The sequence below is a fragment of the Corynebacterium sp. 22-2729 genome (assembly GCF_053479475.1).
Map to the genome: position 1 here is coordinate 1 of NZ_JBRBCA010000001.1, position 115343 is coordinate 115343.

94 protein-coding genes, 1 rRNA gene and 1 pseudogene (1 of these 96 running past the window's edge) are annotated in these 115343 nt (G+C 58.9%); 55 read left to right on the forward strand and 41 right to left on the reverse strand.

What is annotated here, in order from left to right:
* Positions 1–175: 175 nt before the first annotated feature.
* Positions 176–293, forward strand: a 5S ribosomal RNA gene (rrf, locus tag ACUY2T_RS00005).
* 87 nt (positions 294–380) lie between these two features.
* Entirely contained in the window at positions 381–1892 is a 1512-nt protein-coding gene (locus tag ACUY2T_RS00010; RefSeq protein WP_448306783.1) for an MFS transporter, read from the forward strand.
* A gap of 15 nt (positions 1893–1907) precedes the next feature.
* On the opposite strand, the gene ACUY2T_RS00015 is transcribed toward ACUY2T_RS00010, so the two are convergent.
* A complete protein-coding gene (locus tag ACUY2T_RS00015) occupies positions 1908–2924 on the reverse strand; it encodes a pseudouridine synthase (RefSeq protein ID WP_448306785.1) in 1017 nt (338 codons plus the stop codon).
* A 21-nt stretch (positions 2925–2945) separates the two neighbouring features.
* Here ACUY2T_RS00015 and ACUY2T_RS00020 point away from each other — a divergent pair, with 21 nt between their 5' ends.
* From ACUY2T_RS00020 to ACUY2T_RS00030, 3 genes are all read left to right on the forward strand, one after another.
* Positions 2946–3101 (forward strand): hypothetical protein, encoded by a 156-nt coding sequence (locus tag ACUY2T_RS00020; RefSeq protein WP_448306787.1) that lies wholly within the window; start codon positions 2946–2948, stop codon positions 3099–3101.
* A gap of 219 nt (positions 3102–3320) precedes the next feature.
* Positions 3321–4232: a universal stress protein gene (locus ACUY2T_RS00025; protein WP_448306789.1), complete on the forward strand. Its 912-nt coding sequence runs from the start codon at positions 3321–3323 to the stop codon at positions 4230–4232.
* A 145-nt stretch (positions 4233–4377) separates the two neighbouring features.
* The gene (locus tag ACUY2T_RS00030; protein WP_448306791.1) at positions 4378–5142 is read left to right on the forward strand and encodes a TetR/AcrR family transcriptional regulator; all 765 of its coding nucleotides are present in this window, start codon (positions 4378–4380) and stop codon (positions 5140–5142) included.
* Here ACUY2T_RS00030 and yidC read toward each other — a convergent pair.
* Entirely contained in the window at positions 5139–6119 is a 981-nt protein-coding gene (yidC, locus tag ACUY2T_RS00035; protein ID WP_293790388.1) for a membrane protein insertase YidC, read from the reverse strand. The genes ACUY2T_RS00030 and yidC overlap by 4 nt on opposite strands.
* A 138-nt stretch (positions 6120–6257) precedes the next feature.
* Here yidC and ACUY2T_RS00040 point away from each other — a divergent pair, with 138 nt between their 5' ends.
* Complete coding sequence (locus ACUY2T_RS00040; RefSeq protein ID WP_448306793.1) at positions 6258–7055, forward strand: class E sortase; 798 nt, start codon at positions 6258–6260, stop codon at positions 7053–7055.
* Positions 7056–7241: a hypothetical protein gene (locus ACUY2T_RS00045; protein WP_293790394.1), complete on the forward strand. Its 186-nt coding sequence runs from the start codon at positions 7056–7058 to the stop codon at positions 7239–7241. It abuts the gene before it with no gap.
* 38 nt (positions 7242–7279) lie between these two features.
* Here ACUY2T_RS00045 and ACUY2T_RS00050 read toward each other — a convergent pair whose 3' ends face one another.
* From ACUY2T_RS00050 to ACUY2T_RS00065, 4 genes are all read right to left on the reverse strand, one after another.
* The gene (locus ACUY2T_RS00050; protein WP_448307149.1) at positions 7280–7867 is read right to left on the reverse strand and encodes a DUF2020 domain-containing protein; all 588 of its coding nucleotides are present in this window, start codon (positions 7865–7867) and stop codon (positions 7280–7282) included.
* A 49-nt stretch (positions 7868–7916) separates the two neighbouring features.
* Positions 7917–8264, reverse strand: coding sequence for a histone-like nucleoid-structuring protein Lsr2 (locus tag ACUY2T_RS00055; protein ID WP_448306796.1), 348 nt, complete (start codon positions 8262–8264; stop codon positions 7917–7919).
* A gap of 213 nt (positions 8265–8477) precedes the next feature.
* On the reverse strand, positions 8478–10250 hold the full coding sequence (locus ACUY2T_RS00060) for an alkaline phosphatase D family protein (RefSeq protein WP_448306798.1): 1773 nt from the start codon (positions 10248–10250) through the stop codon (positions 8478–8480).
* 58 nt (positions 10251–10308) lie between these two features.
* Complete coding sequence (locus tag ACUY2T_RS00065) at positions 10309–10935, reverse strand: DUF6474 family protein (RefSeq protein ID WP_448306799.1); 627 nt, start codon at positions 10933–10935, stop codon at positions 10309–10311.
* A 142-nt stretch (positions 10936–11077) separates the two neighbouring features.
* Between ACUY2T_RS00065 and ACUY2T_RS00070 the strand changes: the two genes are divergently transcribed.
* Together ACUY2T_RS00070 and msrA are read left to right on the forward strand one after the other, a co-directional pair.
* On the forward strand, positions 11078–12757 hold the full coding sequence (locus ACUY2T_RS00070; protein WP_448306801.1) for a TM0106 family RecB-like putative nuclease: 1680 nt from the start codon (positions 11078–11080) through the stop codon (positions 12755–12757).
* Between the two features lie 32 nt (positions 12758–12789).
* A complete protein-coding gene (msrA, locus tag ACUY2T_RS00075) occupies positions 12790–13512 on the forward strand; it encodes a peptide-methionine (S)-S-oxide reductase MsrA (protein WP_448306802.1) in 723 nt (240 codons plus the stop codon).
* 24 nt (positions 13513–13536) lie between these two features.
* On the opposite strand, the gene ACUY2T_RS00080 is transcribed toward msrA, so the two are convergent.
* Both ACUY2T_RS00080 and ACUY2T_RS00085 read right to left on the reverse strand, forming a co-directional pair.
* Positions 13537–14178, reverse strand: coding sequence for an LppP/LprE family lipoprotein (locus ACUY2T_RS00080; protein WP_448306804.1), 642 nt, complete (start codon positions 14176–14178; stop codon positions 13537–13539).
* A gap of 275 nt (positions 14179–14453) precedes the next feature.
* Complete coding sequence (locus ACUY2T_RS00085; RefSeq protein ID WP_448306806.1) at positions 14454–15056, reverse strand: superoxide dismutase; 603 nt, start codon at positions 15054–15056, stop codon at positions 14454–14456.
* Positions 15057–15304: 248 nt separating this feature from the next.
* Between ACUY2T_RS00085 and ACUY2T_RS00090 the strand changes: the two genes are divergently transcribed.
* From ACUY2T_RS00090 to ACUY2T_RS00100, 3 genes are all read left to right on the forward strand, one after another.
* Positions 15305–16309 (forward strand): L-lactate dehydrogenase, encoded by a 1005-nt coding sequence (locus tag ACUY2T_RS00090; RefSeq protein ID WP_448306807.1) that lies wholly within the window; start codon positions 15305–15307, stop codon positions 16307–16309.
* A gap of 119 nt (positions 16310–16428) precedes the next feature.
* Positions 16429–17340, forward strand: coding sequence for a glycerophosphodiester phosphodiesterase (locus ACUY2T_RS00095; RefSeq protein WP_448306809.1), 912 nt, complete (start codon positions 16429–16431; stop codon positions 17338–17340).
* Positions 17341–17408: 68 nt separating this feature from the next.
* Positions 17409–18281, forward strand: a complete 873-nt coding sequence (locus ACUY2T_RS00100) for a DUF5926 family protein (RefSeq protein WP_448307151.1) — start codon at positions 17409–17411, stop codon at positions 18279–18281.
* An 18-nt stretch (positions 18282–18299) separates the two neighbouring features.
* On the opposite strand, the gene ACUY2T_RS00105 is transcribed toward ACUY2T_RS00100, so the two are convergent.
* From ACUY2T_RS00105 to ACUY2T_RS00115, 3 genes are read right to left on the reverse strand one after another with little or no spacing between them, the layout of a single operon-like run.
* Positions 18300–19661: an LCP family glycopolymer transferase gene (locus ACUY2T_RS00105; RefSeq protein WP_448306811.1), complete on the reverse strand. Its 1362-nt coding sequence runs from the start codon at positions 19659–19661 to the stop codon at positions 18300–18302.
* 38 nt (positions 19662–19699) lie between these two features.
* Positions 19700–20437: a CPBP family intramembrane glutamic endopeptidase gene (locus tag ACUY2T_RS00110; protein ID WP_448306813.1), complete on the reverse strand. Its 738-nt coding sequence runs from the start codon at positions 20435–20437 to the stop codon at positions 19700–19702.
* The gene (locus ACUY2T_RS00115) at positions 20427–21821 is read right to left on the reverse strand and encodes an amidase family protein (RefSeq protein ID WP_448306815.1); all 1395 of its coding nucleotides are present in this window, start codon (positions 21819–21821) and stop codon (positions 20427–20429) included. The genes ACUY2T_RS00110 and ACUY2T_RS00115 overlap by 11 nt, the downstream gene beginning before the upstream one ends.
* 96 nt (positions 21822–21917) lie before the next feature.
* Between ACUY2T_RS00115 and pheA the strand changes: the two genes are divergently transcribed.
* Together pheA and ACUY2T_RS00125 are read left to right on the forward strand one after the other, a co-directional pair.
* Positions 21918–22913, forward strand: coding sequence for a prephenate dehydratase (gene pheA, locus ACUY2T_RS00120; RefSeq protein WP_448306817.1), 996 nt, complete (start codon positions 21918–21920; stop codon positions 22911–22913).
* A 3-nt stretch (positions 22914–22916) separates the two neighbouring features.
* The gene (locus ACUY2T_RS00125) at positions 22917–23756 is read left to right on the forward strand and encodes a histidine phosphatase family protein (RefSeq protein WP_448306819.1); all 840 of its coding nucleotides are present in this window, start codon (positions 22917–22919) and stop codon (positions 23754–23756) included.
* Between the two features lie 17 nt (positions 23757–23773).
* Here the strand turns inward: ACUY2T_RS00125 and ACUY2T_RS00130 are convergent, their stop codons facing one another.
* Both ACUY2T_RS00130 and ACUY2T_RS00135 read right to left on the reverse strand, forming a co-directional pair.
* On the reverse strand, positions 23774–24124 hold the full coding sequence (locus tag ACUY2T_RS00130; protein WP_293790437.1) for a metallopeptidase family protein: 351 nt from the start codon (positions 24122–24124) through the stop codon (positions 23774–23776).
* 14 nt (positions 24125–24138) lie between these two features.
* Entirely contained in the window at positions 24139–25194 is a 1056-nt protein-coding gene (locus tag ACUY2T_RS00135; RefSeq protein ID WP_293790439.1) for a septum formation family protein, read from the reverse strand.
* 135 nt (positions 25195–25329) lie between these two features.
* Between ACUY2T_RS00135 and serS the strand changes: the two genes are divergently transcribed.
* The 5 genes from serS (at position 25330) to glf (ending at position 30186) form a co-directional block, all read left to right on the forward strand.
* Positions 25330–26613, forward strand: a complete 1284-nt coding sequence (gene serS, locus ACUY2T_RS00140; RefSeq protein ID WP_448306822.1) for a serine--tRNA ligase — start codon at positions 25330–25332, stop codon at positions 26611–26613.
* 36 nt (positions 26614–26649) lie between these two features.
* A complete protein-coding gene (locus ACUY2T_RS00145) occupies positions 26650–27600 on the forward strand; it encodes a 1-acyl-sn-glycerol-3-phosphate acyltransferase (protein ID WP_448306823.1) in 951 nt (316 codons plus the stop codon).
* 9 nt (positions 27601–27609) lie between these two features.
* Complete coding sequence (locus ACUY2T_RS00150; protein WP_293790448.1) at positions 27610–28428, forward strand: HAD family hydrolase; 819 nt, start codon at positions 27610–27612, stop codon at positions 28426–28428.
* 4 nt (positions 28429–28432) lie between these two features.
* Entirely contained in the window at positions 28433–28888 is a 456-nt protein-coding gene (locus ACUY2T_RS00155; protein WP_448306825.1) for a TIGR02611 family protein, read from the forward strand.
* An 80-nt stretch (positions 28889–28968) separates the two neighbouring features.
* Positions 28969–30186: a UDP-galactopyranose mutase gene (gene glf / locus ACUY2T_RS00160; protein ID WP_448306827.1), complete on the forward strand. Its 1218-nt coding sequence runs from the start codon at positions 28969–28971 to the stop codon at positions 30184–30186.
* A 43-nt stretch (positions 30187–30229) separates the two neighbouring features.
* Here the strand turns inward: glf and ACUY2T_RS00165 are convergent, their stop codons facing one another.
* Positions 30230–30910 carry a GAP family protein gene (locus ACUY2T_RS00165; RefSeq protein WP_448306829.1) on the reverse strand — a complete coding sequence of 227 codons (681 nt, stop codon included), beginning with the start codon at positions 30908–30910 and terminating at the stop codon, positions 30230–30232.
* A gap of 72 nt (positions 30911–30982) precedes the next feature.
* On the opposite strand from ACUY2T_RS00165, the gene ACUY2T_RS00170 reads away from it, so the two are divergent.
* From ACUY2T_RS00170 to ACUY2T_RS00225, 12 genes are all read left to right on the forward strand, one after another.
* Positions 30983–31555: a TetR/AcrR family transcriptional regulator gene (locus ACUY2T_RS00170; RefSeq protein ID WP_448306831.1), complete on the forward strand. Its 573-nt coding sequence runs from the start codon at positions 30983–30985 to the stop codon at positions 31553–31555.
* 52 nt (positions 31556–31607) lie between these two features.
* Positions 31608–32546 carry an EamA family transporter gene (locus ACUY2T_RS00175; RefSeq protein ID WP_448306832.1) on the forward strand — a complete coding sequence of 313 codons (939 nt, stop codon included), beginning with the start codon at positions 31608–31610 and terminating at the stop codon, positions 32544–32546.
* Between the two features lie 102 nt (positions 32547–32648).
* The gene (locus ACUY2T_RS00180; RefSeq protein WP_448307152.1) at positions 32649–34718 is read left to right on the forward strand and encodes a glycosyltransferase; all 2070 of its coding nucleotides are present in this window, start codon (positions 32649–32651) and stop codon (positions 34716–34718) included.
* A gap of 52 nt (positions 34719–34770) precedes the next feature.
* Positions 34771–35373 carry a phosphatase PAP2 family protein gene (locus ACUY2T_RS00185; protein ID WP_448306833.1) on the forward strand — a complete coding sequence of 201 codons (603 nt, stop codon included), beginning with the start codon at positions 34771–34773 and terminating at the stop codon, positions 35371–35373.
* Positions 35370–36398: a decaprenyl-phosphate phosphoribosyltransferase gene (locus tag ACUY2T_RS00190; protein WP_448306835.1), complete on the forward strand. Its 1029-nt coding sequence runs from the start codon at positions 35370–35372 to the stop codon at positions 36396–36398. Before ACUY2T_RS00185 ends, ACUY2T_RS00190 begins: the two co-directional genes overlap by 4 nt.
* Positions 36399–36701: 303 nt before the next feature.
* Positions 36702–37715 carry an alpha/beta hydrolase gene (locus ACUY2T_RS00195; RefSeq protein WP_293790481.1) on the forward strand — a complete coding sequence of 338 codons (1014 nt, stop codon included), beginning with the start codon at positions 36702–36704 and terminating at the stop codon, positions 37713–37715.
* Between the two features lie 695 nt (positions 37716–38410).
* Positions 38411–40396, forward strand: coding sequence for an alpha/beta hydrolase-fold protein (locus ACUY2T_RS00200; protein ID WP_448306838.1), 1986 nt, complete (start codon positions 38411–38413; stop codon positions 40394–40396).
* Positions 40397–40398: 2 nt separating this feature from the next.
* Positions 40399–40995, forward strand: coding sequence for a hypothetical protein (locus tag ACUY2T_RS00205; protein ID WP_448306840.1), 597 nt, complete (start codon positions 40399–40401; stop codon positions 40993–40995).
* 47 nt (positions 40996–41042) lie between these two features.
* Positions 41043–41978: a cutinase family protein gene (locus ACUY2T_RS00210; RefSeq protein WP_448306842.1), complete on the forward strand. Its 936-nt coding sequence runs from the start codon at positions 41043–41045 to the stop codon at positions 41976–41978.
* A 249-nt stretch (positions 41979–42227) separates the two neighbouring features.
* On the forward strand, positions 42228–44123 hold the full coding sequence (locus ACUY2T_RS00215) for a FadD32-like long-chain-fatty-acid--AMP ligase (RefSeq protein WP_448306844.1): 1896 nt from the start codon (positions 42228–42230) through the stop codon (positions 44121–44123).
* A 111-nt stretch (positions 44124–44234) separates the two neighbouring features.
* Positions 44235–49322: a polyketide synthase Pks13 gene (gene pks13, locus ACUY2T_RS00220; protein ID WP_448306846.1), complete on the forward strand. Its 5088-nt coding sequence runs from the start codon at positions 44235–44237 to the stop codon at positions 49320–49322.
* Positions 49323–49414: 92 nt separating this feature from the next.
* Positions 49415–51007, forward strand: coding sequence for an acyl-CoA carboxylase subunit beta (locus ACUY2T_RS00225; RefSeq protein WP_448306847.1), 1593 nt, complete (start codon positions 49415–49417; stop codon positions 51005–51007).
* Between the two features lie 21 nt (positions 51008–51028).
* Here ACUY2T_RS00225 and ACUY2T_RS00230 read toward each other — a convergent pair whose 3' ends face one another.
* From ACUY2T_RS00230 to trmB, 9 genes are all read right to left on the reverse strand, one after another.
* Positions 51029–51781 (reverse strand): hypothetical protein, encoded by a 753-nt coding sequence (locus ACUY2T_RS00230; RefSeq protein ID WP_448306849.1) that lies wholly within the window; start codon positions 51779–51781, stop codon positions 51029–51031.
* Positions 51765–52325: a DUF6114 domain-containing protein gene (locus ACUY2T_RS00235; protein ID WP_293790504.1), complete on the reverse strand. Its 561-nt coding sequence runs from the start codon at positions 52323–52325 to the stop codon at positions 51765–51767. Before ACUY2T_RS00235 ends, ACUY2T_RS00230 begins: the two co-directional genes overlap by 17 nt.
* Positions 52312–52881 carry a DUF6230 family protein gene (locus ACUY2T_RS00240; RefSeq protein WP_293790506.1) on the reverse strand — a complete coding sequence of 190 codons (570 nt, stop codon included), beginning with the start codon at positions 52879–52881 and terminating at the stop codon, positions 52312–52314. Before ACUY2T_RS00240 ends, ACUY2T_RS00235 begins: the two co-directional genes overlap by 14 nt.
* 159 nt (positions 52882–53040) lie before the next feature.
* Positions 53041–54303 carry an MFS transporter gene (locus tag ACUY2T_RS00245; protein WP_448307154.1) on the reverse strand — a complete coding sequence of 421 codons (1263 nt, stop codon included), beginning with the start codon at positions 54301–54303 and terminating at the stop codon, positions 53041–53043.
* A 150-nt stretch (positions 54304–54453) separates the two neighbouring features.
* Positions 54454–56559, reverse strand: coding sequence for a PhoX family protein (locus tag ACUY2T_RS00250; RefSeq protein ID WP_293790510.1), 2106 nt, complete (start codon positions 56557–56559; stop codon positions 54454–54456).
* Between the two features lie 274 nt (positions 56560–56833).
* Positions 56834–57313, reverse strand: coding sequence for a DUF3054 domain-containing protein (locus tag ACUY2T_RS00255; RefSeq protein ID WP_448306851.1), 480 nt, complete (start codon positions 57311–57313; stop codon positions 56834–56836).
* Between the two features lie 11 nt (positions 57314–57324).
* Complete coding sequence (locus ACUY2T_RS00260) at positions 57325–58395, reverse strand: lysylphosphatidylglycerol synthase transmembrane domain-containing protein (RefSeq protein ID WP_448306852.1); 1071 nt, start codon at positions 58393–58395, stop codon at positions 57325–57327.
* Entirely contained in the window at positions 58395–60755 is a 2361-nt protein-coding gene (locus ACUY2T_RS00265; RefSeq protein ID WP_448307155.1) for an MMPL family transporter, read from the reverse strand. The genes ACUY2T_RS00260 and ACUY2T_RS00265 overlap by 1 nt, the downstream gene beginning before the upstream one ends.
* Before the next feature lie 80 nt (positions 60756–60835).
* Positions 60836–61600 carry a tRNA (guanosine(46)-N7)-methyltransferase TrmB gene (gene trmB / locus ACUY2T_RS00270; RefSeq protein WP_448307156.1) on the reverse strand — a complete coding sequence of 255 codons (765 nt, stop codon included), beginning with the start codon at positions 61598–61600 and terminating at the stop codon, positions 60836–60838.
* Between the two features lie 52 nt (positions 61601–61652).
* Here trmB and ACUY2T_RS00275 point away from each other — a divergent pair, with 52 nt between their 5' ends.
* The 5 genes from ACUY2T_RS00275 to ACUY2T_RS00295 all read left to right on the forward strand — a co-directional run bounded on the left by ACUY2T_RS00275 (position 61653) and on the right by ACUY2T_RS00295 (position 66567).
* A complete protein-coding gene (locus ACUY2T_RS00275; RefSeq protein WP_448306853.1) occupies positions 61653–62582 on the forward strand; it encodes a hypothetical protein in 930 nt (309 codons plus the stop codon).
* Positions 62583–62627: 45 nt separating this feature from the next.
* Entirely contained in the window at positions 62628–63221 is a 594-nt protein-coding gene (locus ACUY2T_RS00280; protein WP_448306854.1) for a DUF6802 family protein, read from the forward strand.
* 254 nt (positions 63222–63475) lie between these two features.
* Complete coding sequence (locus tag ACUY2T_RS00285; RefSeq protein WP_448306855.1) at positions 63476–65296, forward strand: phosphoenolpyruvate carboxykinase (GTP); 1821 nt, start codon at positions 63476–63478, stop codon at positions 65294–65296.
* Between the two features lie 167 nt (positions 65297–65463).
* Positions 65464–65922 (forward strand): hypothetical protein, encoded by a 459-nt coding sequence (locus ACUY2T_RS00290; protein ID WP_448306856.1) that lies wholly within the window; start codon positions 65464–65466, stop codon positions 65920–65922.
* An 81-nt stretch (positions 65923–66003) separates the two neighbouring features.
* A complete protein-coding gene (locus ACUY2T_RS00295) occupies positions 66004–66567 on the forward strand; it encodes an SRPBCC family protein (protein WP_448306857.1) in 564 nt (187 codons plus the stop codon).
* 494 nt (positions 66568–67061) lie between these two features.
* Here ACUY2T_RS00295 and ahpF read toward each other — a convergent pair whose 3' ends face one another.
* Complete coding sequence (ahpF, locus tag ACUY2T_RS00300) at positions 67062–68642, reverse strand: alkyl hydroperoxide reductase subunit F (RefSeq protein ID WP_448306858.1); 1581 nt, start codon at positions 68640–68642, stop codon at positions 67062–67064.
* A gap of 190 nt (positions 68643–68832) precedes the next feature.
* On the reverse strand, positions 68833–69396 hold the full coding sequence (gene ahpC / locus ACUY2T_RS00305) for an alkyl hydroperoxide reductase subunit C (RefSeq protein WP_448306859.1): 564 nt from the start codon (positions 69394–69396) through the stop codon (positions 68833–68835).
* A gap of 356 nt (positions 69397–69752) precedes the next feature.
* Here ahpC and ACUY2T_RS00310 point away from each other — a divergent pair, with 356 nt between their 5' ends.
* Both ACUY2T_RS00310 and budA read left to right on the forward strand, forming a co-directional pair.
* Entirely contained in the window at positions 69753–71201 is a 1449-nt protein-coding gene (locus tag ACUY2T_RS00310) for a YeeE/YedE thiosulfate transporter family protein (protein WP_448306860.1), read from the forward strand.
* Between the two features lie 81 nt (positions 71202–71282).
* The gene (gene budA, locus ACUY2T_RS00315) at positions 71283–72014 is read left to right on the forward strand and encodes an acetolactate decarboxylase (RefSeq protein ID WP_293790546.1); all 732 of its coding nucleotides are present in this window, start codon (positions 71283–71285) and stop codon (positions 72012–72014) included.
* Positions 72015–72075: 61 nt separating this feature from the next.
* Here the strand turns inward: budA and ACUY2T_RS00320 are convergent, their stop codons facing one another.
* The 3 genes from ACUY2T_RS00320 to ACUY2T_RS00330 all read right to left on the reverse strand — a co-directional run bounded on the left by ACUY2T_RS00320 (position 72076) and on the right by ACUY2T_RS00330 (position 76765).
* Entirely contained in the window at positions 72076–74403 is a 2328-nt protein-coding gene (locus ACUY2T_RS00320) for a 3-hydroxyacyl-CoA dehydrogenase NAD-binding domain-containing protein (protein WP_448306861.1), read from the reverse strand.
* A gap of 111 nt (positions 74404–74514) precedes the next feature.
* Entirely contained in the window at positions 74515–75744 is a 1230-nt protein-coding gene (locus tag ACUY2T_RS00325; protein ID WP_448306862.1) for an acetyl-CoA C-acetyltransferase, read from the reverse strand.
* 190 nt (positions 75745–75934) lie between these two features.
* Positions 75935–76765 carry a class I SAM-dependent methyltransferase gene (locus ACUY2T_RS00330; protein WP_448306863.1) on the reverse strand — a complete coding sequence of 277 codons (831 nt, stop codon included), beginning with the start codon at positions 76763–76765 and terminating at the stop codon, positions 75935–75937.
* Positions 76766–76871: 106 nt separating this feature from the next.
* Here ACUY2T_RS00330 and ACUY2T_RS00335 point away from each other — a divergent pair, with 106 nt between their 5' ends.
* Positions 76872–78026, forward strand: coding sequence for a glycosyltransferase family 4 protein (locus ACUY2T_RS00335; RefSeq protein ID WP_448306864.1), 1155 nt, complete (start codon positions 76872–76874; stop codon positions 78024–78026).
* On the opposite strand, the gene ACUY2T_RS00340 is transcribed toward ACUY2T_RS00335, so the two are convergent.
* Together ACUY2T_RS00340 and ACUY2T_RS00345 are read right to left on the reverse strand one after the other, a co-directional pair.
* Positions 77977–79749, reverse strand: a complete 1773-nt coding sequence (locus ACUY2T_RS00340; protein WP_448306865.1) for a hypothetical protein — start codon at positions 79747–79749, stop codon at positions 77977–77979. The two genes, ACUY2T_RS00335 and ACUY2T_RS00340, sit on opposite strands and share 50 nt — an antisense overlap.
* Positions 79750–79777: 28 nt before the next feature.
* Positions 79778–81046 (reverse strand): DUF3068 domain-containing protein, encoded by a 1269-nt coding sequence (locus tag ACUY2T_RS00345; RefSeq protein ID WP_448306866.1) that lies wholly within the window; start codon positions 81044–81046, stop codon positions 79778–79780.
* Positions 81047–81269: 223 nt separating this feature from the next.
* Between ACUY2T_RS00345 and ACUY2T_RS00350 the strand changes: the two genes are divergently transcribed.
* Positions 81270–82544 (forward strand): acyltransferase family protein, encoded by a 1275-nt coding sequence (locus ACUY2T_RS00350; RefSeq protein ID WP_448306867.1) that lies wholly within the window; start codon positions 81270–81272, stop codon positions 82542–82544.
* Between the two features lie 1292 nt (positions 82545–83836).
* On the opposite strand, the pseudogene ACUY2T_RS00355 reads toward ACUY2T_RS00350, so the two are convergent.
* The 4 genes and pseudogenes from ACUY2T_RS00355 to ACUY2T_RS00370 all read right to left on the reverse strand — a co-directional run.
* A pseudogene (locus ACUY2T_RS00355) lies at positions 83837–85897 on the reverse strand (DUF3367 domain-containing protein); the annotation flags it as partial.
* Between the two features lie 14 nt (positions 85898–85911).
* A complete protein-coding gene (locus ACUY2T_RS00360) occupies positions 85912–86115 on the reverse strand; it encodes a DUF2613 domain-containing protein (RefSeq protein ID WP_448306868.1) in 204 nt (67 codons plus the stop codon).
* Positions 86116–86214: 99 nt separating this feature from the next.
* Positions 86215–86763 (reverse strand): universal stress protein, encoded by a 549-nt coding sequence (locus ACUY2T_RS00365; protein ID WP_293790573.1) that lies wholly within the window; start codon positions 86761–86763, stop codon positions 86215–86217.
* A 57-nt stretch (positions 86764–86820) separates the two neighbouring features.
* On the reverse strand, positions 86821–87060 hold the full coding sequence (locus tag ACUY2T_RS00370; RefSeq protein WP_448306869.1) for a hypothetical protein: 240 nt from the start codon (positions 87058–87060) through the stop codon (positions 86821–86823).
* Between ACUY2T_RS00370 and ACUY2T_RS00375 the strand changes: the two genes are divergently transcribed.
* A complete protein-coding gene (locus ACUY2T_RS00375; protein WP_293790579.1) occupies positions 87059–88039 on the forward strand; it encodes a glycoside hydrolase family 3 N-terminal domain-containing protein in 981 nt (326 codons plus the stop codon). The genes ACUY2T_RS00370 and ACUY2T_RS00375 overlap by 2 nt on opposite strands.
* Before the next feature lie 42 nt (positions 88040–88081).
* Complete coding sequence (locus tag ACUY2T_RS00380) at positions 88082–89842, forward strand: VanW family protein (protein ID WP_448306870.1); 1761 nt, start codon at positions 88082–88084, stop codon at positions 89840–89842.
* Between the two features lie 226 nt (positions 89843–90068).
* On the opposite strand, the gene ACUY2T_RS00385 is transcribed toward ACUY2T_RS00380, so the two are convergent.
* On the reverse strand, positions 90069–90377 hold the full coding sequence (locus tag ACUY2T_RS00385; protein WP_448306871.1) for a hypothetical protein: 309 nt from the start codon (positions 90375–90377) through the stop codon (positions 90069–90071).
* 44 nt (positions 90378–90421) lie between these two features.
* Positions 90422–90781: a hypothetical protein gene (locus tag ACUY2T_RS00390; RefSeq protein WP_448306872.1), complete on the reverse strand. Its 360-nt coding sequence runs from the start codon at positions 90779–90781 to the stop codon at positions 90422–90424.
* Positions 90782–91162: 381 nt separating this feature from the next.
* On the opposite strand from ACUY2T_RS00390, the gene ACUY2T_RS00395 reads away from it, so the two are divergent.
* The 6 genes from ACUY2T_RS00395 (at position 91163) to ACUY2T_RS00420 (ending at position 99761) form a co-directional block, all read left to right on the forward strand.
* Positions 91163–91990, forward strand: a complete 828-nt coding sequence (locus ACUY2T_RS00395; RefSeq protein WP_448306873.1) for an ABC transporter ATP-binding protein — start codon at positions 91163–91165, stop codon at positions 91988–91990.
* Positions 91991–91999: 9 nt separating this feature from the next.
* A complete protein-coding gene (locus ACUY2T_RS00400; RefSeq protein ID WP_448306874.1) occupies positions 92000–94402 on the forward strand; it encodes an ABC transporter permease in 2403 nt (800 codons plus the stop codon).
* A gap of 257 nt (positions 94403–94659) precedes the next feature.
* Positions 94660–96147 carry a sugar transferase gene (locus tag ACUY2T_RS00405; protein WP_448306875.1) on the forward strand — a complete coding sequence of 496 codons (1488 nt, stop codon included), beginning with the start codon at positions 94660–94662 and terminating at the stop codon, positions 96145–96147.
* A 1-nt stretch (position 96148) separates the two neighbouring features.
* Positions 96149–97198, forward strand: coding sequence for a glycosyltransferase (locus tag ACUY2T_RS00410; protein ID WP_448306876.1), 1050 nt, complete (start codon positions 96149–96151; stop codon positions 97196–97198).
* Positions 97199–97207: 9 nt separating this feature from the next.
* Positions 97208–98449, forward strand: a complete 1242-nt coding sequence (locus ACUY2T_RS00415; protein WP_293790595.1) for a hypothetical protein — start codon at positions 97208–97210, stop codon at positions 98447–98449.
* Positions 98450–98630: 181 nt separating this feature from the next.
* A complete protein-coding gene (locus ACUY2T_RS00420) occupies positions 98631–99761 on the forward strand; it encodes a hypothetical protein (protein WP_448306877.1) in 1131 nt (376 codons plus the stop codon).
* On the opposite strand, the gene ACUY2T_RS00425 is transcribed toward ACUY2T_RS00420, so the two are convergent.
* Positions 99762–100940, reverse strand: coding sequence for a glycosyltransferase family 4 protein (locus ACUY2T_RS00425; RefSeq protein WP_448306878.1), 1179 nt, complete (start codon positions 100938–100940; stop codon positions 99762–99764). It lies immediately after the preceding gene.
* A 75-nt stretch (positions 100941–101015) separates the two neighbouring features.
* Between ACUY2T_RS00425 and dcd the strand changes: the two genes are divergently transcribed.
* From dcd to galE, 3 genes are all read left to right on the forward strand, one after another.
* Positions 101016–101582 carry a dCTP deaminase gene (gene dcd, locus ACUY2T_RS00430; protein ID WP_293790601.1) on the forward strand — a complete coding sequence of 189 codons (567 nt, stop codon included), beginning with the start codon at positions 101016–101018 and terminating at the stop codon, positions 101580–101582.
* A gap of 97 nt (positions 101583–101679) precedes the next feature.
* Positions 101680–103056 carry a UDP-glucose dehydrogenase family protein gene (locus ACUY2T_RS00435; RefSeq protein WP_448306879.1) on the forward strand — a complete coding sequence of 459 codons (1377 nt, stop codon included), beginning with the start codon at positions 101680–101682 and terminating at the stop codon, positions 103054–103056.
* 118 nt (positions 103057–103174) lie between these two features.
* On the forward strand, positions 103175–104236 hold the full coding sequence (gene galE / locus ACUY2T_RS00440; protein WP_448306880.1) for a UDP-glucose 4-epimerase GalE: 1062 nt from the start codon (positions 103175–103177) through the stop codon (positions 104234–104236).
* Here the strand turns inward: galE and ACUY2T_RS00445 are convergent.
* Positions 104220–105473: a pyridoxal phosphate-dependent aminotransferase gene (locus ACUY2T_RS00445; RefSeq protein WP_448306881.1), complete on the reverse strand. Its 1254-nt coding sequence runs from the start codon at positions 105471–105473 to the stop codon at positions 104220–104222. The two genes, galE and ACUY2T_RS00445, sit on opposite strands and share 17 nt — an antisense overlap.
* Before the next feature lie 88 nt (positions 105474–105561).
* On the reverse strand, positions 105562–106329 hold the full coding sequence (locus ACUY2T_RS00450) for a hypothetical protein (RefSeq protein ID WP_448306882.1): 768 nt from the start codon (positions 106327–106329) through the stop codon (positions 105562–105564).
* Between the two features lie 144 nt (positions 106330–106473).
* Between ACUY2T_RS00450 and ACUY2T_RS00455 the strand changes: the two genes are divergently transcribed.
* Entirely contained in the window at positions 106474–107115 is a 642-nt protein-coding gene (locus ACUY2T_RS00455; protein ID WP_448306883.1) for a DNA-3-methyladenine glycosylase, read from the forward strand.
* 127 nt (positions 107116–107242) lie between these two features.
* On the opposite strand, the gene ACUY2T_RS00460 is transcribed toward ACUY2T_RS00455, so the two are convergent.
* Both ACUY2T_RS00460 and ACUY2T_RS00465 read right to left on the reverse strand, forming a co-directional pair.
* The gene (locus tag ACUY2T_RS00460; RefSeq protein WP_448306884.1) at positions 107243–110626 is read right to left on the reverse strand and encodes a (Fe-S)-binding protein; all 3384 of its coding nucleotides are present in this window, start codon (positions 110624–110626) and stop codon (positions 107243–107245) included.
* A gap of 189 nt (positions 110627–110815) precedes the next feature.
* The gene (locus tag ACUY2T_RS00465; RefSeq protein WP_293790612.1) at positions 110816–111154 is read right to left on the reverse strand and encodes a hypothetical protein; all 339 of its coding nucleotides are present in this window, start codon (positions 111152–111154) and stop codon (positions 110816–110818) included.
* A 718-nt stretch (positions 111155–111872) separates the two neighbouring features.
* On the opposite strand from ACUY2T_RS00465, the gene ACUY2T_RS00470 reads away from it, so the two are divergent.
* From ACUY2T_RS00470 to ACUY2T_RS00480, 3 genes are all read left to right on the forward strand, one after another.
* Complete coding sequence (locus ACUY2T_RS00470; RefSeq protein WP_448307158.1) at positions 111873–113480, forward strand: ABC transporter substrate-binding protein; 1608 nt, start codon at positions 111873–111875, stop codon at positions 113478–113480.
* Positions 113481–113730: 250 nt separating this feature from the next.
* Entirely contained in the window at positions 113731–114681 is a 951-nt protein-coding gene (locus ACUY2T_RS00475; protein WP_293790681.1) for an ABC transporter permease, read from the forward strand.
* A gap of 166 nt (positions 114682–114847) precedes the next feature.
* A protein-coding gene (locus ACUY2T_RS00480) for an ATP-binding cassette domain-containing protein (protein ID WP_448307160.1) crosses the window boundary here: on the forward strand, positions 114848–115343 show its start. Its footprint extends 1304 nt past the window's final position; only the first 496 of its 1800 coding nucleotides appear in the window; its start codon is at positions 114848–114850; its stop codon lies beyond the right edge, outside the window.

A 115343-nucleotide genomic window follows, 5' to 3' on the forward strand; every position in this document is an offset into this window, starting at 1 on the left:
GTACTAATTGGCCGATGTTCAACACATTGAACCACGTTTGTGGTTGTGGCTAAGACGATTTCGGATTGTCGCATGGGTTGTGTACTCGCGTTTGTTATGCAGTGTCTGGAACGGCACTACACACCAGCGAACCCTGGGGTTTGGTTGGGTGTGTGTTTTGTTCTGATTGTGGTTTGTCGGTGGTTGTTAGCGGTGGGGTCACGCCCGGTCCCTTTCCGAACCCGGAAGCTAAGCCTACCTGCGCTGATGGTACTGCACCTGGGAGGGTGTGGGAGAGTAAGTCACCGCCGGCATCAAAACTTAATTTAAGGGAGTGTGTGCGTTAATTCGCACACATTCCCTTTTTTTATGCCCAGATTCGGATTGGTAGAGTTTTAACTATGACTGATAACCCAGCTACAAATTCACCACTCCAACGCTGGCTACTCCTCGCTGTAGTTTGCGTAGGCATCACCATAATTACGCTCGACAATACGATCCTCTATACGGTGCTTCCCAGTCTGGTTGAGGACCTTGGCGCAACCAGTACCCAACAACTGTGGATTGTCAACGCTTACCCTGTCGTCATCGCTGGCCTTTTGCTCGGTACCGGGACTCTCGGAGACAAGATCGGTCACCGTCGAATGTTCATTACCGGACTCATTATCTTCGGTGTGGCATCCTTCTTGGCCGCTTTTTCCTATAGTGCCGCCGTCCTTATTCTCGGCCGCGCACTGTTGGCAGTGGGTGCGGCAATTATGATGCCCTCCACTCTGTCACTCATTCGATTGACTTTTACCAATCCCCGAGAGCTTAATCTAGCTATCGGAATCTGGGCGAGCCTTTCCACCATCTCTGCGGCTCTTGGCCCCATCGTCGGCGGATTGCTTCTCGAAGCATTCTGGTGGGGATCGTGCTTCCTCGTCAACGTTCCGCTTGTCCTTGCTGCCCTGGTGGCTCTGCCTTTTGTGTCTATATCCGAGAATCCAAATCCCAACAAGCACTGGGATCTGGTCTCTTCTTTATATGCAATGGTTACCCTCGTCAGTGCCGTTCTCGTCATTAAAGAGAGCACTCACGTACCACAGAACTGGCCAGTCATTGGGGTTGCTATCGTACTGTTCTTTGCCGGCGGATGGGCCTTCGCGCGGCGTCAAGAAATAATTGCACAACCCCTAATTACCCTCGACATTTTCCGTTACCCAGCTTTCCGCTCCGGGGCTCTTGGCGCAGCCTTGTCGATGTTCGCGCTTGCGGGGTTGCAATATATCACCACTCAGAAGCTGCAGCTCGCCGATGGCCTTAGCCCGTTGCGTTCGGGCGTGTACGTGACCTTTGCTGCATTGGGTGCATTGGTGACGTCGATCTACGCAGGAGCGCGCTTAGCCAGTCTCGGTATTAGACGGCTGATCGCCGGAGGAATGGGGGTTGCCACGCTCGGGGGCGTAGTTCTGTGCCTCTACGGTCTTGTGGGATCGACGCCCCTTCTTCTCAGCGGCCAATTCATCATGGGCGTGGGGCTCGGCGCTGTGATGTCGGTAGCCTCCATTGCGATGGTCTCAGGTGTGCCGAGCCACCGAGCGGGAATGGCCTCAGCAGTAGAGGAAGTCAGCTATGAGTTCGGTTCACTAACCTCAATTGCGGTGCTTGGAAGCCTCGTGACGTTTTTCTATTCGCTGCTGATTAACATTCCCACAGACGCTCCTGCGGAGGCACAGGAGAGCCTGCACTCGGCGGTACACCTGACACATGCTGCAGAGGAAAGCTGGGCAGACTCCCTCCTCGCCGCAGCCGATACGGCCTACTCACAGGCTTATGCTTTCATTTCTGCATTAGTCGTCATCGTGCTGGCAGTTGGTTCCCTCTATACGGCTCGTATTCTGCGGGGCGTAACAGTGGAGCTGGAAGACTGACGCGAGCCCCCGCCTCTAATAGCGGCTAATAAATGTCCGGGGTTCACCGGTCAGTGGATCGGGGAAGTGAAGCTCCTTTGCAATAAGACCCATGGGGGTAGCAAAGTCCTCGTCTTCCACGTAAACCGGCCGGGGAGTTGGGGCGTCCATACTAAAGAGAGCATCATCCGAAAGATCGCTATACAAAGGGTCGTTGATGATCGGCAGGCCCATTGAACGGAGCACGACTCGCAACTGGTGCGTTTTGCCGGTACGTGGCTCTAGGCGCCAGACCAAGACTTCGCGACCATCGCGCTGCTCCGTACGCAGGCCAGTAACAAGCGTGACGGCATTCGGAGGTCCCGCGGTCAAGATTGTGCTGAGATGCCCGCGTGTTTTGGACATGCTGTGCTCCAGCTGCCACGGATGCTCTGGTGTCGGAAGATCCCACGAGCGCCAGTCAGCCAGTGGGGCAATAGGGTCGAAGGGGGCCTCCTCGGGGAGAGGAGTAAGTGCCTCGTAGACCTTGTGGGGGATACGGCGCTCGAACATCGTCTGATAGGCACCCCGGATCTCCGGACGGGCGGTCATTAGCAGCACCCCACGGGTTAAGCGGTCGAGGCGATGGGAGGGGGAAAGCTCCGGAATGCCGAGCTGTACCCGTGTCTTTACCAAAGCAGTTTCCGTAATATGCTGACCGCGCGGGAGAGTGGCGAGAAATGGCGGCTTATCAACGACGACGATATCCGCATCCTGGTGAAGCACCGTGATCTCACCCGGCACGGGGCGTTCGGGTGCGGGGCGACGATAGAAATTAATAAAACTACCGGGGCGCAGAAGATCGTCGGGTGCGAGTGGCTCACCGGAGTCGAGGCGTACTTCGCCAGCGGCGAAGCGTTCTAAAACGGCGCTAAAATTATCATCTTTTGCTCGGTGGCGTTGGGCGGAAATGAGGTGCCACAAAAAATCTTTTGCCACCCACGGCGTGTCGGTAGCTGGGGGAACAAGAATCCGCGTAGGATTGAGCCCCTTTTTTACTGGTAACGGTCCCATCAATCCGATATGCTACCCGGCATGGATATTGCTGCAATTACCGGTTCCCTGACCAACCTGTTCAAGAGCGAGCTTGGCGGTGTTCTGCTGAACATCTTCCGCACCCTCCTCGAGTTCTTCTCTCCCTCCAACGCACCCGCTGCCGACGACGTTCCGCTGCCCAACACTCGGGGCTAGTTTTCCTTAAAGGAAAAGGTTTGCGCCTATCGCGCAACTGCCACGACTACCACACGACGACTACACGACTACTTAAATTTCCACTCACAAGGTGTCCACATTGTCCCGAGAATAGGGGCAAATGGGCGCCTTTTCTGCATTCATTAGGGCTTTTGAGGATAATGGAAAGTGTTAGAGGATCAATCGAAAAATCCCCCTGCAAGGAAGGATCGTTTCCCAATGGCTACCACGAGCGATAAGGAAATCATCGTCGCAGTTGATGGCTCTGACGCCAGCAACGAGGCCGTTCGCTGGGCTGCAAACGCTGCCCTGAAGCGCAATCAGCCACTGAAGCTGGTGAGCGCCTATACCATGCCTCAGTTCATGTACGCCGACGGAATGGTTCCGCCGCAGGAGCTGTACGACGAGCTCGAGAGCGAAGCTGGCGACAAGATTGAAAACGCCCGCAAGATCGTCACCGACTTTAGCTCCGACATTGAGGTCAGCTACCTGGTTAAGGAAGGCGCCCCGATCGATACTCTGCTGGATCTATCCGAGACCGCAGAAATGATCGTTATGGGATCGCGTGGCCTGGGCGGCCTGTCTGGCCTGGTTATGGGTTCTGTCTCCAGCGCCGTAGTTTCCCACGCCGATTGTCCTGTAGTGGTTGTGCGCAAGGACAACGACGTCACCGCTGACAATAAATACGGCCCGGTTGTGGTCGGCGTGGATGGCTCCGAGATTTCCCGCCAAGCTCTGAAGATCGCCTTCCGTGAGGCCGAGGCTCGTGGCGCCCTGCTGCGCGCAATCCACTCCTGGACAGATAACCAGATCCACACTTCCTATGTAGGCCTGGTGGACGCCCAGAACCAGATGGATCGGATGATCGTCGAGCGTCAGGACATGATGGAAGACGAGCTGAAGGATCTCATCAAGGAGTACCCGAGCGTACAGGTCGAGGAGATCGTTGAGCGCGAGCGTCCAGTACAGTCCCTGACCGAGGCAGCGAAAGATGCTCAGCTGTTGATTGTCGGTTCTCACGGACGCGGCGGCTTCAAGGGAATGCTGCTGGGATCAACCTCCCGCACCCTGCTGCAGTATGCACCGTGCCCAATGATGGTTGTCCGTCCGAAGGACAAGAAGCACAAGTAGAAAATTGCCGGCAATTGCTGGCTATATAATTCAGATCCTGTAGAGTCCAATGGGCTTTGCAGGATTTTGTAAACTTGGGGCTGGTACGAGCGCCCCAAAGCTTTCAAATAGATCTTTACGATCTTTACGATAAGGAGTTAGGTAGATGGCAACCGCAGAGGAAAATTCCCGCACGGCGGGCTCCGCAACCTCTACTGACTCCTCCGCCGCTGCACACGACGGGGCGTCAACAAAAAAGGCGCCTACCAAAACCGCGGCAAAGAAGTCTGCGGCGAAGAAAACAACTAAGAAGGCCACGAAACAAGCGACGCGATCGAGTCGCCGCAATCGTCCCGGACCACGCCAACGTCTGTTGGCCAGCGCCACGAACCTGTTTACGACGCAGGGAATCCGTGTGATCGGTATTGATCGCATCCTGCGCGATGCAGACGTGGCAAAGGCCAGCCTTTACTCGCTGTTCGGTTCCAAGGACAACCTGGTGGTGGCATACCTACAGGAACTGGATCAAAAATGGCGAGCTGACTGGCACGAACTGGCGGATCCACGGGAGAGCCCGGAGGATCGCATCATCGCCTTTTTCGATCTGTGCATACAGCAGGAGCCTGACAACAATTTCCGTGGTTCCCACTTTCAAAACGCCGCCAGCGAATACCCACGCCCCCAGACTGACTCGGAACAACGTATCCGCGACGCTGCGATGGAATACCGTCGCTGGTGCCGTGACACGATGGCCGAGCTACTCACCGAACGCTTCGGCTATGCTTCACAAACACTCGCTGACCAGCTAATGGTCTTCATGGACGGTGGCCTGAGCGGCGCCAAAATGTCCCGCAATACTGTGCCTCTGGAGACCGCGCGGGGGCTGGCGAAGCAACTGCTATTGACGGTGCCAATGAGCTATAACATCTAGTTATTCTGATCTTCCGCAGCAGGCTTTTCCTGCTCTGCGATCGCGGTGGGCTGCCCATTCTTCTTGGACTTGCGCGCCAGCTTCTTTTCCTTCTTCCGCTCGACGTGTTTCTCCTTCATAGCATTGCGGTGCTCAAGGAACTCTTCGGAGTAGGGAATCTTGCGGTCTAGAATCCGCTGGATGGATATCGTCTGCGCGGTGGTCCATAGGTTGTTACCCACCCAGTAGACCATCAGCGCCACCGGGCCAACCGCACCCAGGGCAATGGTGAACGGGGCGATAAGCACGATGGGGCCGATGAGCCACATGAGCTTGAGAAGCCACCGAGCCATTGCGGAATTGTGATCCACCGTGAGGTAATTGCGGTACATCGAGTACGCCCAGTTGGAGGTCGTAAAGACTGCAGCCACGATGGCCATGGGGAATACGACCCAAAAGACTTGATCCATAGTGGTATGAATCTCCGCGAACTGCGACTCCGACATCTGCACATAGGCAGCGAGTGGTACGTCGAAAAGCTTCGCAGAGAGCAACGATTGAACCTCTTCGGCATTCAGCGGGCCGAAGCCATTGACCGACGCATTAACCTCCGGATCCGGACTGGTGACGTGGATAAGCATGCGGTACAGACCCAACAGCACGGGGAGCTGCACAAGCATAGGAACACAACCATCCGAAAAACGGTATTCGTGCTCTTTTTGCAGTTCGCGCCGCTTCTTGGACAGTTCCTTGCGAGCCTCCGGCGTATTGTCGCTGTATTCCTGCTCTAAGCGATAAACCTTAGGACGAATGTTCACCAGAATGCGGCTGGAATAAGCCTGCCGATAAACAAAAGGCAAAAGCAGACCGCGTACGGTGACGATCATGAGAACAAGTGCCAGCAACCAAGATTGAGCCGCATCCCAACCGAAAATATCGGCGAATAGGTAATGCCATGCCTTGAGGAATAGGGCAACGGGATACTCGACTATCTTCATGCAGGCGAGCTTACCCGCCACCTCAGGTAGTTGCGGGATAGGCTGTGTCGTGGGAGTGGTGAGGGAGAAGCATGGGAGAAACGAAAGAGCCTGTAGCTAACACCGGAAATAATGCCTTAACGTAGTACCATGTGACGCATGGGAAAGCACCGGCGCCAGGCAAAAACACGACTCGACCCGATTAGTGTTTTTGGCGAAATCCTTATTACGTTCGGTGTAGTTGCCCTACTTTTTGGTTTCTGGGACGTCTTTTGGACGGATATCCAATCCGGTCGCGAGCAGGCAGCCGTTGCCCACCAGTTAGATGAGCAGTGGGACGAGAAGAACCCCCGCCCATTAACTGAGCCGGCGGAAGGCACCGCGTTCGCGCGCCTGTTTATCCCTTCTTTCGGTTCGGATTTCAATTTCTCCGTGGTCAAGGGGGTCGCCGATGGAGACCTGTCCAAGGGGCCCGGGCACTATCAGGACAGTCAGGCGCCCGGTCAGCCTGGAAACTTCGCCATGGCCGGTCACCGAGTGGGCCGTGGCTCCCCCTTCAATGACCTTGGCCTGCTAACGACCTGCGATTCCGTTGTGGTGGAAACTGCAGGAAGTTGGAATATTTATCGCGTGCTGCCCATCGATGCGGCTCCTGGTAATCGCAAGTCGGAGGCTGAGAAGTGTATGTCCCCCGAGTTGGCGCAGAAAGTGTCTAGCGGTGAATATGCGGGCGTTAATGGCCGCTATATCACCACCCCGAACGACATTAACGTCATTAATCCTATTCCCGGCCAGTCGCGTATTGAGGTGCATCCGGACGATGCTGCACTGCTGACGATGACTACTTGCCACCCGCAGTTTTCCAATAAGGAGCGCATGATCGTCCACGCGGCTCTCGTTCGTTCCGAGCCCAAGAAGGATGGGAAGATGCCCAAAGAATTGACGGAGGGAGCCTAAATGTACGCAATGCTATGGCGGAACCTGCCGGGGCCGTGGTGGGTCAAGCTATTCATCGTTTTGGCGCTATTAGTGGGGATCTTTTTCCTATTGATGGAAGTCGTATTCCCCTGGATCGGCCCAATGATGCCCTGGACTGACGTGGGAGTCGCCGAGGGACTGCTACGAATCGCCAGCGATACTTAGAACCTGACTAGAACAAGACCTAGAGAAATCTAGCGAACCTAGAGCTTAAGGTTTTTGATCGTCTCTTCGGCGATCTTCTGAGCCTTCACGGACTGTTCCTGAGCCGTGGTCACCACGACCGCCGTTTCGTCCTTCCACACTGCGTACACCGCGCCGGACTTGCCGTCACCACCGCGACGCCCGCCGCTCCACCCCTTTGGCTCGAGGGCCTTCAGCGTGGAATCGATCGGTGCAGCGTGATCCACCACGGCTATGGCATCCGAATTAGTGCGCATGTGCCTGACCATTACCGTGGCCTGTGGGTAATCTTCGTAGGACCAGAACACGCAGGCAGGCGGATCGAAGCGTTCGTCGGTACCCGTGCCGGTCAAGCGCTGACCGTTGGTGTTCTGCAACCACTCGCCGTTCAGGTAGGGGCACACCTCTTGGCCGCCTTGGCCCACATGTTCTGGTGCTGCCTCGATAGGAAGATCTGTTCCCTTTACCGGATCGACGGTGCGCTCCGTTGAAGATTCGGATGTTGGGGAATCGTCCCCCGATTCGCCCCCGCAGGCACTTACGCTAAAGGCTAGTGCGACCCCTGCTACGAGCGCGAGGGATGCCTTTTTTGCTTTATGACGCCCCAACTTCGACAAACCTCGAATCTCCTGTTTAAGCGGGATTTATCGTCGCTTTTTACTTTCCCTGCGCCTTTTCGAACTTCTCGATGACATCGGCGGAAATGCGGCCTCGCTCTGAGACTTCCACGTTATTCTCTCGTGCCCATTCGCGGATCATACGGTTGCGCTCTGGATTGGCGCTTCGGTTTGCCGTGCGACGGCCAGCGGCGCCGCCACGGGTCTTGCGGCGTGCAACCTGGACAAAGGGAGCCAAAGCCTTGTCAAAAGCATCACGGTTCTTAGCGGACAAATCAAGGGTGTAACCGATGCCATTGAGGCTGAAGTCAACAACGTTGACTTCGTCCTCGGAAAGTGGCGTGTCGTCTAGATCATCGAAGAACTGGGTAATTTCGCGGCGAGCCATCTGTATATTCCTTCCAGTTAAAGGGTTTGTGGCCTAGGCCAATGTTTTTCAGTAACAAGTGTAGCGCTAGATCAACAAATTTCAATGGAATGAAAATGAATTAGTATTTTAATGATAAAAATGCTGGAAATGAGGCGTCGTAAAGAAAGAGATAAATAGAAAAATACCCCCAGGGGTGAACCTGAGGGTATTTAAGAGGCAGCCTAACTCGGATTAGCGAGCGGAGTGCTGAGCCGGGTCAATGCGTACATTGGACGTGTGGATGCCCTCGCCCCACTTGGTGCTTGCAGCCTTGGCGAAGTGCAGCGGCTGATTCGGCTTGAGCTTGCCGTCTGGTCCGAGAGCCAACCAGTTAGCATCCACTGCGTCCTTCGTCACGCGCACGACCGTGTAGCCGTGGGAGTCGAAGTCCAGGTACTTCACGTGGCGGTTCATGTTTGTAAACGCGTACTCCACAGTGTGGGACAGAGCGTTATCCTCCGGCAGCTTTAGGATGTCGTCGATGTTGGACGAGGTGACGGAGGTGCAGACGATTTCGACGCCGGCGGTGCCGCCGTTCGGGTACGTGCCCGGGACGGCCGGAATATCGTTAGCCCACGAAGAGTGAATATCGCCCGTGAGCCACACGGTGTTGCGGATCTTGTTGTCCATCAAGTACTTGATCACGCGGCGACGTTCTGCGGCGTAGCCATCCCACTGGTCAAAGTTGTACGGCATGCCCTCCTCCGGCAGCCCCAGCAGCTGCGTGACAGCCCTGGTGGCCTGCGGATCCAGCGGCGGGATCAGCACCGGGCTGAACATTACGGAGTTGCCGATGAAGTTCCAGCGGGCCGTGGAGGTGGACAGCTTCTTGGTCAGCCATCCGAACTGTTCAGAGCCAAGCATGCTGCGGGAGGCGTCGTCAGTCTTGCGAGCGGAGGTGAAGCTGGGCTTTTCGTTGCGGTAGGTGCGCAGGTCCAGCATGTTCAGCTCAACCAGGTTGCCGAAGGACAGGTTCCGGTAGATGTGACCCTTTTCAGACAGCGGGGTGGCGCGAATCGGCAACCATTCGAGGTATGCCTGCATCGCGTTGTTGCGGCGGGCGTGGAAGTCGCGCTCCTTGTTGGGCTGGTGATTCTCCGCACCGTGCGCCCAGTTGTCGTTTGCGACCTCGTGGTCATCCCAGGTGACGATCCACGGGCAAACAGCGTGCGCAGCCTGCAGGTCAGCGTCGGTGTGGTGCAGCGCGTAGCGCTGGCGGTAATCAGCCAGGGAAACGATCTCGTTAGCCGGCTCGTGCAGGCGAACCGAACCGGTCTTTCCCGTGTACTCACCGCGCGGGTACTCGTAGATGTAGTCGCCGACGTGCAGGGCGTAATCGATATCGCCACGCTTAGCCATGTCGCGGTATGCACTGAAGTAGCCAGCCTCCCAGTTGGAGCAGCTGAACAGAGCGAAGCGAAGTTCGGAGATGTCCGCGCCCCGAGCCGGTGCGGTGCGGGTTTGGCCAACCGGGGAGGTCTGACCCTTGCGCGGGCCATCGGTGGTGGTGAAGCGGTAGAAGTAGCCGGTGTAAGGCTTCAGGCCGCGTGCCTCGACCTTCACCGTCATGTCGCGCGAGGGTTCTGCCTTCGCAGTGCCAGAGGTAACGATCTGGGTGAACTTGCTATCGGTGGCAAGTTCCCACTTCACGGTGGTGGCGTTGCCCTTCTCCAGGCCCGGGTAGTCGTTCTCATTAGAGGTCACGCGGGTCCACAGCAGCACACTGTCGGGATAAGGGTCGCCGGATGCAACGCCATGCTGGAAGGCCGCCTTGCCCATCTTCATATTGATCGGCTTGTCCGCTGGCTTCGACGAACCGAGCGGAGCGGCGGAAGCAGTGGAATTAGCAGCGACGGTGCCGATGCCAACTGCAGCTGCACCGGCGGCGCCAGTCTGGAGAACCTGACGGCGAGTAAATTGCCCGGACTGAGCCGGAGTGGAATGTTCCTTAGGGTTGTTCGTCATAACCCTTATGAAACCACGCTCAGTTGAGTTTTGCTGGACAAGGGGCCAAAGCTGGATTCTACTTTTTCTTGGCCTTGAGCTGTGCCTCTACCAAGTCCAGCTCATTGGAGACGGAGCGCAGCACGCGCTTACCCGGACCCGTGTCCATGGACTTCGAGTTCTCGATAGCCTTATCCAGGTCGTCAAGACGATCGGAGATGTCCTTTGCAAAGCCACCAGGAACACTCTTGTCCAAGGACTGGCGGATCTTCTTGATGCGTGCCTGCTGCATTCCACCGTCACCAGGGAATTGTGCGTTGGCCTTGGGGGTCAGGCCCATGCGACGGGCGGCAGCGTCGTTCGAGGCCTCCTGCAGCATGGTCACGCTGCGGTAGAACAGCGGGATCGCAAAAGGTGCGGCAACGCGGGCGGCGCCGACGACCCGGAGCACCCTCTTGGAATTAAAACGACCGGCCTTGATTTGCTCCAGAGAGGCCTTCGCCATCTTCTCGTTGTGCTTGCGCTGCGCCTTGAGCTCCTTGGCATCCATCTTGCGCACCTGTTTGGCCGTCTTACGCAGGTAGGCTTCCTTGCGCTTTTCTAGCTTAGAGTCGGCCTTTACCTGTGCCTTGGCGCGAACCTTCGCAGCCTTTTGGATGGCCTTCTTTTCCTGACGGCGCTTGCGCATACCGCTGAGCAGTCCCATGTCACTCCGATGCGAATTGATCTGTCTTACTGTTCAACCAGATTACTTAACAAACATCTTTACTGTACGCGCTTCACTGTACTTCGACACCCTGGGGAGGCGCGCAACCCAACCGGCCGACGCGCTAGGCTTAGAAACTACTGTGAGCCTGCTTGAAGAACTTCCGCCGCTCAGCCCCCGTGACCTAGTGGGCTGCCGCCACCGTGCGGCACTTCGGCGTCACAAAGAACCGCAGGCACAACAAAAACAGCAGACACAACAGGCTGCCCCGCGTCTCCACATTCCGCAAGACCTCGAGGCTTACACCGAGGCGATCCAGCACAAGGTCAATGCGACGATTCGCCGGGAGATGGTTTTCCAATGCCTTCCCAATGTGCCGCGCATAGGCGACAAGGTATTCCCCAGCCGGGTGGATATCGACCCGGCTGATCCCGAAACAGCCGTTGAACAAACTCTGGAAGCGATGGCTGCCGGGGTGCGTTTGATTACGCGACCCGTTGTGGCCGAAGGACCTTTTCGTGTGGAGCTGGACCTCCTGGTCCGCGCCGACCTCGGCAAGGGGGTCGACGAGTTTATGCAGTACACGCCCGTCGCCATATCTTCGCATTCCGTGGCGCGCCGCGCGAAGTCCACGCAGCTTGCGGACTGTCGGGTAACGGACATCGGCGCATTGGGGTTAGCAGTGCCCGTCCCGATCAATTTTCGCCACCGCGCCGCTGCCGGAGATGCTCAAAAGGTCGCCATGGCTCACGTTGTGCTCCAACAGTGGGGCTTTGCAGCCGACACCGTGGCGCTGATCGGCCGCGCCGGGCCCGGTAGGCCACGCTGTTTCTTTTTTGACGCCCCCTCTGTCCTCCCCGGATTGCAGGCTGCGTTGGAAGAACCGATTCCGAGCGGTCCGCGGCGGATTAAGGAGTGCCAGACTTGCGAGTTTCACAACCACTGCCGAGCTCAGCTTCTGCAGGAACTAGAAATCAGTCTGTTGTTGCCGGGGGATAAAGCCCGGAACTGGCGAGAGAATGGGATTGAAACCCTTCCGCAGCTGGCGGCCTCGGGCAATGGGGAACATCCGCAGTTAGCACAGGCATGGATGGACGGGCAGGCTGCACTTCGCCGTCCACAAGAACGCTGGTTCGAACTACCGGAACTGTGGGGTGGAGCAAAGCGAAACACTGACGGTGGCCTGCGGGACTGGGTGGAGATCGACGTGGATATGGAGGCCCACCCGAACCGTGGCACATTCCTCTGGGGAACCTTCGACGGTTCGCGCTATATCGGTTTCGGAGACTTTAGCCGCGAGGGAGACGAAGGCCAGCACGTTGCGGAGTTTTGGCATTGGATGCAAGCACGCAAAGACCACGCGGTGGCCGCTGGCAAAAACTTCCAAGTTTGGGTGTACGCAGCCCAGGGGGAAAACTACTGGCTACGCCACGCAGCCGAGCGCTATGGTGGGCGCCGCTACAAGATCGATGGGATGAACCAACAGGTAACAATGCCAACGCTGGAGCAAGTCAATGCCTTCATCGCCTCAGTACACTGGTGCGATTGCTTTAGCTTAGTGAAGAAAGCACTGGCGCCCACGGATTCTCTGGGATTAAAGACGGTGGCTCCGCTGGCAGGCTTTGAATTCAGTCAGGCCGGCATTAACGGAAAGGCTGCGGTGGAGCTTTTTGAGCAGGCCATCGGCGGATCTCGCGGCACTGCGCAAGCCGCCCGGCGTAAGCTGGAGCGCTACAACGCCGATGACTGCGTAGCTACCTCGACAGTTCGCGCGTGGCTGCGAAGGGGCGCGCCGGGGCTACAGGAACTGCGGCGTCAATAGAGTAAGAAGCGCAAGAGGGAGAGTATCCGAGCATGACCAACTTCTTTGACCGCATCATGGCGCTCAACGCCCAAGGGCCGTATCGGGCCGAGCGGGTCGGCCCGGAGGACGCACTAAAGGGCGGTCGGACTCCTGTGTTGGCGGATCCGCAGCCGAATGTGGTGCTGGGAACCCCGCTAAGTGGGTTAGAGGATGCCTACTGGGCGGAGAACCTGCAAAAACCAGCGCAGATCGTCTGCGGATTGGGCTGCTTCTGGGGAGTGGAGCGCATGTACTGGGGAGTGGACGGAGTGTGGGGAACTTCCGTGGGCTACGCGGGTGGCTACACTCCTAACCCGACCTATCGCGAGGTGTGTACGGGGCGAACGGGACATGCGGAAGCGGTGCGCATCGTGTTCGACGAAGCAGTAGTGAGCGTGGAGCAGCTGTTGCAGATCGCCTTTGAGAATCACGACCCAACCCAGGGGGATCGCCAGGGCAATGACGTGGGGACGCAATATCGCTCTTGCGTGTACGCCCAGGATGCTGAGCAGTTAGCTCGGGTGCAACGAGCCGTCGATGGTTGGCAGCAGCGCTTTACCGATGCGGGTTTCGGGGAGATCACTACCGAAATCGCTGAGCTGGCTAATGCGGGTGACAGTAATTACTACCTCGCCGAAGATGAGCATCAGCAGTACCTACACAAGCACCCCGACGGGTATTGCAACCACGGCTCTAATGGCGTGAGCTGCCCCGTCGGGGTGTTGGGTGACTAGCTGTGACTAGCTAGCGTTTGTACCTTAGTGGCCTCCGATTTCCTTGGGGAGGTTCTGGTTCGGGATGCGGCCTTCGGGCACGACCTTGCTGCCATCCCAGCGGAAGGTGACATCAGAGAAGTACTTGCCGGCCATGACATTGGCCTCGCCCGATTCGCGCAATGCCTCCCAGTCGCGCATACGCACCTTGACGGAGTTGGGGGTGGTGCGGAGGATCTCAGTCTGCTGAATCGTGTCGGACGCAATGCCGATGTACTTGCCCTTGTGGAAGAGCATCAGCTGCGTGGCGAATTGAGCATTACCCTGCCTTGCCTGAGTGATCAGCGCGTAGCTGAGATCGGAGCACGGGTTGTAGTTGGTCTGATTCGTCAGCTTCCAACCGTAAGGGTTATGAGGGAGCTTGCTGATGTTTTCAGTGATCTCCGGAGCGTTCGAATCTATCGGGCAATCCTGAGCTCCGTGGGTGCCATTGCCTGTGCGGGGGCTGGAGGCTGCGGCGTTGTACGTCTTGGCATTGGCGGATGCGGTGGGAGCCGCTGCGTCCTCGGGTGCCTTCTCATCACCGCAGGCAGCAGTGCCCAGCAGCAGACCGGACATGGCGATTGCGGTGCCGATCAGACGTGTACGACGGGTGCGAAAAGTGTGGTGGGTGGTCGGAGTCTTCATCGTTCTCTCCAATCTTGGAAGTGTGCGAGTGACTGTCTGCATAGGCCAGGCATGAAAACCGCCCCATGCTGTGGATGCTTCCTCAGCTGGGTGAGCGAGAATGTGGGAGTCGAGTGAGTTGAAACCCCGCCCACCTTGATGGCTGGGGACGCAAAAGACCCCATATCGATTGCCAGAATTTTTCTCCGGCGGATATAGGGCCTGCCTTATTCAGTTGGGAAATTATGAAGTTATGTATGTAGTTCTAGCGCTATGGAGTTGTAGAGTGCTTCGGGCTACTTCTTGGCAGCCTCGTAGCGCTTGGCAACCTCATCCCAGTTGAAGACGTTCCAGACAGCCTTGACGTAATCTGCCTTAACGTTCTTGTACTGCAGGTAGAAAGCGTGCTCCCACATATCCAGCAGCAGCAGCGGGGTCAGGTTGATGGACAGGTTACCATGCTGATCGGTCATCTGCTCAACAACCAGGTTGCCAGCGATGTGGTCGTAACCCAGAACCGCCCAACCGGAGCCCTGCAGACCCAGAGCAGCGCCGGAGAAGTGATCCTTGAAGGCCTCGAAAGAGCCAAAGTCACGGTTAATGGCCTCGGCCAGCTCACCAGTTGGCTCGCCGCTGCCATTCGGGGACAGGTTCTTCCAGAACAGGGAGTGGTTGGTGTGGCCACCCAGGTTGAAGGCCAGATCCTTGGACAGTGCGGTAACTACGCCAGCGATGGAGCCATCCTTACGGGCGGCCTCCAGCTTTTCCAGAGCAGCATTAGCGCCATTGACGTAGTTCTGGTGGTGCTTGGTGTGGTGCAGCTCCATAATCTCGCCAGAGATGTGGGGCTCCAGAGCGTCGTAAGCGTAATCCAGCTCGGGCAGTTCGTACTTAGCCATGGTTTCTCTTGATCCTTTCACACGTTGGAAGTGCCTGTGACAACAAGTGTGACGGCAAAAAACTGTTCCTGCAAGGTTTTTTCTCATGAACTTCTTAATTATTGACGCCGTATTCCAAAAGTTCAATATTCAGAAACCTTTGAGGTGAGGTTGGTTGGACGTGTCGCTATGCTGGCCGGTGGCGTCAGAAAAAACGGCAGCTACCAACTAGCAACCAGCAGCACCTAGCAAGGAAGAAGGCCAAGACGTTGACGGCATCTACTGGGCAAGAACAACCACTTAACCGCAACAACACCGCAGCACCAACCCCCGGCTCCAAGATCGTCCTGATCGGCGCGGGTGACGTTGGTATCGCTTATGCATACACCCTGGTCAACCAGGGGCTCGCCGATCACCTCGCCATCATCGACCTGGACGAGCGCAAGACCTGGGGTCACGTACAGGACCTGAACCACGCAGTGCCGTGGTCCCATCACAACACCCGCGTGACTGTCGGCACCTACGAAGACTGCCGCGATGCCGCAATGGTCTGCATCTGCGCGGGTGCGGCACAGAAGCCGGGGGAGACCCGACTCGACCTCGTTGCCAAGAACACCTCCATTTTCCGCAAGATCGTCGGCGATGTGATGGAGCATGGCTTTGACGGAATTTTCCTGGTTGCCAGCAATCCAGTGGACATCCTGAGCTACGCAACGTGGAAGTTTTCCGGACTGGATTCCAGCCGCGTGATCGGCTCCGGCACGATCCTGGATACCGCCCGTTTCCGTTATGGACTGGGGCAGTACTTCGGCCTTGCGCCGACCTCGGTGCATGCCTACGTGATCGGCGAGCACGGCGATACCGAATTGCCAGTTTTGTCGGCAGGTTCTGTGGCGGGCACCTCGATTCACCACCGACTCGAAAAGATGGGCGAATCCGCAGGCGAGGATGTAGACGAGATTTTCGTCAAGACCCGCGACGCGGCCTACGAGATTATCCAGGCCAAGGGCTCCACCAGCTTCGGCATCGGTATGGGGCTGGCGCGCATCACCCAGGCGGTCTTCAGCAACCAGGACGTTGTACTGCCGATTTCCACGTTGCTGGAAGGGGAGTACGGATTCGAGGATATTTACATCGGCACTCCCGCCGTGATCAACCGCCAGGGCGTGCGCCACGCGGTCGAGCTGCAGCTAAACGACGAGGAGAAAGAAAAGTTTGACCACTCTGCAACCGTGTTGCGCAAGGTTATGGAGGAAACTGGACTGCTCGGGTAAGTCAGCTAACTCAGCTCTTGAAAGCGGCGGGGCTGCGTAAGTAAACAACAGATGAAACTTGCGTTCGCCCCGCCGTTAGCGGATGCCGGTTGCCCTCCGGCGCACTAAGAATGGAGGGTATGAAAATTGTCGCCCACCGCGGAGCCTCCAAGGAACGCCCAGAACACACCCTGGCAGCCTACGAACTGGCCGAGCAGAGGGGCGCCGATGGCTTCGAGTGCGACATCCGTCTAACACGCGACGGGGAACTCGTGTGCCTGCACGACCGCACCATCGACCGCGTGGCGGTGGAAAAACCAACGAAGTCAAGTGGCGTAGTCAGCGAAATGACGCTGGCAGAGCTGCGGGAACTCAACGTCGGTACACCCGAGGAGCCAGCGCAGGTGCTGACTCTTCGCGAGCTTCTGACATTCTTCAACGATGTCAACTCTTCACGCACTGCTGCCGGGCAGGAGCATAGCCAGAGGGTTGGCGATGCGGACGCGGAGGACGGGGCGTCGTTAAAGAAAGAGCTATTCATCGAGACCAAGCACCCGAACCGTTATGGCCCCAAGGTCGAACACGCCCTGCACTACGAGCTGCAGCGGGCACGCCTGGCGGATAGCGCGCACGTGCACCTGATCAGCTTCAGCCCCCAGTCACTGGTGCGCTTTAAGATGATTAACCCAGCCATCCACCGCATTTTGCTGCGACGTGAGTATCAACGCATGCTGAATCCGGGGCTTCAGGCACTGCATGTTGTCGACGCCCACGGTCTGTCCGTCGCACGGGGACGGATTCGTCCGGACATTATCGGTCGCTTTGGCGATGGCACGTATGTCTGGACCGCGGATAAGGAAGACGAGGTGCGCTGGGCCGCGCGACAGGGCGTGACGTGGCTGGCGACGAATTACCCAGGGCGGGCACGGATGTGGCGCGACGACGAGCTGGGGTGGGGCAGCACAGCGGGCACAGTGAACACAGCGGGCAAAGTGCGCACAGTGAGCAGAGCCGACGTAGTAGAAGAAACAGGCGCTGCTGCTATTTCTTAAGCGCAGCCCAGGTACAATAAATCACCGTGGCTAAGAAGAAAAAGAACCAAGAGAACCTGCCCGAGGGCATGAGCCGCCGTCAGGCTAAGCTCGCTGCCCGCGCCGCCGAGCGTGCGAAGCTGCAGAAGGATCCCCGCCCCTTCGATGGTTTTGCCATGGAGGCCGATCTTATCGCCTTGCAGGAATTCGTCCCCTCGGCGCACTTCGTTGCCGATGTGAAGGACGCGGAGCACAAGATCTCCATCGTTACTGTCCTGCCGGGTGCTGTTGCTGCCCTGCGCCGTTCTGAGGAAGACGGCGGGGAGGCCTTCGTTGCGCTGCAGGCCCAGCGCCGTGGCGATAACCCGAACCGCGACCTGGCATACGCCCTGAACTGGGTGAAGCAGGCCGAGCCGGGACAGTCCCTGGAGGTTGGCGTGTCCGACGGCACCGAGCCCGCCCTCGAGGACATCCTGAACAAGGACACCGAGGCGGACATCACCGTTGCGCAGGACTTCGGTTGGTGGCTGACCGAGGAGAACCGCAACAACCCGCAGATTGCTGCTACCCTGCAGCGTGCCAATGATTCCGTGCTACCTTCTGAGCGCATCGATGCAAACATTAAGGGCGCGGCATGGTGGATTGACCCCTCTGACAAGGCACACATCCGCTGGGTGCGCCAGGAGGGCGAAGAGCAGCTGCTCAATGCACTGGCACGCCTGCACGCAGCTGGTGAGCTGCACCTGGGTGAGGGCTCCAAGCTCGCCGGTGTGTTCCGCACCCACGGCATCCTGGTTCCGGTGTGGGATCTGGATCGTACCCGCGAGGCAGCGTCCTGGAAGGAAGGCCTGGAGGCCCTGGATCCGAAGATCGAAGAAGCCCTGGCCAAGGACACTCCGCTGACTGCCGACGAGCAGAAGGCCAAGCAAACCATCCAGTCCCGCGAGGTCACCATCCGCTAAGAGTGGCTATCCGACTCACTATCGGAGCTGAGAAAACATTTCCTCTGCGCCGGCATCGTCCCACAATGCGACGTTGCCGGCGTACGTGTCTTCGTAGCCCGCGATCGGTACCGTCTCCTGCTTCGCACCGCCGGCCATAGCCATTCCCAGCGAAGCGAGGTGCCACACATGGTCACCCTCGTTGACCTTCATGTTCGAGCTCAAGGAATCGGCAACCTTTAGGTTCTTAAACGGGTTGAGCAGCGTGCCGGGCGACTTGATTTTCTGCGACAGCGCAGCCAAGAACTTGCGCTGACGTTCCACACGATCCAGGTCGCCCTGCGCAGAGGTGTAGCGGGAACGTACATAACCCAGCGCCGTCGGCCCATCGAGCTCCTGGCATCCGGCCTGCAGCTTAATGCCTGCCATTGGGTCATCCAACGGCTCATCCAGGCACATCTCCACGCCACCGACAGCGTCAACGACATTGGCGAAACCGCCAAACCCAACCTCTGCGTAGTGGTCGAGGTGGATACCCGTCGCCTGCTCCACGGTTTGCTGCAGAAGCGCCGGGCCACCGATGGAAAAGGCCTGGTTGAGCTTGTTCTTTCCGTTTCCGGGGATGTCCACCCAGCTGTCGCGCGGCAGCGAGAGCATAGTTGCTTGTCCGCCGAAGCGAGGAATGTGCACCACCATGATCGTGTCAGTGCGGCCGACCGAGTCGTTCAGCTCGCCGGCCATCAGGCGGTCGCCGTCTTCCTTGCTCAGCCCCGCGCGGGAGTCCGAACCCACCAGTAGCCAGTTCGTGCCGGAGGTGCCGCCCAGGCGGCCGTCATAATCCTGCAAGGCGTCAATTCGCTGCAACTTGGAATCCACCCACACAGCAGCGCCAATGCTCAGTGCGAGAACGATGGCCAGCAGCATTCCCACAATCTTGAAGAAGCCGAAACGCTTGCGCCTTTTGGGGCGCGGGGCGGTGCGGCCGCGGGGGCGTCGAGAAGGACGCGGGATTTCGCGGGAGCCTGGACGCGCAGAGCGACCGGAGTAGTTACCGAATTGCGGGTCGCCGAAAGGCTGACCCTGTCGGGGTTGCTGGGATGGACTGGGCTGGTAGTCCTGGGGGGCTCTGTAGCCCTGGTACTCCTGGCTGCTGTCGCGCGGAGGCAACGGTTCGGCACGGCGGTAGTGCGGCTTTTCGGGCTGTTCCGGGCTGCTCGGTTGTTCGCGGCGGGGAGGCTCGGTAGCGCTCGGAGGAATGACGCCCCTACGCACGGGTCGCCCATAGCGATCCAGAAGGGGCTTGCCGTGCCGGTCCCGGGCGATCTCCGTGCCGTTTGCACGGTTGTTAGCGCCAGAACCTTCGCCGGAGCGGCCGGAGCCGAAATTGTCGCGAGAATTCATGGGCACAATAATAACGGGTCAATCGGCGCCGGATTGAGTCAGAAGAATGTGGCATAGCCGACGAAAGCGACGGTATCGATCAGCCCGTGACCGATCACTAGCGGCCAAATGCGTCCCGTTTTCTTGAAGTACCAGAGGTACACCACGCCCATGATGATGTTGCCCACTCCGGCGGAGTAGCCCTGGTAGAGGTGATAGCTTCCCCGCAGCAGCGCGGATGCGACGAAGACCCATGGCCAACTGATGCGCAGCTGTCGCAGACGGGTGCTTAGCCAGGCTACGACTACCAGTTCCTCCGCGAAACCGTTTGCCCAGGAGTTCACCACTAGAAGCGGCAAACGCCACCATGTGTCGTCCAGACCACTGGGAACGACTTGCTTGGAGAGCCCAAGGTGCACGGCGGCGAAATAGAAGGCCAGGCCAGGAAGGCCAATGACCGCAGCCAGGCCCGCACCGTGGAGCCAATCGCCTGTTTTTAGGCGCCAGGTGCGCACCAGTGCGGGAGTAGGCAGGTGCCGTATGAGCAGAAACATTGCCAGCCCGCCCCAGGCGAAGAGTGCTCCGCTGGAAAGCAGCTGCAGAATCGGATCCAACCACGGTAGTTCCGACTGTGTGCGGTTCAGGGTAGTCGACTGCTCGTTGAGCGCCTCCGGGCTGGCCGCTGCCTCGACAAGACGCGCGATAGCCCGCAGTCCGCTAGTGCCAAAGGTGACAACGAGTAAAAGCAGGATTTCCCAGCGCAGCGCGGTGCGCTTGTCGCTTGTACTAGTGCTCATGACTGTGACTGTGGCTGTGACCGTGTTCGTGACTGTGGCGGTTGTCCGGCTTCGCGCGAAAATCCAATGCCTCGATATCGCCCGGAACCGCAACGCTGAGATTGTCGACGGGGAGCTGTGAGGTGGCGTCCATAATAAAGGCCGCCAGCGAAAGCAATGTTTCCGCGCTGACCCGATTGCCCACCGCACCCAGCATGAGGGCGATGGGCCAACGACCAGGGACGCGCTCCGGGGAGACTAGTGGCACGGTGACGCTGGCCCAGCCCGTGAGGTTCCACAAGGTGCCCCAGGGAGTCCAGGCGGTCTGCGCCCAAAAGTTATCGACTGGTGTGAGCTGAGAAAATGCACCGGGTGTTGGTGGCGCGCACGCGAGGGTCGGGGTCGCGACGATATCGAACTCGGGCCATACCCGCTGTGGGTCGAGGCCGATAATCTGTTCTTCTAATTGTTGACGCCGCCATGCCGGTACCTGCCGACCCTCCTCGCGCAGCCACGCGGTGATCGGCGATAGTTTGCCGGGAAGATCCGCACAGCGGGAGGCGATGAGCTCGCGGAAAAGCTGGAAGGTAGCCGGCGGGTAGGGAGCGGGCGCCTGCGTGACCGATTCGACAAGCGGATGGGTGGTGGCTAAGGCAGTGGCTGCGGCGGTGGCGGCGGCAATGTCGGGGGAGACGCGACTACGAGTGTGGAAAGGCTGGTTCGTGTAGCCGATACGCAGCGGCGAAGAACGGTACAGCGTGCTGTTGTCGGGCGCGGGGAGGCCATAGGCACGGGCGGTAGTCGGGAGATCCGCGGCGATAAAACCTTGAGCTACCGGCGAAAAAGTGCCGAATTGGTGATTGTGGGCGGGCTTGAGCGCCGCCAGGCCACAGCATGCCGCGGGGATGCGGATGGAGCCACCACCATCGGTGGCATGGGCGATGTTCACCAATCCACGGGCGACAACCACCGCTGCGCCGCCGGAGGAGCCGCCGACCATCATGCCCGGATGCAGCGGATTTACCGGCTCGGGCATCCCAATCGGCTCGGTGTAAGCGGTGGTGCCGAACTCGGCAGAAGCAGAGGCGCCAACCAGCGTTGCCCCGGCAGCCAGTAGCCTGTGTGCGGTCGTATCGTGATAGTCCGCGACAAAGCTATGGTGCACCGACCCCATCGTCGTGACCTCACCCGCGACTTGCTGCAGATCCTTGATTAGTACTTCCTCGCCGCTTAGAGGAAGGCCGGGGTGGCCACGCAGAAAGTCATAGCCGTGCGGGTTGTCGTAGATACGGGTGACGCCCAGTTGGGCGTTGTTAAGACCCGTGTCGCGCCGGGCACGGGCGAGGCGGGTGGCAAAAGTGTTAGTGCCACCTTGCTCGCTGAGGATGTCGGAGGTGCAGTTCATTGATTCCCAAGGATATACCCCGCGGAAGAAGCGGCCAGGCGCAGGCGCGATTACACCCTCGCCGAGGCTGCGGGGGTCTCCATTAGACTGCGTTGCATGAGTGATTCTTCCGCACGCGTTGCCTTTTTAGGGCCTGAGGGCACCTTCACGGAGCAGGCACTGAAGCAGTTCAAAGAGCTCGGTGCGCTGCCGGAGGACGCCACTGAAATTCCGGTCGTCTCGCCACGGGCGGCGCTGGACATGGTGCGTAACGGAGAAGCCGATTTCGCGTGCGTGGCGTTGGAAAGCTCGGTTGACGGTCCGGTGTCGCAAACGGAAGACGCACTGACCTACGGCACGCCCCTGCAGATCTACCGCGAGGTTTTGGTTCCGGTCGTGTTTTCCATCCTGGTACAACCTGGTACTGAGCTGCGAGATATTAAGACTCTGACCACCCACCCCGTCGCCGAAGCACAGGTGCGCAATTGGGTAGCCGAGAATCTGCCGGACGTCGACTTTGTCCCCGCCGCCAGCAACGGAGCGGCTGCTGCTGCAGTCAAGGCCGGGCGGGCTGATGCCGCCGCCGCCCCGGCCCGTGCTGGCGAGATTCATGGTCTAGATGCACTGGCGGAGGGTGTGGCGGATGTCGTGGGTGCACAGACCCGATTCATTCTGGTCGGAAAACCCAGCAAACCTACCGCGCGCACGGGGAACGACCGTAGCGGCATGATCCTCTGGCTGCCGAATGTGCCTTCCAGCTTGTTAGATGCTATTGCGGAATTGTCCACCCGACAGGTGGATATGGCTCGCATCGGCTCGCGACCCCGCCGCACCGGGGCCAGGGGAGAAGGGGCGGCTAATGGAAACTATGTCTTCCATATCGGCGTCGTCGGCCATATCGAGGACGACGCAGTCGCCGAAGCTCTGGCTGGCCTGTACCGCCGCGCTGAGGAGGTGCGTTTCCTGGGCAGCTGGCCCTCAGCCGAGCCGTTGCCAGAGGCTGCAACGCATTCCAGCTATCCGCTGCGCCGTCATGCGGGCAGTGCCCCGCCGAACTACGCTGAATCCAGTAGGTGGATCGAGGAACTTAAACGCGGCGGAAAGGGCACCTAGCCAATGGCGCAGGCACAATCGACACGGCTTTTCCTGGTTAGGCACGGCCAGACAACCTCCAATGCCATTCATGCTTTGGACACTGCACTGCCGGGCGCCAGCCTCACCGACCTGGGATGGCAGCAAGCTGCCGAGGCAGGTCGATGGCTCAACGAACGTACTGGGCGCTTAAAGATCGCCTCCTCCTTTGCCGCGCGTGCACAGCAGACCGCCGTGGGCGTGGCCGGTGCTTTCAGCGGTGAGCTCGTGCCCGCGGAGTTCTCACATGGTGAGGCATTGGATGACGCCACAGCCCTCGACAAGGCCGCGGATCCTATTAAGGCTTCACTCCAGCGCCTACCACGGGTATCGGAGATTCCTGCCGGACGATACGAGATGAAAAACGACGAGGACTCCCACGAGGCCTATCACTCCATCCTGGGGACGTGGATGCTCGGTCGGGTGGATAAAGCAGTCCCGGGCGGACTTTCCGGCGCAGAAGTGCTGCGCGAATATCTCGCGACACTGCTGCGGGCGCTCGCCGACAACCACACGGCAGCGAACCCCAGCGATATTGCCCTGGTCAGCCACGGTGCCGTGATTCGCCTGGTCGCCCGCTTCCTGGGCGGGGTGGATCCGGAATGGGCCTTCATGCACTATCTGGCCAATGGCAATGTCATCACCCTCCGCGTACCAGACAACATTGCCGAGTTGGCTGATGTGGCAGAAGGGCGGCCTGGGGCGTCACAAAATAAGGGCGACCAACAAGACAGCGCGGCAGTAAATAGTGCGGCGCAGACCGGAGTGCTCGACAGTCTGGAAGGAACCTTCGAGATCCTGGGGTGGGGCGAAGCCACCCTTTAGGGCAGGGGCGGGTGCCGCTAACCCCAACCGAGTTCGTGCAGGCGATCGTCGTCGATGCCGAAATGATGGCCAAGCTCGTGAATGACGGTGATGGCGACCTGCTCGATAAGCTCTTCCTCGCTATCGCAGATGTCCTCTAGAGCATGACGATAGATCGTGATTTTGTCCGGCAAGGCGGAGGTGTACTCGGAGGTGCGCTCAGTAAGCGCGATGCCCTCATAAAGCCCCAGAATATGCGGGCTTTCGGGGTTATAGTCCTCCGTGACGATGGCGACATTGCTGACATTATCCAGCAGCTCGCGCGGGATGCGCCTTAAACCCAAGTCAACGAGGTCTTCGAAGCGCTCCGGAGAAACGTCAATGGCCATTGGCTTTAGGAACCCTAGGGCGCTGGGGTCGGGTTCGCGCTGGGGGCAGCGCTCGGCTTCGTCTCCTCGCCCGGCTTCGCATCCTGGCGCAGCGGATTCCGCTTCGGCGGGGTGGCCGGAGCCTTGCCGTCGATGGTGAACTTATTGCGCACGTCGCCATTGAGAGCCGCGAAGCCGCCACCAGGGCGACCAAAGGTAAGCGCACAATTCACGGTGCGGGAACCGGCATCCCAGGACTGGCGCTGGAGCGTATTCCAGAACGGTGTGAGCGTGGAGTTGTACAGCGCATCGTCGCCACCGAGGTAGTCCTGCGCGGCCTTGGTGCAGACCTTATTCAGGAACTCATTCTGCTTCTTCAGGTCCGGCCATGCGCCGGGGAACTGTGTACCTAGGTTGACCACGGAGGTTACCTGCCAGGCGTGGTTTTCCGTACATGGCACTTCATTGGTCAGCTGGCCATCGACCCGCACACAGCGATCCTTCTCGAAGTAGCGTGCCTGATCCTGCTTCGCCGCAAAACCCGTGGTCTCTGTAGTGCGCCCGGTCGAATCGGGCACCATCACACCGCATAGCATCGTGCGGTCGCCGTCATTCCAGGCGGACTGTGGCGGCAAGATGGGGGAGATTGAGTAGCGTCCCTCTGGATCGAGCTTTCCCTTGAGGTACTGCATCGTGGGGCCGGTGCAGAGCTCATTGGTTAGTTCTTCTTGACGCTTCAAGTCCGGCTGCTTCGCGTTCGGACCAAACTCGCTTGTGGGGTACTGGCTGAGATCTTCGCGGGAGCTGACCTCGAAGCGGTGGGGCTGCTCGCAGTTGACGGTGGAGAACTCGGTATTTACGCCGTTCGCGCCGGGCTTCCAATTCACACAATCGCCGTGGCTGGCCTGGGTGAAGGTGGTGTTGTCGACATGCTGGCCCTGCTTCTCATCAGTAATGGGAACCAAAGGTGAGCTACCCTCGGGCGCGACCAAGGCGAACGCAGCTGCGCTGACACCTCCGCAGAGGGCGGCGAACAGTGCGACAGTGATGCTGCGGGCTCTGCGTTGATTCTTCGCTTCGCTGGTGGTCATGAAAGGCTCGCTCTAATCCGACTCGGGTTCGACTGCTACTTGAGGCTAGGTACTTCGAGGCTAGTCTAGTAGGGGTTGTGCCTCAGGGGGAACTAGGCGGACAAGTGCGGAGCCGAACCGGCTAAGCTAAACACCATGATTGATCTGAAGCTTCTGCGCGATAACCCCGATGTAGTCCGAGAATCCCAGCGCACTCGCGGGGAGGACCCAGCACTGGTTGACCAGCTGCTGGAAGCCGATGCACAGCGCCGCGAGGCTATCAGTGCCGCCGATGCTGCCCGCGCGGAGCAAAAGGCTTTCTCCAAGGAGATGGGGCAGAAGATGCGCTCTGCCTCTGACGAGGAAAAGCAGGCTCTGCGTGAGGAGGGCAAGAAGAAGGCCGACTCTGTCAAGAAGTTGGAGGAGGAGCAGACGAAGGCTGAGCAGGCCGTCAACGACCTGCAGATGCAGATTTCCAACATTGTGGAAGACGGCGCGCCAGCGGGCGGCGAGGATGACTTTGTCACCCTCGATGTGGTGGGTGAGCCGCCACAGTTCGACTTCGAGCCAAAGGATCACCTGGAGCTTGGCGAGTCTCTGGGGCTGATCGACATGAAGCGCGGCACCAAGGTCTCTGGCGCTCGCTTCTACTTCCTCACTGGCGACGGTGCTCTTTTGCAGTTGGGCATGCTGCAATTGGCTGCCCAGAAGGCTGTCGAGCATGGTTTTAAGCTGATGATCCCACCGGTGCTGGTGCGCCCGGAGGTTATGTCCGGTACCGGTTTCCTGGGTGCGCACGCCGATGAGATTTATCGTCTGGAAGAGGACGATATGTACCTGGTTGGCACCTCTGAGGTGGCGCTGGCCGGCTATCACTCCGAGGAGATCATTGACCTGTCCGACGGTCCGCTGCGTTACGCCGGTTGGTCTTCCTGCTTCCGCCGCGAGGCTGGTTCCTATGGCAAGGACACCCGCGGCATTATCCGCGTGCACCAGTTCGACAAGGTCGAAATGTTCGTTTACTGCAAGCCGGAGGAGGCCACCGAAATCCACCAGCAATTGCTGGCCATGGAACGCGAAATGCTGGCTGCCATCGAGGTGCCCTACCGCGTGATTGACGTCGCCGGTGGCGACCTAGGTTCCTCGGCTGCCCGCAAGTTCGACACGGAGGCTTGGGTTCCCACCCAACAGACGTATCGCGAGCTGACCAGTACCTCCAACTGCACCACTTTCCAGGCGCGCCGTCTAAAGACTCGCTACCGCAATGCCGACGGCAAGGCGCAAACCGCCGCCACCCTGAACGGCACCCTGGCTACAACGCGCTGGCTGGTGGCTATTTTGGAGAACCACCAGCAGGCCGATGGCTCCGTGGTAGTGCCGAAGGCTCTGCGTCCTTTCGTTGGTAAAGATATTCTGAAGCCTAAAGAATCCGGCGCCTAAAGCGCTTTAGACTTCCAGGAGAGGTAACCGCCACCCATGTCGTTGCTCGATAGCTTCAGCTTTCCCGATGGCTACCAGCCAGTAACCACCGGCCACAAAGAGGCCAAGGAATTCCCCTATGGTTTCCCGACGATCGGTATTGCCAAGCTGTGGTTCCGCTACATGCAAAACTTGGATTGCGCGGTCTACGGTGCGGAGAATATTCCCGCCGATGGCCCCGCCATGATCGCCGTGAATCACACGGGCTATTGGGACTTCACCTACGGTGGCGTTCCGGCACATGTACGCGGTGGCCGCCTGGTGCGCTTCATGGCGAAGAAGGAGATCTTCGACGTCAAGGGTGTGGGAATGCTGATGAGCTCTTATCACCACATTCCAGTGGATCGTGCCGATGGACAAGGCTCAGTCGACCAGGCCATTAAGCAGCTGCGCGCCGGTGATTTGGTGGGTATCTTCCCGGAGGCCACTATTTCTCGTTCCTTCGAGGTCAAGGAGTTCCGCCAGGGTGCAGCCCGCATTGCCCATGCAGCTGACGTGCCCCTGATCCCGTTGACGATCTGGGGTTCACAGCGCGTGTGGACGAAGGGGCGTAAGCCGATCTGGAAGCCCAAGAAAACTGAGCTGGTGATTACCGTCGGTAAGCCGATCGAAGTCACCGATGATGCGGAGGCTACCACTGCGCTTCTGCACCAGACCATGGTCGAGCAGTTGGACTTTACCCGTGACCGCTGGGAGGAGCGCTTCGGCCCCATGCCCAAGGGCGAGTTCTGGGTACCCGCGGCCCTGGGAGGCAGTGCCCCTACCTTGGAAGACGCCACCGTTCAGGATCGTGCAGACGCTGCCGCCCGCAAGGAAAAGCGCGCCCAGGAGAAGGCCGAAGCTGAACGCCGGGCAGCGTCCGAGGCGCGCGAGCGTGACGAGGCCACTGGCATTAACAAGGTTTTGGTTCCTCTGCGTCAGCGCCTTAAGCGCCTACGCAAAAAATAGGACGGAGAAATGCAGGAATCCCCGTTGCTGGTTGTCAGCGACGTTGACGGCACTCTACTAAACAGCAGGGAGCGAGTCTCGCAGCGCATGCGTCGCGCAGTGAACTCGATGCTGCACCAGGGCACCGTGTTTACCCTTGCGACCGGCCGACCGCCACGCTGGCTCATGCCCGTCTTCGAGCAGCTGCCTGTCCGTCCCGTCTGCGCCTGTGCCAATGGCGCCATTATTTATGACGCCAACCGGGATCAGATACTGCACGCCGCAACCCTCAAGCCCGCCCTGGTGAGGGCACTTATTGATCAGCTCGCCGAGGCTGTTCCCGGCGTGGGGTTCGCCGTCGAGCGGGCCGGTACCAGCGCTTTTGACCGCGCCGACGAGCTCTTTTCCGTCTCTCCCGGCTATGACCATGCCTGGGACTCCACCGAGCACGCCGTACAGAATATTGACGAACTCGCGGCCACCCCGGTGGTGAAGCTGCTGGTGCGCGACCCCCGCCGTACCTCTGCCGAACTCTACGCCGCGGTGAGTCCTTTTATTGACGCCACCCAAGCGAAAGCGACATACAGCTATGAAGGTGGGCTGGTCGAGGTCGCGGCGGCGGGGATCTCCAAGCGCTCCGCGTTGGAGTGGATAGCGGAACAGATCGGGGTGGAAGCCTCTCAGGCCATCGCTTTTGGGGACATGCCGAACGACACAGAAATGCTCTCATGGGCCGGCCACGGGGTGGCCATGGGCAATGCCGAGGAGTCCTTGAAGGGCATCGCCGATGAAGTCACCCTGACCAATGATGAGGACGGTGTAGCCGCCGTACTTGAGCGGTGGTTCTAGTCCCATGTCGAAGCTGAGCGAAAACGTCCGTCGGAAAGTTTCCGAACTGCAGGTACATCACGAGGGGCTGAAAAAGCGCAGCTATGGTTTCCTAGTTCGTCCGCTGACCCTCCTGGCGGGCTGGCTATTTGTGGTCGTCGGCATCCTCATCATCCCCACGCCCGGGCCGGGGTGGTTCCTACTTTTCTTCGGCATCGGGGTGCTCTCCTTCGAACTGGCCTGGCCTAACCGGCTGCTGGACTATGGACTGCGGAAATACGACAGCGCTGAGGAGTATTGGAAGCGCCAAGGCAAGGGTATGAAAGCCCTGATCCTAGTGATCTTCTTGCTGGGCTGTGCCGTGATGTTCACGGGCATCTTCTGGATCATGTGGAACACCGGAATGCTTAGCTTGGCGGAACCCTGGTTGGCGGACTGGGTGAATACGCTTCCCGACTGGGCCGGGTTTAAAAACCGCTAGCTTGAGGCCATTAGCCGGGCGGCACACCGAGGTGGCGTCGTGCCCAAACAACCACGAGTGAGCGCGGTACCCTGGCAGACATGACTGAGCAGACACACAGCGGACAGAACTACGACCTCATCGTTGTCGGCAGCGGCTTCTTCGGCCTTACCGTGGCCGAGCGTGCGGCAACCCAGGCCGGCAAGAATGTGCTGGTGGTGGAGAAGCGTTCCCACATCGGCGGCAACGCATACTCCGAGGCCGAGCCGGAAACGGGCATCGAGATCCACAAGTACGGTGCGCACCTGTTCCACACCTCCAACAAGCGCGTGTGGGATTACGTCAATCAATTCACCGATTTCACCGACTATCAGCACCGCGTGTTTGCCATGCACAAGGGCACGGCCTACCAGTTCCCGATGGGGCTGGGTCTAATCAACCAGTTCTTCGGCAAGTACTACAGCCCGGATGAGGCACGCCAGCTGATTAAGGACCAGACCGACGGGCTGGATCCAGCAGAGGCGAAGAACCTGGAGGAAAAGGGAATTTCCCTGATCGGTCGCCCGCTGTACGAGGCTTTTGTGCGCGATTACACCGCCAAGCAGTGGCAGACCGACCCGAAGGACCTGCCCGCTTCCAACATCTCCCGCCTGCCGGTGCGCTACACCTTCAACAACCGCTACTTCAACGACACCTACGAGGGCCTGCCGGTGGAAGGCTACACCGCGTGGCTGGAGAACATGGCAGCCGACGAGAAGATCGAGGTGCGCCTGGATACCGACTGGTTCGAGATCCGCGATGAGATCCGCGCAGCCAACCCGGACGCGCCCGTGGTGTACACCGGCCCGCTGGACCGCTACTTCGACTACGCCGAAGGCCACCTGGGCTGGCGCACCCTCGACTTCGAGACCGAGGTGCTGAACACCGGTGATTTCCAGGGCACCCCGGTGATGAACTACAACGATGCCGAGTTCCCCTACACCCGCATCCACGAGTTCCGCCACTTCCACCCGGAGCGGGGCGACAAGTACCCGAAGGACAAGACGGTCATCATGAAGGAGTTCTCCCGCTTCGCGGAGGAGGGCGACGAGCCGTACTACCCGATCAACACTCCGGAGGACCGCGAGAAGCTGGAGGCCTACCGCAAGCTGGCCGCGGAGGAAGCAGCACAGAACAAGGTGCTGTTCGGCGGCCGCCTGGGCACCTACCAGTACCTGGACATGCACATGGCCATCGGCGCTGCGCTGTCGATGTACGACAACAAGCTGGCGCCGTACTTCAACGATGGCCAGGCGATCGAGCAGGAGCGCGGGCACTAAGGCGATTAGTGAGGTAGGGGCCATAGGCGACAAGTGGGGCCGATTAGGCTCCTAGATTCAGCATGCCAATGCTGTTCACTACCATGTAGATTCCGACAATCGCGGCGACCCACAGTAACGTCACTTTTGCCTCGTATTCCATTCGAGGGGCAATACGTTCGAGTAGAGGAAGAACCTTTTCTTTGAATGCCAGTGCAAGGGCTACAAAAGTGAGTGCGGGAATAACCATGACTAGGCAGTAGATTCCCACGGTTGAGGCCTTAGCGACTGGCGATACGTCCCAGCTGCTGATAATGCCCATGGCGGCGATGTAAGGGAGCATCGTCGCAGCTTCAGTGAGCGACGCGCCGAGTCCGAGAGCGAGCATTCCGGACACACCGTTTCGGGGGTTCGGTACCTGTTTTGGCATTTCTCCCGGATTCGGCTTTCGCGGGGTGCGTGCAAAGACTCCGAAGCCGGCAAGGGCGACGCCGAGTATCAGAGTTATCCATGGGAAGAAGCTGGTCTGTGTGAATTGCTTGGGGAAGGTACTTAGACCCGAGAAGCCGAGCAGTATGGCTATGCCCAAGAGGAAGTAAACGGCTGCGACTGTAGATAGATAGACCGTCAGGGCGGGGGTTTTCACCGTGCGCCATCGAATGATGAGTGCGAGGGGAATCACGAGCGTGCCGATGCTCAGACTGTCGAGTAGTGCCAATCCAAAGACTGCAATGACTGATCCCATTGGTACTCCAATGTGTCGTACGATTGTATGGTGCTCGTACGAGTGTATGACAGGCTAGGCTGGTGTGCAATCATGGAAAATGTTTCGTTGGATCATCAGTTCTCAGAATCATCAGCTCTTATCGCGGATGCGACCATAAGAATCATTGCTTCCAGAGGTCTCGATGCGGTAAGCGTGCGCGAAGTCGCTAAAGAGTCCGGATTTGCCCCGGGATCTGTGCAATACCACGCTCCCAACAAGGAAATTCTGCTTGCTCACGCGTTCATTCGCTCCTTTCAACGGCAAACCGCTCGTCTGAAAGAAGTATCAGTGCCAGACGACAGGTTGGAGGCGCATGTAGTGAGGTTTGCTGAGCTTCTCCCTCTCGGGGGCGAACGGTCCGAAGACGCCGCGATGTGGGTTACGTATGGCTCGGCATCGGCCACACGTGATTGGATGGCCGACCTCTACGATCAAGTTCTCCGCTATTTTCAAGGAGCTGTCACAAAGGTACTTGATGGCATGGATCACGCTGCTCTTAGAGGGCGATTGATCACAGCACTCGTCAACGGTTTAACTCTTGATAATCTGCGGGCCCCCGTAACGGACGCAGATCGCATTGTCGGAGACCTTCGTGAGGGTTTGCGCCTAATCGTCGGTGACTAGACCTGTTGGCTCGAACGATGGCACCGTACTTTGCTGCACTAATATTGCACGAGTGCCGCGTGAGAAAACCCAAACAAAGGAAAGCCAGCAAGAGCCATCGCCGCGGCGAGTGAGCAAGTTCCTCACCCTGCCAGTGGCACCGGTCCTCCTGGTTCTCATCGGCTCGATCGGCACCCAAACCGCGGCGGTACTGGTCACAGACATGCTTTCTACGGTCGGTGCGCCGGGCGTATCGGGCCTGCGTATGACCGCCGCCGCAGTCATCATGGTGGTCATCTTCCGCCCGAAGCTGTCTGGCATGACGCGCACCCGCGCCCTCAACATCGTGGTCTACGGCATCGCCATTGGCATGATGAACATGATGGTGTACGCAGCCATCGCCCGCCTGCCCCAGGGCGTTGCGGTGACCATTGACTTCCTTGGCCCCTGCGTCGTGTCTTTTCTGGGGCTGACCATGTGGCGCTCCCGTATGTGGGCCATCGCTGCGTTTGTTGGCGTTGCTCTGATCGCGCAACCCTCCAATGACCTGGACATCATCGGTATTGGATTCGGCGCTGTCGGTGCGGTTTTCTTCGGCGCCTACACGCTGTTTGCTGCCCGCGTTGGCAAAACCGAGGGTGGTGGCATGCCGGATCTGGCGCTGTCTGTGGTCGTCGCTGCACTCGTGCTCGCACCGTTCTCTGTCCCGGCGGTGCCGCATGTTGACGGCTCGATGTGGGGCATCATTGTCATCTCTGGTTTCATCGGCGCCGTTGTTCCCTATGTGGTGGATACGATCGCCGCGGGAATTGTCTCGGCGGCGGTTGTCGGCACGCTCTTTGCATTGGACCCGGTGATTGGCGCGATCCTGGGGTGGGTGTTCTCCGGCGATCAGTTGACGTGGTCCATGGCGCTCGGAATCGTGCTGATTGCCATGGCTGGCGCGATTATTACGTGGCGAGGGGCACAGGAGTCACGGCAACTACGACGGTTGGGCGAAGCAACGGCGTAGCCAATTGGGGCTGTGTCGCGCAAGCCCTTGCGCCCGGCTTTCATGGATAATCGGATATATTCCAATGTCTTTAATTCCTATGCGGAGGTCTGTGTTCAGCGTATGAACGCTCAGCCAGTGAAAGCCCAGTCCGATTCTCAGTTCGACGCCACCCGCTTGGCGCGCATCCTGCTGCCGAAGCGTGGCGAGCCCCGCAATGTGCGCTCGCTGTACATCGTGGAGAACGAGGCCACCACCCCTGGCCGCGTCAACGCCGTTTCCCGTACCGAGGCGATTCTTCCCGCAGGCAGTGAGATTTCTTTCGAGACCTACTTCAACGCCTTCCCCGCCTCCTACTGGCGACGCTGGTCCCAGCTGGACGAGGTCAAGCTTCGTATCGAGATCACCGGTGAGGCACGCGTAGACCTGTACCGCTCCAAGTACGACGGCTCCCGCATTGGTATCGAGGGAGCCCAGATCGAAACCGACGAAAACGGCCACGGTATCGCCGAGTTCACCATCTCCCTGGCTCCGTTCGAAGATGGCGGCTGGATCTGGTTCGACCTGACCTGCGAGAACGAAACCCGCCTGCACTCAGCAGGTTGGTTCGCCACCGTCGAGGCCGGCGAGCAGACCTTCGAGGGCGAAACGCTGCCGGTCACCGAGCCAAGCGTCACCATCGGCATCCCGACCTTCAACCGTCCGACGGACGCTGTGGCTGCGCTGCACGCGCTGGCTTCCGACCCGGAGGTTGACGGTCGCATCGAGGCCATCATCATGCCCGACCAGGGCGACAAGCACCCCGCCGACGAGCCGGACTTCGACGAGGTTGCGGAGCACTTCGGCGACCGTCTGCGCATTGTCAGCCAGGGCAACCTCGGCGGCTCCGGTGGCTACTCCCGCATCATGTACGAGGCTCGCCACCCCGAGCGCGGCACCACCAGCCCGTACATCCTGTACATGGACGACGACATCGCCATCGAGCCCGATAGCGTATTGCGTGCCCTGGCGGCCGCTCGCTACGCGAAGTCTCCGATGCTGATCGGCGGCCAGATGCTGGACCTCCAGGAGCGCAGCTACCTGCACAGCATGGGCGAGGTCGTCCACCGCGACGTATTTATGTGGGGTGCCGCACCGCACACCCACTACACTCACGATTTTTACCGCCACCCGCTCCGCGACCTGGGCGATGGCACTGCCCACAATGCGGCAGGTCAGCCCATCGCGCCTGTGGCCCGGGACGTGATCAACAAGGGCTACGGCACCCCAAACAACGCGGAGAACTCCAAGGATCTGCACCGCCGCATCGACGTTGATTACAACGGCTGGTGGATGTGCCTGATCCCGCGCTTTGTCGCTGATCGTATTGGCCAGCCCCTGCCGCTCTTTATCAAGTGGGATGACGCCGAGTACGGCCTGCGCGCAAAGGACGCTGGCTTCCCCACGGCCTCCTGGCCGGGCATTGCAATTTGGCACATGGCCTGGGCAAACAAGGACGATGCTATCGACTGGCAGGCTTATTTCCACATCCGCAATCGCCTGATCGTGGCAGCTATGCAGCTGGAGGGCTCCCCGCGTGGCCTGCTGACTTCCCTGGCCAAGGCTGCAGCCAAGCACCTGCTGTGCCTGGAATACTCCACCGTCGCCCTGCATATTGAGGCGATGAAGGACTTCCTGGCCGGCCCGGATCAGCTTTTCGACATTCTGGATACCTCCCTGCCGCGCATCGCGAAGCTGCGCAAGAACTACTCCGACGCAGTCGTCGTTCCCTCCGCCACGGAGCTGCCCCCAGCAACGGGCGGCCCGGCGGACCTGACGCGCATTCCGCTGAGCAAGAAGGCGAAAATCGTCACGCTCGCCAAGGGGCTGTTGAACAACGCCAAGCCTGCCGATGCCCGTCACCACCACGCACCGCAGGTGAACCTCCCGCCTGTCGAGGCTCGTTGGTTCAGCCTTTCCCGCATCGACGGCGCGACCGTGACCACTGCTGATGGCAAGGGCGTGTTCTACCGCAAGCGTGACCGCGGTCAGATGTTGGCACTGGTCAAGGAGTTTGCGCGCCTGGAAAAGCAGGTTTATGACCGCTTTGACGAGCTACGCAATGCTTATCGTGCGGCCCACCCGTACCTGACCAGCCAAGAGGGCTGGGCGCAGATCTTCGAGCCCGAGCGCGCTGCCACCGAGCAAGCCTAAGCAGCTCCGACCAACCCACCCCGCGACAAAAGCTAAGGACATCGCAAAGACAATGAGCTCCACACGCGTAAGCGGCGACCCACTGGGCGAATCCGAACTCCTGGTTGCGCTGCAGAAGCAGCTGACTGATAAGCCGGGAGTTCTCCCAGTCGCCCGGGGGATGAGCCATTTCGGCGAGCACGCCCTCGGCTGGATGGGCACCGCTGCCCTGGGGTACAGCCTGGCCACTGTCCGAAACAAGCCCGCCGATGGCCCGGAACGCCGCGGCTGGCTGACCATGGGGGTCAGCGCCTTTATCGCCCATGCGGCAAGCGTGGTGCTCAAGCGCATCGTCCGCCGTCCACGCCCGCATGATCCGCGGATTAAGATCGGCGTCGGAACACCCTCGAAGTTGAGCTTCCCCTCGTCGCACGCGACCAGCTCCACCGCGGCCCTCGTGGCCTTTGCCCAGTCGGCGAACAACCACACAGGGGCGCTACCCCTGGCTGGTATCCCAGCGATGGCGCTGTCCCGCATGGTGTTGGGCGTACACTATCCCTCTGACGTAGCTCTCGGAAGTTGCATCGGTGCTGCCACGGCCATTGCCGTGCGCAGGGTTGTCGATGGGGGACGTGGGGGCGTCACAAAGAAGAACAGTGAGGAGAAAAGCCAGTGAGCGAACAGCGTAGCGAAGGCCGACCAGAGCCGCTGATCGGCGCGGAGCCGCACACTTCCGGGCTGGAAGATCCGAACCAGGCGACCAGCACCGCCACCGACACGAAGAAGTTGCGCCCGCCGCGCAACCTGCCGGAGGCGATGATTAAAGCTCTGCGCCCGAAGCAGTGGGTGAAGAACGTCCTGGTGATCGCGGCTCCTGCAGCTGCCGGTGGCGACATGCTCTTCCACACCCGCGTTCTGCTGGATGTGCTGATCGCCTTTGTGGCCTTCTGCCTGGCGGCCAGCTCCATCTACCTGATCAACGATGCCCGCGACGTGGAGGCAGACCGCGCGCACCCGACCAAGCGCTTCCGCCCGATCGCGGCAGGCGTGCTGCCGGTGGGGCTGGCGTATGCGATGTCAGTGGTGCTGATCATCGCGGCGATCGGCGGCTCGCTGCTGGCCTCGTCGGGTACGAACCTGGCGATCGTGGTGGCTGTGTATATTGCGCTGCAGCTGGGCTATTGCTTCGGCTGGAAGCATCAGCCGGTGATCGATATTGCGCTGGTGAGCTCCGGTTTTATGCTGCGTGCAATGGCCGGTGGCGTGGCGGCGGCGATTCTGCTGTCGCAGTGGTTCCTGCTGGTCGCGGCGTTTGGTTCCCTGTTCATGGCTGCCGGTAAGCGCTATGCGGAGCTGAAGCTTTCTCTGCGTTCGGGCGCGAAGATCCGTAAGTCGCTGGAGAGCTATACCCCGACCTACCTGCGCTTTGTGTGGACTTTGGCTGCGACCGCTGTGGTGCTGAGCTACGCGCTATGGGGCTTTGGCCTGGCACAGACGGTGGAGTCTGGCGTGGCGGCCGTGTGGTACCAGGTCTCGATGGTGCCGTTTACGATTGCGATTCTGCGCTACGCGGCTGATGTTGACCGCGGTGAGGGTGGCGCGCCGGATGAGATCGCTCTGGAGGATCGCACTTTGCAGCTGCTGGCACTGGCATGGCTGTTCTGCGTGGCGATGGCGGTGTACATCGTGCCGCTGTTCTAGGTACTTCTTTAGGTTTTTTGACGCCGACTTGTCCGCCGTGGGCAGTCGGCGTTTAACACATTTAGGGGTAAAACCCGGTGGCGTTCTGCGGCAGATGTGCTCTGTGTGACTCAGGAGCATGGGGGAGAAGGGGGAGAGAAAGAGATTCGGAAGATGTAGCGCTTTGGGGGCGGGAATCGATTATTACTTTGAGGGAGAACGTAAAGATTTGGTAACGTACACCCATCTTAGGTTTCGGGGTCGCCCTCTGACCCCGTGATTTTTTCGTTTCAAGACTGTTGTTTCGCGACTGTTTAGGACTACATGAACACGACTATGAAGACTAAGGGTCTGGGAGCCAAGCTCACCGCCTTCCTGGTTGCAGTTGCCACTGCGCTGGGTATGGCAGTGGTCACGGCTCCTTCGGCTGCAGCTGATAACCGTGGCTACCTGCGTCCGGGCTGCCACTGGAGCAAGCACAAGTACTACCTGCAGAACTGCTGGGTTTACTCCCCGGCAATGGGCCAGAAGATCCAGGTGCAGATCAAGCCTGCTTCCCGTGGTGGTAGCGCTGGCGTCTACATGCTGGATGGTCTGCGCGCACGCCAGGACTACAACGCATGGGTTTGGTCCGGTAATGCTGTAAAGAAGTTCGTCAACGACAACGTGACCCTGGTTATGCCGGTCGGTGGTCAGGCGCAGTTCTACACGGACTGGATGGGGCCGTACCGCGGTACTGGTGGCCCGAAGAAGCCGCGTTGGGAGACCTTCCTGACTCGCGAGCTGCCGGGCTACCTGCAGCGCAACTTCGGCGTGAGCCCGACCCGCAACTCCATTGTTGGTCTGTCCATGGGCGGTACCGCTGCGATGAACCTGGCGGCATGGCACCGTAATCAGTTCAAGCAGGCTACCTCCCTGTCTGGTTACCTGAACCCGACTTGGCCGGGTATGTACGCCGGAATCCAGTACGCAATGAATGATGCTGCTAAGGGTGCCAACATCTGGGACATGTGGGGCAGCCCGGTTGATCCGCGCCGTTTCCGCAATGACCCGACGGTTCAGGCTGGTCGTTTCAGCGGTATGCCGCTGTACCTGGCTGCTTCCGGTGGTGTGCCGTCTCGTGGCGAGAAGTTCCTGGAGAACCCGCGGGGCGTTGCAGCAGGCATCGGCTTGGAGTGGATGGCACGTACGTCCACTGCGAAGTTTGAGATGGCTGCCCGTGCAGTTGGCGCACGCCCGGTCGTGAGCTACCCAATGACCGGCCTGCACGCATGGCCTTACTGGGATGCGGAGCTGTCCAAGGCTCGCCCGCACATCCTGCGCGCACTGGGCGCATAGCCTGGAGTTGCCTACGGGCGCTATTTAAAGCCGCCGCCTGAGGTGCTGACCTTTAAGGTCAGATGCCTTTGGGGGTGGCTTTTTTGTATGCCTGGGTTTGTATGTATGGGTGGGGTGTTGAGTGGGGTAAAAGGGGGAATGTCGCTAGAACGGGAAAGTGCTACACCTGCAAAGTGTGCATGCGATTGGCTCAACGTGCTGACCTGCGGTTTTATGGTGGTGAAAATGATTGGCTGTAACAGATTCCCGTTTTAACGACATTCGGGTGCGGCGGATGCGTGGTGGCGTCAAAAGAAAGAATCACAAGAGCCACATAAGTAACAATGGCAACATGCTAGGCTAACCCTAAAGTAAAACTTTAAATGTTCCGCGTGTTGTCCATGTGAAAACGCTTTTGCTTGCCATAATTGCTCACGTGCTAGCAGCGAAACTGTGGGTGCCAGCTACAAATCAAAAAGTAGAACCCCCACAGATCGCGATAGACGAAAACGTGAATAGAGAATGGCCACAAAAGCGATCGGTGAAGTCGAAGCAGGAGGGGAACCTGCTCCGGCCAACACTCGCTGAAAACAGCACTTCAAACCTCACACGGCTAATCACGGCCAACACAGGCTAGAAGTAGCGCTGAAGCGCGCCCGACCTAGCCAGACCACAATTCAACACACTCAAAAGAAGCAACAGAAAGAATAAAGACTATGCGCCTTGCAGCGAACCTCTCCCGTCGCACTCGCTCCGCCAGCAGCAAGACCGGTAGCAAGAACAGCAGCATCCTCGGCCGTAAGAGCACGGCCCTCCTGGCTCTGCCGCTTTCCGTTGCACTGGCAATGCCACTGATGCCATCCGCTACTGCTCAGAGCCCGCTTGGCGGCTCGATGGGTCCGGGCTCCGGCACGAGCTACCTGGACCCGGACAGCATTCCGAAGCGTACGCCGCGCCAGGTCACCGAGCAGAACCTGCAGGGCCTGCCGGAAGGCGTCAGCGTGGATCGCGTCGAGTGGATCACTGAGCGCTGGGCCAATGTCTATATCAATTCCGCCGCAATGCCGGGCAAGCCGATCAAGGTACAGATTCTGCTGGCTCGCGACTGGTACTCCCAGCCAGACCGTAAGTTCCCGACCGTTTGGGCTCTGGACGGCCTGCGCGCCCGCGAGGACGAGTCCGGCTGGACCCTGTCCACCAACATCGCCTCCCAGTACGCCGACCGTAACGTCAACGTGGTCCTGCCCGTCGGTGGCGAGTCCTCCTTCTACACCGATTGGCAGAAGCCGGACAATGGCAAGCACTACAAGTGGGAGACCTTCCTGACCAAGGAGCTGCCCGCTGTGCTCCGCGAGGGGTGGCGCGCCAACGAAGACCGCGCGATCACTGGCCTTTCCATGGGCGGCACCGCCGCAATGAACCTGGCTGAGCGCTTCCCGAAGATGTGGAAGTTCGTAGGTTCCTTCTCTGGCTACCTGGACACGACCTCCTACGGCATGCCGGAAGCTATCGCCTACGCCACCAAGGACGGCAACGGCTACGACGCAAAGAAGATGTGGGGCGATTACGGCTCTCAGGACTGGATCGACCACGACCCGAAGCTGGGTGTGGACGCTCTAAAGGGCATGACCGTTTACGTCTCTGCGGGTAACGGCAACGCGGGTAAGTATGACAAGCCGGGCTCCATCCCCGGCCTGCCCGCCAACATGGCAGGCTTCGGCCTGGAGGCAATGTCCCGCATGACCACCGAGACTTTCGTGAAGCGTGCCAAGAAGGCCGGCATCAAGCCGATCACTGCTTTCCGCCCCTCGGGTACTCACGACTGGCCGTACTGGCAGTACGAGATGATTCAGGCATGGCCGCACATCGCGAACGCCCTGGGTATTCCGGAAGCTGACCGCGGTGCAAAGTGCCAGGTCGGCGGAGCTATCGCGGAGAACATTAAGAACGCTCCGAACATGGGTGCCTGCATCTCCAACGAGTACGACGCTAAGGACGGCGGCAAGGTACAGGACTTCCGCGGAGGCCGCGCCTACTGGTCCCCGAAGACCGGTGCCCACTTCGTATGGGGCCGCATCGGCGCCCGCTACGCTTCCATGAACGGCCCGGAGTCCTGGCTGGGCTACCCGACCTCCGAGGAACACGTCATCGCTGGTGGCCGTGGCCGCTTCACCTCCTTCGAGAACGGCGCGATCTACTGGACCGCAGAGACCGGCGCCTTCGCGGTGCCGAAGGACTTCATCGACGAGTGGGGCAAGACCAAGTGGGAGAACGGCCCGCTGGGCTTCCCGATCGCAGACGTTGAGAAGGTCGGCGACAGCTACATGCAGAAGTTCCAGAACGGCGTCATCGTTCGCAACAAGGACAATAAGACCAACTACGTCCAGGGCAAGATCGCTGAGAAGTACCTGCAGCTGGGCGGCGTGACCTCCAAGCTGGGCAACCCGACCAGTGGCGAACTGGCCATCAAGGGCGGTCGCTTCACTCAGTTCGAACACGGCAACATCTACTGGTCCCCGACCACCGGCGCGCACGTGATCTACTACGGAAACGTGTTCGACGAGTGGGGTAAGAACGGCTGGGAGCAGGGCAAGCTCGGCTACCCGACCAGCGACCACGAGGACATCCCGGCGGGCGGAACCCAGATCAAGTTCCAGCACGGCGAGATCCGCGAAGTCAACGGACGCGTTGAGGTGCGCTAACTGTGGGCGTCACAAAGAGTAGGAAGGCAACTGCAATCACCGGTGCTGCATGCGCGGCGCTGCTGTCGCTCGGCACTTTGACGGCCTGTGGTGGCGATGAGACGGTCGATAACTCAGCTGACTCGACAACGGTACCTTCGGTGACGGAGTCCACCTCGGAGACTGCAAAGTCTGGAGAGTCTGATGAGTCGGACAAGTCGGACAAGTCTAAGGACGATGATTCTGACTCTTCGGACAGTAGCGACGCCCCGTCGTCCGCTGCTGAGGGCGGTGGCGCACCGGCACATGATGGCGCCGTTGACGAGGTAGATGAAATCCCGTCTGGCACGCAGCGCAGCGATAAAGACAAGGACTTCCTGAAGCGCTTGAAGGACGGCGGTGTCGACCTGGCAAAGGCTGATGATGCAGCAGACATCGGTGGCCTGGAGGACCAGGTTATTGCCGCTGGTCACGCGCACTGCACCGCGGAAGGCGGCGGCAAGGAGGACGTCTACACTCCGCTAGCTGCAGGCCAATTGCAGACTAATGGCGTGATCGACGGAGACCCGAAGAAGGCCGAAGACGCAATCCGCGAGGCTGCGAAATCAGCGTATTGTTAATGGTCACTTGTATCCCATTAACCGACTTGCCTTACAACTAGGAAGTTATGAAAAAGGTCTTAACGATCCTTGCTGCTCTGGTCGTCCTTGCGCTCATTGTCGTGGGCGTGGGGAATTGGCTGCTTACAAATGACGGCGCCGGCGGTCCTAAGCCGGGGAAGCCGACGCCGCCGCCTAGCTCGGAGGCGCAGAACCCGCCCGGTTGCGTGGATGTCGAAGTACTGGCTGCGCCGGGTACTTGGGAATCGTCGCCCAATGACGACCCGTTGGCGCCTCACTCACATCCGCGGTCGCTGCTGTTGAACGTCACCCGCCCGCTGGCTGATGAGTTCGACCCCAGCAAGGTGAAGGTATGGACTCTGCCTTACACTGCCCAGTTCCGCAATATGAATGCGCAGGGTGAGAAGAGCTATGACGATTCGCGCAATGAAGGCTTTGGCCGGATGAAGGAGGAGCTGCGCGCAACCCATAAGGCCTGCCCAGCAACGTCCTTTGTGCTTGTCGGCTTTAGCCAGGGTGCTGTGATCGCTGGTGATTTGGCGGGAGAAATCGGCAATGGGCGTGGCCCGGTTCCGGCCAATTCTGTTTTGGGTGTATCGCTGATCGCTGATGGTCGCCAGGAGCTCGACAAGGGCAACCTTGTCGGTGCGAAGGGGATTCGCGGGACGGGTGCGGAGATCGCACTGAACCCGGTAAGCGGTCTTATCCAGGGGATCGTCCCCGGGGCGACGATGCGCGGCCCGCGGCCGGATGGCTTTGGCGAACTCAACGATCGAGTGAACAACTACTGTGCCCCTGCCGATCTTATTTGTGACGCCCCAGCGAATCTGGGCAACGCTATCGTCCGAGCCAAGGATTTGGTGGCCGCCAACGCGGTGCACGCTGAGTATGCGACGAATGGAAAGGTCGTGGAGGGGCAGACCGTGCCGCAGTATATCGTGGGTTGGGCTCGCGGCCTGATTAACGAGCGGCTGGGGAAGTAGCTCGGCACCCCGCGACTGTGGTGCGTGGTCGCGTTAGCGCTTGCTGGCGTTTTGGTGCGGGGGCAACCGTGACACGGCAATTCGAATTTGCAGGGTAACGATCCTGCCTGCCGGTACGATGTGTTTTACAAGTAAAACTAAATGCTTATTGCGTTAGAGCTATGCGACTAGCGAGAAACTAGTTAAAGCAAGCGGACAACAAGCGAACGACAAGCGGACAGCAAGTAGACAACAAGTAGAGGAGACCACGTGGATATCACTGCAGCAATGGGTCAGTTTTATGACGAGCAGGGCAACATCAACGTCCCTGATCAGATGACCCTTTCCGGCATGTGCGAGATGCTGTACACCATGGCGCAGATGGACGGTACAGCAGAAAACGTGTTGATCCGCTACTGGGACTTCTCCGAATCGCGCGAGGGCAAGGTGCATGAGATTACCCGCGCGCAGGTCAATACTCGTATCAAGGCCGTGTGCGTGCGCTTGCAGCAGATCGCCAAGCCCGGCGACCGTGTGGCCATTTTGGCGAATAACTCCCCTGAGTACATGTACGCCTTCCTTGGCGCCATGTACGCCCGCATGGTGCCGGTTCCGCTCTACGATCCTAACGAGCCGGGTCACACCGGTCACCTGACAGCTGTGCTGGGTTCCTCTGAGCCGACTGTTGTACTGACGAACAAGCGCTCCGCCACGGCAGTGCGCAAGCACTTTGCCTCCATCCCCGCCACCGAACGCCCGCGCGTGTTGACGATTGACGCCCTGCCGGATGCGCTGGCGGAAGACTGGGTCAACCCGATGGCCGCCATCATGGCGGATCCGTCACTGGCTCCAAAGTCCAGCGAAGAAGCTTTCTTGCAGTACACCTCCGGCTCCACCCGTACCCCGGCGGGCGTGGTGCTTACGCACAAGTCGATCGTCACCAATGTGTTGCAGATCTTTAAGGCCGTGAATCTGAAGTCCCCGCTGCGTCTGGTTACCTGGCTACCGTTACACCATGACATGGGTGTGATCCTGTCTGCGTTCGTCATCATCCTGGGGCTGCCCTTTGATCTGATGTCCCCACGCGACTTCATCCAAGATCCGGCCCGCTGGGTTCGTCAGCTTAACCGGAAAAGCGAGGATGAGAACGTCTACACCGTCGTTCCCAACTTCGCGTTGGAGCTGGCAGTGCGCTATGCCGACCCGGCAAAGGTCGCCGACTTGGGTGAAGTCGACCTGTCCACCATCGATGGCATCATCAATGGCTCGGAACCGGTGCACCACAGCTCCGTACAGAAATTCCTGGATACCTTCGCCCCTTATGGGCTCAAGAGGGAAGCAATGCGCCCGTCCTATGGGCTGGCAGAGGCAACCCTGATCGTCACCACCCCACAGACCGATGAGCGTCCGCTGACGAAGTGGTTCAAGCGCGATGAGTTGTCCGCGGGCACGGTAGTGGAAGGCTCGGAGGACGACGCAGACAGCCTCTCCCTAGTTTCCCTCGGCCAGGTGTGCGAACCGCAGGCAATCGCCATTGTGGATCCGGAGTCGGGCAAGGAACTTGCCGATGGCCAGGTGGGCGAGATCTGGGTACACGGCGACAACATGGCCGCGGGTTATCTGAACCGTCCTGAGGAGACCGAGGAGACTTTCCGCAACCACCTGCCTATGGCCAACCGGCTGGAGTCCGGTAGCCGTGCAGCCGATGTCCCGGAGGACAAGTGGATGCGCACTGGCGACCTGGCCGTCATTGTGGACGGCCACCTATTTATCACTGGTCGCCTGAAGGATCTCATCATCGTCGCTGGTCGTAACCACTACCCCCAGGACATCGAGGCCACCGCAGACGAGGCGACGGAACAGACCGCCCCGGCCGTCATCGCCGCTTTTGCCGTGCAGGCCGGGGACGCTGGAACGGCGGGCGCAGGTGCCGACGGGGAATCCGTTGAGGGGCTAGTCATCATCGCCGAGCGCGACCCGGAGGCCGCTGAGGCGGACGACGCGGAGGCTATTGAGGCTATGCGCGCTGCCGTAACTGCCACCCACGGCGTGCAGCCCTCGGATGTACGCATCATCGCGCCGGGCGCTTTGCCGCGTTCCTCCGCCAACAAGATCGCCCGCCGCGTGGCAGCGAAGGCGTATCTGGAGGGCACGCTGGACGCTTAATCCATAAAGCGACTTCGGCGCGTTAAAATATGGCGCTACGTTAGGACTCACTCACGACCCACACTAAGCCTTATCGAAGGCATTAGGTACGAAAGGAATCGGCGACTTTCCATGGCAGACAACCAGCAGGACGCCCCCTCGGCGGACCAGCACTCTCGCCCCGCAACGATCCAACAGATGCGGGACTGGTTACGCACCTGGGTCGCGGATACCACTGGTCTGGACGCCACGGAGATCGCCGATGAGCGTTCAATGCAGGATTTCGGCTTATCCTCTCGCGATGTCGTCGTCCTTTCCGGTGACCTTGAGCGCCTGCTCGGCACCCACCTAGACGCCACGATTGCCTACGAGTTCAACACCATCGCCGCACTGGCAGAGCACCTGATGAATGGTCGCGGTACTGGTGCGGTTGTGGGTAGCGACGCCGCAGGCTCCGTAACCGGTGCTTCCGCCGCAGGCGGGCCATTGCCGCTTGGCCAGCGCGATATTGCCGTGGTTGGCATGGCTGGCCGCTACCCCGGCGCCGAGAATGCGGATGAGATGTGGGAGATGTTCTGCAACTACCGCTCCGGCGTGGGCGAACTGCCCGCCGGTCGCTGGTCGGAGTATTCCCGTGATCCGGAAATGACGCGCCGCATGGAGCAAGCACAGCTGACCGGTGGCTATATCGAAGATATTGCCTCCTTCGACGCGGAGTTCTTCGGCCTGTCTCCATTGGAGGCTGCGAATATGGATCCGCAGCAGCGCATGATCCTACAGCTGACGTGGGAGGCATTGGAAGATGCACATATCCCTGCCAACCAGCTGCGCGGTAAGCAGGTCGGCGTGTTCATGGGTAACACCAATAACGACTACGGCATGTTGATCTCCGCCGATCCGGCGGAGGCGCACCCCTATGCCCTGACGGGTAATTCCAGTTCCATCATCGCTAACCGCGTGTCCTATGCCTTCGATTTCCGGGGGCCTTCCGTGGCAATGGATACGGCCTGCTCGTCGTCGCTAGTAGCAATTCACCAGGCGGTGCGCTCCTTACGCGATGGTGAGTCTGATGTTGCTGTAGCGGGTGGCGTCAACCTCCTGTGCAGTCCCTTTGCAACGGTGGCGTTTTCCGAGCTTGGAGTGCTCAGCCCGACGGGTGGTATTCGTGCGTTCAGTGATGATGCAGACGGCATTGTGCGTTCCGACGGCGCTGGTGTGGTCGTGCTGAAGCGACTGGAGGATGCGCGCCGCGATGGCGATGACGTGCTGGCTGTGATTAAGGGCTCGGCGGTGAACTCCGATGGACGTTCCAACGGCCTGACCGCCCCGAACCCGGATGCACAGGTCGACGTGCTGCGCAGTGCATACGCCGATGCACGGATCGCCCCGCAGTCCGTGGACTATGTGGAAGCCCACGGCACCGGAACGATCCTGGGCGACCCGATTGAAGCAACTGCGTTGGGTACCGTTTTGGGGCGCGAACGCGACATTGCTGAACCTCTGCTGCTGGGAAGTGCGAAGACGAACTTCGGACACACGGAGGCTGCCGCGGGTGTCGCGGGCGTCATGAAGGTCGTGATGGCAATGCGCGAGGGTGTGCTGCCGCCGAGCCTGAACTACACGGGGCCAAACCCCTATATTGACTTTGACCGCGAGCACTTGGAGGTCGTGGAGGATCCGCGCGAATGGCCAGAGTATTCCGGCCGCGCCGTTGCGGGCGTGTCCGGCTTTGGCTTCGGCGGTACAAATGCGCACGTCGTGATCGCCGCACCAGACCTAGAGGAAGAAGCTGCGGCGGGCGTGGGCAGCACCGCGGGCACCGTCGGCGTTGCTCCGATCGGTCTAGACCATGCAGACGCAGCGGGTGAGGCCCCGCGCGTTCTGCTGCCTGTGAGTGGTTTGCTGCCTTCCCGACGCCGCGAAGCCGCCGCAGCGCTGGCCGAGTACCTGGAGCAGAACCAGGAATCCTTTGCCGAGCCAGAGCAGCTTCGTGGGGTGGCCATGGCGCTGGCAGGCCACAATCATGGCCGCTCTCGCGGCGTGGTTTCCGCAGCGACGGTCGAGGAGGCCATCGCCGGGCTACAGCGCATCGCTGCAGGTAAGCAGAACGCGACGGCTAAGACAGCTGACTCTCCGTCGGCCAACGGCCCGGTGTGGGTGTTCTCCGGCTTCGGTTCCCAGTTCCGCAAGATGGCCAAGGATTTGTACGAGCTATCTGAGTTCTTCGCCGCGCGCCTGGATGAGCTGGATAAGGTCGTGCTGGCCGAATCCGGCTGGTCTTTCACCGACATGGTGCTGGACGATGAACAGAACTACGACACTGAGCGCGCCCAGGTGGGCATCACCTGCGTCCAGATTGCGCTGAATGACCTAATGCGAGCGCTGGGCACGAAGCCCGCCGCTGTTGTCGGCCAGTCGATGGGTGAGATCGCAGCGGCCTACGCCGTGGGCGGAATCACCGCCGAAGAGGCCGTACGAACCGCTTGCCACCGTGCCCGCCTAATGGGCGAGGGCGAGCGCCTCCTCCCAGAGGACAAACAGGGCGCCATGGCGGTTGTCGAGTTCGGAGTAGAGGAGCTAGCCACCTTTACCGCCGAACACCCGGAATATTCCCAGGTAGAGCCTGCTGTGTACGCCGCGCCGGGCATGACCACCGTCGGCGGGCCCGCCGAGCCGGTGCAGAAGCTCGTCGAATACCTGGAAGGTGAGGGCAAGTTTGCCCGCCTGCTGAAGGTAAAGGGCGCGGGGCATACCTCGATGCTGGATCCGATCCTGGGCGAGCTGCACTACGAGATCAGCGACCTGGATCCGCAGCCCATCCACACGCCTCTGTACTCCACCGTGGATCGTGGCCGTGTGTACACCCCGGGCGAGGTCGTTCACGACGCCGAGTACTTCCTGCGCTGCACGCGCCAGCCGGTCTGGTTCTCTGAGGCAACCGGTAAGCAGTTCGACGATGGTTATCGCACCTTTATCGAGTTCTCCCCGAACCCGGTGGCGCTAATGCCTTTGATGAATAACTCCTTCGCCCACAACGCCAGCGATTCCAAGCTATTGTTCCTGCTCAAGCGCAAGGAGCCAGTGTCCCAGACCTTGCTATCCACCCTCGCGGAGCTTTATGTGCAAGGCGCGGATCTCAACCTGAAGGCCCTGGCCGCTGGGTCCCGTACCCCGCAGGATCTGGCGACGGTTAAGGCCGGTGCGCGTAGCCCGCTGCCGAAGGTGCCGGGTACGCAATGGAACCTGCAGCGCCACTGGACCAGCGCCCGCCCCTCCTCCGGGCCCGCTGTGGACTTGCCGGGCACCCGCGTGAACCTGCCCGACGGTCGTGTGGTCTTCAGCGTGCCCGCCGAGGACGTGCCCAGCATTGCGCTGCTGGCCGAGGCCGCGGCTGAGGCGCTGACCGGTGGCGATGCAGGACAGGCCACCGTAGCCGCCACCCGCGACCACGCCCCGTTGCCGACTGCCGGCCAGCTCACGACCATCGCCTCCGGTTCGTTGGGCGGTTGGTCGCTGTCGATCTATGCTGCCGATGCGCCCGGTGCGCAGGCAATGCCGCTGGTTGCGGAGGTATTCATCGCCACTCTTGGTGGTGTAGCTGAGGGTATTGGAATGGACGCCACCAAGGCGCCAGGAACCGCCGATTCCGGCGTGGCGCCGGCGGCTCCCGCTGCCCAGGCGCTGGCAAAGGAGAGCGCGGGCAACACATTGCCGGAAGTTGATGAGACCGCGGATCGCTGGGATCCGAGTTCTGGCGAGTCCGCCGGTGATCGCCTGCGCGCGATTGTCTCCGAATCCATGGGTTATGACATTGAGGACCTGCCTGGTGAGCTGCCGTTGATCGATCTGGGGCTCGATTCCCTGATGGGCATGCGTATTAAGAACCGCGTGGAATACGATTTCGATCTGCCTCCACTGCAGGTTCAGACACTGCGCGATGGTTCGGTGGACGACGTGATTGCGCTTGTGGAGCAGATGATCGCGGAACGTCACTCGGGTGAGAATGCTGCTGCCGGTACTGCTGACACGGCTGCCGGCGGAGAAGGTGGCGTCGCCAATAACAATGGTGAAGACAGCGACGGCAGAGACAACGACAGTGACGCAGCGACCGATTACACCGCGACGGGCGGTGGCGTAGCGCCGCGCGACGCCAGCGAGCGACTTGTCTTCGCTACCTGGGCAAAGGTAACCGGCAAGGCTGCTCCGGGCGTGACTAGTGAGCTACCGAGTATCGACGAGGAACAGGCTCGTGGCATCGCGGAACGTCTTTCCGAGCGTTCGGGTGCAAAGGTCAGCGCGGAAGATGTACTGGCCGCCGACACTTTGGAACCGCTGAGTGAGAAGGTGCGCAGCAGCCTGGAAAGCGAAGTCGAGGGCAATATCCGTGTCCTGCGTGCACGCCCTGAGGGCAGTACTCGACCTGCGGTGTTCCTGTTCCACCCGGCAGGCGGATCCTCTGTTGTGTATGCGCCCCTGATGCGCCGCCTGCCGGAGGACGTTCCGGTGTACGGCGTGGAGCGTCTGGAAGGCGAGCTGGCTGATCGTGCGGCCTCCTACCTGGAGGAGATCATCGAGCTAGCCGACGGCCAGCCGGTCGTGTTGGGCGGTTGGAGCTTCGGTGGTGCCCTGGCTTATGAGGTCGCTTACCAGTTGGGTAAGCGTGCTGCCGCGGGGGAGCCGAGCGTGGAGATCCAGCGGATTGTGCTGCTGGATACCGTGCAGCCAAAGAACCCCGCTCCGGATACTAAGGAAGAAATGCACGCGCGGTGGGATCGCTATGCGGCCTTTGCCCAAAAGACGTATGGTCTGCCGTTAGAGGTTCCGCACGAACTGCTGGATCAGCAGGGCGAGGGCGTGATGATGCAACTCTTCCAGCAGTTCCTGGCATCGCCGGAGGCGAAGGGTATGGGGTTGCCCGCGGGCGTTCTTGAGCACCAGCGCGCCAGCTTCGTGGATAATCGCATCCTGGAATCCCTGGACTTCGGTGCATGGGCCGACGTGAAAGCGCCGGTCACGCTGTTCCGCGCGGAGCGGATGCACGACGGTGCGATCGAGCTCGAACCAGCGTACGTCGAGATTGCCGCAGACGGTGGCTGGGGCGCGATCGTCGAGGACCTGGAGATCATTCAGCTGCGTGGCGACCACCTAGCTATTGTGGACGAGCCAGAGATCTCTAAAGTGGGACGCGTGATCGCCACACATATTGAGGACGGCGCTTAGTCGGTCCAGCGCCGACCTAGAGCTGAAACGCAGACGGCGAATAACGAGATAGCTCCTTTAGAGGGCTTGTCGAACACGAAGGGACTTTCACTGTGACTGCTGCCGATGAGGGAGCAACCGCCGCAAACGGCACCGAAGCCACCGGCACAACCGCCGAAAAGCTGGCGGAACTGCACCGCAGGCTGGAACAGGCGCAGGATCCGGGCTCCGAGAAAGCAAAGGCCAGGCGCGACAAGGCGGGATTGACGACTCCCCGCCAGCGCATCAACGCGCTTCTCGACGAGGGCACGTTCGTGGAAATCGGGGCGCTGGGGCGCACTCCTGGCGAAGAGGATGCTCCCTATGGCGATGGCGTGGTCACCGGCTATGGCCGGGTTGGCGGACGCACCGTCGCGGTATATGCCCACGATAAGACGGTATATGGCGGCTCTGTGGGTGAGACCTTCGGTAAGAAGGTCTGTGAGGTCATGGACATGGCCATTCGCATTGGCTGCCCGGTGATCGGCATTAACGATTCCGGTGGTGCACGTATTCAGGATGCCGTGATGTCCCTGGCGATGTACTCCGAGATCTCCCGCCGCCAGCTGCCGCTGAGCGGCCAGTCCCCGCAGATTTCTATTCTGCTTGGCCCGTCCGCCGGTGGTGCTGTGTATGCGCCCGTGACCACCGACTTCGTGGTGGCCGTCGAAGGTCGCACGCAGATGTTCGTCACTGGCCCGGCCGTGATCGAATCGGTGACGGGCGAGAAGATCTCGATGGAGGAGCTCGGCGGTGCGCGTCAACAAGCCCGCAACGGCAATGTTTCCTACGTCGCAAGCAGCGAAGAGGATGCCTTCAACTACGTCAAGGATCTGCTGGACTTCCTACCTGCCAGCACCTTTGACGAAACCCCGGAGTTCTGGGCGCCGAATGACGAGCTGACCGAGCGCGACTTTGAGCTCAACGACATCATTCCGGATGACCCGAACGCGGGTTACGACATCATGGAGGTGCTCACCCGCATCTTCGATGATGACAATGTGCTGGAGGTCCAAGGCGACTACGGTTCCAATGTCGTCACGGCTTTCGCCCGTATCGACGGCCATGCGGTGGGTGTCGTGGCCAACCAGCCGATGGAACTGGCAGGTTGCTTGGACGCCGACGCTGCGGATAAGGCTGCGCGCTTTATCCGTATTTGTGACGCCTACAATGTCCCCCTCGTGTGGGTCGTGGACACACCCGGATACATGCCGGGCGTGGAGCAGGAAAAGGCCGGCCTGATTCACCGCGGCGCAAAGCTGGGCTTTGCCACGGTGGAGGCCACGGTGCCGAAGGTGACCGTGGTGGTGCGCAAGGCCTTCGGTGGTGGTTATGCCGTGATGGGTTCGAAGAACCTGGGCGCGGACATAAACCTGGTCTGGCCGACTGCGCAGATCGCCGTGATGGGTGCAGAAGCTGCTGTGGTGATGATGCAGGGCAAGGCCCTGGCTGCGATGCCAGAGGAGCAACGCCCGGCGGCGAAGAAGATGTTTATGGACTTCTACAATGCGAACATGACCAGCCCTTATGTGGCAGCGGAGCGGGGTTATGTGGATTCCGTGATTACTCCGGATCAGACCCGCATCCGCCTGCGTCAGGCTATGCGTCAACTGCGTAACAAGCAGGTGCTGGAGCCGCCAAAGAAGCACACCATTATGCCGATGTAGCTGCCCTTCTTGCCGGGGCGTTTACATCCCGATCTGGGTGCCCTTGGGTAGCTTCAGCTCGTCGGCCTTCACGAAGTACGTCTGCATGGTGCCGTTTGTCATCTCCAGGTGCTCGGAGAGCGCGTCTGGCGTGCCCAATCCGATCTTCTTCGCGGCTTCCTGCAGCTCCTTCGGCGCCATGTTTGCGTCGATGGGCAGCGGGATCAGCGGTAGTCCGGCCACGCGCGGGGTGACGTTAAGCGAGCTCACCACAATGTGAAAATTACCGGTCAACGTGGTGATCTGTCCCGGTCCAGTCCGCTGCCAAATGCCACCTCCAGAGCCTGCTCCCGGAGTCGGGAACTGCACCGAAAGGTTCGTCAGGATCGCCTTGTCGGCGTCGATCCGCAGCGCGGGCTTTGGCCCCTGGGGCGTGGCCTGTTGTACAAGCGACATCTTCACGTGTCCAAGCAGGCGCGTGTTGTCGCTCTTGATCACGTAGGTGCCATTCTGCACAGGTCGCTCGCCCTTGATTGGGCCCGGCGGAGTGAGATCCACCCGCAGGTTCTCCGGCACCTTCGGAGGCGAAGGAGGCGGTGGCAGCTTTGGCGCCGGTGGCAGCTTTGGTGCTGGTGGCAGCTGTGGAGACTGCGGTAGGGGAGGCAGCGGCGGGAGCTGCAGCTGCGCCTCGGCAGTTGGCGACATCTCGACCGCCATCGCTGCCACCAGCCCGCACATCGATGCTGCGGCGACAACGGCCTTGGCAATGCCGCCGCGCTTATGCTGCTTGCTCATCGACCTTCCTTTTCTTGACGCCCTTAGGCGCCTTTTCTTCATCCGTCCACGACAGAGCCAAGGCTCCGCCAATAACGGCGCACAAGGTTCCTATGACAAAGCCACCGATATTCGACATTGGGAGCGCCACAATGCCGAGGATGAGCGCTGCCACGCCAGTGAGTAGTCGAGCGTCGGGCTTAAACCACGTCATGAGGCCTGAGGTAATAAGCAGGGCGCCAATAAGTAGCGTGGATACACCGGAGATCGTGGATACCTGAATAATGATGTTCGATACCTCGAACGACAGGTAGGCCGGAACGATCATGATGATGCCCGACAAAAGCATGAACAGCCCCGCCGCGAAGGGGCGGCCGCGACGCCAGCGGGTGAAGCCACGGGTGTTCTTCACCGCGGCTACCTGGTGCTCCTCTGCGTCTTGAGCGACAGCGGTGTTCGGTGCGCTATCCGCATCGAGATCTGCATCTAGATCTGGGTCGTAGTTCGGATCCAGCTCGGTGGTTGGGTCTAGCTCGGGGTTTGTGCTGGAGTTAGCACTCGGCATTGTCTTTATCCACAATCGCGATCTTGCTGCCACCTGCGGTCATCTTATCCGCGGACAGAGAGGTCGCCTCGATGCCTTGCCCCTTCGCCGATAGGGAATCGGCGAAGATTCCCCAGCCGCCATCGGGCGCATCTTTGTCTATCTTGCCCGCGTCCACACCAATCTGCGGGTTCTTCAAGGTCAGGTCACCGGAGAGCTTGCGGGCGCCGATCAGCATATTGTCGGCGGAGAAGTTCTGACCTGGAACGGTCATTTGGAACTTCTTCTCGCCAACCCCAGGAAGGTTAATCGGGGCAGTCATGCAGACATCCGTTACCTTGGCATCCTTGATGCGCAGGCGCGAGATTGCTTGATCACCGTTGTGCATCTTGTCAACGTCGGTGAATAGGTCAAAGCCCTTGCCATCCAGTTCCCCAACTTCCATGTTGAAGATGGTGCCGGATAGTGCCAGGTGGGCGGATACGCCGCCCTGGGCGACTGCGACGCCCATGCCGGCTGTGGCTAGCAATCCCACGCCGAGAATCGATGCGAATCGTACTTTACGAGTATGTCCCATGGGAGTGATCTTAAACACACATCGGAGCGAAAGGAGGTTTTTTATCTAAAAAAATGTATTGGTTTAAATAATTTGGAACCCCAATGCGAACAAAGCTCTCATTTTTAGTTCACGCGCTAAGTGTTTGCTGAAAGGGCTATGGCTGGCATTGTGGCGTCATTAAGAATCAGCTCTCACTCGTCGCATGGCGGCAAGGGCGGTGACGAGGGCGATAAAGGTCAATAGGATCAGCCACCCGATAAACAGGCCCCAACTGTGGGCAAAGAAGTAGCCGGACACCCAGCCAATGACGGAAGAACCGAGATAGTAGCTCAGGATGTACAGGCTGGAAGCCTCCGCGCGATCCTGCCGCGCGACGTCGCCGACCCATGCACTAGCAATTGAGTGAGCGGGGAAGAAGGTGGCAGTAAACAGCAGCACGGCCACCAAGGTGGTGGGAATGGTCGGGATAAAGGCGAAGAACAAGCCGACCAGAGCCAATGCGATGCACGTGACCACGACCTTGGATTGGCCAAAGCTGTTGACCATCTTGCCCGTGCGGGTGGAGGTCCAGGTGCCCGAAAGGTAGATGATGAAGACCAGGGCAGTCAGTGATTCCGGCAGACCGAAAGTATGGATCAGCCGAAAGGTCATGTAGTTGTACAGGGAGACGAAGCTACCCATCAGCAGGAAGGGCAGGAGGAAGAGCTTCAGCAGGATCGGATCACGCAGATGGTTGGTGAAAGCCTGAATTTCATGAGACAGGGTGATCTTCTTCGGCGTGAAGAACTGCTGCTTGGGCAGAACCCAGGTGGTGAGAAGCGCCATCGAGAATGCGAAAAGGGCGCTCAAGAGTGTGGCGATACGCCAATTAGTGAACTCCAGAGCGATTCCCGGGATGAGCCTGCCGATGAGGCCACCGAGTGAGTTACCGGCAATATAAAAGCCCATGATGCGGGGTAAATAACGGCGATCGATCTCTTCGGAGAGGAAGGCCATTGTCACGGCAGGTACACCCGCCACTGCGATGCCCTGTACAAGACGCACCGCGATGATCGACTGGATCGAGGGGAGTGCAACGAGCGCCAGGGAAAGAATGGTAGCCGCCAGGACGGAAGCTTGGATGACGTGGCGACGGCCGAAGCGCTCCGAAACGATGCTGAGCGGGATGACCATGAGAGCTAGCCCGCCCGTGGTGGCCGAGACGGTGAGTGCCGCCAAGGAAGGGGAGATGCCGAAATCCTCTGACAGAGCCGGGAGGACAGCCTGGGTGGCGTACAGAGCGTTGTACGAAGCCAGACCGGAACAAAGGGAGGCAATCAGCGCCTTCTTGTAGCCCGAGTCCTCCGGAGTAAGGGGGCGGACGTCGGTGGTCACCGCTGTTGGCTCCTTTCTGCGGCTGCTCTTCGGTCGCGTGTTGTTTGATGGCACCCTGCCACACATAGCGTTATACACCCACGCTAATTGGCTACATTCAATAAGCAAGCTTGCTCCCGGCCACCGATGGGGTCCGAAGCTGGGCAATTGCGGGCATAAAAATGCTCCCTCTCGACGAAACGCGAGAGGGAGCTGGCTCAAGCCCTAGGAAACTGCTTAGGCGCCGATGGTGCCGAAGTCATCCTTCCAAGCCACCACGGTGGCCGGGCGGGCGATGGAGTCGCCGCCGTCTGGCCAGTGGGACTTGGAGGTCTTGACGGTAGCTTCCTCGTCCTCACCCGGGTGCTGAACGTTGACAATAACGCGCTTATCGAAGACCAGTGGGCCACAGGTCTCAGCGCCTGCCGGTACGGTCAGGAACTGCTTGGTCAGGCCACGGGAGTCGCCCTCCAGGGCTACAGCGAACAGGCCGTCGTTGGACTCCAGAGCATTGCCGTCGGTGGAAACCCACAGGTTGCCGAAGGAGTCGAAGGTGACGTTGTCCGGGCAGGAGATAGGGGACACCTTGGACTTGTCGAAACCGCCGAAGTAGGTCTCGGCCTCATCTGGGTCACCGCAGACCAGCAGCAGGTTCCACTTGAGTTCCTCGCCGGTGAAGTCATCCTCGATTTCGATGACCATGCCGTTCTTGTTTTCCTTGACCGGGGCGTACTCCTTGACCTCTTCGTAGTCCTTGCCCTCTTCCTGCACGCCGCGGTACTTGTTGTTGGTCAGCGAAGCGTAGATCTTGCCGGTGGTCGGGTGCGGCTCGACATCCTCTGGGCGGTCCATCTTGGTAGCGCCGACTTTGTCGCCTGCCTCGCGGGTGAAGACGATGACCTCTTCAGCAGACATGCCGTCCACGTGGGATTCTGCGGAGCCGTCCTCCTTGACGGTAACCAGCTTGATCCACTTGCCGGTGCCGTCGCACTTCTCGCCCTTCGGCGGGTTCTCGGAGTCGAAGTCCTTGTTGTTGCCCTCGAAGGTAGCAACGTACAGGGTGCCCTCGTCCAGGATCTTCATGTTCTCTTCGCGATCCTTGTCGGAGTTACCGCTGCGGATCTTGCGGGAAGAGACGAACTTGTAGATGTACTCGAAGCGGGAGTCGTCGCCGGAGTAAGCAACTACGGTGCCGTCGTCGGTGACGTGGATGTTGGAGCCCTCGTGCTTGAAGCGACCCAGAGCGGTGTGCTTGACCGGGGTGGACTTCGGATCCCACGGGTTAACCTCAACCACGTAGTTGAAGCGGTGTGGTTCGTTCGGCTCCTTGGTTACGTCGAAGCGGTCGTAGTGCTTCTCCCACTGACGCGCAGTCTTGGCATCCTCGATGCCGTAGCGGCTCAGGCGCTCGCGCACCTTCTCGTCCTTGACGTTCTCGCCACCTGCGAAGTACTGGTCAACGTTCTCCTCACCGGAGAGGATGGTGCCCCACGGGGTGACGCCACCGGAGCAGTTGTTGAAGGTGCCCTTGACGATCTTGCCTTCCTTATCGTCAGAGGTCTTCACCAGCTTGTGGCCAACGATCGGACCGCGCAGCTCGAACTCGGTGGTGCCGGTCAGGCGGCGGTTGTACTTGCCCATAACAGGCTTCAGCTTGCCATCCTTGCTATTGCCCTCAACCTCAACAATGGACATGCCGTGGTTGGCCAGCTCGATGTCCACGTGCTCCTTGGAGGGGTTCTCCAGGTCGTAGTCCGGGATCATCTGCTGCGGGGTGGTGTACTCGTGGTTGGAAACCAGCAGGAAGCGGTTGTCCTGACCCTCGATCGGTAGCAGGGCTGCGAAGTCGCAGTTAAAGCCGTACTGCTTTGCGGCGGCCTCGGCGGTCTGCTTGTCTACATCGAACTCAGGAGCGCCCTCGACAACCGGGTCGCCCCAGCGGATAACAACCTCGGACTTGTAGCCAGCCGGAACAACGACCTCGTCCTTGGTGTTCGGCTCGACCATCTCGAACTTCAGGCCGTCCGGTGCATCAACGTCGCCGTTGGAGCCGCCGCCCTTGTTCTCACCGTTGCCACCCTTGGCCTCGCCGTCCTTGCCATTGTCGTCGCTGCAGGCTGCCAGGAAAGAAGCGCCACCGACGGTAACGACTGCTGCGCCACCGGCGCGCAGTGCAGTACGACGGGAGAAGGTTCCCTGGATCAAGTCCATGAAGTAGTTGTTGTCGGACTTGTTGTTGACTGGCTTGGAGCAAGCGTCACCGCACTTGTAAACGCAGGTGCGGTGGGAGCGGCTGGACGTGAAGTCCATCTTCTTCAGCAGGTTACGACCCTTAAGGCCCATGGGGGATCTCTCCTCGATGTTCGTAGTCGGCCGAGCCGCAAATACGGTGCTTATCCGCGGTTTTGCTGCCGGCCTATAACTTTTGTTGAGTTTTATCGTCATCTGCACACGCTGGTTTTGCCATGCCATTTCGTCATGTCGTCTCATCGCGCCCGGCCAGTCACTGCCGGATGTCTAATGAGCGTGTACGGACTTCTTGCAAAACTCTAAGGAATGCGAACGAACCCCATGTGGCGCAAAGGTGTACGCCAGGTTAAATCAACTGAAATCTACTTCACTTGCCGAAGATCCGACCCATGCGCTTCATGCGGGAGAGCCTCCCCAGCCTGCGCATCCTCCCCAGACGAAACATTCCGCGCCATCCGAATAGGAGCAGGCCGCTCATCACCGTCGCGACAATCATGAACGACCAATGCGGAACCTCCCCGTGCCGGACACCCCAAATGCCCAGGCCGACGATCACATTGACGATCCACACCAACGCGCCCGTAGAGAATTCAAAGCCACTGCGTCCACTGCGCGGTTGCACCACACCAATCCACAGCAGTGCCCATACGATCGCCACACCAATCAGGAATGGCCAGGCGGTATCCAGCCAGCCCGTGAAGCTCAGCGGCATCTCGGGGGTGTTATGAGCAATGCGCGCCAGCAGCGCAAACAAAAGAACAGCGAGCACGTCGAAGCACAGCGCCATCCCCGGGGCGCGCTGGACGGTGCCGGGAGTATCGCCTGTGGAGGTGCGGTTGGTGGTCATAGCTTCGTATCCTACTGTGCCGGGCCGACGGGTTCTTCTTGCTTTTCTGTTTGACGCCCAGTCTCCGCGGTTTTCTTTTCATCGGCACCTTTGGGGTTAACCATCTTGGTGGCGAAAAAGACGATCCAGCCCACGAGGGTAAGCCCCACGAAGCTGAGCATGCGGAAGACGATCACGGCGCCGAATGCCTGAACCGATGTCAGCGTGGCGAAGCCGACCAAACCACTGGTCAGGGCCACATCCACGGTGCCTAGGCCGCCGGGTGTTACTTGCGCCTGTCCCACCAGCTTTGCAGTGAGGAACGCCAGTGCCACGCCGGCGATAGGCGGCGTGGCACCGACGGCGTAGACGCAGCACAGCAGGCAGAGAATCTCAAAGATCCATTTTCCCAGGCTGGCAGAAATAGCCGCGGTGAGCTTAGACAGTGGTAGCTCTACGGCGGAAAGCTGGTGGGAGAGTCCCTCCACCTTGTCGGTGAAACGATCTGCGGGCTTGCCGCGACGTGTGTTGTAGGTGCGCAGGCGGTTAACCAGCCAGCGTTCCACCTTGTCTGGGTTGGAGGCCACCCAGTTGGTCAGGAAAGCCAGACCAATCATTGCAAGTAACGAGAGCGCCAATGTCATTGGCTTTACGGTTAGCCCCAGGAAGAACACCGCACCGATGGCAAGAATTGCCATCCCACCGCCAGCTAGAGCTCCCGAAAGCAGCATGTACCAGCTGGCGATCACGGGCGTGGCTCCCCACTTCAGCTGTTCGCGGAAGATCATGGCGGCCGACAGTGCCGGCCCGCCAGGGAAGGTCGCAGACCAGGAGTTTGCTGCTAGTCCCAGCCAGTTCACGCTACTGCGTTTGACCTTCACCCCGGCGCTGCGTAGCAGCACCACCATCACTTCAGCCTGGGCAATCATGGAGATCGCCAATGCCGCAACGGCCAGTCCGATCCAGCGTTTGTCCGAGTGCCGGAGGGCACGCCAGCCTTCTCCGATGAAGTGCAGGTGCTCCCGGGCGAGAAAGGCAATGAGGCCTATCAATGCCAGCGAGAGCAGAGCCCTGACATCCGCACGTCGCAACAAACTACGCATTAGTAATCGCCTTCGTGGTGCGCCTTGTCAGTCTTTTCGTCAGTCGTCTCGTCGGTGGCATTGCGGCTGTTTTCCATTCGGCGCATCAACTCCGCGAAAGGCAAATCCCGCTGACGCGCGGGAGCCTCGCCGGGACGTTGGGCGGGCACGGGGGCGATGGCGTCCACACCAGAAAGCTCCGCGACCGTCACTCGCGAGGAGGAACGTGGTCGCATAGATTCGTGCGATCCGGATTCCAGCTGCTCATTGTGCCCGACCTTCTCCGAAAGTCGCTTGACCCAACGCGGGGCCCACCAGTTATCCGGGCCGAGCAGATGCATGACGGAAGGTACAAGGAGCATGCGGATGATCGTCGCGTCCAGGATGAGGGCGATGACCATTCCGAAAGCGATGTACTTCATCATCACGATCGACGAGAAGCCGAAGGCGCCACAGACCACAATCATGATCAGCGCAGCAGCGGTAATGATACTGCCGGTGGTCGCTGTGCCGAAGCGGATCGCCTGATCGGTCGAGGCTCCGCGGGCACGGGCTTCGACCATGCGTGAGACCAGGAAAACCTCGTAGTCGGTCGAAAGCCCAAAGACGATGGCGATGATCAGCACTAACACGGGCGAAGTCAGCGGGCCGGCGGTGAAGTTAAACATGTCCGCACCGTGGCCGTCGACAAAGATCAACGTCAACAGGCCAAGGGTGGCGCCGGTGCCCAGGATATTCATGATCACGGCCTTAGCTGGGATGATCAGCGAGCCGAAAATCATAGCCATCAGCACGAAGCTGACGAGGACGATATACAGCAACATCCACGGCAGCTTCTCAAACAGCGCGTCGATGGACTCGACCTCCAAGGCCGGAGTGCCCGCGACGTACACATTGGCGCCGTCGACGTTAATGTCCTCCAGGGAATTGACGATCCGGTCGTTATCCTTGCGGTCGGTAATACCGGTGGACAGCACCGTGACGCCGTCCTTCGTTGGGCGCGAAACCTGGAACGGGGCGGTGAGGCCCTCGATGGCATTGGCTTCCTTGTACACCGCACCCACGGCCTTGGAATCGCCTTCGATAACCAGCTTGATCGGATCGGTGCGGAACTGCGGGAACTTCTCGGTGAATTCCTCCTGGTTCACGCGCGTCTGATTCGACGGAGGCAGGTAGGTCTCGTTCATGCCACCCAGCTTGATGCCGGCGATCGGTACGGCCAAGAGCAACATGCCACCGACGATGACTACCGTAAACAGCTTGGAGTGACGCATGGCAAAGGCCGGAATACGTCCCCAAATGCCATTGACCTGTTCAGAGCGACGACGGTCGCGCTTTTTCTTGAACGACAACTTGTCGATATTCGGCCCGAGCATTGCAAAGATACTGGGGAGTACAGCCACCGACAGCAGTGCGGCCAAGCCCACTGCAGAAATTGCACCGAAAGCCACGGACTTCAAGAACGCCTGCGGGAAGATAAACAGTCCGGAAAGCGCCACGGCCACCATGGCGGCGGAGAAGACTACCGTCTTGCCTGCAGTGGCGGTCGTGTTGCGCACGGAAGTACGGGTGTCATTGCCCTCTGCCATCTCTTCGCGGAAGCGGGAGACCATGAACAAGCCATAATCGATGGCCAGCCCCAGTCCCAGCAGAGTTACAACGGACTGTGCGAAAACGTTGATCTGTGTGAAGCTGGCCAGGATTGCCAGCACGCCCATGGAGCCCAGGATCGACAGACCACCGACCAGTAGTGGCATGAATGCGGCGATCAATCCACCGAAAACGAGCAGCAGCAGTAAGCCCACGGCAGGCAGCGCGTAGACCTCGGCACGGTGGATATCGCCTGCCATGCCCTCGTCCAGGGAATCGGAGACCGCCGTTGCGCCAGCAATCTTGACGTCCACGCCAGGCGCGCTAATGGCCCGCAGATCATCCTCGATCTTGCGGAAGTTGATTAGTACGTCGTCCTCTACGCCCTTTAGCCCAATCGAAGCGAACGCGGCGGTGCCGTCCGGGTTGGTCATGGCAGCCGGGCCCCGGTTGAAGTAGCTGGTCACACCGCCGATCTCATCGGGGTGATCCTGTCGCAGCTGCTCGATTTGGCGGGTGATGTTTTGTTTCACCTCGTTCGAGGTCGCACCCCCCGGCTTATCGCTGGTGACCATCAGGATGATGTCCCCGTTGGCGTCACGACCAAAAACATCTTGCTCGATCTGCGCGGCCTTCGTGGACTGCGAGTTGGGGTCGTCCCAACCTTCCTGGCTCATCCGGTCGGCCAGTTTCAGCCCGGCGACGACATACAGCACCAGAATCGCCGCAATGATCACCAGTGGGATCAGCCGGCGGAACCGGTAAGCGACATCGCCCCAAGAGCTAAACAACGTGTGATCCTTTCCTTTCAAGTTCCCCTTAGTCTACGAATCCGACCAGGGCGAATGGCAAACCAATCAGGGCGTGTTAGCTATTTCTTCCGCCACAGGTACTCGCGGATTACGTGCTCCTTGTCCAGGCCTTTACCCTCGAACTTCGTGATCACCTGGCGATCTGTGAGCTGCGGAATGTCGGACTGATCCTCCGGCCAGCCCAGGAATTCCAGCTGCTGTTCCACCTCCACCAGCTCGTCGATCCACTCGGCATAGTCCGCGTGGTCGGTAGCAATGTGCAAAATGCCACCGGGCTTGAGGCGGGAAGCAATCAAGTGCAGCGTGCCGGATTGCACGATGCGGCGCTTGTGGTGGCGTGCCTTGGGCCACGGATCGGGGAAGTAAATGCGTACGCCCGACAGTGATTCGGGGGCGAACATGCGCTGCAGGACTTCCACGCCATCGCCACGGATCATGCGCACATTGTGGATTTCGCCACGCACAACAGAGCCCAGCAGTTTGGCCAGCCCAGGGCGGTAAAGCTCGACGGCAACAATACTCTTTTCGGCTTCCAAGGGAGCCATTGCGGCGGTGGACGTGCCGGTTCCGGAGCCAATTTCCACGATCGTTTCAGCTTCTCGGCCAAACCATTCGGGCAGGTCGATGACCTCGTCGGCGAGGACTTTGCCCAGGTGGGGCCAGTGTTCGTTCCAGAGAGCCTCCTGGTTATCGGTCAGGGTGCCGCGACGGAAGCTGAAGTTTCCCAGTCGCGGATAGTCGCGACCATCGTTAAACTCTGTCTGTAGAGGGCGGCCTGGGGGAAGGCTGCCTGGCGTTTTATCAGAATTATTCATCTCGACCATTCTTGCAGATGGATTGCAGAATGTCTTAAGCCAAGTGGGGGACTTAACAATCATGTTGAAGACCATTTCGGTCATCGGCCCGGACGCGCGTGTCGTGGCCGAGTGCGCTGCGGCGCTGCGTGCGCGAGTAGAGAGCACGGCAGAGGCGGGGGAGAGGTTAGAGGTCATCGAGGGAGCTGGTCCAGAGCGGCACCCGGACATTGTCGTGGCAGCGGTTGGTCGCTCGACGCAACAGGATCGCGAGGTTGCCCGGGCCGTTGCACAAGCCATGGGCGTGGTGCTGTTGTGGCCTTTTGGTAGTGACGCCCCCTCGTCCGAATGGGCTGATACTCCAGGATGGGTGTGGTGTGACACCGTGGAGGAGGTGTGCGAATGGATCCGCACGCTGGGGGTGGACCTTAATGAGTGGGAGATGCAAGCGCGCCGAGCAGATGCCGAGCGTGTAGATCGTGTGCGTATCGCTACGCGCTTGAGTGCGACGCGGATCGCCCAGGAGGTGCTGGATGGCGCCGGTGATACGGACGGGCGCGTTTCGGGCGCAGGAGGAGCTGCAGGTTTTGCGCACCGGCATGCAGTGTTTATGGCGCGGCTGCGGCTGGCGGTATTGGAACAGGGTGTGTTGTTCCCTGCGCTTCCGGAAGCGCAGGCGGAGGCTCCAGCCCGGCCTGCTGTGGAAATGGGATCCCGTGCGAGCTTGGTGTTGGCTGCCGCCGCTGGGCTGGCAGCGGGGCTGGGTTTGGGCACCATGGTTGGCAGGTTATTTGGCGTAATTGCCGGAATCCTTGTGGGAGTGTTCGTGACCTTGGTTGTGGTAGGAGCGCGACTGGCAATGCAGCGATCCGCAGCGCTGCGAGTCCGGGTTGCCAAGGAGGGGGCGGCTCTGCGAACCCACTGGGCAACGGTGGTGACGGAGGTGGTCGCCCGGCTAGAGGTTCCGCCGGTCGCACCTCGAATCCGCGAACTGGCAATAAAGACGCGCTAGTGAATCGCTAATGAAAATGCAGGGGTGAAAATGGAGGGGATGGACATGAGTGATTTTCCAGGGGATGGCCTCGGCCTAGACGGTGCGGGCGATTACGCGGGCATTGTCGGCGGTAACAGCGGGGCTCTGCCACAGAATCCGCTGGTCGATCTGATCGGTGGAAACGAGCTGCACGGCGGGAACGAGCTGCACGGTGGCGGAGAGGGCGAGATTCGCGACGGGCTGACTGTTGAGTACCAAGGCCGTGAGTACTACGTCAACGAGCTGAACCTCAGCGATCCGCATGCTCACGACCCGAATCGGGCGCCCGGCCACGGTGGTTGGGGTGCCGGTGCCAACAGTGCTGAAACCAGTGAAGGATACAGCGGGGCCGGTGGAGCTTATAGCACCGGAGTGGAAGAGTCCGTCACGATTGCCGACGACCAGGGGATGAGCATCCTTTCTGATACGGATGGTGACGGCAAGGTGGATTATGTCTCCTCAGTCTCTTATGACGGACAATGGTCAGCCTGGCGGTGGATAGAGCCCGCGGAGGCGGAGGGGGCGTCATCAAGAGGCAACAGCGACACCCCCAATTCGGGGAGGTCTCGTTGGGAAACGGATGCTTGGAAATGCGTTGATCGGGGGCAATGGGGTTAGTGAGGGTGTGACCTGCGTCCACTCCGTGTGGAACCAAAGCATCGCCGCGTTGCTTCGCGATAGTCTGGGGGCATAAGGGGCTCTTGTGCCGTAGTGCAGGCCCGGAAAATTACAGATAGCAGCTATATCGAACGCCCAAGAACCACAGGATTTAGTAGACTTTAGGTGAATGCAGCCGGGGTTTGAACTGGACGTTTTAAACATACGGACGGCTAAATCGGGTTGTGGGAAGAAATAACGTAGGGAGAATATCGATGACCATTCGAGGACTTGTCGGCGAGGCGCCCACCAAGAACCAGGAAATGCTGAACTGGATCGAGGAGGCCGTGGAGCTTTTTCAGCCAGAATCAGTCGTGTTCTGCGATGGCTCCGAGGAGGAGTGGAATCAGCTGGCAGAGCAGCTGGTTGAGCACGGTACCCTGATCAAGCTGGACGAAAAGGCGCAGCCGAACTCCTTCCTGGCTCGCTCCAACCCGTCTGACGTTGCGCGTGTGGAGTCCCGCACCTTTATCTGCTCCAAGACCGAGGAAGGCGCAGGTCCCACCAACAACTGGATGGATCCGGAGCAGATGCGTGCGGAGATGCGCGAGCACTTCTCCGGCTCCATGAAGGGGCGTCGTATGTACATCGTGCCTTTCTGCATGGGTCCGATTACCGATCCGTCTCCGAAGCTGGGTATCGAGATTACGGACTCCCCGTACGTGGTTATGTCCATGCGCATTATGACCCGCATGGGTAAGGAAGCGCTGGATAAGATCGGCGAGAACGGCGAGTTCGTTAAGGGGCTGCACTCTGTAGGTGCTCCGCTGGAGCCCGGCGAGGAAGATTCGACTTGGCCGTGCAACGACACGAAGTACATCACCCAGTTCCCTGAGGATCGTGAGATCTGGTCCTTTGGCTCTGGCTACGGTGGTAACGCCATCTTGGCTAAGAAGTGCTACGCCCTGCGCATCGCCTCGGCTATGGCCCGTGACGAGGGCTGGATGGCTGAGCACATGCTGATCCTGAAGCTGATCAGCCCGGAGGACAAGGCTTACTACATCTGCGCAGCTTTCCCATCTGCTTGTGGCAAGACCAACCTGGCCATGATCCAGCCGACCATCCCGGGCTGGCGCGCAGAGGTCGTCGGCGACGACATCGCATGGTTGCACTTCGGCGAGGACGGCCGCCTGTACGCGGTGAACCCGGAGAACGGCTTCTTCGGCGTGGCACCGGGCACCAACTACGCCTCCAACCCGATGGCAATGAAGTCCATGGAGCCGGGCAACACCCTGTACACCAACGTTGCCCTGACCGACGACAACAACGTGTGGTGGGAGTCCAAGGAGGGCGAGCCGCAGCACCTCATCGACTGGCTGGGTAACGACTGGACCCCGGATTCCGGCAACAAGGCCGCACACCCGAACTCCCGCTACTGCGTGCCAATCGAGCAGTGCCCGGTTGCCGCACCGGAGTTCAACGACCCGAAGGGTGTGCCGGTTTCCGCCATCCTGTTCGGCGGTCGCCGTGCGGACACCGTGCCGTTGGTTACCCAGGCACGCGACTGGAACCACGCCACCTTCATCGGCGCTACTCTGGCTTCCGGCCAGACTGCTGCTGCTGCCGAGGCTGCTGTGGGCTCCCTGCGCCACGACCCGATGGCCATGCTGCCGTTCATCGGCTACAACGCCGGTGACTACCTGCAGCACTGGATCGATATGGGCAACAAGGGCGGAGACAAGATGCCGGAGGTCTTCCTGGTCAACTGGTTCCGCCGTGGCGAGGACGGCCGCTTCCTGTGGCCGGGCTTCGGCGAGAACTCTCGCGTGCTGAAGTGGATCATCGACCGCATCGAGGGTCGCGTTGAAGCTGACGAGACCGTCGTTGGCTACACCGCTCGCTACGAGGACATCGACACCGAGGGTCTGAAGGAGACCGAGGAGGACATCCGCGAGGCGCTGACGGTGAACCCAGCTGATTGGGAGCGCGACCTGGCGGACAACGAGGAATGGCTGAAGTTCCTCGGCCCGAAGGTTCCGTCCGAGGTCTGGGACGAGTTCAATGGTCTCAAGGAGCGCGTTCAGGCTGCGAAATAGCAGTGCCCTAGCGCACGTGGTTTGCGCTTGCGTCCACTAGACGCTTCCGAACAAAGGTGCCGGGAGAGAAACTCTCCCGGCACCCTTTGCTGTGAAATAACACGAGGATTAGCTCAGTTAGGGCAGCATGTGATTGCTTGCGGCTAACAAAACTAGTGCGGATACTTGTGGAATCGTTTTCAACGATTGCCGGGGTACCCGGTCACTCTCTGTTTATCCACGCCGCAGAGGTATTTGCACCACTTGCTGCGATCTTCAGTATTGCGTGGGTATTTCGCCCGCAGAGTAAGACCATCGTCCGCGGCGCTGTCGCCACAAACCTTCTGGCTTTGCCATTCACCTGGCTGGCGCGTGTATCTGGCGAAGCTTTGCTAGAAATACAGGGCTTTTCTGAAGGTGATCCAGGACCGCTCGCAAAGCATGCGGAGTACGCGAATTTCCTCATTGTCAGTGTGATTGTGCTGTGTGCGGCAGTTGTCGGGTTCTTCCTTGTCGACCGCTTCGCTTCTCTGCCTACTTGGCTGGCCAATGTGCTGCGCGTCGTTGCTGTGATTGCTGCGATTGCAGTGATCGTGACAGTCGTAATGACTGGTCACGAAGGTGCTGTGCAGGTCTGGAACGACTAAAGAAGTGTGTTGCTCGAACCAGTGCTCGCGCGTTGACTAAAGCGCCAGTCTCGAAGTCCCCGGTGCTCTAGTCTGGGAGGCATGAGCACCGAAGATCAGACCGCAGAAGATCAGACTCGGCATGACCAGCAATCACAGCAGGTCAGCCGATGGGTGGTTAGCGATTTCATTGATATCGATGCCACACCGGAGGAAGTCTATGAGCTAATCTCCGATGTCACCCGCACCGGAGAATGGTCGCCAACGTGTAAGCGCTGCGAGTGGCTGGGTGAACCTGGCCAGGTGGGGAGTCGTTTCAAGGGAACCAACGAAACGTCCGAGCGTACCTGGGAAACAGTATCCCAAGTTGTAGCAGCGGATCGCCCGCACGAATTCGCATGGGTGGTTGGGCCGGATGCTCAGCCTGGCGGTTTCGTGCGCTGGGGCTACCGTGTGGAGCCGCTCGGTGGGGCTGCGGGCAACGGTGCGGGCATGCGTACGCGACTCTATGAGGATTGGAATTTTCACGAGGCCGGCCGAGCTGCATTCTTCAAGAAGTGGGGTGACCAGGGCGAATCGGAAGCGGAGAAGCGCCGCGAAGCTGCCCTGGTGGGGATTCCCGAAACGCTCGCGACTATCAGGAAGATTGCCGAGGCTGGCAAATAGGTAGCCCACAAAGCGCAACCCGGCACCCCGTGGCGCAGTCAAACTGGCTCCCTGTAGCGAGAGATGTTGGCTCTTTGCGGCTGGGGGGGGGGAGCTCCGCGGTGGATAAAAACCTGTTTTGTAGAGGGGGGTTCCGGGTGTGTGGAGTGGCTACAGAATCGGAAATGTCGTTAGAACGGGAATGCGCAACCATGCGCCATGGTCCCCTGACCGGCTGCAGGTCTCTGAACTGCGGTTTTGTGGTAATGCAAATTATTCGCAGTAACGTATTCTCGTTCTAGCGACATTTGAGCCAACACCCCACTTCGCCACCCTTGAGTCGCTGCCCATTTCCATTATTGGAGGGGGGTAGATAGCTCAGTGGGGCTGATGGGACTGGTGTGGCGCGCAGCGGTTACCGCCAGGTCGCGCAGCCCCGCCACGCAGCAGTTACCGCCAGGCTGCGCAGCCAGACCGCGCCGTCAGACCAGCTAGGCCTTCGGCGCACCCAGTCCCTAGGCCTTCGGCGCAGTCACCGTGTACTGCCAGGCGCCCAAGCCCGCGTTCGCGCCGGCCCCCTGAGCAATCACAATCTGCTTGAAAGGCACGGTGGTGCAGTCGCCAGCAGCATAAACGCCGGGGATGCTGGTGGCATTGTGCTCGTCCACCACAATCTCACCCATCTTGTTTAGCTCCAGGCCGGATTCGCCCAGCCACTGGGTATTCGGCACCAGGCCGATTTGGATGAATACACCGGAAATCTCCAGCGACTTCTCTTCGTCATTGGTCCGGTCGGTGTACTTCAGACCCGTGACGTTCTTGCTGTCGCCCACGATCTCCGTAGTAGCTGCCGAGGTAATCACGTCGATGTTCGCAGTCTCCTTCACGCGCTCCATCAGGATGTCATCGGCACGGCAGGCCTCGCCGAACTCCAGCACCGTCACGTGCTTCACCACACCTGCAAGGTCCAGTGCAGCCTCGATGCCCGAGTTTCCGCCACCGATCACGGCAACTGGCTTCCCCTTGAACAGTGGGCCATCGCAGTGCGGGCAGAAGGTCACACCCTTGTTGCGGTACTCCTCCTCGCCTGGAACGCCCAGGGTTCGCCACTGTGCGCCCGTAGCAATAATCAGGGCACGGGCGCGCAGGGTGGCGTCATCCCCAAAGTGAACGGTGTGCAGGCCACCCTCCTCGGTGGCGGGGGTCAGGCCCGTGGCGGACTGAGACTTCACAACATCGATGTCGTACTGGCCGACGTGCTCCTCGAACTCCGCCGCCAGCTTCGGGCCTTCGGTGGAGGGCACGGAGATGAAGTTCTCGATGGAGTTCGTGTCCAGCACCTGGCCGCCGAAGCGCTCGCCGATCAGGCCTACGTTCAGTCCCTTACGGGCAACGTAGATGGAGGCTGCCGCGCCCGCCGGACCTTGGCCGACGATCAGCACCTCGAAAGGCTCCTTTTCGTTCAGCTTCTTAGCCTCGCGCGCCGAGGAACCGCTGTCCAGCTTGCGCACGAAGTCCTCGATGGTGGTGCGCCCCTGGCCGAACTCCTCCCCGTTGAGGTAGATGGTCGGCACGGCCAGGACGTTGTTTTCCTTCACTTCGTCCTGGAATAGCGAGCCTTCCACTGCGGTGTGCTTGATGCGCGGGTTCAGCACCGCCATGGTGTTGAGCGCCTGTACGACGGTCGGGCAGTTTTGGCAGGTTAGGGACATGTAGGTCACGAACTCGTAGTCGCCGTCCAGGTTCTTTACCTGCTCGATGAGGTCTTGGTCTTCCTTGACTGGGTTGCCGCCGACCTGCAGCAGTGCCAGTACCAGGGAGCTGAACTCGTGGCCCATCGGAATACCTGCGAAGGTTACGGAGATATCGCTTCCAGTCCGCACGATGCTGAAGGCGGGCTTGCGCTCGTGTGCTTCGTCGTCGCGGCGGGCAGTGATCTTGTCGGACAGCCCGGCGATGTCCTGCAGCAACTTCTCCAGGTCCTCGGAAGCCGATCGGTCATCCAGGCCGTATACCAGCTCGATGTCCTCGGTAATGCGCGGGACGAGTTGGCCTAGTTGTTTGCGCAGGTTGTCATCCAAAAGTTGCTTAGCCATGTGAGGCTCTCTCTTTCTTTCTTCCTATTGACGCCACCCCAATCGGGTAGTGCGCCACGGTGGGTTCTTCGGGGGAGGAGGCGTTGTGTTTTCTATTAGGGGCACTAAAAACGGCGGGCGGGATCCGTAAAAGGAAAGCCCTGCCCGCCGTGGGTTTCCCGCCTCTATGCAGCGGGGGGATAAGGGTTTGTTAGATCTTGCCAACCAGGTCGATGCCCGGGGTCAGGGTGTCTTCGCCCTCTTCCCACTTGGCGGGGCAAACCTCGCCTGGGTGCTCTGCGACGTACTTAGCAGCCTTGACCTTGCGGACCAGTTCGGAAGCGTCACGGCCGATGCCCTCGGCAGTCTGCTCGATGTACTGGATCTTGCCTTCCGGGTCTACCAGGAAGGTGGCGCGGTCAGCCTGGCCGGCGCCCGGGCGCATGTTCTGGAAGTTGTTGGTCAGCTGGCCGGTGGAGTCGCCCAGCATGTAGTAGTTCACCTTGCCGACCTGCTCGGACTCTGCGTGCCATGCCTTGTGCACGAAGTGGGAGTCGGTGGAAACGGCGTAAACCTCTACGTCTAGACCCTTCAGCTCCTCGTAGTGGTCAGCCAGGTCACCCAGCTCGGTGGGGCAGACGAAGGTGAAGTCACCCGGGTAGAAGAAGAATACGGACCACTTGCCCAGGACATCGTCCTTGGATACCTCGGTGAATTCACCGTTGAAAAAGGCGGGGTTGGTGAAGTCCAGAATCTCGGTGTTGATGAGGGACATGTTATGCCTCCTAAGGGCTTGGCTTCGATTGATTTGTTTGGCAGTTTTTCGCAACCGTCGCCCCATAGCCTACCTACTTTCTTCAACCCTGTTGTGGAGTTGAAATGGATTCCGAGTAGGGAATGCGGGTGGCGTTATTGCGATCCACCACTCATTATAGCATCGACTTTGTAAAAGATCCATGATTGATAGGTTTACATTGGTCTTGAGTTATGGGATTGGGTTGGGGGTCGTTATCAATGTTCATTGGGTCACTTTTGGACGCCATGGCTTTGTGGGGAGGGGGAGTAGGCGCTAATATAACCGGAACAAAATAGACAGATCGGTTCACTTTTGGATTTAGAGTAGGGGAGCCCATGATTCTCACCGGACTAGCTTTAGGTGCTGTCCTTGGCTGGGTTATGCAGCGCGGACGGTTCTGCGTCACCGGCATGATCCGCGACATTTTCCTCAACAAGACGTGGCGCGGCTTTAACGCACTGCTCATCGTTATCGCCGTACATGCCGTTGGCCTTGCCGCTCTCACTTCTGCGGGTGTGATCACTCCGGAGTACAAGTCCTTTGCTCCAATAGCAGTGGTTCTCGGTGGGTTGCTGTTCGGCGCAGGAATCGTGTTGGCCGGCGGCTGCGCGTCTGGCACCTGGTACCGCTCGGCAGAAGGCCTCATCGGTTCGTGGCTTGCCCTCGTGTTCTATGCGGGAAGCGCTGCGGCTATGAAGGGGGGCGCGCTGAACTTCCTCAATGAGGGATTGCGAAGCTGGAAGCTGCCCATAACCACCATCCACGGTTCCCTCGGTATCTCGGTCTGGTGGCTAGTGATTCCCTTCGCCATCGGTGTGGCCTTTCTTACCCGGCACTTCCTTTCGCAGGAAGCTAAGGCGCCCACGATGGCAACGCTGAAGCCAAAGAAAACTGGCTTGGCGCACGTACTCGCAGAGAAGCCATGGCATTTCTACCCGACCGCAGCGATCATCGGTGCGCTTGGAGTGCTCGCATGGCCGCTGTCGGCAGCGACCGGACGTAACGACGGCCTGGGTATTACCAGCCCCTCGTCCAACCTGTCGAAGTTCCTCATTGGCGGTGAAGACAAGGTCGACTGGGGAGTCATGCTGGTGCTTGGCCTCCTAGTAGGAGCGTTCTTCGCGGCCAAGGCGTCGGGAGAATTCCGGCTGCGCGTTCCTTCCGCCGAACAGGCCGTCCGCTCCGTTATCGGCGGTGTGCTGATGGGTGTGGGCGCGTCCGCTGCGGGTGGCTGCACCGTGGGCAACGGCATGGTGCAGACCTCCCTGTTCAGCTACCAGGGATGGGTTGCGCTGCTGTTCATCGCCATCGGAATCGGCATTGCCTCCAAGCTGTGGCTCAAACCCACCGACGCGGTGCCTGGCCAGACTCAGACCAAACCGCGCAACGTAAATCCCACCAGCACTGGAACGAGTGCTGCAGACCACGAGTCCATGGCTGCTCAGCTGGGGTTCCAAACCACCGGAACGCTCCTGCTAGATCGGAAATCTACGGCGGCGGAGGCTGTGGCGCCGAAAAGCGATGAGGGAGACAACGGCCTCCAGCTAGTCGGCGAGCGAACCTATAAGCTCGACACCCTCGGTGCGGTGTGCCCGTTCCCGCTGGTGGACGCGAAGGCGGCGATGGCCGACCTTTCCGTCGGGGATTCGCTGCAGATCGACTTTGACTGCACCCAAGCCACCGATGCCATCCCGCGCTGGGCTGCCACTGATGGCCACGAGGTCACGAACTTTGAGCAGACCACCGACGCCGGTTGGACGATTACCGTGAAGAAGGGCTGCTAGTCTCCCCCGCTTCGGGGTGCCTGGGGAATGAGTGGCGTCACCAAAAAGCGAATGGCCGGTGGCTCCAGCAACAATGGGGGCATGAGCGATTCACCGGTAACCAGGCACACAATCTTTCAGAATTCCCTGATGACCGCCCTCCTGGACGGTATTTACGACGGCGAGATGACCGTCGGAGAGCTGCTGGGCAAGGGCAACTTCGGGCTCGGAACATTCGACGCATTGGATGGCGAGATGGTGATCATCGACGGCGTTTGCTATCAGCTGCGCCACGACGGCACCGCCACCCGCGCGGATCTGGAGACCTGTAGCCCTTATGCCGTGGCCACCAACTTCGTACCCCGCATCCGGCGCCGTGCGCCGGAGAATATCCGTCGCGCGGATCTATCGAAGTTCATCGACGGCATGACTCCCTCTTCGAATTACATGTACGCCGTCCGCATTACCGGGCATTTTAGTAGCGTGGTGACGCGCACCGTAATCAAGCAGGAACCGCCGTATCGGCCGATGGTGCAGGTCACGGAGGATGACGCCGAGCAGCACTTCACCGACGTGACGGGCATTATCGCGGGCTTCCGCACACCGGTCTACGAAAAGGGGATCTCTGTTCCCGGCTGCCACGTGCACTTCATCGACGACTCGCGCACCGTCGGCGGGCATGTGCTGGATTTCACCCTGGAGGAGGGCAAGATCGAACTGTGCCCTGGAACTGACCTGGAGCTGCGACTACCGTTGACCAGCGCGTTCTCGCAGGCGAACCTGGATCCGGAGGATCTAGACGAGCAGCTGCACAAGACAGAGGTAAAAGACTAGCCCCGATTAATGGCTCCGCGGAACCATTAACCGGGACTATTACCTAAAAGGGGAGGAAGAACTACTTCTTCAGCGACTCCAGCGGAGTGAAGCGCTCGCCGTACTTGGCGGCCAGCTCTTCGGCGCGGGCAACGAAGCCTGCAACGCCGCGGGTCGGGTAGTCGCCACCGTCGCGGTCCGCAACCTTGCCCTCCGGCAGGGTAGCGGCGGCCGGGCGGTCGTAGTTCTTAATGTACTGGCGGGTACCGCCGGTCCAGGCCGGGAAGCCGATGCCCATGATGGAGCCGATATTGGCATCCGCATCAGAGGTCAGCACGCCCTCGTCGATGCACTTCTGGGTTTCCAGAGCCTCCGCGAACAGCGGGCGCTCGACCAGGTCGATGAAGGCCGGTGCGTCAGCCGGAACGTTGGAGCCAGCGGATACGCCGGTGGAATCAGCAGCGGCCTTCTTGGCAGCGCCGACGGTGGCAGAATCCAGGCCGTGGCCAGCAACGGTGGACTCGGCGTCGGCGACCTTCACCTTGCCAGCGCCCAGCTCGTCCCACAGGCCACGCCACAGGCCGGCACGGCGACCCTCCTCGTTGTACTCGTAGAAGCCCTTGCCCTCCAGCTTGCCGGGGCGGTCGTAGACGTCCAGCATCTTGTCCACAATTTCGGTTACGCCACCGTCGTCGACGGTGAGGCCAGCGGCCTCCTGGGCAGCACGGGTCTCGGAGCCGATCTTGCGGGCCAGCTTCAGGTTCAGCTCGTCCTGCAGCTGCAGCGGCGGTGCCGGGTAGCCGGCCTGGCGGCCAGCGGCCTCGATCACGGCCGGGTCGATGCCCTCAGCCAGCATGCGCATAGCCTCGTTCAGGAAGAAGCCGATAACGCGGGAAGTGTAGAAGCCACGGGAGTCGTTGACGACGATCGGGGTCTTGCGGATCTGGCCGGTGAAGTCCAGGGCCGCAGCCAGGGTCTCGTCGGAGGTCTCCTCGCCCTTGATGATCTCCACCAGTGGCATCTTGTCGACCGGGGAGAAGAAGTGGATGCCGATGAAGTCCTTCGGGCGCTTTACACCCGTAGCCAGTTCGGTAATCGGCAGGGTAGAGGTGTTGGAGCCCAGTACACAATCCTCCGGCACGGCAGCCTCGATCTCTGCCCATACCTTGTGCTTCAGCTCGGTGTTCTCGAACACGGCCTCGATCACAATGTCGCAGTCGGACAGGTCAGCGTAGTCGACGGAAGGCTTGATGCGATCCAGCAGGGCCTTGGACTTCTCCTCGGTGGTCTTGCCGCGCTTCAGCGCCTTGGCCTCCAGGCCCTCGGAGTAGGACTTGCCCTTCTCAGCGGCCTCCATCTTGATGTCCTTCAGCACGACCTCCATGCCAGCCTTTGCTGCCACGTAAGCGATCGCTGCGCCCATCATGCCGGCACCAACCATGCCCAGCTTCTTGAACTGCTTCTTCTCGACGTCCTTGGGGCGCTGGCCGCCACCGTTGCAGTACTGCAGGTCGAAGAAGAATGCCTGCATCATGTTCTTGGAGGTCGTGCCGGTGACCAGCTCCACGAAGTAACGGGTCTCTACGGCCGTGGCCTCTTCGATGTTCTTCAGCTGTGCGCCCTCAACGGCGGCCTTCAGGATGGCCTTCGGAGCCGGCATCGGTGCGCCCTTGATCTGCTTGGTCACGTTAGCCGGGAAGGAGGGCAGGAACTGTGCCAGCTTCGGGCTGGTCGGGGTACCACCCGGGATCTTGAAGCCCTTCTGGTCCCATGGCTGGGTAGCTTCCGGGTTCTCCTTGATCCACTTCTTCGCAGCGTCGACCAGCTGGTCAGCCGGGACGATCTCGTCGATCAGGCCGGTCTTCAGTGCGTCCTCTGCACGGAACTGGCGTCCGGTGGTCAGGATCTTCATCAGTGCGTCCTGCAGACCCAGCATGCGAACCACGCGGGTCACACCGCCGCCACCCGGCAGCAGACCCAGGGTGACCTCTGGCAGGCCAACCTTCAGGCCTTTGGCGTCAGAAGCAATGCGGTGGTGGGTAGCCAGTGCGATCTCCAGGCCACCGCCGAGAGCCGCACCGTTGATGGCGGCGACAACCGGCACGCCGAGGGTCTCGATGGCGCGCAGGCCGGCCTTCATGCCGTCGATCTGCTTGGTGATTGCTTCTGCATCTTCCGGGGTGGACTTGATCATCGACTTGATGTCGCCACCTGCGAAGAAGGTCTTCTTTGCAGAGGTGATAACTACGCCCTTGGCCTCGCCGGATTCCACTGCGCCCTGCAGCTTCTCCACGAGCTCGGGCAGCTCGCCCTGGAAGGTGTCGTTCATGGTGTTGATCGGCTGGTTCGGGTCGTCCATGGTGATGGTTACGATGCCGTCGCCATCCTGGTCCCACTTGAACATGCTCATGTGTGATGCTCCTTGTTTTATGTATTGACGCCCTCACGCATCCGTTCGCGGGAGGAAGTCAGAGGAAAATTTTGAGTGTTTCTGGTGCTTTTGGTTTGCGGGAAAGGTCGGTTAGACGCGCTCGATGATCGTGGCCACACCCATGCCAGCTGCGACACAAAGGGTGATCAGGGCGTAGCGACCGCCGGTGCGGTGCAGCTCGTCGACAGCGGTACCGGTGATGATCGCGCCGGTGGCGCCGAGCGGGTGACCCATGGCGATGGCGCCACCGGAGACGTTCAGCTTCTCGTCCGGAATGTTCAGCTCGCGCTGTGCACGCAGTACGACGGAGGAGAAAGCCTCGTTGATCTCCCAGATGTCGATGTCCTCGGGCTTCAGGCCCGCCTTGGCCAGAGCGGCGCGGGAAGCTGGGGCCGGGGCGGTCAGCATGATGGTCGGCTCCACACCGGAAGTAGCGACGGAGACAACGCGGGCGCGCGGGGTAAGGTCGAAGTCCTTACCGGCCTGCTCGGAACCGATGGCCAGCAGCGCTGCGCCGTCGACGATGCCGGAGGAGTTACCTGCGTGGTGCAGGTGGTTGATGCGCTCCAACTGCGGGTACTTGGTCTGTGCGACAGCGTCGAAACCACCCTGGTCGCCGATCATGGCGAAGGCGGACTTCAGGCCAGACAGACCCTCGACGGTGGTGCCGGGGCGGATGGTCTCGTCGCGGTCCAGCAGGGTCACGCCGTTCTGATCCTTCACCGGAACGACGGTGCGGTCGAAGCGGCCTTCTTCCCAGGCCTTGGATGCGCGCTCGTGGGATCGAGCTGCGAAGGTGTCCAGATCCTCGCGGGTCAGGCCGTCCAGGCTGGCGATGATGTCAGCGGAGATGCCCTGAGGGATGAAGTCGTTGTAGAAGTTGGAGGCCGGATCCATGGCCAGGGCGCCGCCGTCGGAACCCATTGGGGCGCGGGACATGGACTCCACGCCACCGACGAAGACCAGGTCGTCCCAGCCGGAGCGGATCTTCTGGGCACCAAGGTTCACGGCGGTCAGGCCGGAGGCGCAGTAGCGGTTCACCTGGAGGCCGGTGGCGGTGTACGGCAGGCCGGCGTTCAGGGCGGCGGTGCGGGCGATATCCATGCCCTGGTCGCCGACGGGGGTGACACAGCCAGCGATGACGTCACTGATGCGGTTAGGGTCGATGCCCGGGTTGCGCTCAATGATTGCCTCGATCAGACCGGAGAGCAGGTCGACGGGCTTTGCGGTGTGCAGGGAGCCGCCCGGCTTGCCCTTGCCACGCGGGGTGCGGACGGCGTCGTAAATGAATGCCTCTGGGGCGCCAGTGTTACTGGTCATGTCAGTCCTATTTCCTATCGTTCTCGACAGTGATTTGTTAGTGATTTGTACGCGCAAAGCACTAACCTTGTGTCTCACGCCACATTACCCGTTCTTTGGGGAAATAGTTGTAGTCTTATGTCTTTTCTTGCCCCTTTTATGCCCCACGTGGTGCCCCCATTGAGGTGGATCATGGGGGATAGCCGGGGAATCAGCACTTTTGAAAGACCAATACCAAGTTCGAGACCGCGAACTCGCGTAGCCCCGGAACCCTCACCATCCACCATGCCCACCACGGGTGATACCGCGGGAAAGCGGCCACGAGCTCGGCGGGATCATCCGCGCGGGCGTGCACCTTGCGGCCGTATTCCAAACCATCAGAGGCCGAAACGTTAAACAGGCTTTCGCCCCAACGGTTTTTCGGCGGCTTGCCCATCTTCTGCTCATAGCGCCGGGCTGCGAACTCCCCGCCCACGTAGTGCTGCCATAGGCCGGTTTCGTGCCCGCCGAACGGACCCAACCACACCGTGTAGCTGTAGATCATTACTCCGCCGGGTTTCGTCACCCGTAGCATTTCGTCCGCCATCCGCCACGGATCCGGCACGTGTTCGGCGACATTGGAAGAGTAGGTGATGTCGAAGGCGTCACTAACAAAAGGTAGATCTAGCCCCGAACCCCGCACCGAGGTCTGCAGCTTAATACCTGCGGCGGCCATCTCGCCGACGTCCGGTTCGCAGGTGTAATAATCCGCGCCGGCTTTGTCGAAGGCCACGCCGAAGTAGCCGGGTCCGCCGCCGACGTCCAGGATCTTTGCGCCATGCAAAGGCTCTTCAGCTGCACTAGCTGTTAAGCCACGCACGCCGGCGTAAACGTCCCGGATCAATCCGACCGTGTCCGCAGCTAGGTGGCCGTAGAAAATATCCGGGCGAGTTTGCTCGTATTTGAAATCATTCAGCAGGCCAAAAGAACGGCGTAGCGTCGCACGGCGACGGAAGACGCTCAACGCTGTGTGCTGCCGGGAGGGGTGGTTATTAAGACTCATCGAGTGTCCATCTTTTCAGGTTGCGAGGCGATTGTGCGCACGTTTCGCTAAAGATTCGCCAAAGCCCTCAAAGGTGCTGGCAGGGGTGGATAGAATAGTGTTCATCATGAAAGTACTGCTTCTCTGTTGGCGCGACACGAACCACCCCGAAGGTGGCGGCAGTGAGCGTTATTTGGAGCGAGTCGGGCAGTACCTCGCCGACCAAGGCCATCAGGTAGTTTTCCGCACGGCACACTACTCCGGTGCGGCGCGTTCGGAACAAGTGAGCCCCAACTTCCGGTTCTCCCGTGGAGGCGGAAACTTAACGGTCTACTTGCGTGCCCTAGCTGCAATCCTTGCCGCGCGTCGGGGGCGGGGGCCGTTAGCGGATATCGGGCGCCCAGATGTGGTGGTGGATACACAAAACGGTGTGCCTTTCTTCGCCTCCCTCGTAGCGGGCGCGCCCACGGTCGTGCTCACCCACCACTGCCACCGTGAGCAGTGGTCTGTCGCAGGCCCGGTGCTCTCCCGTATCGGGTGGTTTATCGAATCGACCCTCTCGCCATGGATCCACCGCCGTCGCCGTTGGGTCACTGTCTCGGCACCGTCGGCCGAGGAGTTTATCGAGTTGGGTGTGCCTCGCGGCAATATTGAGATCATTCGTAACGGTGTGGATCCGGTTGCTTCCTCTTTGATTCCGGACGCCCCTAACCCCAACTCCGACGATGCCATTGAAGAACCGACGATTCACTTGGTGGCGCTTTCTCGACTGGTGCCCCACAAGCAGATTGAACATGCGCTCGACGCGGTAGCCGCGGTGGCGCGCACCCACCCGAACGTACGCTTGGACGTTATCGGCGACGGGTGGTGGGCCGACCGTCTGCGGGACTATGCCCGCGAGCTGGGCATCGAACCGCTGGTGATCTTCCACGGCTACGTGTCCGAGGAGTTGAAGCACCGAATCCTCAACCGCGCCTCGGTGCACGTAATGCCTTCCCGGAAGGAAGGATGGGGTCTAGCCGTCATTGAGGCCGGGCAACACGGAGTGCCAACCGTGGGTTATGAGTCTTCTGCCGGGCTGCGGGATTCTGTTATTGACGGGGAAACCGGTCTGCTGTGCGATTCGCCAGGTGGGCTGATGAACGCGGTGGAGTTTCTCCTGGACAACCCCGAGAAGCGCCGGGCAATGGGGCGTGCCGCGCAGCGCCGTGCGCGGGAGTTCTCCTGGGAAGCTACCGGAGCTTCATGGGAGAAACTGCTGCGCGAGGAGGCCGAGCACTAGTCTGCCCCTGGATTGTGCGCCATAGCCACAAGCACATTCCCCACATCATGAGCATCCAGTAGAAAGTCATGCCCACGTACAGCGGTGCGCGATCCTGCACAGGGTTGTGCGGAAGTGTCGGACTTTGTACCCGGAAAAGCTCGTAGTTATCGGAGCTTAAGACTCGGCGGATTCCCTTCGAGTTCAGCACCTGCATAGCTTTAGCCATCGCTTCCCCATCGTTGACGGAGTACCAGTCCACCAGCACCCAGCTCACGCCGTTGCGTTTCAGGGTGTTCTTGCCGCTCATAAGGTCAGACAGGATCGCCATGCTGGCCGGGTTGCCGTCGACCACGTGACCATCGACGATCAAAAACCCCGGATCCATCGGCGAGCCCGGCAAGAGCTTCAGCCCAGGAGCCACGTGTGGTCGGTTGTTTCGGGTGCGGTAATTGCCGGGCGGTAGCAGCACAATCTTTCCCTTGGGCGCGCCAGAGATGATGTTGGACATTTGATTCCAAGTATCGGAAAGCTCCACACGCTTCAGCGGGGCCATGTCGGCAGGAAAGGCCGGAACCGTCAGGACACACGCAGCCGCCAGTCCCACGGCCGCCGCCTGAGGCGCCCACTTCGGTGGAGCTGTGGACTTAGGAGAATTTTCCCGTGCACGGCGCGGATCCAGCCGTTCCACGGCGACGGCCAGGAGAAGCACAAAACCGGGGATGGCCAGGCAAACGAACTTGGTTGTATCGCGGAACATGCCCGCACCGGGCACATGGCTAATGGCAAAGCCCATAACATCCACGCCCCAAGGAGTGGCCAGCAGAGGGGGCGTCACTAAGGCAAGAACCGTCAGTACCGCGGCGGCCCGGTAGACGCGCCATAGCTCTTTAAAGCCGAACAACAACACTACGCACAACAGCATGCCGATGACCACAGACATCAAAGTGCGAGAAGGTGGGGAAGCCTCAGCGTTCCACACACCGGAAAGTCCCATGGTGGAGGCGAGGGGGCCTAGAAACGATTCGCCACGGGCGGAGAACAGAGAAGCCGACAGTGCATCGGAGCGGGTCTGCGAAGGATTGGAGATCCACAGCGCCGGCAGCATCCACGGAAGGGAAGCGACAGCGCTCGCCGCCAAACTGTGCAGGCGTTCCCCGCGTGAAGGAGCAAAAACCAGCGCCGTGATCAGCGCCAAGATCAAGCCCGTGGGGACAAAACCGCAAAGGCAGATCGCGACATAAAGAAGTCCGTGGCGGCGAGCCGCAGATAGATAAGCGATGGCGGGCAGCAACATTCCCGCAGTGGCGACAGTCCATTGCCCTTGCAGAAAACGCTCGATAACAAAGGGGTTCCACACGACGAAAAGTGCCGCCAATAGCTGTGCTGATAGCCGTCCCTCTGCCATCCCCCGCACCATCTTGGCCGCAAAGAAACACCCCATCAAACTTGAGACAATGACAAGCGCGCTGGCGATGAAGGACACCGGGATAGTCGGGGAAAACAGGGCGAGGATCGCATCCTGCGGTAGGGCACGCGGAGCGCCCTCATTAATCCCCAGGTTGTTGGAGTTATCCGGCAGCGAGTGGGGAACAAACATGTCCCGCAGTAGATAAGCCTTGGTGGGGTCGGGGCGCAGCCCCAACCAAAACGGCCACAGAGTAACTACGGAAACTACAAAAGACCACCCCAGCACGATCAGGCTATCGCGCTTGGCGGTGGTCTTAAGCGACTGCGAATTCACAGTCAATAGTCTAGTAGTTCAGCGGGGATTATTTGCCTGCCAGGCGGGCTGAACGGTGAGCAATCCAGCCGATAACCAGAAGGATCAGGCCGACTGCGCCTAGAATCCACGGCAGGATGGTGCCCATGAGCTTCATCTTCTTGATGCCGTCGCTGGCCTTGCTCATCTGCTGCTTGCGAGACTCATCGTCCCACGCGCCGGGGAAGTACACGGCGGTGCGGGTCGGATTCTTGATCTCTTCTTCCTTGTTTTCGTAGATGCGCTGAGCGTCCTCGTCGTCCTGTGCGTAGTACTGGAAGACTTCCTCGGAGCCGTTGACGATCACGCCGGTATCCGGCTGCACGCGCAGCACGCGGTGGACGGTGTAGTAGCGGGACATTTCGACCTCAGGGCCGAGGTCTTCCTTCTTGTCAGCGCCTTCTTCGTCCTTCTTGTCGGCGTCCTTCTTGTCGTCCTTCTTTTCGCCGGACTTGTTCTTAATCTCGTCCTCGCTCAGACCCCACACCTTTGCCGGGAACTTTAGGCGCAGCGCAGCCAGGGTGCCCTCGTCACCCTTGGATAGCTCACCATCGGCCTCCAGGCGCTCACGCAGAGCCGGGTACAGCTCGGTTGGGGGAACGGTCTGCTCGAAGCGGTAGACCTTCTCGCCATCCTGCTCCTCCTCGCCGACGTAGTCGATCGGCTGGGTCTTTAGGATCTGCATGTCGAAGTAGTCGTAGGACTTACGGTCAGTGCCCATCGGGAACTGGTAGGTGATACCGGGGCGGGTAAACGGCGCCACGGAGGTCTCAACCTCTTCGTCCTCGCCCTTCTTCGCCGCTGCATCCAGCGCTGGTGCGTTCAGCTCCACCGAGGACGTCGGGTCTGGCACAGGCATCTGGGTCTTGCGATCCAGGGTGACGTGGTCGATGGAGGCGCTAATCAGGTTCTTCGGCTCCTTCCTGTCCGTACGGAACAAAGTCTGGCCGGCCTCGAATGTCACGACCTTATCGTCCGAGGGTTCCTGCGCGGTCGTAAAACGCTGGGACTGCATCTCGAGCCCCTTGCTGATAAAGCACTTGATCTGCGGATTGTCGCCCTTGCACTCGGGCTTGTCCTTGTTGTCGCCGACCGGCTTGCCGGAAGCTAGTGCGCCGGAATCCAGCAGATTACCTTCGGTCTTTGGGGTGCCAGTGGTGGACACGAGGTCCAGTGGCAGCACCTTGCCCTTCGGGACGACATAAGTGGGCAGTGCAATGGCAAAGACCAGCAATGCCACGCCGAGCACGATCGCTACGGAGGAGAGGATTCTCTTCATAGGATGGTTTTCCTGACTCTATTTGTCTGCTTTTATCCGGACCACTGGCCGGAGGAACAAGATTCTGATGTGACTGTAGTTAGCCTGTGAAGCTTCCAATACTTTAGCCAATCAAAACTAGATACTTCGTAGATTTAGAATATTTTTCCAGAAAAGTCTTGTTTGCAGCTTCCGCCTGCAGTTTTGCTCTATACAGTCCACCCGGTCGGTTATGCTGATCCCGATGAGCCCAAAGAAAGTATCCGCCCGACCCGCGCCTTTCCTCCCCGCGTTGGAAGGTCTGCGCGCGATTGCCTGCTCCGGCATCATCATCACCCACGTCGCGTTCCAGACTGGTGCGGATACCGGCAACCTCCTTAACCGCATGATGGCGCGCACGGATTTCTTCGTCCCAGTGTTCTTCGCCCTCTCCGGGTTCCTACTGTGGCGCCGTCACAGGGCGGATTTCTCATTGTCGACCTCGCACGACAATCTGATGACTCTCGCGGGCTACTACGTCAAGCGTCTCGGGCGCATCTTCCCCGCCTATCTGGTTACCGTCGCCATAGTTCTGCTGTTCTTCCCGGTAGCGGGTGCACCAACGGTATGGCAGATGCTATCCAACATCACCATGACGCAAATCTACGTCGATGGTGGTCTCATCGGTGGGCTGACTCACCTATGGAGCCTGTGCGTGGAAATGGCCTTTTACCTCGTTCTTCCGTTAATTGGTGTGGCGTGGGGGCGTCAAGAACGAAAGTGGCGTATCGCGTGGATCGTCGGGGTGGCGGCGGCAAGCTTTGGCTGGGCTTTTATCCCCGCATTCGCCGACGCGCCGGAGCCGGGCGGGCTTAATCCGCACATCATGCCACCTGCATTTATTGCGTGGTTCGGGGTGGGATTGCTCGGTGCAGAGCTGGAGTCGATCGTGCAGGATCGCGCCTACGCACTGACGGGTAAGCAAGGTGCCGAGGGCATTGACGCCCGTTACCAGTTGCCAACGGTTCGAGCTATCGCGAAGTTTCGCTGGGTGTTTTGGCTCCTGGCTGTGGGGGCGCTGGCGGTCGCGGCTTCGGATGGACCGGAAGGGCTTACACACGCGGCGCCGGCGGAGTTCGCCCGCCGGACGCTATATGGGTTGGTGTTTGCGGCCTCGCTGATCGTGCCCTATACGTTGGCGCCAAGATCCACGTTCCTGGAGTCCGCGCTGATGCAGGCACTGGGGCGTTGGTCCTATGCGATCTTCCTGTGGCACATGTCGCTGCTTTCTATTGTGTTCCCACTGTTGGGCGTGAACCTTTTTAGCGGGCACACGGCGCTGGTACTGGTGGCGACGTTCGTGTTGAGCGTGCCGGTGGCCGCGCTGAGCTACTCCGTGGTGGAGGAGCCTGCGCGCCGGGCGATTAACTCTTGGTGGCGTTCGGTGCGCGCAGACCGGAAAGACCGGGCGAGTACCGAGCCGACTACGACCAGCAACACGACGGCCAGTGCGCCGTTAACAACGAACCCACCTGCGTAGTAGTTTCCGCTGCCCCAGTTGCCGCGCACACACAGCAGCAAGGCGAGGAATGCCGCTGCGCCAGCGACAACTTTGGCCGCGCGGATAGCCCGACGCACTCGTGGAGAATGCTGCGCAGGCTCCTCGCTTGCCACCAGTTCCGGGCGCGGCAGTCCGCGTGTCCGTCGTGCGACGAAAATGCATAGCCCCACCAGGACCAACGCTGCGACTAGTCCGATAGCCAGCCAGGCGCGGTACAGTCCCGTGCCTTCGAAGTGGATCTTTAGCAGCCCGGAGGCGCCCTCCGGGACGATCCACCCCTGCTGCCATCCGTTGACGGTGATAGGTGTCAGCTGAATACTTTCGCCTCCGCTCTCCAGGGTGGCGATCCGTCCGGGGTTTGCTTGCGAGGGGCTGAATAGTACGCGCTTCTTGTCCGCAGGTTCCAAGCGAGTGCCTTGCTGCAGGGGCTGGGCCGCCGGTGTTTCCCGCACTGCTGCGGCGAACAGTGGCTCGGCAACTGTCAGCGCCGACCAGCGTGCGGTGGTGGACAGGACGTGCTTGCCCGCTGTGAGGTTGAGCGTGTCCCCGCAGAAGTAGTCTTGCCCGTCGATCGTTACCGGCGCACCCTTCTTTCCGTCAGCTGTGCATTCGGAGGAGTGGACAACAACCGGCAGTTCGCCGGTACCATTGCCAACGGATTTGGGAATCTCAAAGCCACGCAGCATCACGGATTCATTGATCTCTTGGCCAAAAACCCACCGGTTTAGCGTCGACTTGTTATCGCTTTCCCCGGCAGCAGGCACAGTGGGTACTCGCCGCGGGGTCACGTCCTCATCGCCGTCGGCCAGTACCTTTGCCTCGGCGATGCCGAAGTCACCGAAGGCGCCCACAATCGTTACGCGGATCGAATCTGCGCGCCCCGCGGGCACCTTGACCTTGTTCGTTTCGCCGGGCTTGAGGGTAGCGCTGGTGCCCGAAACCGTCTTGCCCTGCAGATATGTTGTCACCTGCACGCGTGCGGGCCGCCCCTGAATGTCTAGGTGCAACCCAAGCTTGTTGTGTGCGTCGCCCACCCGGAACTCGATGTACTGTCCGGCAACGTTGCCGACCGTCGGCCGCCACGCGGTGCGCTGTGAGCCATCCACTGCGGAGGTTGCCGACGAATATGTTTCCGCACCACCGAAGCCCGTTGGGTCTGCTGCGGTTGATGAAACACGTACCTCGCCCTGGGCTTCCACATGCGTCATTTCCTCCGGAGACAGCGGACGCCCATCGGCATCGCGCACTGGGTAATCCCGCACCGGATTGAGTACTTGGCTGGGATCGTCGAGGCTGCGGATCTCACTGTCGGCGCCCACCACGTTGCCGTAGTTATGTTCACGCAGCGCAGGCGTGTCCGTTACCGTTTGTGCCGGTACCCCTAGGTCTTTTCCTTGGGACGCCCCCACGCGCGTCCGCGGCACGCCTTGCCGGCCTAAGGCAGCGTCCGCTGCCGCCAGGCGGGGAAGGGCCTCGGGGCTGGCATGGGCGACGTCGATACGTTCGGCGTCGATAATCCGCAGATCACCCGCGGTGCCGTCGGTGCCATCTGTAACACCGCCGTCGACGCGATAGATCCGCACCTGGTCGTCGCCGAAGGAGGCGACTTCCTCGAATCCGCCCGATCGGTCGAGGGTGCGCTGAACCCGCTTGGCGCCCGGCGTATCGGCAGCGGTGGTGAGGTCGTAGTGCAGCAGCAGATAGCCCACGCCTTGTTGCCACAACGTAGGGGCGAGGGTGGGGATGGCTGTGCCGGACTCGAGTTCGCGCTGGAGTCCGTCCAACCCACGGATGGCCTCGGGCTGCACTAGTGGCACGGAATCGCGCACGACCCACGGCACGTCCAGCAGTGGCTGAGCGGGTTCGTCGCGGGTGTTTCCCCAGGTCTGTCGACCAAATCGAGCCTCGGGTAGGATCATGGTGCGGGCAGGGGTATGGGAATCCCCGGCTTCCTTCTTGACCTCGGAGTTCAACCAGTCGGCGGCTTGGGTCCAATAGTCAGGAATCTGGCGGTACGCATCAGCGGCAGCGATGCGCCCACTCCATCCCGTGGCGGTGACCACGGCGATCAATAGGCTTATAGCGATGGCGCGGGGAACCTCCGGGTGCTTTTCCGGGTTGCGCCACCGTGCCCAGCGCTCGCGGCTAAGCCCTGGCCAGGGCAGGCGTGCAAGGCCGTGGGAGATGCCGGCCACCAGTGCGAGTCGCACTAGTGGATCGAATTTGTGCAGGTTGCGCAGCGGGGCGCCCGTACCGTCGAGAAATATGCGACCCCACACGGAGAGCGGAGAGATCGGGGCGGTGGCGAACACCATTGCGCCGATTCCCACTAACAGAATCGCCAGCCAGCGACGGGCGAAGGGAAGGTTCGGGCGGGTAAGCCCCCACAGGCCCAAAAAGGCGACCAGTAGGGTTCCGGCGATGAAGACCGGTTCGCCGACCAGCACGTAGCCACCCTGACGCTCGGCGGAGAGGAAAGGGGTCCAGCTGGTGGTGCCGCGCAGAATCTCGGCGAGGTTCATCCAATTGGTCGTCAGCGAGGCTGACTCGATGTAATCCGTGAACGGCGGCGAATATTTCCCCAGCAGCAGGAGTGGGCCGATCCACCAGAATGTGGCGAGCAACCCGGCGGGAACCCACCACAGTGCGAAGTAGAGACCCACCCGTGGACGGCGTAGGCACATGCCGAGCCAGAAAATCACTGCGGGCAGGATGGCCACAACTGTAGCGACGGCATTCACTGCGCCGAGGAAGAGTACGGCCAGCGCGCTGAGAAGGGCGTATTTTGCGAGATAGACGCGTGAGCGCCGGTCGGGCCAACCTCGTCCACTTCGCGCTATGAGGGCGGCGCTCGCTACCGGCAACAACACCCAGGGTACAAGCGCGCACACCCACGCCTCGGAGCTAATAGCCCCCAACGTGGTGAGAATGCGTGGAGATAGTGCAAAGAGGATGCCGGCGATCACCCGCGAGCTGCGGCTACCGATCTGGAGCCGTTGCAACAGCAGGACAGTGCCAGCGAAAGCGAGCGTAAGTAGCAGCCCCCACCACAAGCGTTGCGTTACCCAATCGGGCAGGAAGGAAAAAATTGCGAAGAATAGACCGTGGGGGAACAGGTATCCGTAGGCCTGGTTCTGCAATTGCCCCAGGGGGAAAGTATCCGTCCAGGGGTACAGCGCTTGGCGTAGAAAGCCCCAAGGATCGGCCGTTAGATCCAGTTTTGTATCGGCGGAGGTCAGCCCGGGGGACTGTAGGAACGCGAAAAGAAACCACGCAAGGGCACTAAGAGCCCATGCGCGGCGAGAAAGGGGACGGTGCGCCGAAGTTGGCACGTGGGTGGTGCGCCTTATTCTGCGCGGCCGCCGTACTGGACTGCGCCCAGGAAGGCATTGTCCTGGTTCACGGCGATCTGCTCATCGGTGGGGAGTTCAGTGGTGTCGGCCATTGCGCCAGCACCGAAGGTTGCGGCGCCGCCCAGAACCAGGCCTGCGACTGCGGAGGCGACCAGGGCGCCCAGGCCGCGACGGGTGGAGGCGGTTTCGTTAGCCATGTGATTTCCTGTTCCTAGTGGGACTGTTGTGGTTTTAGCGTACTAGCTTCTTGTTGATCGTACCCAATGAAACACGTCACAAACATTCGTTTGCGAAAACTAGTCCTCATCTTCAATGGGCGGGACAATCAAAACGGGGCGACCAGCGTTCTTAATGATGCTGTCCGACACGCTGGACTGCAGGAAAGACTTCCAACCGGAGAGGGCGCGAGTGCCCGTCACGATCAGATCCACGTCCAGTTCATCGGCTGCGTCAACAATGGCGCTCCAGATAGCTGTTCCGGACTCTACCAGAAAGGGTTCGGTAACAAAACCATGGGAGTTGGCCAACTCCACGCCCTCGTTACAGGTGTTGACGGCCTCAGCGTAAGCCGGATCATCATCCTCTGGATGCTCGCCGGTCTCGTTGGACCAGTCGTGCTGCATCATGCCGCTCATGCCCGCTGCACGTGCCGCCTGGCGGTGGATAGGCTCCCAGACCGTCAGGATGTAGGCGTTCTTCGCCGACAGGAAGCGCCCGGCGTGCTCCACAGCTCCGCGGGCCTCGGCGGAGCCGTCATAGGCGATGAGTACGGTATCGCCGCTCGCGTCAAAGGTTTTGTGCTGTGTTTGCTGCGCTTGTTCTGCCTGCTGTGCTTGTTCGGTCATGTTGCTCGCTCCTTGATATGCGCCCTTCGATTGGTGCGCTACACGTTGCGTTTGTTACTACGTTAATACTATGCCCCGTAGACATGTAGCCATTGGCGCCGTTGCGTGCGCTCTTCTTGTTGCCTCAAGCGCTTGTTCCTCTTCGACGCCCACTGACCAGCCCACCGCATCCTCGACCTCTGCCAGCACGTCCGCTGCCGCCTCTTCCGCGGACTCTCCGTCGACCAGCGGCAGTGCCGCCGAGGCGGAGAACCAAAAGGCTTGCACCCAGGTGGAGAACAAGGCCCCGAGGGACATGGCTGGCCGAATGCTGGCTGTGGGCGTCACTAGCTACGAATCCGCAGAACAAGCCATCGACGAAGGTGTGCGCCACCTCTTCATCGGCTCGCAGACTGATCGCTCAATCCTCAACGGCCAAGGTGATCCCGCGCGTAGCTTGGCAGCCCTGGAGAAGCGCGCGGGTGAACCACTCACGGTGAGTGTGGATGAGGAAGGCGGGCTGGTGCAACGCCTATCCGAGATTATCGGCGAACTGCCCAGCGCCAAGGAGATGGCGGAGACGATGAGTCCCGACCAAGTGCGCGACCTTATGGCCGAACATGGCAAAAAGATCCGCGACCTGGGCATTACCGTGGATTTCGCGCCAGTGGTGGACTTGGCTGGCGGGCAGAATGTCTCTGACAATGCGATCGGTTCCCGTTCCTTCAGTGCCGATCCGAAGATTGCCGCGGACTACGCACGGGCCTACTCGGAGGGGTTGCAGGAGGCCGGTGTGACTCCTGTCCTGAAGCACTTCCCAGGTCACGGTCATGCGACGGGGGATTCGCACATGGGTGCGGTGACCACTCCGCCCCTGGAGCAGATGCACGCTAACGACCTGCTACCTTTCCGGGAGCTGATCGACGTTGACGGAATGGCCGTCATGGTTGGCCATGTACAGGTTCCGGGACTCGGCGAGGGGCTGCCGTCGTCCGTGAACCCTGCCGCGTACAAGCTGCTGCGAGATGGCGGCTACGGGCCGCAGCATGACGCCGCAGGTTACAATGGCGTGATTTATACCGATGACCTGACCGGAATGAAAGCTGTGACGGATCGCTACCCCGGTCCCGAGGCAGCTGTTGCCGCGCTGGCAGCCGGTGCGGATGTGGCATTGGCGGCGGCGGGTGCGGTGGAGATCCCCGATGTGGTGGAAGCCATCCGCAAGGCGATTGACGATGGGCGGATTCCGGAAGAGCATGTGCGCGATTCTGTGAATCGCACGTGTAATCCGCGATAAAAGAATTCCCTGATCGGGGGCATTCACGATAGACTTACCTGCGTGAATTCTCAGGATCAGACGAGCAAAGGTCGCCCACACGGCCAGCACCGTGCGCAGGTGGGGGACGGGAACCGTCCCGTCAAGCCCCGCAAGCGGCGAGGCATTCCGTGGTGGGCTTGGTTCTTTATCGGCTTGATCGGTTTGGGGGGCATCCTCTACGGCGTAGATCTGGCCATGAGTGAAGGCAAGGTTCCCCGGGGCGTAACCGTCGGTGGCGTAGACATCAGTGGCGTGGATAAATCCCAGGCTGAACAGCGCCTACGTAACGACCTGGGGGAGCGTACCCGACAGCCGGTCACTGTTCTGGCGGGCAATATGAGTACCAAGCTTGAGCCCACACAGTCCGGCATGCAGGTGGATTGGGGTGCCACGGTGGATCAGGCAGGGCAGCAGCCGCTGAACCCTATTACGCGTATCCGCTCGTTCTTTGAGACCCGTGAGGTGGGCATTATCTCGAAGATTACGGACGAGAATCTCAACCGCTCCCTGAACCGCGTCGAAAGGGAACTAACCCGCGACCCACAGAATGCTGAGCTTTCCGTTAATACCGAGGGCAAAGCTGACATTAAGGAAGACAAGCCGGGGCAGACCGTGGATCGAGAGCTGCTAAGTTCCGAGGTGCGAGACAACTGGCTGAACACTGATGGTCGCGTGAACGTGGAGGCGACCATCACGCCGGCGGATGCTGATAAGGACGCAGCCGAGCGGGCAGCCAAGCAGTACGTGGTGCCCGCGACGGCGAAGAAGTTGGTGTTCCATGGCCGGGAAAAGGTCGATGGTGTAATCACCCCACAGAACTGGCATGACATTTTGACCTTCAAGGTGGAAGGCGGTGAGTTCATGCCGCAGTGGAATACCGAGAAGGTGCAGGAGATCCTAGGCGAACAGCTTTCCAGCACTGAGGTGGAATATCGGGACGCTAGCTTCGAGTTCCACGGCGACGATATCGAGGTGGTGCCGTCCAAGGATGGTGTGGCTATTCAGTGGAAGGAAACGCTTGGCGACTTCCAGGCCAAGGCTCTGGATAAGAAGAAGCGCGATCATCAGGTTCTCTACGAAGAGAAGAAGGCAAAGTACACCACCGCACAGGCCAAGAAGGCACACTTTGACGATGTCGTCGGCACCTTTACCACTGGTGGCTTCAGTGGTTCGTCGGGTACCAATATTCGCCGTGTAGCGGAGATGGTGGACGGCGCCATCGTTCTGCCGGGCGAGACATTCTCTCTGAACGGGCACACGGGGCCGCGTGGTACGGAGCAGGGCTTTGTGGAGTCCGGCATTATTATTGACGGTCACGCCGGCAAGGCTGTGGGCGGTGGCATTTCACAGTTTGCGACCACGCTGTATAACGCTTCTTACTTCGCGGGCATGGAAGACGTCGCCCATACCCCGCACTCGTATTACATTTCCCGCTATCCGGCTGGCCGAGAGGCCACGGTGTACGAGGGGGCGATCGACCTAAAGTTTAAGAACCCATTTGATACTCCTGTGCGCATTAGGACACGTGTGAGCGATAGCGACGTCACCGTGGAGCTGCGTGGTGTGAAGCAGGTGGATGTGGAATCCATCCCGGGTGAGCGGACAAATCCGACCTCGCCTAAGAAGATCGAGCTGGATGGCGACGAATGCTCGCCGTCTTCGGGTGCTCCGGGCTTTACCACTACCGATACACGCGTGGTAAAGGATTTGAAGGGTAAGGAACTATCCCGCGAAACCCAGCGCACGGTCTACGATCCCCAGCCGATCGTGAGCTGTAGGTAGTTGGCTACTGGCTCTAGGCCATTGGAAGCACGGGAGCACTAAGCCTTGTGTAGAGAGCAGTGAATGATGTCGTGCGGCAGGGCTCATACTGTGGCTTCCACGGCGGAAAGATGGCGCGGGCGAGCACAAGTAGGCCTTTAGTGCATGCGAAAAAGGGGCGGGAACGAATTTTCGTTCCCGCCCCTTCGGCTATTCAAAGCTTAGAGCGTTGAAGTTCTAGCAGGGCTTACTTGATGATGCCCTGGTGCTTCAGGTAGTTACCGACGCCGATAATAGCGCTGGCGATGGTGCCAGCGAAACCAGCAGCCAGGCCAGCCCACAGCAGAACGCCCCAACCGGTGAGGTCCTTGCCCTTGGAAGAACCAAAGATCTCAGCAGCGGAGTTCTCCTTGTCCTTACCCAGGGAGTCACCGATCTTGGAGCTGAGGGTGACGCTCTCCTTAGGGGTGTCGGTCTCAGCGCTTGCAACGGCGGTGCCGGTCAGAGCTACGGAAGAAGCGGTGGCCAGAGCCAGAGCAGCCTTGCGAATGTTCATGGAAGTTCCTTTTCCTATCTAAGTGGACGTGTGTTGGTTTCTGCTTAGCGGTTGATGCCGTAGCGCAGGAAGTTGTAGATCGGAGCAACAACCAGGCCGAAGACGCTGATTGCGGCGGTGGTGATGAGCAGGACGTCAGCAGCCTTGGCCCACGGTGCGAGGTTCTTGCTGGTCTCCTCGTTGTTCTTCCAGCTGTCGGAGCCGAAGATGTCCTGGCCCTTTGCCGGCTGATCCCACTTTAGGTTGTCCTTGGGGTCAACGCCCTTGCGGATCTTGTTGAGGGTGTTGTTGTCGGACAGGGTCACGGACTCACCGTTGTCCTGAGCAGAAGCAACGGAAACGCCGGAGATGGCGACGGTGGTAGCGGTAGCAACAGCCAGAGCTGCGTTGCGGAACTTACGCATCTGGATACCTTTCGTGTGTGGTAGAGAACGGTTTTGGCAGAAAGTAGATCCAGTCACTAGCCATAACGTCAGTGTCTCGATCATTTCCTGAACTTTCGCTGGGAACTCTACAGGAACTGCTAAGTGTCTGCACCTCTGGGGAAAGTGGGGGGAGGAGAAAGGGGGAGCGCAGTGGCTAAGCCACAGGTCTGCTTGCTAGTTTTTGACCTTGGTGTAGCTTGCAAAAATGCAGGCGGGTCGATGCGTTGACTTTGCTCGGTAAAATCCCCGATCCCGGCGTCAGGGGTGGGTAGGGCGGTAGGCGGGCTCGGTTGAAAAACTGGTGACGTAAAACGGCCAGAATCGAATGAGGAATCGTTACTTCAGGGAGGCTCTTAAAGAATGGTAAGCCGAAATCCTGAAAAGGTTTATACGGAACTTAACCCGGCGTTGGTAGTGCAGAATCTTACGTATTCTGTTCAAAAAGCACGCGGTCGGCAGGAGATACTTCATAACATTTCAGCCCCATTCCCCGCGAATAGATGGACTTCCATTATGGGGCCATCAGGGTCCGGAAAGACTACTCTGCTGCATAACCTGGCTGGTTTGGTTACTCCGGAGCGGGGACTTGTTCGTATGTATAAGGGCGCCACAAATCTTCCTGTACATGAGGATGCAAATCGTGGGCGCGCAGTAGAGATTTCTCGTTGTACTGAGCCTGAAAGGGCGAAGCTTCGCTGTAGTGAAGTGTCCGTGGTATTTCAGGACTTTAACCTCATCCCAGTCTTGAACGTCAGAGACAATATTAAGTTATCGCGTCGGCTGGGAGGCCTACGTAATCGGATGTCGAAGTCGGCGCCTGCTGCATCGAAGCCTGGTAAGCAAGGGTGGTTTGACTACGTTGTGCAAACTCTAGAAATTCAGGAGCTTTTGAAGCGCCTCCCTGACCAGCTTTCTGGCGGACAGCAGCAGCGAGTTGCCATCGCACGGAGCCTTTACGTTAACCCTGAGGTTTTACTTGCCGATGAACCAACAGGAAATCTCGACTCCGAAAATAGTGATCGAGTATTAGAATTGTTAAGGCTGGCGGTTGATGAGTTTGGGCAAACGGTCGTAATGGTTACTCACGATGAGCAAGCTGCCGATAGAGGAGATTTCGTTCTAAGGATGTCTGACGGCTTAATTCGTTCCGTCGCTACAACGTCAACTTTTACTTCGGTGCAAGGCTAGGCTTAGATTTTGTTTCGTATTGCATTGCATCAGCTCCTGCGACGTCCGCTGCGGTATATTTCGCTTTTTCTTGCGGTCGTTATCGCGGTCAGCCTTTCGGCGGCGACAGTTGGTCTTATTACGTCCATCAAGTCGTCGGTTGAGCAAACGTACCTAGCACCCTATGACAGCGCAAATATTGTTGCAAAGGTTGACGGTGCGAGCTCATCAGACATTGAATTGATTCGCTCCAAGGTAAGGGAACAGGGTGGCGAACTCACCTTTGATCGTCACCTTTCTGTTTTAGCTAAGGGGGCTCAAGCTACCGCATATGAGCCCATGCAGCTTCAAACGCTTCCTCGGGAAGAATCCCTATCTTGGCGGAAGGTATTTGAGGGGCGGCTCCCGCGTGGTTCCCATGAGGTTGCTATCAGTCAGAATCAAAGGGTTCCTGGCGCGATTAATCCGCTGAAGCTAAATGATGAAATTAGCCTTGGCTTCGAAGAAAATCAGAGCTCTGATACCGGGTCTAAGCTGGATTTTCGCAAGGCCAAGATTGTAGGAATTCTAGAGTCGGACGCCACGGGTCAGTTTTTCGGTATGCGTTCTGTTTACTCAGACGCTGCACTGGTTCAAGAGTTTGCCCCTTCAAATCAACCTCTTGAAGGAGAACTCCGGATTTCCGTGCCGAAGTCCACGGAACAAACAGGTATAGAAGCCTTAAAAAGTCTTAATCTCGAACACGTAGAGTTTTACAATTCCGCAGAATACGGACAGCAACAAGCAGACAAGTACGTAGGCGAAAGGCAGTATTACTTCATCCTGCTTGATGCATTTATGTTGGTTATCGCCATCGTTGCGGGCTTGGTCATTTTTAGTTCCTACCAGGTGATAACCGCTCAAAGAGTCAGAGAGTACGGACTTCTCCGTGCACTTGGTGCCGATGACCAGCGTATTCTTCGCTCCGCAGTTTATGAAGCGATAGCTCTCGCTATTGTGGCTTGTTTGGTAGCCGCGCCAATCGGGCAATGGCTCATCGACCTTTCCCGGGAACGGGCTTTTGATTTAGGAATCCAGCTCCCGCTGGAGGAGACTCCGGTGCCGGCCTGGATGTTGGGCTTGATTGCTGCTGGAGCTATCATAGTCACCCTCGCAGGGTGTATACCGAGCGTAAACAAGGTATTGAGACGTGAGACCATAAGCAGTCTGCGAAACGCGAATAATTCGGGGATAAGTTCCTCAACGGTTGTTCTGGGGTTTATCGCTGGTGTCGCTATTCTTCTGGTTTCTACATTCGGTATGCACTTCCTGGTCTCCGCTGCTCACGAGGGTGAGATTTCTCCGAAGCGGCTGGTTTTGGCGATTATTCTGGGGTCAGGGATAGTCCTTGGAAGCATGTGCATGTTGGCAACGTTGCTTCCTGTCATATACCGACGCTTGGGCAACCTTGTGCCGTCACTAGGGTTCAAAATCCCCATGCGCTACGCCGGCATGCAAGCATTGCGCTCCGCTGCGCTTATCATCATGATCCTCTGTAGCTCCGCGCTGGTAGGTGCCGTATTTACGGGTGAACAACGTATTTCTGAGCATTTGGAGACGAAAGCGGATTCTTTAGATACGCCAGATATCACCCTTTCGCCGTTGCAGGGGACTAGTCCCGATAACGTTGGTCAAAAGTTAGCTCAAAGCGAGGGTATCTCTGGCTATGTTAATACTTGGACGGTTGGCGCGAGCTCCACGGATGCCGTGGAAGGTGCAGAGCCTGCTCAAGCGGTATATCCGGAAGAGCTTGCTAAAGTAATTCCGGGGATTTCAGAAGAGATCTTGCGTGGCAGTATTTTGGTGGGAATTGATTCTTCGCTTCGAACGAGTTTCACGGAAAATGAAACCACTGCAATTAGGGTGAATGGGCAGGATACCTCCGTAACGGCAAGGTTTATTAATTCTGAAGTGTCCTACATAGATGCTAGATTGCTAGAGCAGAATGGGATTCGGTTCAAAGATGGAAAATCGAGTCTCATGCTAGCGTTTGAAAAAGAGAGTTCCACCGGTTCCTCTTCTACGGTGAAAACGGGTATCGGCTCGCTCAGCAAGGTCTTGTCCTCTGATAATGAAGAGTATGTAATTCGTCAAGGGTTCGTTGCAAAAGAAAACGTGAGAAATACAGCGGTTCGCCTAACTTCGATTTCTATTGTTCTAATTATAGTGAGTCTGATTATAACAATCACTGGGTGCCTAAACTCCATTGCCTTGGCTGTACGTGAGCGGGCGGAGGACTGGCGCCTTTTGTCGGCGGTTGGTTCGAGCAGGCTTCGGCTCCTGCGTTTCGGAGTGATGGAGCTCGCTTTGATTCTGATCCCAAGCGCCGTGGTCGGAGCTATTGTAGGATACCTGGCAGCGGTTCAGATCGTGCAGACCATTGGGGTACTGTAATAGGTGAAGACCTTTAGTATCAGGACTCCAAAGCTTGAGGAAAAATTTTAGTTGTTGGGTTGAACTGAGGCGATATTCGTGAATGGCGCTGACGTTCAACGCAACAGGTGAGTGCCCCTTTCTCAAGGAATGACCAAATACCTCGAATATCTCATTTTATCATCAGTAGGGTGTAGGTCATCCCTGCTGGGAAAAGACGATTCCTTAAGTAGTGAGAAGTGGTTAGTAGGTAGACGGCCTTCTTGAGGGAATGACCAATGATGAAAAAGAGTAGTCCTATAGCTGAAGGGCAACAGGCTACGGAGCAAATTCGACGGCGCCGGGATCGCGATATGCAGACGCTTCGTCCCGTAATTTTGCTTGACGTAGTACTCATAGTAATTGCTGTCGCGGTAGCACTATTGATTGCTCCGTATGTGATGAAGTGGGAGAGAGCGGACGCTCGTGTCCTATGGGCGGACAATTGGGTAGTAATACTTGTAGTATTTCCAGCTTTTATTACTTATATTTTGTGGCTTTGCCGTGGCTATGATTGGCATGTGCGGTTCGATGCCAATCGGATTCTCCCGATCTTGGCTAGATGTGCGGGCTATATGGCTCTCTTTGGTGGCGTGGCGGGAATTGGTTTCCGTTCCGATAAACTCGCGGTGATTGGCGTACTTTCTGGGCCTTTGGTTGCCTTGTTTGTCTATGCTGGCCGAAAACTTTCTGCTTCTAGGGCTCGAGCAATTCGTATTAATGATCCGTCTCGCCTTGCGATAGTGGGCGCTTCGAGAGATATCGAACGGATTCTTAAAGGGAATTTTCACAGGCGTTTTCCGCTTCATCGTGTAGAGATCTTGCTGGTAACAGATGGCAAGGAGAATTTAGATGATCATCATTTTGCGGGTATTGGAATAGTCGACCTCGGAGCGACGGAAGATATTGCAGAGGCAGTGTCTCAATATCGCTGTGAGTCTGTCCTAGTCGCTACTGTTACTGATTTTGATGATAAAGAGCTGCGAAAGCTTGTCTGGAGTGTACGAGATCTCAGCGTTCGTCTCTACCTTGAGCCGATGTTGGGAGGTATCTCCGGAACTCGAGTTTCGGTTGAAAATCTTGGTACCCGTTCAGAATTGCAATTGGAAGGGCCTCGGTTTCGAGGTGCAAATGGAATTCAGAAACGCTTTATCGATATTTTAGTATCTTCTCTGGTTCTGATTGGAATGTCCCCTATTTTCGTACTTGTAGCGATTGCTATTAAATTGGAAGATGGGGGGCCAGTCTTCTATAAGAGCGAGCGCATCGGCAGGTACGGTAACCCGTTTAAGATGTGGAAATTTCGAAGTATGTACGTTGATGCAGACTCTAAAGTAGAGGAACTCGCTAAGGAAAACAACATAGATCTGTTTCTCTTCAAGATGAAGGATGATCCTAGAGTTACTCGTGTTGGCCGGTTTATTCGTAAGACTTCGATAGATGAGTTTCCGCAGTTTATCAACTCATTGAACGGGACCATGAGTATTGTCGGTCCGCGTCCGCCCCTGCGCCGAGAGGTCGAGCGTTATTCGTCTGATATGCGTATGCGGTTGGAAGTCAAGCCTGGAATCACGGGTCTCTGGCAGGTAAATGGCCGTTCTGATCTTAGTGCGGAAGAAGCAGAGAACCTGGATCTCTATTATGCTGACAACTGGTCGGTTGGGTTGGATATAGCGACATTCTTCCGAACCTTTATAGCTGTATTGGCTTCCCGAGGAGCGTATTAAAATGAGTCACGAGCTGAAAATACTTCATGTAACTGAGTGTTATGCGGGAGGCGTTCGAACGGCGGTTAATGGGTATGCATCCCTAGATCTGCCCGTAGAGAATCACATCATACAGTCCGCTCGACGTCATCCTCAGAAGGTGTCTGCGCCGGATAGTGAAAAGTTTGTCACAATCTCTAATCTTCCCGAATCCCACCTAGGAGCTGTTTGTGCGGTCATCCGAGTAGTGAAGGAAGTCCGCCCAGATGTGATTCACGCACATTCGAGTTTCGGCGGTGTTTATGGTCGCCTCGCGGGGCTCATAACCAGAACTCCGGTTGTATACACGCCCCACGGTCTATCTTTTGAGCGACGAGATATTTCTAAGGGGAAGAGGCGCATCTTTCGAATTATTGAAAGGCTGTTTGCGCCGCTATCAACCGTGCAAGCTGGATGCGCTACCTATGAAACGGAACTCTTGGCAGGTCTGTCTAAGACCTCTTTGGTAAGAGTGATCCCAAACGCCATTATCGGCAGTGAGTTCACTAGCTCCCACGCTTCTGAAGTGCACGCGAAGGTCGATGAAAAGAAGATAACGTTTATTGGCCGCATTACAGAGGCGAGACATCCCGAAATGGCTATGGAAATTGCCGCTCTCCTGAAACCGCATGACATAGCTGTTCAGTGGATTGGAGACGGAGACCCAGAGTCTAAGAAGGCACTGCTTGAGGCTGGTGTTGATGTGACGGGATGGCTGGCGAAAGACGAGATGCAACAGGCGTTGCAGGGCGTCGATGTTGCCATTCATACGGCACGTTGGGATGGGTTTCCAATGGTGATTCTGGAAATGCTGGCGGCTGGTATTCCGCTATTGGTCGAAAACATTAGTGCGCTGCAGGAATGCCCAGCTGAGGTCAGGTTCGACACAGCCGAGCAGGCAGTGCAAAAGATCCTCCAAATATTGGAAGGCGACTTTAACGTTGATTGGTCAGCTGTGAAGGATCTTTATAATGAGGAATCGCAGGCGCGTAGTCTGTTGGAATGCTACCGACTGGCAGCAAATAAGGGTTAGAGTCGCGACATGTCGAAAAAAGCTAAACATAGGCTTGATTCCAGCGATAGCTGGGTGAGAAAGCTCTGCAGAGTTCTTGTTGGCGATAGGCTGCTCTCAACACCATGGGCGTTAGTGTTGATTGTGCTAGGGGCTGGAGTGGCTTCGTTGATTTCGATCAACAGGGCAAAGCTACTTCCTGATCAGTTTGAGTCTGATGCCAAACTTATCTTGAAGTTCGCCCGCAATGAGACGGATGAAGGTGGATCGTTTCGTACGATTGCCAACTTGTATCAGAGTCTCCACCTGGTGGATCAGCCAACGCTCGCGGGGCTCTTTGGCGTGTTCTTGGCTGCTTGTTTGGCTGCATTGATCGTATATCGAGTAGGAGGAATCCGCTGCAACGTTGTAGCTATCACGGTGCTCCTTCTATATTTGGTTTTTAGCGGAGTTTTCTTCGGGACGTACACCAAAGAAGTTATTGTGCTGATGGCGCTGATTGTGGCTGCGTCGTTAGCATCTCAATGGGGGACTGACCTTGTTCTCGTTGGAGTCTTAGCGCTGGTAGGCGCGTCTTTCCGACCTTATTGGGCGTTTATTGCGGCAATATACCTGGTGGTGAGGTTTGTTCCCCTTAAGTTCAAGCGGATTCGGTTCATCATACCGATGATGATTCTGTTTAACATCGGAAGCTCTTTGGTAATTTGGTTTACGCTCAACAAGCCCGCTGACTTCTTCCGGAGCTCTGTAAATGAACCGAGAGTGCACACTGGAGAGGCGAACACCATCATTGTTCGCTTCATCTCGGATCTAGCAGAACCCGTTGGAGGTGTTGTTAACAACCTCCTAACAATGTTTAGCTTGATGGTGCCTGTCCCGCTGCTAGGAAGAGGCGGGCTTTATTACGTATTCATTGTCCTGGTTTTTGTTCTAATCTGGGTGGCCTTTGTCTTGGCCGTCAGAAGTAGGCCGGATCGTGAACAGGTTCTTGCATCCCGCGGAGTTGCTTTGTTCGCCAGCTTTGCAGTGGTACAAGGGCTTTTTGAGCCAGATTACGGCAGCGCTTTGCGCCACCTCTGCCCATTGATTCCTTTCATCTTCTTGATTTGGCAACCGGTGCTCAGCAAGAATGACAGCGAAAATGAATCTGGCGAGGTAGAAGACAAAAATAACGAAGACGAATCATCAGCTAGGGAAGGCGAGGCGGAGCGTACAGACAGTAACTCGGTCTTGAGCCTTACTCCTTTGGAGGAAAGAACGTCGGATACTTAGCTAAAGAGATTCCCGGGATGCTCCACCGCTTATCGATTATGGAGTCTCTTGCAAATGCGCATGGTCGCTACGGATGAATGGATACAGTCAATTGAAAATCGCAGCTTACCTCACGCGGTATAGGAGCAACCTTATATCAGTCTTTTGGTCTCTCGCCGGCCAAGGTTTGAATTTCTTTGCAATGTTGCTTCCCGTGCTGCTAAAGAGCGGCGAACAACTTGCGTATCTACTACTTCCTCTTTCGGCTGCTGCGATCCTAAGAATTGTATTCACAGCAGCATTCCATGTGCGTTATCTAACCATTGGGGCGGAAGACAGAATCGTTGCACGAAATCTGGCAAGCTTTGGGTTGACCGCTTTTTTCTTTCTGACGCTGCTTTGTGCTTTGGCTATGGCATCCATGAACGTTGATGCTGCCTTAGTGATCGCTAGCGTAGCATTGCTCACCTACTGCATTGGGTTCTATTTTGTCGCTGTAACTGTCCTGATATTCGAAAAGGAGAAGCAGACGTATGGCACAGGACGGCTTATTTTTGGTGTCCTGAACTTTGGATCGACTCTAGCGATGATTTGTCTTTTCGATTACGTCTTTGGCTTGGTTTTAGCCACAGCTTTGACAAACATCGTTGTAGCAGTGTGGATGCTCCACAAGAGCTCTCTTGGATTGCAAGAACTCTTCAGTATTAATTGGCGGATTGTTTTTTCCCGAAGAGCGGGGGCGTACCTGATCGCCAGTAAATCTGTAATCAGCTCAAGCTTGATCTCTGATTTGGGTTATCAAGTTCAGGGGTTGTTGACACCGCTCATGGGGCCGCATAAGGAGCTCTGGGCTATTGTCGTGAGACTCTCTGGCGGTTTCGGAACATTGGGGCAGCAGATCCTCGCTCCGCTCTTTGAGATGAGAATTTCTGAGGTTTCACGGGAGAAACGCGCAGATCAAGCAAGGAAACTCTCGGTTGCCGCTCAGCTGGTTGGTGCGGGATTTGGCCTGGTTGTGGCCATTGCCTTGGCGCTTATCCTGGTGTTCCTGTACCCGGAAATGGTTACCGGTAATTCATGGCTGGTATGGATTTGTTTTGCCTACTGCTGGCTATTGTTAGCGTCGTCGCTGACAATGAAAGTGCCATATCTGCTAGGGAATGACCGCCATATGCTCTATTGGTCGATCCTGCGGCTCGTGCTTACTATCCCGCTTTTCGTATTCAGCGGTTCACTGCTATTGATCATTTTGGTGGCGGTTCAAGCTTTGGTTTCCTTGTACCTGATTTACATCACTGTACAGAAACCAAACTTTCACTCGGCTGCCGTTTAGCTAGCTATTGCAGTCCCCATCGGTAACTTCAGTTCCGCGGATCTTTTTGGCCAAGTCTTCCCAACTCAGACCAGTTTGTACTTGATGAGTCGCACTTGCGGAGAGTTTGTCGTAGGTATCGCGATCCATCGCCTTGAGTAGGGCTTGAGCGAAGGAATCCGAGGTTGTTTCCTCGGAAACGATACCGAACCCTTGAACTTGATCCGGCAGTGCACCTTGTGGCGTCACCACACAGGGAACGGCGTGGGCCAGAGCAAGGCTCACCGGACCCGATTGGCTGGCCTCAATGTACGGCAGGGCAAGAATATCCAGTCCGTCAATAATTTCGTCGACTTCGTCTTCCGGAATCCACCGAATATCCCAAATTGCTTGGTGACCGTTGGCGCCGTTGCGGCTATCTTCTGCGGGGCCGTTGCCAATGATATGAATCTCAAAGGATGGGGTATTTGGTCTGCTTCGGAGTAGCTTCGCCGCTTCAAGCAGTAGATCTATACCCTTGTAAGGCTGCAGTCTTCCAAACAATCCAATCTTAATTGGACGGTTATCGGGCAAACTCTTGGCAGTAATGTGGTTGCCATTGCCTGCGCCGAAAGGAGGGTGGCTACCTAAAATAATGGGCTTATCGGTCTGTGGCGAGAGGACATCTCGGACGGCCGTAGAGAAAACTGCAATTTCATTGGCTCGCCAAAGCTCGAGCTTTCTTCCTATCCTCTGCACCATAGACGACTCACCTGGATGGTGAGTTCCATCATGGATGCAGCTGATGTATTTAACGTTGCGCGGAAGCAGTAGCGGTACAGCAAGAGATTGGTAGACGCTTTCCATTACTCCGACGACCTTCCGAACACCGTTTCTCTTGATCCATCGACGAAGGCGAACAGAGTTAAAGAGTAATCGCGGGAGATTTAAGATAACTCCGATTTTGGTGTGGTACGTAGGAACCTCGAACGCGGGGATTGTGAGTTGAGCAAACCTAGAGGCGATCTCAGCATCCGGGTTGTAGGAAATGTTGGTTCTCGCCGAGGAATTCTCTCGCGTGCTGCCGACCGTGCCGACCATGTCGCCTCTTACGAGTTCAAACAGGAACCGTGGGCCGCCGCCAGTTTTTCCCCAATGCACCCAAAGGGTTGGCTGATCGAAGTCGGTATCGGTGCAGGAGGGTCTGCTAGAAGATGGCATGTGGTCATTGTAACTTGCTACCTAGCGTTTTCGAGTCGATCTACGTAACGGGAATAGGGTCGTTAGACTGAATACGTGTTACTTTCAGATCGAGATATTCGAGTTGCCCTGGATAGCGGCCAGCTGGTCGTTGAACCACACGACGACGCCATGGTTCAACCTTCAAGTATTGATGTTCGCCTCGATGGGCTCTTTCGCGTGTTCAATAACTCCAAATACACGCATATCGACCCTAAGCTGCCGCAGGAAGAACTCACAACGCTTGTTGAAGTGCCAGAAGATGAAGCATTCGTCTTGCACCCGGGGGAGTTCGTCCTGGGGGCTACGCTCGAGCGCTTTGCGATTCCGCCGAACCTCGCGGGCAGGTTAGAAGGCAAGAGTTCACTGGGGCGCTTGGGGCTCCTGACTCACTCCACAGCCGGATTTATCGACCCGGGTTTTAACGGGCACATCACTCTGGAGCTTTCGAATACGGCAAATCTGCCAATCGTTTTGTACCCCGGTATGAAAGTAGGGCAGCTTGCGCTCTTTGAGCTGACGACCCCTGCAGAGTCGCCATATGGCACGTCGACGCTAGGAAGTAAGTACCAAGGCCAACGAGGGCCAACTCCTTCGAAGGCGTACCTGAATTTCCGTGATTAAAAAGGGCTAGAATGCGCCCGGCTCTCTTGTTAAGGGCAAATCAAAAATAACTTTAACGTTACCTCTCGTTTACTTGCCCACTGTAGCGTCGTTCGACATGCGAATGACAGTTTTTGGTACCGGTTACCTTGGAGCAACTCACGCAGCATGCATGGCCGAGCTCGGACATGAGGTATTGGGCGTGGACATCGACGAAGCGAAAATTACGGCGCTTTCTGAAGGACGCGTACCATTCTTCGAACCCGGTTTGCCGGAACTACTGAAGAAGAATATTGATAACGGGCGGCTGTCATTTACCACCGATTACAGTGAAGCTGCCGGGTTCGGCAACGTTCATTTCATCGGTGTGGGGACGCCACAGCGCAAGGGATCTTATGCCGCGGATACGCGATACGTTGAAGCGGTGGTCAATGATCTTGTGCCATTGTTGAATGGCGAACACTTAATACTTGGAAAATCAACAGTTCCAGTTGGCACCGCTGTGCGGATGCAAAAGTACGCCGATCGGATCACTTCTATTCGAGGTGAAGCCCAGGTAGAAATAGCCTGGAACCCGGAATTTCTCCGGGAAGGACATGCGGTAAAAGACACATTGTCACCCGATCGAATTGTGCTTGGCGTGAGGGCGGAAGATAGTCGCGCAGAGAGCATCGTGCGTGAGGTTTATGAAAAGCCGCTCTCCGAGGGAGCTCCTTTCCTTGTGATGGATCTGCCCACCTCGGAGCTTGTGAAGGTCAGTGCCAATGCATTCCTGGCCACCAAGATCTCCTTCATTAATGCCGTCAGTGAGGTTTGTGAGGCAACGGGAGCCGATGTAACTGCGCTTGCAGATGCCATTGGAATGGATGATCGCATTGGACGAAAGTTCCTGGGAGCTGGCCTCGGGTTCGGTGGCGGTTGCCTTCCCAAGGATATTCGGGCGTTTATGGCACGGGCTGGCGAGCTGGGTGCAGATCAAGCACTCACATTCCTTCGCGAAGTGGACGCGATCAATATGAGGCGTCGCGAAAAGACTGTGGAAATGGCTCGCCAGTCCCTGGGCGGCTCGTTGATCGGCAGGAACGTGACTGTACTGGGCGCTGCATTCAAACCCAATAGTGATGATGTGCGGGACTCGCCAGCATTGAGCGTGGCGGGTGCGCTAAACCTCGCGGGTGCGGCCGTGACGGTCTACGACCCGGAGGCAATGGAGAATGCGGCGCGGGTGTTCCCTACGCTGAGCTACGCTGCGAATCTGGAACAAGCACTTGCAGGTGCTGAGCTGGTCATTCTTGCTACCGAATGGAAGCAGTTCCAAGATTTAGATCCAGAAGCGACCAAGCAATTGGTAACTGTTGAGTCGGTAGGCCGAGAGCAAACGATGCTGGGGATGAACAAGGACGTTCAACCGGTGATCATTGACGGCCGTAACTGTCTTTCCCGTTCTGCGTGGGAAAACGCAGGGTGGCGCTTCCTTGCCCTGGGGCGGGGATAGGCATCGCACAAGGGAGGTTGGTTTAGGCCTTGGTAGAGTTTTGGGGAGCTCTTCATCTTTGGCGTAGCCGCTGGGGGTGCCTGCAAACCGTTTCCATCCGTCGTCCTTGAGGAAAACAATGAAGGTCTTAATTACCGGAGGAGCCGGCTTTATCGGTTCCACAATCGCAAGCTGTTGTGCGGATAATGGGATCACGCCAGTGATCCTGGATGACTATAGTCGCGGGCTGCGTGTGTTTGCCGCGCGTCATGATCACTATGAAGGTGATATCGCCGATGCACGGGTTATCGAGCAGATTTTCGCTGATCACCCGGACATTGAGGACGTCGTCCACTGTGCGGCGAAGATTGTCGTGCCGGAATCGGTAGCCAAGCCACTTGATTACTACGACAATAACGTCGGGAAGTCGATCGTTCTGTTGCGAGAGCTGGCTCGTCACGGTGTCAAGCGTTTTATTCTAAGCTCCACAGCATCCATGTACGGCTCTAGCGATGACTACATGGTCGAGGAGTCGGCGGCGATTGACCCGCAAAGCCCCTATGCAGCGTCTAAGGCGCTGTTTGAGCGCATCATGAGCGATTTCGCAGCCACGGGCCAAATGCAGTGTTTGGCGCTGCGTTACTTTAACCCTATTGGTGCTGATCCACAGATGCGCACAGGGCTGCAGGACCCTAATCCCACCCACGTGCTGGGCAAAATGATCGAAGCGCACAAGGCTAATGGAGAATTCACGGTCACCGGTGTGGACTGGCCTACCCGAGACGGATCCGGATTGCGGGACTATGTACACGTATGGGACCTGGCGAGGGCACACGTGGCTGCCCTTCAGCGTTTCGACGGAATCATGAGCGAAGCTGCGAAGGAGGCTGAATCCAATTCTGGTAGCCTGCTTAACGCAAACTACAACATCATCAATTTGGGAACTGGCACTGGAACTACCGTGTTCGAGCTCGTAGATGCTTTCGGAAAAGCAACAGGGCAGCCCCTGAAGTTCAAGACGGCCGAGGCCCGAATGGGAGACGTTGTTGGCAGCGCTACTTTGACTGGTAAGGCTGAGCGCCTTCTAGATTGGAAGGCTGAGTTGAGCATCGCCGACGGCGTACGAGATTCCCTCAAATGGTCGGAAAAGCTTCCTTCCGTCCTGGAAGAAGAATCCCAGACAGCTACTGCCGGTAACTAGCCAAGAAGTTACCCAAGCGCTCAATCGCAGCGCGCAGGTCACTGGCCCACGGCAGCGTCACCACACGGAAGTGATCCGGGGTCGGCCAGTTGAAGCCCGTACCCTGCACCAAATGGATCTTCTCGGAGCGTAGAAGATCGAACATGAACTTCTCGTCGTCGTGAATCTCGTGCACATTCGGATCCAGGCGCGGGAAAGCATATAGCGCGCCCATTGGCTTCACACAGCTCACACCCGGGATCTCATTCAAGGCTTCGAAGGCCGCATTACGCTGCTCCAACAGGCGGCCACCCGGCAGCACCAGATCGTCGATCGACTGGCGACCAGAAATCGCCACCTGGATCGCATGCTGCGCCGGCACGTTCGGGCATAGGCGCGTGCCAGCCAGGACATTCACGCCCTCGATAAAGCCCTTTGCATGCCCCTTCGGGCCCGTAATAACCATCCAGCCAGAGCGGTAGCCTGCCACGCGGTAGGCCTTGGAGAGACCGTTGTAGGTGATGCACAGCAGATCCGGGCACAGTGATGCGACGTTGATGTGCTGGGCGTCGTCATAAAGAATCTTGTCGTAAATCTCGTCGGCCAGAATCAACAGCGAATGCTCGCGGGCCACATCCACGATCTGCTGCAGGATCTCGCGAGAGTACACAGCACCCGTAGGGTTGTTCGGGTTGATAACCACAATGGCCTTCGTGCGCTCCGTGACCTTCGCCTTGATGTCCTCGATGGAGGGCATCCAATCGTTTTCCTCGTCGCACAGGTAGTGCACGGGGCGACCACCGGAAAGCGACGTGGAGGCAGTCCACAGTGGATAGTCGGGGGAGGGGATCAGAACCTCGTCACCATCGTTCAGCAGCGCCTGCATTGTCATGGTGATTAGTTCGGATACACCGTTGCCTAGGTAGACGTCTTCGACGTCGAACTGGGGGAAGCCGGGGATGACCTCGTAGCGGGAAACGATGGCGCGCCGGGCGCTGATGATGCCCTTCGACGTGGAGTAGCCCTGCGCCGTTGGCAGCGCGGCGATCATGTCGCGCATGATCACATCCGGCGCCTCGAAGCCAAACACCGCGGGGTTGCCCGTGTTGAGCTTCAGGATGCGGTGCCCGTCGGCCTCCATCCGCTCCGCCTCGGTGTTCACCGGGCCGCGGATTTCGTAGAGGACGTTTTGCAGCTTCGTCGATTGGTCCAACGTGCGCAGTTCGCTTGGGCGTTTGGGTCTACTCATTCTCCCCATTGTGCCATTGTGACTGCTGTTTTTATAGTTTTTTGACGACGCCACCCTGCGTATGCGCGACCGCGCGTATGTCTACCGGGGCGGCACACTACTCTTCGGCAACGCCTGCGTCGGAATCGCTGTCAGTGCCAGTGTCGCCGGCGCCGGTGTTGGGGGAGCTATTGCCGTTGCCCGTGCCACCACCTGTGTTACCGCCGACGGCACCTCCAACGCGGGGGCGGGGGCTTGAGCTATTGTTGCCGCGATTGCCTCTCGGAGAGGGGCGGTTGTCTCCGTCGCGGGACGGAGTAGAGGGTTTGGGGCTGGTAGATGGCTTCTCTGTTTCGGATTCCGTGGAAGTCGCTTCTGTCTGCTGCGGTTCCTGTGGTGTGTAGCCGTAGTCCTGGTACCCATTGCCGTAGCCCGATCCATAGCCGGATCCCGCGTCGGGGGTTGGCTTCGTATCGTCGTCATCGTACTTGCCGCTGGTAGTGGGCTTCGGGTACGAGGGTTTCAGCTGTTCGGTGTTGCTGATGCTGCCGGGAGTGCCCGTCTCCGTGGATCGCATGGAGGTGTAGGCGCCGATGGCAACAATGATTGTTGCGATCAGGCCGAGAGTAAGAACCCACGCCCAGAACGGCATGATCCCAAAGAACTTCCGAAAACCCGACTTTGGCTTTTCTTCTTCGGATTCCTCTTGAGGCTCAGGATTTTCCGTGGATTCAGTCTGCTTGCTGTTCGGAGCGTCTGCATCGTTAGTGTCGTTACTGCCGTTACCGTCGTTGCTGACTTTCATAACAGAGGTTTCCTCAGCGTCGCTTACAGACTTCCCCGAGGTGAGGGGAGCGTTCTTGTCAGTCGAATCAGCGTCAGTCATGGAAAACCTACCTCTATCTTTAGGCGTGAGGCCTCTCTATGAGAATTCATTCTAGGGCACCATACGCGTGCGGTACATTCCCGGGCTGGACGGGGGCCGATTGCCGCTGCTCCCGCTTCCGGGTGCTTGCCTTAAACTTGCGGCATGACCGACGCTTCCACTAGTAACTCGATCGATGCTTCCAGTGACGGTCTGATTGATTTCGACCAGTCTGCGGATGCCGTCGCCCCGTTGTTGTTGGGCGGCATTTTGCGTTTGGGACAGGTGGCCATTCGGATCACGGAAGTAGAGGCCTACCTTGGGGAAACCGATCCTGCATCGCACGCTTTTAAGGGGCCCACTCCGCGCTGCATGACGATGTTCGGTCCTTCGTCTCACTTGTATGTGTATGCGAGTTATGGCATTCACCGCGCCGGGAACTTAGTATGCAGTCCTGATGGACATGCGGGCGGAGTGCTTCTGCGTGGTGGGGAAGTCATCGATGGTTACGAGGTTGCGCGTCGGCGCCGGGGATCTAAGGTTCTCGACGCCGCGTTGGCCCGCGGTCCCGGAAACCTCGGCCAGGCGATGGGGTTCGACCTCGAGCTGAACGGGGCTGAAGTTCGGCAAGGCGAAACCTCTAATCCATCCCGTCTGCCTATCCTTCACTTTCAGCGCGCAACCGAATCCGTGGACTTCGTGGCGGGAAAGCGTATCGGCATCAGCAAGAATGTCGATGCACCGTTGCGCTTTTGGATCCCAGGAGATCCCACGGTCAGTACCCCACGAGGTCGCCCAAAGGTATAGCGCGTGGCACTTCACGGGTGATCCGGAGTAGTCCGAACCTCACAGACGCAAACAACCGCACCTGCTCTTGCTGAGCAGATGCGGTTGTTGTTACCGGGAAATTCTTCCCGGCTTCAGGCTTTAGGCCTTAGGCGTTGGGGGCTCCCGGAGCGCCTGGCGCACCTGGTGCACCTGGGACGGTTGGCGTGATCTTGATGACGCCACCTTCCGTCTTTGCCTGAGGCTGCTCCTGATCCTTAGCAGGAGCGCTGTCCTCGGCTGGCGCCTCTGGTGCAGCTTGTGCTTCCGGCTCTGCAGGTGCTTCCGGCTCAGCGGGAGTCTCTGTCTCGGCTGGAGCCTCAGGTTCTGCCGGCGCCTCGTTCGCTGCAGGAGCAGCCGGTGCCGCAGCAGTGGTCGGTGCTGGTGCACCTGGAGCGCCTGGCGCGCCAGGGGTCATCGCACCTAGCTTGATGACGCCACCTTCAGTGCTGGCTTCCGACTGTGCTGGTGCCGGAGCTGCTGGTGCCTGTGCTTGTGGAGCTTCGGCCTCAGCAGATGCGGTCTCGGTGTCTGCCTGGTTCTGCGCTGGTGCTGCTGGTGCCGATGGGGTCGCTGGCGCCGGAGCAGAGGGAGCTGCGGGAGCTCCTGGTGCCGCCGGTGCGGTTGCGCCGAGCTTGATCTTGCCATCAGAAGTCGTTTCAGCTGCTGCTGGCTCTTCCTTAGCAGGAGCGGACGGAGCTGCCGGAGCACCCGGTGCAGTAGGTGCGCCCGGAGCAGATGGTGCGCCAGCGGATGGAGCTGCCGGAGCACCTGGAGCGCCCGGAGCAGATGGTGCAGAAGGAGCGCCCGCGGACGGAGCTGCCGGAGCACCTGGAGCGGACGGAGCACCAGCGGACGGAGCCTTTGGAGCGCCCGGTGCAGCAGGAGCGCCCGGTGCAGCCGGAGCACCTGGAGCGGACGGAGCAGCCGGAGCGCCAGCGGACGGAGCGCCCGGTGCAGCCGGAGCGTCAGCGGACGGAGCCTTTGGAGCACCCGGTGCAGCAGGAGCACTCGGTGCTGCAGCAGCGGCACCAGCGGCGGCGGCTCCAGCAGCGGCGGCGCCACCAGCAGCTTCCTTCTTCTTCTTAGCTTCTTCAGCCTTGCGCTTCTTTTCCTCGGCAGCCTTCTTCTTGGCTTCTTCTTCGGCCTTGCGCTCAGCCTCTTCGCGGGCCAGCTTCTCTTCGTCTACCCAGCCACGCTCCGGCGCAACCAGGAATTCGGGAGACTTCGGAGCCGGCAGTTCGCCGTCGACCAGGATGGACTCGCGGAACATCTGTGAAATATCCAGAACCTGGGTGCGGTCCTGCTTGTTCTCGATCTCGGACTGACGGTTGTTTACGCCGTCCGTCATCATCGTCTTACAGAACGGGCAGCCGATGGCGATGGCATCCGAACCGGTTGCCAGAGCCTCGTCGGTACGGTTCAGGTTGATGCGCTCGCCCAGGTGCTCTTCCATCCACATGCGAGCACCGCCGGCACCACAGCAGAAGCCGGTATCGCGGTTGCGATCCATCTCCACCAGGTTGGCACCGGAAGCGCCGATCAGCTCACGTGGAGCCTCAAAGACCTTGTTGTGGCGGCCCAGGAAGCACGGATCGTGGTAGGTGACCTGACGGCCGTTCTGCGGCGCAGATACCGGCTCCAGGCGACCCTCGCGGATCAGCTTGTTTAGCAGCTGCGTGTGGTGAACAACCTGGTAGTTACCGCCCAGATCCGGGTACTCGTTGCGCAGGGTGTTGAAGCAGTGTGCACAGGTAACAACGATCTTGCGCTGCTTCGGCGGAACGCCGTCGAAAGCGTTGTCGAGCATTTCAATGTTCTGCTCTGCCAGCATCTGGAAGAGGAACTCATTGCCGGCACGGCGGGCGGAGTCACCAGTACAGCCTTCGCCCTCGCCCAGTACGGCGAACTTCACACCGGCTGTGTATAGCAGGTCGGCGACAGCGCGGGTGGTCTTTACTGCGTTGTCGTCGTAGACGCCCGCACAACCAACCCAGAACAGGTACTCGGTGTCGTCGAAGTTCTCGATGTCCTCGCCGAATACCGGTACCTCGATGCCATCTTCCTTGGCCTTCTGGATCCAGTCGGAGCGCTTGTTGTTGTTCTGTCCCCACGGGTTGCCCTTGGTTTCCAGGTTCTTGAACAGGCCACCCAGCTCGGTTGGGAAGTCGGACTCAACGAGTACCTGGTAACGGCGCATATCGACGATGTGGTCGATGTGCTCGATATCGACAGGGCACTGCTCCACGCAGGCGCCACAGTTGGTGCAGGACCACAGTACGTCGGGGTCGATAACACCCATCTCGCCCGCAGCTACCAGCTGCAGCAACGGCATGTCCGCGTGGGCGTCAACAGAAGGGGCATCCAGAACGGCAGTGGTAGCGCCATCGCCGGAGAACATGCCACCGCTGTGCTTCTCGTCTTTGCGGGTGGCCTTCAGGTACGGTGCGGACTCAATGGCGTGGTCACGCAGGTTGGTGACCAGCAGCTTCGGGCTTAGCGGCTTCGCGGTGTTCCACGCCGGGCACTGCTCCTGGCAGCGACCACACTCGGTACACGAGGTGAAGTCCATCCAGCCCTTCCAGGTGAAGTCGTCGATCTTGCCTACGCCGATCGAGTCTTCCTCTGGATCTGCATTTTCCATGGTCAGCATGCGACCACCGGAGGTCAGCGGCTTCGCGGCGCCCAGGGCGTTGCGGCCGTCAGCGTTCCGCTTCAGGAAGATGTTGAAGAACGCCATGAAGCGGTGCCATGCCACGCCCCACTTGACGTTCTGGCCAACGATGAACAGCCAGATCATGCCGGACAGCAACTTGATCAGCGCAAAGATGGAGACCAGTAGAGGAGACTCCGGCAGGATCTTGGCCAGCTGCATCGTAAAGAAGTCGGTGGCAGCGTGGCCGCCCTCGTAGCTCGCGAAGGTCGCGATCTTGGAGGCCTTTACGAAGATCATGCCCAGGCCTTCGATCAGCACAACGGCTTCGACGAAGTACGCTGCGCCGGAGTTGGAGCCGTAGAAGCGAGCCTTCTTATCCTTATCGCCGATGTTCTGGCGCACGATGATCAGCGCGATAATGCCGATGACAGTGCCAAGGCCCAGCAGCTCGTCGATGAAGTGGTATACACCCCAGCCGCCGATGATTGGCCAACCGCCCTCGGGATCGAAGATCTGGATGTAGGCCTCGAACCACACCATGGATCCCAGCAGGAATCCGACCATGACCAGCCAGTGAGCAATCGCTACTCCCGGCTTCTTAGCCATCTTGGTGTGGCCGACGATCTCCTTAATCAGGTTCATCAGTCGGCCGGCGGGATTGTCCGTCCTCTTCAGCGCCGGTTGGCCGAGGCGGATCGTGGTAAAGATCTGCGCCGCGCCACGGATGAAGAAAATCCAGGCGGGCAGTGAAAGCAGCGCGCCAATGATGCCCAGTGGAACGGTGATGTTCCATGGAATGTCATTGGAGGTCGCCTGCCCTGCTGCAAGCAGGTCCATGTTGTGCTCCTCGCAAGTCCTGTATGAGCCACGGTGACTCAGTCAAGTAGTTCACATCCGAGCTGGAATCGGAATATGTATGAACTAATTACTTGCTAGGTAGATTAACAATTGAACAGGGCTTTGGTGAAGTTTTCTCCGCTGGTCGCACCTATTTTTTTGGCAGTATTTTAGAAACGATGATGTTGCTTAAATATCCCGAGCTGCTGTGTTGTGCGCCACAGAAATGATCGCTTTCCGGGCTGCGCGCCCTGCCTTTGAACGTCGCAGATGGTATAGGCGGTCGCCGCTAGCGCTTTCGTGGAGGATGACTGTGGCTCCAATTTTCTTTAATTTCGACGCTTCGTCGACGATCCCCGGGCTTCCCTTATCCTTCTTGGCGAAGAAGATGTGTACTTCAGTGTCTAGCGCACGGTCTGCGATCGGGCTATCGGCTCTGAAGAGCTGTTTCAGTAGAGTTATGTCTTTAGCTTGGGGCGCCAGTAGCACAATGGTGCGCGGTGCGGTCGCTTCCTGGAGTGCGTCCAATAACTCGGGGATGCAAGACGATTCCGCTATGGCTGTTACGAGTTGAGGGCCGTGGTCCGTTAGGAGGTTGCGGTAGGTCTGACGGATGGTCGCAGAGCCTGTGGAGGAGGCGGTAGCGGTTGAAGATGGTGTGCCGGGGTGCGTTGAAGATGCTGTGGTGGGGTGTGGGGGAGGAGTGGAAGGTGATGTGGAAGTTTTATTGGCGCGGGGGATTGGTATTTCAACTCGAAGATCGGTTTCCGCGAGTTGCCAGGCGAGATCCCAATGTCTGTTTGTGAATGGCTCTGAGGGGGAGTGTGGCGCAATAAAAAGAACAGCCTGTGAAGCTGCGTGTTCGGGTGGAATCTCCGCCAAGGCGGAAGTGTGCGGGCTGTTGCGCGTGGCGTCGGTGGAATGAGAGCCCCCGAACTGCATAGGGGCAATGGAGCAGACGGTATGTGTATCGCAGGAGTGGGAGCGCATTGCGAAATGCTGTCGCAACGCATGAGGGGGTTCAGGGGTGGCGCGGGTGAAGATGTCCATGGCATCCAAGCTTAAGGCACCCTGCGGTGCTGTCGAGAAAAGTTCAAGGGGCTGAAATCTAAATATGCCGTAAGGTAGTTTCTTCTTCTAGTAATGACAATGAATTTGTAATAAGTGCTTTAAATAGGGTGCTGGACAGGAATGACGTATGCGAACAAAACTGCGGCGAAGGGCAGCATGTGCCTAAACCGGCGTGATGATTGGAGGGGCGCTGGTAGCCTGCGGTGACCCGAGCCGCCAAGCTTCCGGTGGGGAGGGCCAGTACCCCACCCGGCTGGTTTTGGCAGACCGTAAAGCTGGCGATGGATTCCACCCAGCGACGGGATATGCCCAAACCGGTGTGAGCCCAATCTACGACGGTCTGCTGCGACCAGAGCCATCGTCGTCAGACAAGGTTCCGAACTTTGTGCCAGCACTGGCTGCGGAAATGCCGAAACACAATGCTGACTCCACGAAGTGGACTGTGAAGCTCAAAGAGGGAGTGAAGTTCAGCGATGGTTCTGATTTCGATGCCGAAGATGTGAAGGCATCGTATGACGTAGCCAAAGACATTTCCACCGGTTCCGAAGTAGTCAGCCGCTACGACATCATCGACGAGGTGCAGGTCCAAGATCCGCACACCGTGGTGTTTAAGTTGCGTTCCCCACTTGCCGAAATGTTGTCGCGACTCACCTACGCGATCGCTCCCTCCGAGATGCTGGACAAAGGGGCAGTTACCCAAAGCAAGCTGAATACCGAACCCGTGGGTACTGGCGCTTACCACCTGAAGGAGCGCCGGGGTGATGAAACGATCTTTGAAGCCAACGACAACTATTTTGACGGTGCGCCGGAAGTCAAGGAATTGGTTGTTACGACGGCTGCGGATGATACGGCCCGCGCGCAGCGCGTAGCTGCTGGTGAAATTGATGGTGCCGCTATTCCGCCCAGCCAACTGAAGGGGTTAGAAGGTAAGGACGGCATCAGCGTAGATGTCACCAAGACGGCTGATTGGCGGGGTATTTCCTTCCCTGAAACGCCCGAGTTCGCCGATCCGAAGGTGCGCTTGGCTTTGAACCTCGCCGCTGATCGGCAGGCATTTATTGATGGACCATTGGCGGGGCAGGGCACTCCGATCTCTGGACTATTGTCCTCAATCTACGGTGATGCCCACGATCCAGCCCTGGATTTCCAACACGACGTGGCCAAAGCGGAGAAACTACTCGATGAAGCTGGGTGGAAGAAGAACAGCCAGGGTGTGCGGGAAAAAGACGGTAAGCCCTTCCACGTAGACCTCTACTATGCAGGCAACGACACGCTGCGCCGAGACATCGCCATCGAGTTCGCCTCGCAGATGAAGAAGCTGGGCCTAGAGTTCGAAACCAAGTCCAGCACGTGGCAAGACATCGAACCGAAGGTACACGATGTGTCGGTCGTTTTGGGCGGCGGATCGGCTCCTTATGACGTCACGGTGATGGCCTATGAGTATTTGCACACACGCACACCCGCGACGGGTAAGTGGGCTAATCCAGGCAACTACGGCTCCAAGAAATTGGATGACCTGCTGGATGAGACGCGCAGTGAGAACGACGAGGCGAAGCGCAACCAACTGTGGCGCAAGATCCAAGCCGAGCACGCAGAAAACCCATCCATGCTGGCTTTGGCGAACGTCAACCACATTTACGTCTCAAAGGAAAATTCGTGGAAGAAACCGAATCTCCTGCTCGAACCCCATATTCACGGCGTGACGTGGGGGGCCTTGGTGGCGCCTAGCCGCTTGGAAGAAATAACACATGAGAGCGGTTTCTACCACTTCTTCTGCTGCTAACTCCGCTCATGGCGGAGCCGCTGTGAATACTGCGGACGTTCACACCGCTGAAGGTCACTCTGGTGCTGGTCATCCTGCTCCTGGTCACGTTGGTGCTGTTCGGATTGCAGATAAGGCAAGCTCGGCTGGAGCCCCCCATTCAAACGGAGTTGACGGTTCAGACGGGGTTCTCACTTCAGCAAAAACTCGGCAGTCCTGGCGCAGGTTTGTATTGCCGGGGCGCCGGGATAACCTCGGCGGGATCGGCCGGATGGTTGGTACGCGCTTGTTGCTCATTGCCGTGACAACCGTGGTGGTCAGCTTCATTATGTTCGGCCTCGCTGCCTTGTCGCCGTTTGATCCCCTTGCGCACCACCTCGGCGCGAACTACGGCAACTACACTGCCGAAGAACGTGCGCGCATTGCCTCTTCCTTGGGCCTCGACGCCCCGTGGTACCAGCAATGGGTCTCCTGGTGGGGGCACGTTTTTACAGGTGATCTGGGGTGGTCCCGGGTGTACAGCAAACCGGTTGTTGAAGTTATTGGCGAGCGCCTGCCGTGGACGATGCTGCTATCCGGAGCGGGCCTGCTGCTGATGCTGGCGATTGCAGCGCTTCTCGGCTTGAGTGCTGCTCGCCGACCCGGCGGAGTGGTGGATCGGGCGATAACCGCGTTGGGTGTATTTGTGGCAGCCACTCCTTCCTATATTTATGCCCTAGGAAGCGTGCTGTTTTTTGGCGTGTTCTGGCACCTCATCCCCGTGGGAGGGGCCGCGCCCGTCGGTAAGTCCCCGTCACTGGGAACGGTGGGGCCATACCTCATCGCACCGGCAGTCGTTCTAGCGATCTCGCAGCTGTCGTGGCCTTTGTTGACGATGCAACGCGCTACTGCCGAAGCCGTTGAGTCGCCAGCGGTTGCCAACGTGCGCTTGCGTGGTCTCTCCGAACACACGATCCTCGTTCGGCATGTGCTGCCTATGTCGCTCATGCCGCTGATCACTTTGATCGGAGCGCGCCTCGGCGAGATGGTCGTCGGAGCAGTGATCGTGGAAACGGTTTTCTCCTGGCCGGGGTTGGCGCAAGCCACGGTGGAATCGGCTGTGGCCGTGGACTTTCACCTGCTGGCATTCACCACGGTCGCGACCACGGTAGTGGTGATGTTGGGATCCCTATTGAGCGATCTGTCCTACGTATTGATCGACCCGAGGGTAAGCGATGTCTAACAAGAATTCTCTTTCCCCCGATGAGCACAGCTCTAGTTCGATCGATGAGCACAGCCCTAGTTCAAATAACTCAGCCGTGAAAGCACATAGTGCTCATCTAGATATTGGCAGCGCCGAAGCACAGGGGTTTAGCGCGCACTCGCAGACACAGAGTGCCCGCAGGTGGATGCGTGGGCACCTCATTGGATTAAGCGTTTTTGCACTTCTGGTGCTGTATGCAGCTATAGTTCCCGCCGTCTTCGAGGCGGGAACTCCAAGTTTCGCCAATTCCCTGCGTTCACCGACTGCCGCGCATATTTTCGGTACTGATCACTTTGGGTTCGACCTATTCGTACGAACCGCGGAAAGCTTGCGGGTTTCCCTTTTCATCGGGCTTACGGCTGCGGTTGCCGCTACGGCATTGGGCGTGCTCGTCGGGTTATTGGCGGGGCTCGGTGGCGTGGTCGATCGCATTGTTATGCGCATCAACGATGCCGTGAGTGCCATTCCGCACCTCATTTTGACAGTGGTTATTGTCGCACTATTCCAGGGATCCGTTGCTGCCATCGTGGGGTCCATCGCTTTGACTCACTGGTCACCGGTTGCGCGTATCGTGCGATCTGCGGTGTTGACGGTCCGCGCGTCCGAAATGGTGCAGTGCTCGTACGGTGCAGGGGCTTCGT

What these genes read in the sequence shown, in the direction of transcription:
- ACUY2T_RS00010 (WP_448306783.1), top strand. Translation starts at nt 381, where the DNA reads ATGACTGATAACCCAGCTACAAATTCACCACTCCAACGCTGGCTACTC.
- ACUY2T_RS00015 (WP_448306785.1), bottom strand. Translation starts at nt 2,924, where the DNA reads ATGGGACCGTTACCAGTAAAAAAGGGGCTCAATCCTACGCGGATTCTT.
- ACUY2T_RS00020 (WP_448306787.1), top strand. Translation starts at nt 2,946, where the DNA reads ATGGATATTGCTGCAATTACCGGTTCCCTGACCAACCTGTTCAAGAGC.
- ACUY2T_RS00025 (WP_448306789.1), top strand. Translation starts at nt 3,321, where the DNA reads ATGGCTACCACGAGCGATAAGGAAATCATCGTCGCAGTTGATGGCTCT.
- ACUY2T_RS00030 (WP_448306791.1), top strand. Translation starts at nt 4,378, where the DNA reads ATGGCAACCGCAGAGGAAAATTCCCGCACGGCGGGCTCCGCAACCTCT.
- yidC (WP_293790388.1), bottom strand. Translation starts at nt 6,119, where the DNA reads ATGAAGATAGTCGAGTATCCCGTTGCCCTATTCCTCAAGGCATGGCAT.
- ACUY2T_RS00040 (WP_448306793.1), top strand. Translation starts at nt 6,258, where the DNA reads ATGGGAAAGCACCGGCGCCAGGCAAAAACACGACTCGACCCGATTAGT.
- ACUY2T_RS00045 (WP_293790394.1), top strand. Translation starts at nt 7,056, where the DNA reads ATGTACGCAATGCTATGGCGGAACCTGCCGGGGCCGTGGTGGGTCAAG.
- ACUY2T_RS00055 (WP_448306796.1), bottom strand. Translation starts at nt 8,264, where the DNA reads ATGGCTCGCCGCGAAATTACCCAGTTCTTCGATGATCTAGACGACACG.
- ACUY2T_RS00060 (WP_448306798.1), bottom strand. Translation starts at nt 10,250, where the DNA reads ATGACGAACAACCCTAAGGAACATTCCACTCCGGCTCAGTCCGGGCAA.
- ACUY2T_RS00065 (WP_448306799.1), bottom strand. Translation starts at nt 10,935, where the DNA reads ATGGGACTGCTCAGCGGTATGCGCAAGCGCCGTCAGGAAAAGAAGGCC.
- msrA (WP_448306802.1), top strand. Translation starts at nt 12,790, where the DNA reads ATGACCAACTTCTTTGACCGCATCATGGCGCTCAACGCCCAAGGGCCG.
- ACUY2T_RS00080 (WP_448306804.1), bottom strand. Translation starts at nt 14,178, where the DNA reads ATGAAGACTCCGACCACCCACCACACTTTTCGCACCCGTCGTACACGT.
- ACUY2T_RS00085 (WP_448306806.1), bottom strand. Translation starts at nt 15,056, where the DNA reads ATGGCTAAGTACGAACTGCCCGAGCTGGATTACGCTTACGACGCTCTG.
- ACUY2T_RS00095 (WP_448306809.1), top strand. Translation starts at nt 16,429, where the DNA reads ATGAAAATTGTCGCCCACCGCGGAGCCTCCAAGGAACGCCCAGAACAC.
- ACUY2T_RS00100 (WP_448307151.1), top strand. Translation starts at nt 17,409, where the DNA reads ATGAGCCGCCGTCAGGCTAAGCTCGCTGCCCGCGCCGCCGAGCGTGCG.
- ACUY2T_RS00105 (WP_448306811.1), bottom strand. Translation starts at nt 19,661, where the DNA reads ATGAATTCTCGCGACAATTTCGGCTCCGGCCGCTCCGGCGAAGGTTCT.
- ACUY2T_RS00110 (WP_448306813.1), bottom strand. Translation starts at nt 20,437, where the DNA reads ATGAGCACTAGTACAAGCGACAAGCGCACCGCGCTGCGCTGGGAAATC.
- ACUY2T_RS00115 (WP_448306815.1), bottom strand. Translation starts at nt 21,821, where the DNA reads ATGAACTGCACCTCCGACATCCTCAGCGAGCAAGGTGGCACTAACACT.
- pheA (WP_448306817.1), top strand. Translation starts at nt 21,918, where the DNA reads ATGAGTGATTCTTCCGCACGCGTTGCCTTTTTAGGGCCTGAGGGCACC.
- ACUY2T_RS00125 (WP_448306819.1), top strand. Translation starts at nt 22,917, where the DNA reads ATGGCGCAGGCACAATCGACACGGCTTTTCCTGGTTAGGCACGGCCAG.
- ACUY2T_RS00130 (WP_293790437.1), bottom strand. Translation starts at nt 24,124, where the DNA reads ATGGCCATTGACGTTTCTCCGGAGCGCTTCGAAGACCTCGTTGACTTG.
- ACUY2T_RS00135 (WP_293790439.1), bottom strand. Translation starts at nt 25,194, where the DNA reads ATGACCACCAGCGAAGCGAAGAATCAACGCAGAGCCCGCAGCATCACT.
- serS (WP_448306822.1), top strand. Translation starts at nt 25,330, where the DNA reads ATGATTGATCTGAAGCTTCTGCGCGATAACCCCGATGTAGTCCGAGAA.
- ACUY2T_RS00145 (WP_448306823.1), top strand. Translation starts at nt 26,650, where the DNA reads ATGTCGTTGCTCGATAGCTTCAGCTTTCCCGATGGCTACCAGCCAGTA.
- ACUY2T_RS00150 (WP_293790448.1), top strand. Translation starts at nt 27,610, where the DNA reads ATGCAGGAATCCCCGTTGCTGGTTGTCAGCGACGTTGACGGCACTCTA.
- ACUY2T_RS00155 (WP_448306825.1), top strand. Translation starts at nt 28,433, where the DNA reads ATGTCGAAGCTGAGCGAAAACGTCCGTCGGAAAGTTTCCGAACTGCAG.
- glf (WP_448306827.1), top strand. Translation starts at nt 28,969, where the DNA reads ATGACTGAGCAGACACACAGCGGACAGAACTACGACCTCATCGTTGTC.
- ACUY2T_RS00165 (WP_448306829.1), bottom strand. Translation starts at nt 30,910, where the DNA reads ATGGGATCAGTCATTGCAGTCTTTGGATTGGCACTACTCGACAGTCTG.
- ACUY2T_RS00170 (WP_448306831.1), top strand. Translation starts at nt 30,983, where the DNA reads ATGGAAAATGTTTCGTTGGATCATCAGTTCTCAGAATCATCAGCTCTT.
- ACUY2T_RS00180 (WP_448307152.1), top strand. Translation starts at nt 32,649, where the DNA reads ATGAACGCTCAGCCAGTGAAAGCCCAGTCCGATTCTCAGTTCGACGCC.
- ACUY2T_RS00185 (WP_448306833.1), top strand. Translation starts at nt 34,771, where the DNA reads ATGAGCTCCACACGCGTAAGCGGCGACCCACTGGGCGAATCCGAACTC.
- ACUY2T_RS00195 (WP_293790481.1), top strand. Translation starts at nt 36,702, where the DNA reads ATGAACACGACTATGAAGACTAAGGGTCTGGGAGCCAAGCTCACCGCC.
- ACUY2T_RS00200 (WP_448306838.1), top strand. Translation starts at nt 38,411, where the DNA reads ATGCGCCTTGCAGCGAACCTCTCCCGTCGCACTCGCTCCGCCAGCAGC.
- ACUY2T_RS00210 (WP_448306842.1), top strand. Translation starts at nt 41,043, where the DNA reads ATGAAAAAGGTCTTAACGATCCTTGCTGCTCTGGTCGTCCTTGCGCTC.
- pks13 (WP_448306846.1), top strand. Translation starts at nt 44,235, where the DNA reads ATGGCAGACAACCAGCAGGACGCCCCCTCGGCGGACCAGCACTCTCGC.
- ACUY2T_RS00230 (WP_448306849.1), bottom strand. Translation starts at nt 51,781, where the DNA reads ATGAGCAAGCAGCATAAGCGCGGCGGCATTGCCAAGGCCGTTGTCGCC.
- ACUY2T_RS00235 (WP_293790504.1), bottom strand. Translation starts at nt 52,325, where the DNA reads ATGCCGAGTGCTAACTCCAGCACAAACCCCGAGCTAGACCCAACCACC.
- ACUY2T_RS00240 (WP_293790506.1), bottom strand. Translation starts at nt 52,881, where the DNA reads ATGGGACATACTCGTAAAGTACGATTCGCATCGATTCTCGGCGTGGGA.
- ACUY2T_RS00245 (WP_448307154.1), bottom strand. Translation starts at nt 54,303, where the DNA reads ATGTGTGGCAGGGTGCCATCAAACAACACGCGACCGAAGAGCAGCCGC.
- ACUY2T_RS00250 (WP_293790510.1), bottom strand. Translation starts at nt 56,559, where the DNA reads ATGGGCCTTAAGGGTCGTAACCTGCTGAAGAAGATGGACTTCACGTCC.
- ACUY2T_RS00255 (WP_448306851.1), bottom strand. Translation starts at nt 57,313, where the DNA reads ATGACCACCAACCGCACCTCCACAGGCGATACTCCCGGCACCGTCCAG.
- ACUY2T_RS00260 (WP_448306852.1), bottom strand. Translation starts at nt 58,395, where the DNA reads ATGCGTAGTTTGTTGCGACGTGCGGATGTCAGGGCTCTGCTCTCGCTG.
- trmB (WP_448307156.1), bottom strand. Translation starts at nt 61,600, where the DNA reads ATGGTCGAGATGAATAATTCTGATAAAACGCCAGGCAGCCTTCCCCCA.
- ACUY2T_RS00275 (WP_448306853.1), top strand. Translation starts at nt 61,653, where the DNA reads ATGTTGAAGACCATTTCGGTCATCGGCCCGGACGCGCGTGTCGTGGCC.
- ACUY2T_RS00280 (WP_448306854.1), top strand. Translation starts at nt 62,628, where the DNA reads ATGAGTGATTTTCCAGGGGATGGCCTCGGCCTAGACGGTGCGGGCGAT.
- ACUY2T_RS00285 (WP_448306855.1), top strand. Translation starts at nt 63,476, where the DNA reads ATGACCATTCGAGGACTTGTCGGCGAGGCGCCCACCAAGAACCAGGAA.
- ACUY2T_RS00295 (WP_448306857.1), top strand. Translation starts at nt 66,004, where the DNA reads ATGAGCACCGAAGATCAGACCGCAGAAGATCAGACTCGGCATGACCAG.
- ahpF (WP_448306858.1), bottom strand. Translation starts at nt 68,642, where the DNA reads ATGGCTAAGCAACTTTTGGATGACAACCTGCGCAAACAACTAGGCCAA.
- ahpC (WP_448306859.1), bottom strand. Translation starts at nt 69,396, where the DNA reads ATGTCCCTCATCAACACCGAGATTCTGGACTTCACCAACCCCGCCTTT.
- ACUY2T_RS00310 (WP_448306860.1), top strand. Translation starts at nt 69,753, where the DNA reads ATGATTCTCACCGGACTAGCTTTAGGTGCTGTCCTTGGCTGGGTTATG.
- budA (WP_293790546.1), top strand. Translation starts at nt 71,283, where the DNA reads ATGAGCGATTCACCGGTAACCAGGCACACAATCTTTCAGAATTCCCTG.
- ACUY2T_RS00320 (WP_448306861.1), bottom strand. Translation starts at nt 74,403, where the DNA reads ATGAGCATGTTCAAGTGGGACCAGGATGGCGACGGCATCGTAACCATC.
- ACUY2T_RS00325 (WP_448306862.1), bottom strand. Translation starts at nt 75,744, where the DNA reads ATGACCAGTAACACTGGCGCCCCAGAGGCATTCATTTACGACGCCGTC.
- ACUY2T_RS00330 (WP_448306863.1), bottom strand. Translation starts at nt 76,765, where the DNA reads ATGAGTCTTAATAACCACCCCTCCCGGCAGCACACAGCGTTGAGCGTC.
- ACUY2T_RS00335 (WP_448306864.1), top strand. Translation starts at nt 76,872, where the DNA reads ATGAAAGTACTGCTTCTCTGTTGGCGCGACACGAACCACCCCGAAGGT.
- ACUY2T_RS00345 (WP_448306866.1), bottom strand. Translation starts at nt 81,046, where the DNA reads ATGAAGAGAATCCTCTCCTCCGTAGCGATCGTGCTCGGCGTGGCATTG.
- ACUY2T_RS00350 (WP_448306867.1), top strand. Translation starts at nt 81,270, where the DNA reads ATGAGCCCAAAGAAAGTATCCGCCCGACCCGCGCCTTTCCTCCCCGCG.
- ACUY2T_RS00360 (WP_448306868.1), bottom strand. Translation starts at nt 86,115, where the DNA reads ATGGCTAACGAAACCGCCTCCACCCGTCGCGGCCTGGGCGCCCTGGTC.
- ACUY2T_RS00365 (WP_293790573.1), bottom strand. Translation starts at nt 86,763, where the DNA reads ATGACCGAACAAGCACAGCAGGCAGAACAAGCGCAGCAAACACAGCAC.
- ACUY2T_RS00375 (WP_293790579.1), top strand. Translation starts at nt 87,059, where the DNA reads ATGGCTGGCCGAATGCTGGCTGTGGGCGTCACTAGCTACGAATCCGCA.
- ACUY2T_RS00370 (WP_448306869.1), bottom strand. Translation starts at nt 87,060, where the DNA reads ATGTCCCTCGGGGCCTTGTTCTCCACCTGGGTGCAAGCCTTTTGGTTC.
- ACUY2T_RS00385 (WP_448306871.1), bottom strand. Translation starts at nt 90,377, where the DNA reads ATGAACATTCGCAAGGCTGCTCTGGCTCTGGCCACCGCTTCTTCCGTA.
- ACUY2T_RS00390 (WP_448306872.1), bottom strand. Translation starts at nt 90,781, where the DNA reads ATGCGTAAGTTCCGCAACGCAGCTCTGGCTGTTGCTACCGCTACCACC.
- ACUY2T_RS00395 (WP_448306873.1), top strand. Translation starts at nt 91,163, where the DNA reads ATGGTAAGCCGAAATCCTGAAAAGGTTTATACGGAACTTAACCCGGCG.
- ACUY2T_RS00405 (WP_448306875.1), top strand. Translation starts at nt 94,660, where the DNA reads ATGATGAAAAAGAGTAGTCCTATAGCTGAAGGGCAACAGGCTACGGAG.
- ACUY2T_RS00410 (WP_448306876.1), top strand. Translation starts at nt 96,149, where the DNA reads ATGAGTCACGAGCTGAAAATACTTCATGTAACTGAGTGTTATGCGGGA.
- ACUY2T_RS00415 (WP_293790595.1), top strand. Translation starts at nt 97,208, where the DNA reads ATGTCGAAAAAAGCTAAACATAGGCTTGATTCCAGCGATAGCTGGGTG.
- ACUY2T_RS00420 (WP_448306877.1), top strand. Translation starts at nt 98,631, where the DNA reads ATGTTGCTTCCCGTGCTGCTAAAGAGCGGCGAACAACTTGCGTATCTA.
- ACUY2T_RS00425 (WP_448306878.1), bottom strand. Translation starts at nt 100,940, where the DNA reads ATGCCATCTTCTAGCAGACCCTCCTGCACCGATACCGACTTCGATCAG.
- ACUY2T_RS00435 (WP_448306879.1), top strand. Translation starts at nt 101,680, where the DNA reads ATGCGAATGACAGTTTTTGGTACCGGTTACCTTGGAGCAACTCACGCA.
- galE (WP_448306880.1), top strand. Translation starts at nt 103,175, where the DNA reads ATGAAGGTCTTAATTACCGGAGGAGCCGGCTTTATCGGTTCCACAATC.
- ACUY2T_RS00445 (WP_448306881.1), bottom strand. Translation starts at nt 105,473, where the DNA reads ATGGGGAGAATGAGTAGACCCAAACGCCCAAGCGAACTGCGCACGTTG.
- ACUY2T_RS00450 (WP_448306882.1), bottom strand. Translation starts at nt 106,329, where the DNA reads ATGACTGACGCTGATTCGACTGACAAGAACGCTCCCCTCACCTCGGGG.
- ACUY2T_RS00455 (WP_448306883.1), top strand. Translation starts at nt 106,474, where the DNA reads ATGACCGACGCTTCCACTAGTAACTCGATCGATGCTTCCAGTGACGGT.
- ACUY2T_RS00460 (WP_448306884.1), bottom strand. Translation starts at nt 110,626, where the DNA reads ATGGACCTGCTTGCAGCAGGGCAGGCGACCTCCAATGACATTCCATGG.
- ACUY2T_RS00470 (WP_448307158.1), top strand. Translation starts at nt 111,873, where the DNA reads ATGATTGGAGGGGCGCTGGTAGCCTGCGGTGACCCGAGCCGCCAAGCT.
- ACUY2T_RS00475 (WP_293790681.1), top strand. Translation starts at nt 113,731, where the DNA reads ATGGTTGGTACGCGCTTGTTGCTCATTGCCGTGACAACCGTGGTGGTC.